Raw genomic sequence first — 109,367 nt, 5'->3', positions numbered from 1 at the left:
CCTTCAACGTGCCGGAGGACGACCAGTTCATGACCATCACCGAGCATGACGGCGACAACTTCCGCTACAGCGCCTCCTACCTGGGCGTGGCGCGCAGCGACGATCTGGTGCTGGTGCAGCTCACGGTCAGCAACACCCGCAGCCTGGAGCAGAAGATGGCGCTGTTTAGCCGCATCGCCGAGCTGCTGGTCGAAAGCCCCGGCCTGCGGCCCGAGGACGTGTTCGTCAACCTGGTCGAGGTGGACAAGGGGAACTGGTCCATGGGCCATGGGCTCGCGCAATACGCAACTTAAGACACGCGGATCGGCGCAACACCCACAGCGGCGCGCTCAGTCCGGCACACTCAGTCCGGCACAGCCAGCGCCGCCACGAATTGCTGGCCCACGGCGGTGATGATCTCGGCGCGCGCCGCCGTGCGCAGCTGCACCAGGGCGATCTGGCGGCTCTCGGCAGTCTGGGCAAGGGGCAGCACGCGCAGGCGCGGGTCGCCCTCCCAGCCATGCCGCGCCAGATTGGGCAGCATGGCCACGCCCATGCCGTCGCGCACCAGCTCCACGATGGTCTCGATGGAGTTGAGCTCCAGGAACTCCTGGGGCTTGGCGCGCAGGCGGCGCAGCGTGCGCTCCACCAGCTCGCCCGTGTGCTCGGTGCGGTCGAAGCGGATGAAGGGATAGCGCTCCACCATGTCGGCAGGCGCCGCGGGCCGGGCGGCGCGCGGTGCCAGCAGCACCATGGGCTCGGCGTACAACGGCGTCCAGACCAGCGAGGGGCGCTTGATGGCCGGGTTGTAGACCACCACGGCCGCATCCAGCTCATGGTTCTCCACCTGGGCGATCAGCCGGTTGGACTTGCCCGAGACCACATGCAGGTCCACCGCCGGATGGTGGCGCTTGAGCTCCAGCGTGGCGCGCACCAGCTGGCTCAGCGCCGAGACGATGGAGCCGAACTGCACGGTGCCGGCCAGCGGTGCGTCGGCCCGCGTGCCGTGCTTGGCCTGCTCGTACAGCGCCACCAGCTGGGTGGCAATGGGCACCAGCGCCCGGCCCTGCTCGTTGAGCGTGACCAGCTTGCCCTGGCGCGCGAACAGCTTGCGCTTGAGGTCGTTTTCCAGCGTGCGCATCTGCAGCCCCACGGCCACCTGGGTCAGCGCCACGCGCTGTCCGGCGGCGGTGAAGGAGCCCTCGGCCGCCACGGCGAGGAAAGTGCGAAGAATGCGCAGGCTTGGCATAAAAGTTTTGCTTTCAAGATTCGTAAGAAATTCCAGCTTTCACCAAACAGTTTCTATCATCAAAATCGCTGGCAACCGATAGCCGATCGTCCTGATCACACCCTCCCACTTCCCGGATTTCTGGAGATCTCCATGCCTGCACCCGTGTCCCGCCGCCTGCTCGTCTGCTGCGCCGCCCTGTTGACCTGCGCCACGCCCGGCTGGGCCGCGCCCGCCGCCGATGCCTGGCCCTCGCAGCCGCTGAAGATCATGGTGGGCTTTGCCGCCGGCGGCGCCAACGACATCGTGGCCCGCATCCTGGCCAAGGAGCTGCAGCAGCGCCTGGGCCAGAGCGTGGTGGTGGAGAACCGCGGCGGCGCGGGCGGCCTGATCGCCAGCGAAGTGGTGGCCAAGGCGCCCAAGAACGGCTACACGCTGCTGCTGGGCTCCATCGGCAGCAACACCGTGGCGCCCGTGCTGGCCAAGAAGCTGTCGTTCGACCCGCGCAAGGACCTGGAGCCCATCACCCTGGTGGCCGAATCCGGCAACGCGCTGCTGGTGAACGCCGCCCTGCCCTACAAGACGGTGCAGGAAATGATCGAGGCCGCGCGCAAGGCGCCGGGCAGCATCAACTACGCATCGTCGGGCAACGGCTCCACCCTGCACCTGGCCGGCGCGCTGTTCGCGCAGCAGGCCGGCGTGAACCTGGTGCACGTGCCCTACCGCGGCAACGGCCCGGCCATCACCGATGTGTCGGGCGGCCAGGTGCAGGCCATCTTCTCGGGCATTCCGCCCGCCATCACCTCGGCCAAGACCGGCCAGACCCGCATCCTGGCCGTGACCACGAAGCAGCGCGTCAAGAACCTGCCCAACGTGCCCACCGTCGCCGAGGCCGGCCTGCCCGGCTATGCCTTCACGTCCTGGTACGGCCTGTTCACCACGGGCGGCACGGACCCGGCCATCGTCGAGCGGCTGGCCCTGGAAGTGCGCAAGATCATGGAGCGCCCCGAAGTGCAAGCCCAGTTCGAGGCCCAGGGCCTGGACCCCGAGACCAGCGACCCCAAGTCCTTCAAGCAGCAGATCGACCGCGAACTGACGCGCTGGAGCCGTGACGTGAAGACCATGGGCATCACCGCCGACTGAGGCAGGCTCTTTCATGCACGCCTCTTCCTCTCCCTTCACTCCCGGCAACCCCTACGACTCCAGGCGGGTGCCCGTGTTCGCGCGCAATGCCGTGTCCACCTCCCACCCGCTGGCGGCGCAGGCCGGCCTGCGCATGCTGTGGGCAGGCGGCAACGCGGTGGACGCGGCCATTGCGGCGGCGGCGGCCATGACCATCGTCGAGCCGGTGAGCAACGGCCTGGGCTCGGACGCCTTCTGCATTCTCTGGGATGGCAAGGAGCTGCACGGACTCAACGCCAGCGGCCGCGCACCGCAGGGCTGGGCGCCCGAGTACTTCCACCAGCGCTACGGCCGCCAGGACAAGCCGCCGCGCCGGGGCGTGGACTCCATCACCGTGCCGGGCGCCGTCAGCGCCTGGGTGGCCCTGCACGAGCGCTTCGGCAAGCTGCCCTTTGACGCGCTGATGGAGCCGGCCGCCGAGATCGCCGAGCGCGGCTACCTGGTGCCGCCCGTGGTCCAGCAGAAATGGGCCGCAGGCGCGCCCGAGCTGCAATCGCAGCCGGGGTTCAGGGAAAGCTTCCTGCCCCGGGGCCGCGCGCCTGAGGTGGGCGAGCTGTTTTGCTTTCCCGCCGCAGCGCGCGCCCTGCGCGCCATTGGCGCCACGCGCGGCAAGGCCTTCTATGAAGGCGAGATTGCCCGGGCCGTGACCTCGTTCGTGCAGCAGCACGGCGGCTGCCTGGGCATGGCCGACATGGCCGCGCACGAGGTGCAATGGGTGCAGCCGCTGGCCAAGGACTATCGCGGCCACACGCTGCACGAGATCCCGCCGGGCGGGCAAGGCATTGCCGCGCAGATCGCGCTGGGCATTCTGTCCAACTTCGACCTGGCCAGCCTGCCCGTGGATGGCGTGGCCTCCCAGCATCTGCAGATCGAGGCCATGAAGCTGGCCTTTGCCGACATCTACCGCTACGTGGCCGATGCGGACATGGAGGTGACGCCCGCACAGATGCTCGACGACGCCTACCTGGCCTCGCGCGCCAGGCTCATCGATCCGCGCCGTGCGCAGGACTTCAAGGCCGGCAACCCCGTGCGCGGCGGCACCATCTACCTGACGGCGGCCGACGAGAACGGCATGATGGTCAGCTTCATCCAGAGCAACTTCTCGGGCTTTGGCTCGGGCGTGGTGGAGCCGACCTTCGGCATCAGCCTGCAAAACCGCGGCCACGGCTTCGGCACCGACCCCCAGCACCCCAACCGCGCCAACCTGGTGGGCCCGGGCAAGCGCCCCTTCCACACCATCATTCCGGCCTTCCTGACCCGCGACGGCCAGCCCGTGATGAGCTTCGGCGTCATGGGCGGCAACATGCAGCCCCAGGGCCACATGCAGACTGTGGTGCGCATGCTGGACTACCGCCAGTCGCCCCAGGCGGCCTGCGATGCGCCGCGCTGGCGCGTCAACGAAGGCCTGGCCATCAACGTGGAAGGCGGCATGGACCCGTCCACCATCGCCGGCCTGCAGGCGCTGGGCCACCAGGTGGAGGTCATCCACGACCCCTACCAGGACTTCGGCGCCGGCCAGTTCATCTGGCGCATGGGCGATCCCGCCGTGGAGGGCTACCAAATCGCCAGCGACCCGCGCCGCGATGGGCTGGCGGCCGGGTTCTGAAGCGTGCTCCAACCCGCCTGTGGCTACTCCGCGCGCAGGCGCCCCTGCCGGGTCAGCCGCGCCGCCAGCGCGGCCTCTTCGCTGACCAGGCGCTGCAGCACGGCCGCGCTGGCCGGGAAGGGCTCGCTGCCCAGTTCGCGGATCAGGCGGCTGAACTCCGGGTCGGCCACGGACTGGGAGATCCAGCCATACAGGCTGTCCACGCTGGCCGTGGGCACGCCCTTGGGCGCGAACACGCCCACGAAGGTGGTGGCATCGAACACCGGCAGGCCCAGCTGGGCCAGGTCGGGCACATCGGCCAGCCCGCCCCCGGCGCGCGGCCCCAGCACGAGCAGCGCGCGCAGGGCGCCGCTCTTGATATGCGGCGTGGAGCTGGTGATCTGGTCCACCACGGCATCGATCTGCCCGCCGATCAGATCGACCAGGGCCGGCCCCGATCCCTTGTAGGGCACGGGATTGACGCGCACCTTCACGGCATCTTCCAGCTGCAGCACGGCCAGGTGATTGGGCGAGCCCGGGCCGGCATGGCCCACGGTCACGCTGCCATCCCTGGCCTTCATCGCCTTGATGAAATCGGCAGCGGTCTTGAAGCGCGCGTCGTTGGCGCGCACCACCACGACCACGGGCGTGCGGCTGACCACGGCAATGGGCGCAAAGCTGTCGGCGCGGTAGGGCAGCTTGATCATCTCGGGCAAGGTGCCCAACTGGCCCGGCGTGGCCACCAGCAGCGTATGCCCGTCCGGCTCGGCGCGCGCCACCCAGCCCGAGCCCACGGCACCACCGCCGCCCGCACGGTTGTCCACGATCACGGACTGCCCCGCATGCCGGGCCAGCGGAATGCCCAGCGTGCGGGCCACGATGTCCACGTTGCCGCCCGGCGCAAAGGGCACGAGCAGCGTGAGCGGCTTGGCCGGAAATGCGCGCGCCTGCACTGCCGATGCAGCCGATGCCGCAGCCAGCGCCGCGAAAGATACCGCCGTGCGGATAAAGCCTCTGCGGCCCGATGTGATTCGATTCATTTTCTCTGTCTCCTGCTATTTGAAAATCAATGACCCCAATACAGGCGCGCGGGATTATCGACCAATACCGTGTGCCTGTATTCCTCTGGAACCCAATCCACCAATGCCTGCGCCAATTCTCCAGCGGAATTCGAACGGGCCTTTATTCCGGGATGCGGCCAGTCCGACCCCCATACGATCCGGTGCGGATTGGCCTGCACCAGGGCATGTGCAATCGGAACCACGGCCGGGTCCACGGCCGATGCCGTTGCCGATATCCGGTAGGCGCCCGAGAACTTCACCCAGGCCCGGCCTTCCTTCATCAGCGCCTGCAGGTTGCGGCTGCCCGGCCCGCCGGCGCCCAGCTGGCGCGACGGGTGGCCGAAGTGATCCACCACCACGGCCACGCCCATGTCGGCCACGCGCTGCGCCAGGCCAGGGTCGTCATCCACGTTCACCAGCAATTGCACATGCCAGCCCAGGCCCCGGATGCGGTCGGCCACGGCCTGCAGGCTGGAGACGGAGACCCCGCCCGAAAACAGCGCATTGCACCGTGCGCCGCGCACGCCCAGGGCGTGCAGCGCTTCGATCTCCGCCTCCGGCGTGTCCTCGTAGATCACGGCCACGCCACGCATGCGGCCCGCTTCGGCATGGCGCAGCGTCTGCTTGAGAAGGCCGTGGTCGCGGCCATACACGCTGGGCTGGACCAGAACGCAGCGGGCCACGCCCAATGGGCGAAAGGCTTTCCAATAATCGTCCATGGACGCGACAGCCGGTGTATAGGCGCGCTCCGCAATCAACGGAAAATCATCGGAACGACCAAATACATGGAAATGGGTATCGCAGGAATTTTCTGGAAACAGATATTGTTCCGCTGGATTTTCGACTGCGTCGCAATCAACGGCACAGCGGTTGAAACTGGGTGAATTCATGGGCATTCATTTCAAAGCTGATGCATTGTCGTGAGGCACGTAAAATTCAGTCAAGCTCATCTTTGTCATCATCAAAATGAACAGCATTCAACATGCAGACGGCACGCCCCGGGCCCCGGTCAACCTGCGCAGCATCGACCTCAACCTGCTGGTGATCTTCGAGGCCCTGGTGGAAGAGCGCAGCGTGGGCAAGGCCGCCGCGCGGCTGGGCATCACCTCCTCAGCCGTCAGCCATGCGCTGCGCCGGCTGCGCACGCAGTTCAAGGACCCGCTGCTGCTGCGCACGGCCGAAGGCATGGCGCCCACGCCCGAGGCCGTGCGCCTGGCGCGCAGCTTCCGCAAGGCCTTCAGCGAGATCGAAAGCGCCATCGAAGTCAGCGGCGCCTTCGACCCCGCCACGGCGCGGCGCAACTTCCATCTGCGCCTGTCCGACTACGTGGGCGTGCTGCTGCTGCCGCAGCTGTGCATCCATCTGCGCGCCGTGGCGCCGGGCATCAGCCTGTCGGTGCAGTCCTTCGACGGCCGCCAGCCCTCGGACCGTGTCGAGTACGAAGGCGTGGAGATACGGCTGTCCGTCTCGCGCGGGCGCTCGGTGCTGTCGGCGTCACGGCGCCTACTGGACGACCAGTGGATGGTGCTGATGCGCAAGGACCATCCGGCCGCCGCCTCCCCGCTCACGCTGGAAAAATACCTGGAGCAGGGCCACCTGAAGGTCACGGGCGTGGGCAGCAGCATCGTGGACGAACTCCTGGCCGAGCGCGGGCTGGCGCGGCGCGTGATGTTCCAGGTGCCCACCTGGCTGGGCATGGTGCCCGTCATCGAATCCACCGACCTGGTGGCCGCCATGCCCGCGCACTGGATGCACAGCGTGCTGTCCGGCTCCAACTGCGTGGCGCGCCCCATGCCCCTGCCCGAGCTGGCCCTGTCCATCGACGCCGTCTGGCATCCGCGCAACGACCATGACGCGGGGCACAAATGGTTCAGGGAGCTGATCCACCAGATCTTCCAGGAGGCGTACAGCAAATCCCTGCTCCAGCAGCGCCTGGACAGGGCTGGCACGCGGAGCAACGCTTAACCCAGCCCTCATGCTTTTCGGTGAAGATGCGGTCTTTCCGCCGCACAAGCCATGACACCAGAACAACACACTCCAGCGCTGCAGCGCCGCAACCTCGGCCTGCTCGTGGCCGCGCAATCGCTGGGGGGCGCGTCGCCGCCCATCATCATTTCGCTGGGCGGCCTGGTCGGCCAGCAGCTGTCCACCAATCCCACGGCCACCACGCTGCCGGTCAGCATCTACCAGCTGGGCCTGGCGCTGTCCACGCTGCCTGCGGCCTGGCTGATGCAGCGCATGGGGCGGCGCACGGCCTATGTGCTGGGAGCCATCCTGGGCGTGGTCTCGGGCGTGATCGCCGCCCAGGGCATTGCGCACTCCGATTTCGTGACCTTCTGCATCGGCACGGCGCTGGCGGGCTTTTACGCGGCCTGCGTGCAGAGCTACCGCTTCGCGGCCACCGACGCCATGACCGACCCCGCCGAGCAGGCGCGCGCCATCTCGCGCGTGATGATCGGCGGGCTGATTGCGGCCATCATCGGCCCGCAGGTGGTGATCTGGACGCGCGACGCCCTGCCCATGACGCCGTTCGCAGGCAGCTTCTACAGCCAGGCCGTGCTCGCCCTGCTGGCCCTGCCGCTGCTGCTGGGCCTGAAGCTGCCGCCGCCCCAGGCCCGCGCCGTGGCGGGCGAGGCCCGGCCGCTGGCCGAGATTGCGCGCACGCCGCAGTTCATCGTGGCGGCCTCGGCCGGCGTGGTCAGCTACGGTCTCATGGCCTTTCTGATGACGGCCGCGCCCATGGCCATGGTGGGCTGCGGCCACACGGTGGGCGAGGCGGCGCTGGGCATCCAGTGGCATGTGCTGGCCATGTTCGCGCCCAGCTTCTTCACGGGCCGGCTGATCGCGCGCTTTGGAAAGCGCCGCATCACGGCGCTGGGGCTGGTGATGATCGCGGCCTCGGCCCTGATGGCGCTGATGGGGCTGGAGTTGCTGCACTTCTGGGGCTCCCTGGTGCTGCTGGGCGTGGGCTGGAACTTCGGCTTCATCGGCGCCACGGCCATGGTCACCGAGTGCTACCGGCCCGCAGAGCGCGCCAAGGTGCAGGCCCTCAATGACTTCCTGGTCTTCGGCACCGTGGCCGTGGCCTCGTTCGGCTCGGGCCAGCTGCTGCACACGGCCGGCTGGGACGGCATCAACACCTGGCTGCTGCCCATCGTGGGCGTGGTGCTGCTGATGCTGGCCATGCAGGGACGGGGTCGCGGCGCGGGCGCGCCGGCCTGAAGCCCCGAGCGGTCAATCGCCAGGGTCTGCACGGCGGCTGCCCAGCCAGAGCACGGCCACCCAGCCCAGCAGCGCCAGGGCCAGCAGCACGGACAGATGCCATAGCGCCGCCTCCAGCGGGGCGCCTGCCTGGTTCAGTCGCAGCGAGGCCTGGATGGCGGCCGTGCTGGGCGACAGCCAGCGCAGCGCCTGCAGCAGTTGCGGCAGGGCTTCGGCCGGCCAGCTGAAGCCGCCGACGAAGGCCAGCGGGATGGAGGTGAACAGCACCACCTGCATGGCGCGCTCGCGGTTGGCCAGCCACCAGCCCAGCAGCGCCGCCGCTCCCGCCACAGCCGGGACGAAGACGGCCAGCAGCGCCAGCGCGCCCCAGGGATTGCCGCCGCGTGGATAGTCGTGCCAGACGAAGATCCAGCCGAAGTAGTACAGGCCCGAGAGCCAGCCCAGCGTGCACAGCGCCAGCAGCCGCGCCAGCCAGGTGCGTGCCGGCGCCCTGTCCAATCCCTGCTCGCGCCAGGTTCCCACCAGCAGCGCGCCGCCCATGAGCAGCGTCTGCTGCAGGATGATGATGGCCACGGCGGCGACGACGAAGCTGCCGTAGCCTTCCGTCGGATTGAACAGGGCCTGCATCTGCAGGTTGACGGGCGAGCGGCTGGCCTGGGCCTGCAATGCGCTCTGTCCGCCGGCCGTCAGCCGCCGCAGCTCCACGCCTGCCGAGACCGTGCCGAAGGCCTCGGCAAAGCCGTACTGCACCTGCTTGGCGGCCAGCGGGTAGGCACCGTTGGCATAGACGGGGACCACGGCCTCTTCGCTGCGCACCACGCGGCGCTTGAGGTCGCGCGGCAGCAGCGCGTAGCCCATGACGCGGCCATCCAGCAGGGCCTGCTGCGCCTGGGCCTCGTCGCCCGTGACCAGAGCGACTTCGATGCGCGGGCTGGCCTGGGCAAAGCGCAGCATCTGGCGTGCCAGGCCGCTGCCGTCGTGCTGCACCACGGCCACGGGCACGCGCTGCACCACCTCCTGCCCATAGAACCAGGGATAGAAGAAGCCGTAGAGCACGGGTGCGCCCACCAGCAGCATGAGCACGCCCACGTCGCCGAACACGGCACGCAGGGCGCTGATGAAGTCTTGCGCAAAGCCCCTGGCCATCTCAGCGCCCTCCCCATTTGTCGGGGCGGGAAAGGCCGCGCGCCAGGCCTGCCGTGGCCAGCAGCAGCGACACCAGCGCGGCCAGCAATAGCCCGGCCACCACGGGCAGGCTCTGCACGATGGGCGCGCCCATCTGCAGCTGCTCTATCTGCAGCCGCGCATAGTGGGTATAGGGCATGGACAGGGCCCAGGCACGCGCCGAATCCGGCATGGCCAGCAGCGGAAAGCCCACGCCGCTGAACGCAAAGGCCGGCGCCGACAGCAGGCCCGCGCCCGACAGCGCCGTGCGCAGCGACAGCGTGAGCGCCGCCAGCAGCGCCCCCGCCGCCAGGCTCACGGCGATCAGCAGCAGCAGGGCCAGCGCCACCCAGGCCAGGCTGGCAGCGCCCTGCCCCGGATGCCAGCCCCGTCCGGCCGTGAGCCACAGCATGGCCAGCGTACCGCCCAGGCCCAGGCTGGCCCAGGACAGCGCCAGCTTGCCCGCCAAGGCGTCCGCAATGGCGCTCCAGCCGGGCTTTGCCGGGCCCGCAGCCTCGGCCATCCACTGGCCCAGCGTGCGGTCGCGCAGCTCGCGCCCCACGGACCAGGCGCCGGCCGTCATGCCCAGGATGTGCAGCAGCGCGGGAATCAGCGCCGCCGCCAGGAACTGCTCGTAGTTGGTGGAGATGTTGAACAGCGACACCAGGTTGGTGCGTATGGGCTCCATGCGCACGCGCAGCGCCTGGGCCGGGTCGCCGCGCTTGGCACGGGCCTGCATTTCCACGGCGGCCGACAGCGTTCCCACCACCTGGCGCAGGTCGCGCTGGATCAGGCTGGAATGCGTGGCCAGCTGGGCGTTGTGCATGAGCACCACGTCGGCCCCCTGGCCCCGCTTGATGTCGCGCGCAAAGCCGGGCGGGATCTGCACCACGGCGTAGGCATTCATGGACTGCAGCGCCCATTGCGCCTCCGAGGCATTGAGCGCCTGCGACTGCACGGCCAGGCCCGGCGTGGCATCCAGCATGCGCACCAGCTGGCGCGACAGGGCGCTGTGGTCCTGGTCCCAGACGGCGACGGGCAGGCGCTGGACCAGGCCTGCCGAGAAGATCCAGACCATGAGCAGCAGCGCCAGCAGCGGCACCCAGCTGACCATGGCCAGGTCCCAGGGCCGCCCGCGCAGCAGACGCCATTCGCGCCGCAGGCTGGCGGCAAAGGCCGTGGGCGGATTCGCGCTCACTGCCGCCGGCCGCTCAACGGCCGCCTTCCACGACCACGCTCATGCCGGGCCGCGCGCCCGCAATGGGCTGCTGCGGCCGCGCGCGGACCTCGAAGGTGCGCGCATCGAAGCCCTGGCCCGCACGCGTGGCGCGCCAGGTGGCGAAGTCGGGCAGCACACCCAGGTAGTAGACCTCGAAGCCGGCCTCGCGGTTGTCCAGGCCCGGCAGACGGCCGGTGAAGCGGCTGCCCTGGGCAAAGCGTGCAAGCTGGTCCTCGCGCACATTGAGCACCACCCACTGGTCGGCCAGATCCACCACGGTGACCACGGCCACGCCCTGCGGGGACAGCTCGCCCTGGCGGGCCAGCACCTGGACCACCTCGCCGCCCACGGGGCTGCGCAGCTCGGTCTCGGCACGCGCGGCCTCCACCTCGGCGACCACGCCCTGCACCTGGCGTGCCTGGGCCTGGGCAGCGCTGCGATCCTCCTGGCGCGCGCCCGAAGCCGCCATTTCATATTGCGCGCGCGCAGCCAGCGCCTGGTCGCGCGAGGCGCGCCAGTTGGCATCGGCTTCATCGCGCTTCTGGGCCGCAACCAGTCCCTGGTCGAACAGGCTTTGCACGCGGCGCAGCGAGGTCTGGGCCAGGTCGGCGGCCGTCTGGGCGCGCTGCCAGTTCAGGCGCGCCATCTGCACTTCCTGCGGGCGTGCGCCGGCCTGCGCCTTGTCGGCCTGGGCCTGGGCGGCATCGCGCGCGGCCTCGGCCTGGGCCAGCTTGGCGCGCACCTCGGGGCTGTCCATCTCCACCAGCAGATCGCCGGGCTGGATCTTCTGGCCTTCGGTGACCCGCACCTTGGCGATGCGCGCCGTGACCTTGGGCGCGATGTCGGTCTCGCGTGCCTCCATCTGGCCCTGGAAATACAGGGGGGCGGGCTGCGCCGCACGCCAAAAGCCCCAGGCCACGAGCAGCAGCACGGCCAGCACGATGGCCAGGGCCAGCCAGGGGCGCCTGCGCCCCGGCGGCACGGGCGCGGGGCCGGGTGCTTCGGTGGCGCTGCGGGGATGGTCGGGCGTGGCTGTGCTCATGGTGCGTCGGGTGGGATCTGTATGTCGGCCTGGGCCATGAATCGGTCGAATTCCTCGCTCTGGCCCGTGCTCTCCAGCAGTGCGGCCAGGGCCTGCACATACTGGTTGGCCAGTTCGGCACGCTGGGTCTGGACCTTGGCGAGATTGAGGCTGGCATCGATCAGGTCCAGCGTGGTGCTGGTGCCTTCCCGCAGGCCGGCCTCGCGCAGCCGCAGCAGCTCGCGCGCAAGATCCTCCTGGGCCTGCCGGGCCTGGTACTGGCGGCGTGCCTGCTCCACGCCCAGCCAGTTCTTTTCGACCAGCAGCGCGATGTCGCTGAGCGCCTGGGCTTGGGTCAGCTCGGCCTGCTCGATCTTGCGCTGCGAGGAGGCGGCCAGCGCATCGCGGTCGATGCTGTCCCACAGCGTCCAGCGCACGGCCACGCCAGCCACCCAGTTGGGCTTGCCGCTGGTATTGACCTCGCGCGAACCGAAGGCCAGCAGCTGCGGCCGGCGCAGCGCCTCCTGGGCATCGTGCAGCGACTCGGCCTGGCGCTTCTTGGCCTGCACCTTGTCCAGACCCGGATGGTGCGACTGGGCCGCGGTGACGAAGCCGTCCAGCGGCGGCAAGGGCCGGCTGCTGACGAACAGCGGCGTGCTGGGCAGCACCTGCCGCTGCGCCTTGACCGTGCGCGCCAGCGCCGCTGCGGCCAGGTCTGCGTCGTCGCGCGATTTGCGCGCCTGCTGCTCGGCGTCGGCCAGCGCGGCACGGGCCTGCAGGCGCTCCAGCCGGGAGATCACGCCCGCCTTGAGCATGCTTTGCGCGGCCGCGTCATGCACGCGCACGCCCTCAAGCGCACGCTCGCGCAGCCGTGCGGCCCGCTCGGCCAGCTGGGCGCCGAAGTAGCGCTGCACCAGCAGCGAATGCAGGGCGTGGCTGCTGCTGGCGGCATCGGCCAGGGCTTCGTCGGTGGCAGCGTCCAGGCCACTGCGCACCGCATCGGACAGGCCGCCCAGGTACAGCGGCCAGACCAGGGACAGGCTGGCCGAGGCATTCGTGCTCTTGCGCTGCAAGGCATAGGAGGTGGGCAGTTGCGGCAGCGAGGGAATGGCCGGCCCCACCGAGGGCGGCAGCTGGCCGAGGACGCCGTCCAGGGTGCGCCGCGCAGGATCGAGATCGATGTCGGCATTGGCCGAGTAGCGGTAGCCCAGGCCCGTGATGGCCACGGAAGGCCCGCCCAGCCCCTGCGTACCCTGGCGTCTGAGCCGCGCGCTTTCCACGGCCTTGGCCGAGGCGGCCAGTTGGTCGGAGCCCTGCAGCAGCGCCTGGCGGGCCTGCACGAAGCTCATCGCGGCGGCGGCCTGGGAGGCCGGAGCCTCCCCTGCAGCCTGGGCCGCCCCTGCGACCATGCCCAGCGCCGCCAGCCACGGCGCAAGGCGCGCGGGCCGCGCTAGCAACGGAAAAAACATGGAAGCGCTCAATGGCATGAATGGGGGCGCCTTGCGTGGTTCACCGATGGTGGCGAAGCTTACACGGGCTTGCAGGCGGGCTACCGTCGGACAAGGTCCTGTGCCTTGTGCCCCCGGCACTGTGCAGCAGGGTCGATTTGCCTGGCGTTCCATCCCATTTCTGTGCGCAGGTGCCGCGCCATGCCGCTACACTGGCGCCTGCCTGCGCGAGCATGTCCTGGCGGACCTGTCCGCAGGCCTTTTTTTTCTGCCCGGCATCGGCCCGATGCCCCGACTGACCACCATGTCCACCGTCTTCAACTTCACCTTCGTCCCCTGGTTCCGGTCCGTGGCTCCCTATATCCACAAGTTCCGACACCAGACCTTTGTGGTGGGACTGACGGGCGAGGCCATCGCATCGGGCAAGCTCAGCTCCATCGTCCAGGACCTGGCCATGATCCAGGCCATGGGCGTGAAGATCGTGCTGGTCCATGGCTTCCGTCCCCAGGTCAACGAACAGCTTGCCGCCAAGGGCCATGAGGCCCAGTACTCGCGCGGCGTGCGCATCACCGACTCCGTGGCGCTGGACTGCGCCCAGGAAGCCGCCGGCCAGCTGCGCTATGAGATCGAGGCCGCCTTCAGCCAGGGCCTGCCCAACACGCCCATGGCCGGCGCGCGGGTGCGGGTGATCTCGGGCAACTTCCTCACGGCGCGGCCCGTGGGCATCGTGGACGGCGTGGATTTCAAGCATTCGGGCCTGGTGCGCAAGGTCGATGTCAGCGGCATCCGCAGCGCCCTGGACATGGATGCCATGGTGCTGATGTCGCCCTTCGGCTTCTCGCCCACCGGCGAGGCCTTCAACCTGAGCATGGAAGAGGTGGCCACGCGCGTGGCCATCGAGCTGAAGGCCGACAAGCTGATCTTCATGACCGAGGTGCCGGGCATCCGCATGGACCCCACGGGCCCGGCCGATGAGACCAACCCCATCGACACCGAGCTGCCGCTGGCCACGGCCCGCCGCATGCTGGCCGAGCTGCCCACGCCCGAGCAGCCCACGGACACGGGCTTTTACCTGCAGCACTGCGTGCATGCCTGCGAGCACGGCGTGGAGCGCAGCCACATCCTGCCCTTCGCCATCGACGGCGCGCTGCTGCTGGAGATCTATGTGCACGATGGCATCGGCACCATGATCATCGACGAGAAGCTGGAAGAGCTGCGCGAGGCCACGCCCGACGACGTGGCCGGCATCATCCAGCTGATCGAGCCCTTCGAGAAGGACGGCACCCTGGTCAAGCGCAGCCGCACCGAGATCGAGCGCGACATCGCCCACTACACCATCATCGAACACGATGGCGTGATCTTCGGCTGCGCCGCGCTCTACCCCTATCCCAGCGCCAGGACGGCCGAGATGGCGGCCGTCACCGTCTCGCCCAAGAGCCAGGGCACGGGCGACGGCGAGAAGCTGCTCAAGCGCATAGAGCAGCGCGCCAAGGCCCAGGGCCTGGACAGCCTGTTCGTGCTGACCACGCGCACCATGCACTGGTTCATCAAGCGCGGCTTCCAGCCCGTGGACCCCGACTGGCTGCCCGAGGCGCGCAAGGCCAAGTACAACTGGGACCGCAAAAGTCAGGTCCTGGTCAAGAAGCTGTAACCCCCTGACGCGCTGTGCGCCTTCCCCCTCACGAGGGGGGCATACGGGCGGCCGGCGACACCCTCGGTGCGGGGGCGGCGCGGCCGGCCCAGGCCCTTCCTCGGTGTCTCTCGTCTTCAGGCCGCGCCAATTTTTTTGAAATCGCCCAAATCAAGCGACATGGTGGCGCAACTCAGCCTTGCACTGCTGCCTGCCAGCGTGCGGCCGCCTTGCCGGCCGCTGCCAGCGCCGCATCGCGCTGCGGCGCGTCGGCCGGGCATTCGGTGAGGTAGCCCGTCACCAGCAGCGGTGCGCTTTGCGGCGTGGGCCAGGCGATGACGGCATCGTTGGCCGTGCCGCGATCGCCGGTGCCCGTCTTTCCACCCACGCGCCAGCCGGCCGGCATGCCCGCGCGCAGGCGCTTGTCGCCCGTGCGGCTGGCCACCAGCCACTGCTGCAGCAGGGCGCGGCCATGGCCGTCCAGCACCGATCCCAGCAGCAGGCGCTGCATGCTTTGCACCATGGCCAGGGGCGTGGTGGTGTCGCGCTCGTCGCCGGGCAGGCCTTCGTTGAGCTCGGGCTCCATGCGGTCCAGGCGCGTGGTCTCGTCGCCGCTGGCGCGCAGCCACTGCGTCAGCGCCTGCGGGCCGCCGCTGGCGTCCAGCAGCAGGTTGGCGGCCGTGTTGTCGCTGAGCACCACGGCGGCCTCGCACAGCTCGGAGATGGTCATGCCGCCGCCATCACCGGCACGCGGGCCGCTGGCCGGCGAGTAGGGAACCAGCCGGGAGCTGGCGTAGTGCACGCGGCGCGACAGGCGCTCATCGCCCTGCTGCACGCGGTCCAGCACCTGGGCGGCCAGCAGCAGCTTGAAGGTGCTGCACATGACAAAGCGCTCGTCGCCGCGGTGGTCCACGCTGGCGCCCGACTCCGCCTCCAGCACGGCCACGCCGAGCCGCCCGCCCACACTTTTCTCGATGCGCGCCAGCTCGGTCCTGAAGGCCTGGTCGGCAGCCCCCTGTTTTTTTGATGGCAGGGCGCAGCCGGCCAGCCCGGCCGCCATCCAGGCGGCCGCGCCGCCCGTCATCAGAAAATCGCGTCTTTGCATTGTTTTTCCTTTTCAGTTGCAGATCGACAACCGCAACGATAGCGCCGCGCCCAATCTGCGACCAGCGTGAATAATTGGCAGCATCCCTTAGAAAAACTATTGGCTCACCATGCAACTGCCCCTCAATGCCCTGCGCATGTTCGATGCGGCCGCGCGCCATCTCAACCTGACGCGGGCGGCCGACGAGCTGTGCGTGACCCAGGCCGCCGTCAGCCAGCACATCCGCAACCTGGAGGAGCGCCTGGGCAAGCCGCTGTTCCGGCGCCTGCCGCGCGGCCTGGCGCTGACCGACGAGGGCCATGCGCTGTGGCCTGCCGTGGCCGAGAGCTTTGCGCGCATAGAGCATTCGCTGCAGCAGGTGGCCGAACCGCGCCCGCGCGAGGTCCTCACCGTGGGCGTGGTCGGCACCTTCGCCATCGGTTGGCTGATTCCCAGGCTGGGCCAGTTCCAGCAGCAGCACCCCTACATCGACCTGCGACTGCTCACGCACAACAACCGCGTGGACCTGGCCGGCGAAGGGCTGGATGCGGCCGTGCGCTTCGGCGACGGCGCCTGGCAGGGCACGCGCGCCGAGCTGCTGCTGCGCGCGCCGCTGACGCCCATGTGCACCCCGGCCCTGGCCCAGCGCCTGCGCCAGCCGGCCGACCTGGCCGGGCAGACGCTGCTGCGCTCGTACCGCCTGCAGGAGTGGGAGAGCTGGTTTGCCACGCTGGACCAGAGCGCGCCGCTGGCGCGCGGGGCCATGTTCGACTCCTCGCTGACGCTGGCCGAAGCGGCCGCCCAGGGCGCAGGCGTGGCCCTGCTGCCGGCGCGCATGTTCCAGCACCTGCTGCAGCAGGGCCGGCTGGTGCGCCCCTTCGAGCAGGAGGTGGACACGGGCGCCTACTGGCTGACCCACCTGCGCTCGCGCGCACCCAGCGCGGCGCTCAAGACCTTCAGGCAATGGCTGCTGGCGCAGCTGCAATAGCCACGGACGCCCGCGGCAAGACCCGCAGGCCGCCCGACTTTGGCCCCGGCGCTATCATCTGCCGCTTTTGGCCCATAGCCCCGTCCCCGCTCCATGACCCAGACCCTGCCGGTTCTCTACTCGTTTCGCCGCTGCCCCTACGCCATCCGCGCCCGCCTGGCGCTGGCCCATGCCGGCCTGGCCTGCGAGCTGCGCGAAATCAACCTGCGCAACAAGCCGCAGGCGCTGCTCGATGCATCGCCCAAGGGCACGGTGCCCGTGCTGGTGCTGGAGGACGGCCGCGTGATCGAGCAGAGCCTGGATGTCATGCTGCACGCGCTGCGCGCCAATGACCCGGATGGCTGGCTGGCACCGACCAGCGGCTCGCTGCAGGACATGCTGGCGCTGATCGAGCGCAACGACGGCTTTTTCAAGCACGCCCTGGACCGCTGCAAGTACCCCGAGCGCTATACGGCCGAAGAGGTCAACCACGCCCAGGCCGATGCCCTGACCTGGCTGGCCGAGCTGGACGACCAGCTGGAGGCCACCGGCTACCTGTTCGGCCAGAACCCCAGCCTGGCCGACATGGCCCTGCGCCCCTTCGTGCGCCAGTACGCGCGCATCGACGAGTCGCAATGGAACGAGCAGCCCTGGCCGCACCTGCAGGCCTGGCTGCAGCGCTGGATCGACTCGGCCCTGTTCGCCGAAGTGATGGAAACCTACCCGGGCTGGGTGCCCGGCACGCGCGGCCCGGTCTTTGCCGCCGGCGGCGTGGGCAGCGACTGACGCCTGCCCGCCCCGTGTGCCCTGCCCCGGGTCGGCAGGGGCTGCGCAAGGCAGGCAAAGCTGGCACAGTGGCAGGCTGTTGCCAACCGCATGAGCCTTCGCCGACATGACCCTCGCCACCCTGCTCGTCTTCTCCCTGGTCGCGCTGATCGCGATCATCACCCCCGGTCCCACCGTGCTGCTGGCCCTGGCCAATGGCTCGCGCCACGGCGTGCGCCGCGCCCTGCCGGGCATGCTGGGCGCCGTGCTGTCGGACTTCGTGCTGGTCGGCGCGGTCGCGCTGGGCCTGGGCGCCCTGCTGGCAGCCTCGGAGTTCTGGTTCTCGGTGGTCAAGTGGGCGGGAGCGGCCTACCTGGCCTGGCTGGGCCTGCGCATGCTGCGCAGCCAGGGCGGATCGCTGTCGGCACCCCAGGGTGGCGGCAAGGCAGAGGCCGGCGCCGACGGCTACAGCGCCCGCACCGTGCTGCTCAAGTCGTTCCTGGTCGCCGTGACCAATCCCAAGGGCTACCTGTTCTGCTCGGCCCTGCTGCCCCAGTTCATCGACCCGGCGGCCGCCCAGGCGCCGCAGTACATCGCCATTGCGCTGGTGTTCGCGCTCATCGATTTCCTGGTGATGCTGGCCTATGCCTTCGCCGGATCACGCGCGGCGCGGCTGCTGCGCGGGCGGGCCGTGATGTGGCTGGACCGCCTGTGCGGCGGCATGCTGCTGGCGCTGGCAGGCTCGCTGGCCTTCTACCGCCGCGCGTCGAACTAGGCGCGCCGCCCAAGAGCCGCGCCTCCCCCGCTGCGTCAGCGCGTCGTCCCCATGACATCGTCCAGCTGCAGCACGGCCGCCGCGTTGGCCGTGGTGGTGGCCAGCGTGTCGATGGCGCCGGTGCGCAGGGCTCCCAGGATGGCCGTGACCTTGCTGGATTCGGCCGCCACGGCGATGACGTTGGGTATGCGCAGCAGGTCCTCGCGGCTCAGGCCGATGACGCGGTCCTGCATGGGGGTTGCGGCCGGCTGGCCGTGGATGTCGATGAAGTCGTAGCCCATCATGTCGCCCACCGTGCCCGCGCGGCGGGCATCCGAGATCTCCTGCGCGGAAAACCAGCCCATGCGGGCCATGTTGCTGTCCACGCTGACATCGCCCACGCCGATGAGGGCGATGTCGGCGCGGCGCGCCTTGTCCAGGGTGTGCCTGACGGTGTCGTTGTCCAGCAGCGCCTTGCGCAGTTGCGGATCGCCCACCAGGGCCGGCGCATAGAGCGATTCGGACTTGCCGCCAAAACGCGCGGCCAGGCGGCGCGCGATGTGGTCGGCGTTCATCGCCTCCCCGCCACGGTAGGAGCCGCCGATGGCGCTGACGAAGTGGCACTCCCGCCGTGTGGCGGACAGGGCGTGCTCGGAGACCGAGGACACGTTGCGCCCCATGCCCACGGCCACGATGGAGCCATCGACCAGGATGCGCTCCAGCTCGCTGGCCACCAGGCCTGCCAGCAGTTCGCGCTGCCGGTCGGCATCCTTGTGGTCCACCGCGATCAGTGCGCGCTTGATGTGAAAGCGCTCGGTCAGCTGCCGCTCCAGGTCGGCGGACACCAGCGAATGCGGCCGCACGCGGATCTCGACAATGCCCTCTTCCTGCGCGCGGCGCAGCAGCCGCCCGACGGTGGCGCGCGAGATGCCGAACTCCTTGGACAGTTGGTCCTGCGTGCATCCATCGACGTAGTACAGGGTCGCCAGTCGCGTCAGGTCGCTTTCAGTCAAGGGTGCCTCCAAGGGTGCCGGGAAAGGCGCGCAGTGTAGCGCCGCTCACCGGGCCTCGCCAGCGTGGGGCAGCAGCAGGACCTTGACCGAGTCCATGGAATCGGCCACCCGGATGGCGCTCTCCCACTCCGACAGCGCATAGCGGTGGGTGACGATGCCCTCGGAGGTGACCAGCCCGCGCGCCAGCAGGTCGATGGCAATGGGGTAGCAATGGGCGCTGAGGTGGGCGCCGCGCAGGTCCAGCTCCTTTTCCTCGCCGATGATGGACCAGTCCACCGTGGTCTCGCGCCCGAAGACGCTGAACTCCACGAAGCGGCCGAGCTTGCGCACCAGGTCCAGCCCCTGCGTCACGCCCGAGGGCGCGCCCGTGGTCTCTATGTACACATCGCAGCCATAGCCGTCGGTCAGCGCACGCACGATGGCGCGGGCATCCTCGCGCGCGGGGTTGATGGTCACGTCGGCGCCGCAGCGGCGTGCCAGCGCCAGGCGCTGGTCCGACAGGTCCATGACCACCAGCCTGCGCGGCGTCTTCAGGCGCGCCACCTGGGCCATGAGCAGGCCCAGCGTGCCCGCGCCGGCGATGACCACCACATCATCGAGCTGGATGTCGCCGCGGTTGACGGCATGGATGGCGCAGGACAGCGGCTCGGTGATGGCCGCATCCTCGAAGGCCACGCTCTCGGGAATCCGGTGCACCACGGCGCGGGCGGACAGGCGCATGTACTCGGCCATGCCGCCATCGGCCACCTGGCCCTGGAAGCCGTAGACATCGTGCACCTCGCACATCCAGCGAAAGCCGGTCTTGCAATAGCGGCAGGCATGGCAGGGCACGATCTGCTCGGCGATCACCCGGTCACCCAGCTGCACGCCGTGGTGCTCCTGCGCGCCCTCGCCCACCTGCACCACATGGCCCCAGAACTCGTGGCCCGCGATCACCGGCGGGCGCACATAGGCGGGGCGGCCTTTTTCCGGATCTCCCCAGAAGCGCGGCGCGCCAGCCCAGCATTTGCAGTCGCCCGCGCAAATGCCGCAGGAAGCCACGCGGATGACCAGCTCGCGCGGCCCGGCCTGCGGACGCGCGACGCGTTCGAGCCGGTAATCCCTGGGGCCGTGGCATACCACGGCCAGCATGTTCGTATCGGCGGCGTCAGGCAGGGTGTTTTGCATGGAACTCTCCCGGGTTGCAGATGGTGGACAGGACGTGGGCGCAGCGCTTCATGCCCTGCGGCGCGAACTGTCGAGCAGCACGGCGCCGACGATGATCACGCCCTTGATCAGCTGCTGGTAGTACGAGGACACGCCCAGCAGGTTCAGCCCGTTGTTGATCACGCCGATGAGCAGGGCGCCGACGACCGTGCCGCCCAGGCTGCCCGTGCCGCCCGACAGGCTGGTGCCGCCGATCACCACGGCCGCGATGGCGTCCAGCTCGTAGGACACGCCGGCCTGCGGCAGCGCCGCCGTGGTGCGCGACGCCAGCAAAATGCCGGCCAGCCCCGCGAGCAGGCCGCTGACCACATAGACCAGCAGCACGATGGCGCGGGTGTTGATGCCGCTGGTCTTGGCGCTGCGCAGGTTGCCGCCCACGGCGTAGATGTAGCGGCCATACACGGTGTAGCGCAGCACGAAGGCGAACACCGCGACGGCAACGGCAAAGATCACGATGGGCATGGGCACGGGGCCCAGCTGGCCGGCGCCGATGGCAAGAAAGCCCTCGGGCAGCTCGGACACCGGCATGCCGTCGTTGTAGATGTAGGTCAGGCCGCGCGCCGCACTGAGCATGCCCAGCGTGGCCACGAAGGGCGGCACCGCGAACCAGGCCACCAGCAGGCCGTTGACGCCGCCCAGCAGCATGCCCACGCCCAGCCCGGCGCCCACGCTCACCGCCAGCCCCTGGCCATCGGCCGCCAGCCAGGCGCCCACCATGCCGGCCAGCGCCAGAATGGCGCCCACCGACAGGTCGATGCCCGCCGTCAGCACAACGCACGTCATGCCGATGGCCAGGATGCCGTTGATGGAGGTCTGGCGCAGGATGTCGGCCCAGTTGCCCCAGGTCATGAAATGGGGGTTGGCCAGCGCCAGCGCCGCGCACAGTGCAACCAGCGCGATGACCACGCCGTAGCGCTCGCGCAGGCTGCGCAGGTCCAGCGCGCGCCGCCCCAAGAGCGGCGGCGAAGATGCGGCTTGAAGATTCGTCATGGAGGACTCCCGCGTTGATGGAAGAAAGGCGTGGGGCCGGCAGGCCGCTCACTGGATGGAGTAGCCCCCGTCGATGACGATGTTCTCGCCCGTCAGCATGCCGGCGTGCGTACCGGCCAGGAACACGGCCAGCCGCGCCACCTCCTCGGGCTGCGCAAAGCGGCCCGTGGGAATGAGTGCGCGCATGGCCTCCCCCGCTTCACCGGCCCAGGCCTGGCGGCCCAGCGGCGTGTCCACCACGGTCGGCGAGATGGCGTTGACGGTGATGCCGTCGGACGCCCACTCCAGCGCCAGCACGCGCGTCAGCCCTACCAGGCCCGCCTTGCTGGCGCAATAGGCGGCATGGCGCCGGAGCGCGACCACACTGGCCTGCGAGGCCAGGTTGATGATGCGACCGTGGCGCTGGCGGCGCATGGCCGGTGCCACCGCCTGGGCCAGCAGCAGCGGCGCCGTGAGGTTGACGGCCAGCGTGCGCTCCCAGGCCGCCTCGCTGATTTCGCCGGCCGGCTCCAGCAGCGCCACGCCGGCGCTGTTGACCAGGATGTCGATGCGGCCCGTGGCCTCCAGCACCGTGGCCACCGCCTGCTCCACGCCCTCGGGCCGGGTCACATCCGCCGCCAGCGCCAGGTGGCGCCGGGGCTCCGCCAGGCTGGCAGCGGCCACGTCCAGTGCCTGCCGCTCCAGGTCCACCAGGACGACACGCGCACCGCCTTGGGCGAGCTGCCGGGCAATCGCCAGGCCGATGCCGCCCGCGCCGCCGGTGACCAGGGCCGTGCGGCCGTCGAAGTCCCGCTCCAGGCCGGCGGCGCTCATTTGCGCACCTTCTGCAAGAAGGCGTCGGCATTGGCGGGCACGATGGCGGTCCAGGGCACCTCGTAGGATTTGGCCGTGCCATCGCCCCAGGGCATGGCCTGGGCATACTCGCTCCATACCACCGAGCGCGGCCGGTAGGACGGGCCGACAAGCTGGCGCAGCAGCACATCCAGCGCGCCCTGCGCCTGGGCCTGGGCATCCTGGAAATTGGTGGTCATCTCCCCGCGCTTGACGGCCGTGATGGCGGCGGCCACGCCGTCCACGCCCACCACCGGAATGGTCTTGATATCGATGCCCTTGGTCTTGATGGCCTGCACCGCGCCCAGGGCCTCGTCGTCGTTCTGGGCGATCACGCCCTGGATCTGGCCCGGGAATGCGGTCAGCCAGTTCTCCATCAGTCCCATGGATTCGGCGCGCGACCAGTTGGCGGTCTTGCGCGCCAGCACCTTCACGTCCTTGTGGCGGGCCAGCACCTCGTCATTGCCGCGCGCCCGCTCGATCTGTGCCGACTGGCCTATGGGCCCCTCGATGACGACGATATTGCCCTTGCCGCCGATGGCCTTCATCAATGCCTCGGCCTGCATGCGGCCGGCCACCACATCGTCATTGCCCACGTAGGAGGTCAGCACATCGCCCTGCACGCGCGTGTTGGAGCCCACCACGGGAATGCCGGCCTTCACCGCCTTGTGCACGGGCGCCGCGCCCGCCTTCAGGTCGATGGGCACGAAGAGGATGCCGTCGTACTTCTGCGTGATCATGGTGTCGAACTGGTTGCTCTGCGTCAGCGCGTCGTAGTTGCCGTCGAACACGGTGATCTGCACCGTGCCGTCCTTCACGGCCGGATGCGCCTTCAGCTCCTTGGTCCACATCTGCATGAACTCGCCCTTGAGCCCATAGACGGCCGCGCCTATGCGATAGGGCTTGGCCGGTGCTGGTACTGGTACTGGTGCTGGTGCCGACAGCGGGGCCGGAGCCTGGGCCCGGACCTGCGCTGCGGCCAGGAACAGCCCACCGGCAAGCGCGGCTGCAAGCACGGTGGTGAAGCGGAAAAACGGCATGGTCATGTCTCCTGTGTGTTGTGAAAGGCAAGGGGAAAAACGCAGCACGGGCATCGCCCAGGCTCAGGACGCGAGGTGCATCAGCGCCTCCTGCGTGATGCCGTGGCCGGCCACCACGCGGTCAAGCCGGCCTTTGCGGAAGATGGCGATGCGGTCGCTCAGCTCCAGCAGTTCCGGCGCCTCGGAGGACACCACCACCACGGCATGGCCCTGCTCGGCCAACGAGGCCAGGAAGGCGTACACCTCGCGCTTGGCGCCTTCGTCGATGCCGCGCGTGGGCTCGTCGCACAGCAGGCAGACGGGATTGGTGGCCATGCAACGGGCCAGCACCACCTTCTGCTGGTTGCCGCCGCTCAGGCCCGAGACCGGCATGGCCGGGCTGGCCAGCTTCACGCGCAGGCGCTGCAGCAGGCCGCCCACCAGCACGCGCTCTGCCGCGCCATCCACCACCCCGGCGCGCTGCAGGCCCGGCAGTGCGGGCAAGCTGGTGTTGAAGCGCACCGAGGAGCTCATCACCAGCCCCGTGGCCTTGCGGTCCTCGGTCACCAGGGCCAGGCCCGCCTTGATCGACGCCGCCGGATTGCCGCGCGGCAGGGGTAGCCCGCCCAGGCTCGCCTGCCCCTGGTCGGCGCGCGTGAGGCCGTACAGGCAGTTGAGGAATTCGCTGCGGCCCGATCCCATCAGTCCGTAGATGCCCAGCACCTCGCCGGGGGCGACGTCCAGGCTGATGTCCTCGAACTCGCCCCGGCGCGTGAGCCCCTGCACCGACAGCAGCGGCTCGCCCGGCGCCGCAGCCCTGCGCTCGCTGGCGGCAGCGCGGACCTCTCGGCCCACGATGAGCTTCACCAGCTGCCGCCGGTCGATATCGGCCAGCGCGCCGGTCTGCACGAAGCCGCCATCGCGGAACACCGTGTAGCTGTCGGCAATGGCGAAGATCTCCGTCAGGCGGTGCGACACGTAGAGGATGCCGGCGCCCTGCGCGGTCACGCGGCGTATCGCGTCGAAGAGGATGGCGGTCTCGCTTTCGCCAATGGCCGAGGTGGGCTCGTCCATGATGATCAGCTCGCTTTGCCGGCTCAGGGCCTTGGCAATCTCCACCAGCTGGGTCTGCGCCAGGCTCAGGCGGCCCATCTGCGCGCGCGGATCGATATCGAAGCCCAGCTGCCTCAGCAGCGCATCCGCCTGCTCCAGCAGCGCGGCATGGCGGACCACCACGCCGACGCGCCGGGGCTCGCGGCCCAGGAAGATGTTCTCGGCCACGCTCATGCCCGGGATGGGCGACAGCTCCTGCGTGATGATGGACAGGCGGTGCGCCAGCGCCTCGTGCGGCGTGGCGAAATCCACCGGCCGGCCCTTGAGCAGTATCTCGCCGGCATCGCGCCGCAACAGGCCCATCACGATGTTCAGGAAGGTGGATTTGCCTGCGCCATTGCCGCCGCACAGCGCGTGCACGCTGCCGGCCTGCAGCTCAAGGCAGCCGTTGCGCAGCGCAGGCACGCCGCCAAAGCTCTTGGCCACGCCGCGCGCCTGCAGCAGTGCGGTGCCAGTGCGGGTGCCGGTGTCCATGGTCACGCGCCCTGCCCGCGCCCGGCCGCGGCGGCCTGCGAGCGTTCGAAGCCGGTGATGGCATCCACCTTCAGGGCCGAGCTGCCGCCATCGAAGCGCGATGCGAGGAAGCGGTCCACGATGGCCTTGGCCAGCTCCACCCCGATCACGCGCGAGCCCAGCGTGATGATCTGCGCGTCGTTGCTGCGGCTGGCGCGCTCGGCCGAATAGGTGTCATGGGCCTGCGCGGCGCGGATGCCTGCCACCTTGTTGGCCGCAATGGCCATGCCTATGCCCGTGCCGCACAGGAGAACGCCGCGCTCATGGCGGCCCTGGACGATGGCCTGCGCCACCGCGATGCCGATGTCGGGGTAGAGCACCGGCTCGCCGTCGTGCGTGCCGAAGTCGGCCACTTCGTGGCCCTGGGCCAGCAGATGCTGCTTCACGGCGTTCTTGAGGTCGCAGGCGGCTTCGTCGCAGCCGATGGCCAGCTTCATGGCATCCCCTTCATTACAAAAGACCAACACATGATCATTTGATCAATGTTTTACGAGAGTCTTCTCAATCGAAGAGCAGTTGTCAAACAACGATAGCTATGTGATCCGGCAAGATGAATACGTAACCCGTTGAATTTTCTACAAAATTCATCAAATCCTATCGTTTTCCCTTGGCTATTGAATAGCCAAAAGGCATTGACATGCCAATTTCAACAAATCAAAAATGACCACTCAATGATCATATGAACAGTCTTCGGCAAACCCGCCGGGACCGCACCTGGAGGAGACAAAGGCATGACGACCAACCGCGTGATCAACGACCCCGACCGGGTGGTGGAGGACATGCTCCAGGGATGGATCGCCGCCCATGGCGACACCCTGCGCATCGACGCAGGCAATGCCCGCGTCGTGCGCCTGCATGGCGCGCCACGCAGGGGCAAGGTGGGCATCGTGACGGGCGGCGGGTCGGGCCACGAACCGGCCTTTCTGGGCTATGTGGGCGCAGGCCTGTGCGACGCCGCCGCCGTGGGCGAGGTCTTCTCGTCCCCCACGGCCAGAAGCTTCTACGACGCCATGCGCGCGGCCGATGGCGGCGCAGGCGTGGCCTGCCTGTATGGCAACTACGCGGGCGACAACATGAATGTGGCCATGGCCGTGCAGATGGCCGCGGCCGAAGGCATGGCGGTCAGGACCGTGGTGGCCAACGACGACGTGCCTTCTGCCGCGCGGGGCGACGAGGCCAGCCGCCGCGGCGTGGCCGGCGAGATCCTGATGTGGAAGGTGGCGGGCGCCCGGGCGGCCATGGGCGCCAGCCTCGACGAAGTCATCGCCATCGCCCGGCACGCCATGGCCCGCACGCGCAGCATCGGCATCGGCCTGTCGGCATGCACCATTCCCGCCGTGGGCAAGGCCAATTTCCATATCGAGCGCGGCAGCATGGAGGTGGGCATAGGCCACCATGGCGAGCCCGGCATGTCCGTGCACCGCACGGCCACGGCGGCCGATATGGCCGAGCGCATGCTGGACACCCTGCTGCCCGACCTACCCTTCGCCCCGGGCGACCGCGTGGCCGTGCTGCTGTCCGGCCTGGGCGCCACGCCGCTGATGGAGCAGTACATCCTCTATGGCGAGGTCGCCCGGCGCCTGCAAGAACGCGGCATTCATGTGGCCTTCCGGCTGGTGGGCAATCTCTTCACCTCGCTGGAGATGATGGGCATCACACTCACGCTGATGCAGCTGGACGATGCGCTGGAAGCCTGCCTCAAGGCGCCCTGCCAGTCAGTCGCCTTGACCCTGGCCGGCGGGCTGCCGCCCCAGCCGCAGGACGCCATTCCAACGCCGCCCTCTGTTCCGGCACGGACGCCGGCACAGGCGCAGGAACAAGCACAAACCGCCCGCCCCCAAGCCGCAAGGCGCACCAGCCAAGGGCCGGCCATCGCGCTCGATGGCGCGGGCAGCATCGTGCGTGAACTGATCACGGCCATCGTCGGCCACCGGGAGTTCCTGAGCGAGATCGACGGCCTGATCGGCGATGGCGATCACGGCATCAACATGGCCAAGGGCTTTTCCGGCTGCGGCGCACGGCTCGATGCCATGGACGCCGGCCAGGCGGCGCAGCTGCCTGCGGCGCTGCAGCAGCTGTCCCAGGCCTTGATGGACGATATCGGCGGCTCCATGGGCCCGCTGTACGGCAGCTTCTTCCAAGGCTTCGCCGATGTTCTTGGGCCGGAGCAGGAGATGGATGCCGCCCTGTTCGGCCAGGCGCTGGCGCGGGCCGTCGCCGATGTGCAGGGGATGGGCAAGGCCCGGGTGGGCGACAAGACCCTCATCGATACGCTGGCCCCGGCCCTGCAGGCCTACCGGCAATCGCTGCAGGCCGGCGCCGGTTTCCGCGAAGCGCTGCAGGCCATGGAGGCCGCGGCCGAAGCGGGCAAGGAATCCACGCGCCACCTGCAGGCCCGCATCGGGCGCTCGGCCCGGCTGGGGCCGCGCTCCATCGGCGTGCTGGACGCGGGCGCCACGTCCTGCTGGCTGATTCTGAGCACCCTGGCGCAGTCGCTGCAGCGGCGACTGGCGCAAGCCTCAGCCTAGGGCTCAGCGCCTGCGGGCAGCGCCGCGCACCAGCAGCACCAAGACGGCCACGCTCATGATTGCGAAGCAGATGAAGGACCAGTTGGCGATGGAGCCGCCCAGGAAGCTCCAGTCCACGGCAACGCAGTCACCCGAGCCACGGAAGATCATGGGCACGGCACGGCTGATGGAGTAGTTCTCGATCATTCCGTAGAAGTCGCGGCCGCAGGTGGCGAACTCGGGCGGATACCACTGCAGCCAGCTCTGGCGCGCGGCGACGAAGGCGCCAAAGCCTGCGGCGACCAGCGCCGCGATGCCCCAACCCATCAGCCAGCCGCGCCCGCCGCGTGCGCTGCCCAGGCCCGCGAAGATGGCCACGCCGATCAATGCATAGCGCTGCACGATGCACATCGGGCAGGGCTCCAGCCCGACCACATGCTGCAGATACATGCCGAAGGCCAGCATGGCCACGCAGGCCAGGCTGATGAGCGCCAGGATGCGGCGCGGAGCGTTGTCAAACCATTGAAGCATTCTTGTCTTTCGTCACCCGGTTGAATGAAATCAGGGCTGCGGCGCCGGCCCGGCGCTGCAGCCCTGTTCAGCGGGTGCAGGAAACCGTTGCCGCGCCGTCAGATGCCAGCCGCCTCGTCCAGGAACACCTTGGCGCGGCGCGGTGTCACCACCAGGGTTTCCCCCTCGCGCAGCGCCATGTCCCTGAACTGCTGCGCAGGAATCTGCGCCTCGATCAGGCCACCCTCTTCGGCATTGTCCGTGCTTTCGGTGCTCTCCGATGGAATAAGTTCCAGGCGCGCAATGGGCCCCACGACGATGGCGCGGGCCAGCTGCACGACGATGCCCGTGGGCCGTCCCTGGACGTCCAGGTTCTGTCCTGGCGAGTAGCGCTCCACCTCCAGATCGTGCGGGCGCACATAGGCGAAGGCCTTGCTGTCGCTGGCGCCCTTGGCGTCGTGGCTGTCCAGCTGGGTGCCGTCGTCCAGGTAGACACGGCCATCGCTGGCGCGGCCCTTGAAGAGGTTGACGTCGCCCAGGAAGCCGTAGACGAAGGGCGTGGCCGGGTTGTCCCAGACCTGCTGGGGCGTGCCTTCCTGCTCGATGCGGCCCTGGTTGATGACGACCACGCGGTCGGCCACTTCCAGTGCCTCTTCCTGGTCGTGGGTCACGAAGATGGAGGTCACATGCAGCTCGTCATGCAGGTGGCGCAACCAGCGGCGCAACTCCTTGCGCACCTTGGCATCCAGCGCGCCGAAGGGCTCGTCGAGCAGCAGCACCTTGGGCTCCACCGCCAGGGCGCGGGCCAGCGCGATGCGCTGGCGCTGGCCACCCGACAGCTGGGACGGAAAGCGGTCCGCGATCCAGTCCAGCTGCACCAGCTTGAGCAGGCTCATCACCTTGTCGCGGATCTGGGCTTCGCTGGGGCGCTGGCTGCGGGGCTTCACGCGCAGGCCGAAGGCCACGTTCTCGAACACCGTCATGTGGCGGAACAGCGCGTAGTGCTGGAACACGAATCCCACGTTGCGCTCGCGCACATGGACGTCGGTCGTGTCCTCGCCGCTGAAGTGGATGCTGCCCACGTCGGGCGTCTCCAGCCCCGCGATGATGCGCAGCAGCGTGGTCTTGCCGCAGCCCGAAGGGCCGAGCAGCGCGATGAGTTCGCCGGACTGGATGTCCAGGCTCACATCGCGCAGGGCCTGGAAATCGCCGAACTGCTTGCTGACGTTGCGTATTTCAATGCTCATGGTCTTGCTCTTGCTCTTTTCTGGTCGGGGCGGGCCTCAGGACACCTGCGGCACACGGGATGCCTGGGAAGCCGGCGTGGGGCGCTCGGGAGGCAGCTCGGCTGCGGCCTTGGCCTGGTGCTCGGCACGCCACTCGGCCACCGACTTGATGACCAGGGTCACCAGGGCCAGCAGAGCCAGCAGCGATGCGGCAGCGAAGGCGGCAACGGACTGGTACTCGTTGTAGAGGATCTCCACATGCAGCGGAATGGTGTTGGTCTGGCCACGGATGTGGCCCGAGACCACGGACACCGCGCCGAACTCGCCCATGGCACGCGCATTGCACAGGATCACGCCGTACAGCAGGCCCCACTTGATGTTGGGCACGGTGACCTTCCAGAAGGTCTGCCAGCCCGTGGCGCCCAGCACGATGGCGGCCTGCTCCTCGTCGCTGCCCTGCGCCTGCATCAGCGGGATCAGCTCGCGCGCGATGAAGGGGAAGGTCACGAAGATGGTGGCCAGCACGATGCCGGGCACGGCGAAGATGATCTTGATGTCATGCTCGGCCAGCCAGGGGCCGAACCAGCCGTGGGCACCGAACACCAGCACGTACATCAGGCCCGCCACCACGGGCGAGATCGAGAACGGCAGGTCGATCAGCGTGATCAGAAAGGCCTTGCCACGGAACTGGAACTTGGCAATGCACCAGGCCGCCGCCACGCCGAACACCAGGTTCACCGGCACGGCGATCAGCGCCGTGATCAGGGTCAGCTTGATGGCCGACCAGGCATCGGGCTCCTGCAGGCCGGCGACATAGGCATCCCAGCCCTTGCGCAGCGCCTCGGTGAACACGGCCGCCAGCGGCAGCACCAGGAACAGGCCGATGAAGGTCAGCGCAATGCCCGTGAGAATCCAGCGCACAGCGCGCGGCTCGGTGGTGGAGAGCTTTTCACGCCGGCCCTTCGGGGGCGCCGTGAGCCTGTACAGCACCAGCACGGCGACCAGCACCGCGCCAATGATCTTGAGAAGCAATGCTTCCTGTGGAGACAACGCCATCTCAAGCCCCTCCCGAATGCTTGCGCTGCCATGCCTGCAGCGCGTTGATGACCAGCAGCATCACGAAGGAGAACAGCAGCATCACCACGGCCACGGCCGTGGCGCCGGCGTAGTCGTATTGCTCCAGCTTGCCGATGATGATCAGCGGTGTGATCTCGGAAATCATGGGCATGTTGCCCGCGATGAAGATGACCGATCCGTACTCGCCGATGGCGCGCGCGAAGGCCATGGCAAAGCCCGTGAGCAGCGCGGGCGTGATGGCCGGCAGGATCACCTTGTAGAAGATCTGCCAGCGCGAGGCGCCCAGGCTGGTGGCGGCCTCCTCCAGCTCCTTCTCCGAATCCTCCAGCACAGGCTGCACCGTGCGCACCACGAACGGCAGGCCGATGAAGATCAGCGCAATCACCACGCCGTTCGGATTGAAGGCCAGCTGGATGCCGTAGGGCTCCAGGTACTGGCCCACCCAGCCATTGCCGGCCAGCAAGGCGGTCAGCGAAATGCCGGCCACGGCCGTGGGCAGGGCAAAGGGCAGATCGACGAGCGCATCGACGATCTTCTTGCCCGGAAACTTGTAGCGCACCAGCACCCAGGCGATCAGCAGGCCGAACACCAGGTTCACGCAGGCCGCCGCGAACGAGGCGCCAAACGTCAGCCGGTACGAGGCCAGCACGCGCGGCGAGGCCACGGCCTCCCAGAACTGGGGCCAGGTGAGCGAGAAGGTCTTGAACAGCAGTGCCGACAGCGGGATCAGCACGATCAGGCTCAGATAAAACAGCGTATAGCCCAAGGTCAGCCCGAAGCCGGGCAAAACGCGCTTGGCGCCGCGCCCCTTGCGCGCCGCACCGGACGGTGCGGGCACAGGAGCGTCGGCGCCAGGCCTTGGGCTGGTCGGAACGGCAGACACCATGTTGGATTCCAAATCAGCCAGTGTGGGGAGGGGGCCTCAGGCGGACTTCGCCGCCTTCATGCCTGCTTGCGTGCTTACTTGCCGGGGACGTAGATCTTGTCGAACTGTCCGCCGTCGTTGAAGTGCACCTTCTGGGCTTCGGACAGCGAGCCGAAGTACTTGGCCACGGTGAACTGCTTGATGGGCTTGAACACGTCGGCGTGCTTCTTGAGCACGGCCTCGGAGCGGGGGCGCAGCGCGTGCTGTGCGGCGATTTCCTGGGCCTCGTCGGAGTACAGCCAGGCCAGGTAGTCGTGCGCCAGCTGGCCCGTGCCCTTCTTGGCCACGGTGCGCTCGACCACGGCCACGGGGTTCTCGGCCACGATGGACACCGAGGGATGGACGGCATCGACCTTGCCCTTGCCGAATTCGCGCTCCACGGAAACCACTTCGGACTCGAACGTGATCAGCACGTCGCCGATGTTGCGTTGCAGGAAGATGCTGGTCGCATCGCGACCGCCCTTGCCCAGCACGGGCACGTTCTTGTAGAGCTGCTGCACGAACTCGGCCGCCTGCGCGTCGGTGCCGCCCTTCTCGCGCACCGAACCCCAGGCCGCCAGGTAGGCGTAGCGGCCATTGCCGCCGGTCTTGGGATTGACCACCACGACCTTCACGTCGGGACGGGTCAGATCGCTCCAGTCCTTGATGTTCTTGGGGTTGCCGTTGCGCACCAGGAACAGCATGGTCGAGGTGGTGGGCGATGCGTCATTGGGGAATTTCTTGGCCCAGTCCTTGGCGACCACGCCGCTGTCGGCCAGGAACTGCACGTCGGTCGTGGTGTTGAAGGTCACCACATCGGCAGCCAGGCCGTCGTTGACGGCGCGCGCCTGGGCGCTGGAGCCGCCGTGCGACTGGTCCACCTTGATGTCCACGCCCTTGGTCTTCTTGTAGTGGGCGACGAAGGCGGCGTTGTAGTCCTTGTAGAACTCGCGCGCCACGTCGTAGGAGACGTTGAGCAGCTGGTTCTGCGCCGATACGGTTCCTGCGGCGGCCAGCGCCAGGGTGGCCAACAAAGTCTTGAGCTTCAAAGAATGCATGGTTCGCTGCCTTTTATTAGTGGACATCTCTGCGGTGGATTCACAGACAGTCACATTGTGCGAACGCTGGCTTAAAACTCAAAAGAATATATTTTTGTTTGTTAATGGCCTGCTTCCATATAAGAAGCCTGGCCCACCGTCTTCGCCAGCCGCCACCTCACAGCCCGGCGGCCCAGGGGGCGCCCGCGCCTGCCGGCACCGCTGCCCGTGCACCGGCAACGCGCGGCGCACGCACGGCAGGCCGGGGTTGCGCGGGCTGCCAGCTGTCACCCTGCATCAACGACTGCAGCAGCGCCAAGCCCAGGGGCCAGTCGCCGAAACCCGATTCGACATTGATGTGCCCCGCGTTCTGCAGCCGCACGAACTCGCTTCCCCAGGCCCGCGCATAGGCGCCGGCCCGGCGGATCGGACAGTAGGGATCGTTGCTGCTGGCCACCAGCACGCTGCGGTAGGGCAGCGGCGCATAGGGCACGGGCGCAAAGTCGGCCAGCTGGGCGCGGCGCTCGGGATCGGCCGGCGCCACCAGCAGCGCACCCTGCACGCGGGCGCTGGCCTCGGGCCCCATGTGCGCGGCCGTGATGCAGCCCAGGCTGTGGGCGGCCAGCACCACGGGCTCGGGCCGGGACAGCACCAGTTGCTCCAGCGCGGCCACCCAGGGTTCGCGGTGCGGCACGAGCCAGTCGTCCTGCTCCACCCGCTCGGCATGCGGCAGCTGCTGTGCCCACAGGCTTTGCCAGTGGTCAGGGCCGGAGTTGCGCCAGCCGGGCACGATGATGATGCGGTGGGGATTCATGGGTTCTCCTGGACTGTCCATTGCTGGACATGGGCCCCGATTGTGGAGAACGCCGCCGACGATCCCAACGAACGATTTGTTGTTTTCTTATGGCGTGGCGGGGTGCAGCCTCAGCGCGCCACCGGCTCGCGCGTGGCGTGGCTGTTTCGCCCCGGCACGGTCTCTCCCAGGAAGTCCAGGAAATGCCGCACGGCCGGCGCCAGGCCGCGCCGCGAGGGGAAGACCGCATGCACGATGCCCTGCGGCGGCTCCCAGCCCGGCAGCAGATGGACCAGCCGGCCTTCGGCCAGTTCCTCATGGCACATGTAGTCGGGCAGCCAGCACATGCCGCTGCCGGCCAGCGCCGCGAATTTCAGCGTCAGCAGGTCATCCACCACATAGCGCGGCTGCAGCTGCAGGCGTTGCTCGCGGCCTTCGGGGCCGACCAGCAGCAGGCTGGACTGGCCATCCACCGCCGACATGGACATGCTGTCCAGGTGCTGCAGGTCGGCCAGTGCACGCGGCGTGCCCTGGCGCTCCAGCAGCTCCGGGCTGGCAACGAGGATCTGGCGCGCCACATCCAGCCGCTTGACGACCATGGAGCCGCTGTCCTCCAGACTGGGGCGCACGCGCAGCGCCACGTCGATACCCTCCTCCACCAGGTTCACGGGCCGGTTGGTCACCTGCATTTCCACATGCACCAGCGGGCAACGCTGCAGGAACTGGGGCATGAGCTCGCCCAGCACGGTCTGGGCCAGGGTGACGGGGCAGCTCACGCGGATGGTGCCGCGCGGCTCGGTCTGCACCTCGGCCACGGTGTCGGCGGCGGCCAGGGCCGCATCGCGCATGGCCTGGCAATGGCGCAGATAGGCCTCGCCCACCTGGGTCAGCGAGAGCTTGCGCGTGGTGCGCTGCAGCAGGCGCACTCCGAGCCGGGCCTCCAGCTCCGCCACGCGCCGCGACAGCCTGGACTTGGGTATGCCCAGCGCCCGCCCGGCAGAGGCGAAGCCGCCGCGCTCCACGACCTCGGCGAAGTACAGCATGTCGTTGAGATCCATCATGTCGCTCGTCCCTCCCTGTGCTCATTGGCTGCAAATTCAGGACAATCTATCGCAATTTCTGCGGCTTATCAAAGACTCTGTCCAAATTCACAATTGATCCCATCATCGGCCCTACAAGCTTTCCCGAATGGCCGATCCCAACCGCGATCCCAACCGACATCCCAGGAGCTTTTCCATGCAAGTGCTGCACATCGACTCTTCCATTACCGGCGCCGCTTCGGTGTCCCGCCAGCTGACCGCCCAGACCGTGGCTGCCCTGGTCGCCGCCAACCCCGGCGCCAAGGTCGAGTACCTGGATCTGGCCGTGAACGCCCCCGACCACCTGAACGCAGTGTCCATGGGCTTTCGCACCGGCCAGGCCGCCACGACGGAAGCCGAGCGCGCACAGAACGCCATCTCCGAAGCCCTGGTGAGCCAGTTCCTGGCGGCCGATGTGGTCGTGGTCGGCGCTCCGTTCTACAACTTCACCATCTCCAGCCAGCTCAAGGCCTGGATCGACCGCATCGCCCAGGGCGGCCGCACCTTCCGCTACACCGCAGCCGGCCCCGAAGGCCTGGCCAAGGGCAAGAAGGTCATCGTGGCCTCCACGCGCGGCGGTGTGTACTCCACCAGCGAAATGGGCCAGGCCCTGGAGCACCAGGAAAGCTACCTGAAGACGGTGTTCGGCTTCCTGGGCATCACCGATGTGAGCATCGTGCGCGCAGAAGGCGTGGCCATGGGCGATGAGTCCAAGGCCAAGGCCCTGGAATCGGCCCGCAACGACATCGTGCGTGCAGCGGCTGCCGCCAATCAGGAAGCGGCCATCGCCGCCTGATTGCGGATCGCGGTCAGCCGAGGGCTGTACGCCCAAAGAACAAGCGCCTGGGTTTCGGCCCCGGCGCTTTTTCTTTGGACGGCGCCCGAGAGCGACCGGCCCCGGGCAGCCCGGATTGCTCCCGATGGACTGGTGCGAATAAAAGAGGTATCCGCCCTAGCGCCTCCTTTGAAAAATGCAATGCGCTGCGCGCTTTTACAGACACGTGAAGCTGATAGGCTGGGCCATCGCTGCTTTTTTGCGGCCTTGTCCGACACGAACCGACTGCATTTCAGAAAGCCGGCAGACCTGCCGATATCCATGCAGTCTCATTGTTTTTCCCTGCGCTCCATCCATGCCAGCCACAAGTCCCCGCCCCCATGTCCGGCCCCGCGGCCCTGTCCATGCCCGCCCTCCGTCCGATGAAAACCTGGTGATCACGGTGATTGCCGTGTCCCTGCTGGCCATCACCGTGGTGGGCATTGGCGTCTACCAGTTCCTGCAGTACCAGCGCGAGCAGGATCAGGAGCAGCTCAATTCCCGCGTGTACCGCAGCTATGTGCGCAACACCGACGAGGCACCTGCGCCCGAGGAGCCCGAGCAGCCCGCCGCAGCGCCCACCCCCGCCAAGCCCAGCCAGCAACAGCTGAACCAGGAAATGACCCGCAAGCTGCTGGCCCATCCCGGTGTGACGCCCGGTGCCGGCTTTTCGGCGCCCGGTGTCAAGTCGACGGGCGTGGTGATCATCGACGCCATCGACCAGGCCCAGGCGCGCGAGAAGGCGTCGTCCGCCGCGCGCCCTGCTGCGGCGATTGCCAACCCGTCTCCCGCTTCCTGACGCTTCCTGACCTTTGCGCTCACAGGAGCCGCAACGCAAAAGCCCGGCATTGCCGGGCTTTTTTGTGTCTTGAGCGGCCTTGCCGCACCGCTCACTGGTGCTTGCGCGCCCAGGCCGCGAACTTCTGCACGAAGCCGTTCACGAAGTCGCGGCTGCCGGCGCCGATGGAGCCATCTTCGGCAAACAGGCCGTCCTTGGCCTGGATGAAGATTTCGGGCTGGGCCAGCGTCGGCATGTCCAGGTAGGCCAGCACATTGCGCAGGTGCTGCTGCGCCAGCGCTGTGCCGATGGCACCCACGGAGACGCCGGCCACGGCAGCGGGCTTGCCGGCCCAGACGCTCTTGCCGTAGGGGCGCGAGCCCTGGTCCAGCGCGTTCTTGAGCACGCCGGGAATCGAGCGGTTGTACTCGGGTGTCAGGAACAGCACGGCCTGAGCCGACTGGATCTGGGCGCGGAACTGCTTGACCACGTCCACCTCATTGCCGTCATGGTCCTGGTTGTACAGCGGCAGGGCATCGATGGCGACCTGCTCGAAGACCAGGCCTTCGGGTGCCAGGCGCGCAATGGCGTCGGCGAATTTGCGGTTGAAGGAATCCTTGCGCAGGCTGCCCACGATGACAGCGACCTTGATCTGGCTCATGCATTGCTCCTGGAGGAAGTGGCGAAAAACGGGTGGGAGGCGTACCTCCCGCAGGCAGCCATTATGTGGCTGCCTGCACGGCGCTTACTGTAGGAAAGTGGGCTTGGCATAGCCCTGGAACTTGCTGTCCACCACGGCCTTGAACTCCGCCGAACGGTAGACCTCGGCCAGGTCCTTGGCCCATGCCGCGCCCTGGTCCTTCTTCTTGATGGCCACCACGTTCAGGTAGTGGTCGGGGGTCTTTTCCAGCGAGACGGCCTCGGTCAGCTTCAGGCCCGAGGAGATGGCGAAGTTGCCGTTGATGATGGCGTATTCGGTATCGCCCAGCGAGCGCGGCAGCTGCGCGGCTTCCAGCGGGATGAACTTGAGCTTGCGCGGGTTCTCGGCCAGGTCCTTTTCGGACACGCGCAGCGGGTCGATGCCGGGCTTGGCCTTGATCAGGCCGGCCTGCTCCAGCAGCACCAGCGCGCGGGCCAGGTTGCTCGGGTCGTTGGGCAGGGTCACGCGGTCGCCTTCCTTGGCCTCGGCCAGGGTCTTGCGGGTCTTGGAGTACACGCCCAGGGGGGCAATGGGGCCTTGCACCAGTTCCACCAGGTCCAGCTTCTGGTCGGCCGCGAACTTCTGCAGGTAGACACGGTGCTGGAAGAAGTTGGCATCCAGCGAGCCCTGGGCCAGCGCCAGGTTGGGCTGCACGTAGTCGTTGAACTCCACCAGCTTGACCTGGTAGCCCTTCTTTTGCAGCAGCGGCACGATGCCCTGCTTGAGCTGGTCGATGTTGGAGCCTGCCGTGCCGCCGATCACCAGCTGCTTCTTGTCGGCCTGGGCATGGGCGGGCAGCGCCAGCACGCTGGCAGCGGCAAGGGCGGCGGCCGAGGCCAGCAGGTGGCGGCGCACGAAGGAAAGGGATGCGGTCATGTCGGAATCCTTTTTTTGGGAGGGAGCGGGAAGAAAGAAGAAAGCGGGTCTGGACAGCGCGCTCAGCCGCGCTTGTCCAGGCGGCGGGCCGCCGTGTTGCCCACGAACTGGATGACCTGGACCATGGCCACGAGGATGGTCACGGTGAGCACCATCACATCGGTCTGGAAGCGGTAGTAGCCGTAGCGGATGGCCAGATCGCCGATGCCGCCGCCGCCCACCACGCCGGCAATGGCCGAGTACGACAGAAAGCTCACGGCCAGCACGGTCAGCGCCAGCACCAGGCCCGAACGCGCCTCGACGATGAGCACGCGCCAGACGATCTGCAGCTCCGAGGCGCCCATGGCGTGCGCGGCCTCGATCACGCCGCGCGGCACATCGCGCAGGCACTGGTCCACCAGGCGTGCCAGGTAGGGAATGGCCGCCACGGACAGCGGCACGGCCGCAGCCAGCGGGCCGATGGAGGTGCCGGCCAGCCAGCGCGTGAAGGGCACCAGCGCGACCAGCAAGATGATGAAGGGGAAGGACCGCACGGTATTGACCGTCCAGTTCAGCACGGCAAAGGCCGGGCGGTTGTCCAGCGACTGGCCGGGGCCCAGCAGGAACAGCAGCACGCCCAGCGGGCCGCCGATCAGCACGGCGGCCGACAGGCCGATGCCCAGCATCAAAAGGGTCTGGCCCATGGCCAGCCACAGCTCGGGCAGGATTTCGACGATGTTTTCAGACATGGGAATGCGGAAGCTAAAAGAAGGGAAAAACAGGAAGAGGCGAAGACCCCATCAGTGCTCGGAGCCGCCCACGGCGCGCAGCACCACGGGGCGGGTGGCGCCGCGCTCGCGCAGGGCCTTGTCGGCGCGCTCCACGCGCAGGGCCTCGAGTTCGCTGCCCAGCAGCGTGGCGCGCTGCGGCGCCTCGTAGGCACGACCCTGCGGCAGGGCGGGCAGCGTGAAGCGTTCGGCCACCTGGCCCTGTTCGATGATGGCCACTTCACTGCACAGCGCATCGACCACGGCCAGCTCGTGCGTGACGATGACGATGGTCACGCCCAGGCGGCTGTTGATGTCCGCCAGCGTAGCCAGGATGGAGCGCGTGGTCTCGCTGTCCAGCGCCGAGGTGGGCTCGTCGCACAGCAGCACCTGCGGGCGCGGCGCCAGGGCGCGCGCAATCGCCACGCGCTGCTTCTGACCTCCGGACAACTGGGCCGGATAGCTGCCGGCCTTGTCGGCCAGGCCCACGATGTCCAGGCATTCGCGCACACGCTGCTCGATCTGGGCGCGCGAGTGGCCGCCATGGATGCGCAGCGGAAAGGCCACGTTCTCGAACACGCTGGCGTTCTGCAGCAGGTTGAACTGCTGAAAAATCATGCCGATGTTCTGGCGCGCCTCGCGCAGCGCGCGGCGGCCCAGGTCGGTCAGGCGCTGGCCGGCCACCACCACCTCGCCGCTGTCGGGGCGCTCCAGCAGGTTGATCAGGCGCAGCAGCGTGGACTTGCCCGCACCGCTCTTGCCGATCAGGCCGAAGACCGTGCCCTGGCCGATGTCCAGTGATACCGAACGCACGGCATCGAAGTGCTTGCCATCGGCTGTTACAAATTTCTTTTGCAGGTCGCGCAGGCGGATCAGCGCGTTTTCCGGGGCGAAATCGGCGGTCTGGACGGTCATGGAGTCTCGGTTCGGCAGTGAAAACGGTCCTGGGATCGGCAACGGCAGCCTTTGCACCGCCATCTCCAGGCAATGGCGCGCAATTTCCGGGCCCTGTGCTGCGCAGTTGGACGCAGTTGCAAGCCGATGGGCATGCGTTGTCTTGCGTCGTCGCCAAGCACAGGCGAATCCCCAGGATCTGCCGTCATTAGTGTTCTAACGAGTGTGTTGCAAAACGTTGTTCAAACAAAAGAATAAAAAATACGGTGCTTATATCGATTGCCGTCTTTCAAGCCTTGATGTACGGCCTGGACGGCATTGCTAGAATCCGCCCCCGACAGGCCTGTACAACGGCAAGATTCCTTGTGGTTGCGTGCATTACAGGTAAGTACCCGCTTTCATTCGCCATGCCTGAATCCTCCCGAACTGCCGACTGCCCCGCCTGCGCCGCCAGCCTGCGCGTGGAAGCGGTGCGCCTGCGGCGTGGCATCACAACCGTCTTTGATGGCCTGGACCTGCAGCTGGACGAGCCGCGCGTGGGACTCATCGGCGACAACGGCGCGGGCAAGACCAGTCTGTTCCGGCTGCTGTGCGGCCTGGATGCGCCCGAGGCCGGGCGCGTGCTACTGGACGGCACCGAACTGCACGAGGCCCGCGCCAGGCGGCCGGGCCAGGTCGGGCTGATGTTCCAGAACCCCGACGACCAGATCATCTTCCCCACCGTGGAGGAAGAGCTGGCCCTGGGTCTGCGCCCTTCGGGCATCTCGCGGCGCGAGGCCACGGAGCGCGCCCGCGCCCTGCTGGCCAGCCGCGGCCTGGCCGACTGGGCTCCGCGCGCCGTGGCCGGGCTCAGCCAGGGCCAGCGCCAGCAGGTGTGCTGGCTGGCCCTGCTCATTGCCGCGCCGCGCGTGCTGCTGCTGGACGAGCCCTTCGCCAGCCTGGACCTGCCGGGCCAGGCGCGGCTGGCCCGCGACATTGCAGCCGCCGAGCAGCAGGTGCTGGTCTCCACCCATGTGCTGGACCACGTGCGCAGCTTTGGCCGCGTGCTCTGGCTGGAGCGTGGCCAAGTGCGCGCAGACGGCCCCGGCCACGCGGTCTGCGCGGCCTATGAAGCCGACGTGGCCCGCCGGCTGCAAGCGCAGTCCTGACGCAGGAGCCGGCCGCCATGGGAAGCCTCTACAGCGAATACACCAGCTGGCTCCATGCCTGGAGTGCGGGCCGCAAGCTGCTGCTCATGGCGCTGCTGGGAACGGGCCTGTTCCTCATCGATTCACCGTGGCTGCTGGCCATGGCCGGCGCCGCCTGCGGCCTGCTGTGGCTGTCGCTGGGCCGCGCCACCGAGGGCGCACGGCGGCTCATGCTGTCGGTCACCGTGGCCGCCCTGCTGGTGGCTGCCTTCCATGTGTGGATGCAGCACTACGCCCTGGCCGCCGCCAGCGCGCTGCGCCTGGTCTGCGCCTCCACGCTGGGCATGGCGCTGACCGTGAGCACGCGCCCCAGCGATCTGGTCGATGTGCTGGAGCGGCTGCTGGCGCCGCTGGAGCGCATCGGCATCTCCCCCGAACAGGTGGCCCTGCAGCTGGCATTGATGCTGCGTTTCACCGAGCATTTCTTCGTGCAGTGGAAGCGCATGGACGATGCCCACCGGCTGCGCACGGGCCGCGCCGGCGGCCTGCGCCTGATTGCGCCGCTGACCATCCACATGCTGCAGGCCACGCGCCGCGTGTCCGATGCGCTGTGGGCGCGCCTGGGCCGCTGAGGCCTGCCCTGCCGATTTGCCCTTCCGATTTGCCCTGCTGAACTGCCCTTCCTGACCGACAGCGAGAACTCTCCATGACCGCTCCCTCCACCGTCTCACGCGCCTCGGCGCGCTCCATGGCCCAGGTCTCGCTGTTCGCGGCACTGATGGCCGTCATGGGCCTGATTCCCAAGATCGACCTGCCGCTGGGCGTGCCCATCACCATCCAGTCGCTGGGCGTGATGCTGGCCGGCGTGATGCTCGGCCCCTGGCGCGGCATGCAGTCCATGCTGCTGTTCCTTGCGGCCGTGGCCGTGGGCCTGCCCCTGCTGTCGGGCGGGCGCGGCGGCATTGCCGTCTTCATGGCGCCCTCGGCCGGCTACCTGCTGGGCTACCCGCTGGCGGCCTGCATTGCCGGCCTGGTCATGCGTGCGCTGCCCCAGGGATCGCCCCGGCGCGCGGCGCTCAGCGCCTTTGCGGCCTCGGCGCTGGGCGGGCTGGTGGCCCTGCATGCCTTCGGCGTGCTGGGGCTGATGCTGATGGCCAAGCTCAGCCTGTCGCAGGCCTTCATGGCCACCTTGCTGTTCGTGCCCGGCGATCTGGTCAAGTGCGTGCTGTGCGCCCTGGTGGTGCACACGGTGGCGCGCGGCATGCCGGACTGGCCGTTCGGAGGCCGCCAGCATGGCTGAGCCATCCGCGCCCCACCCGCTGGCCGCGCCGCTGCAGCACCCGTGGACCCTGGTCCATGGCCCGCTGGAGCATTGGGCCCGGCAGCGCCCCGATGCGATGGCGCTGCAAAGCGAGGCCGGCCAATGGAGCTTTGCCGCGCTGCATGCCGCCGTGCTGCAGCGCTCGGCCGCGCTGGTGGCCGGCCAGGCGCCAGAGATGCTGCTGGTGGACACGGGCGGCAGCGCCAGCACCGTGGATGCAATCGTCGAATTCCTCGCCATCCTGCACAGCGGCCGCTGCGCCGCCGTGGCCGATCCTGATTGGCCCGATGCCGTGCGCAGCCGCATCGAGGGCTGGCTGCCCACGGCGCCCAGCGCTCTGGCCGAGGCCACGGCCACCGGCGCCTTCTACACCGGCTTCACCTCGGGCAGCACCGGGCTGCCCAAGGGCTTCATGCGCCACCACCGTTCGTGGACAGAGAGCTTTCGCGTCTGCCTGCAGGACTTCGGCCCCGTGGCCGCGCAGCGCACCATGGCGCCCGGGCGCATCTCGCATTCGCTGTTCCTGTTCGGCGTGATGCAGGGCCTGTGGTGCGGCGAAGGCGCCGTGGTGCAGGAGCGGTTCTCGGCGGCGCGCTGCCTGGCCTCGCTGGCGCGCGGCGAAGCCCCCTGCCTGGTCGCCGTGCCCAGCCAGCTGCTGCTGATGCTGCAATGGGCCGCACACCGCGCGCTGGCGCCCATCCCCGAGGTGGAGCTGATCATGATCAGCGGCGCGCGCTGGATGCGCGCCCAGACCCCGGCCCTGCGCGCGCTGTTTCCGCACGCACGCATCATCGAGTTCTACGGCGCCTCGGAAGCCAGCTTCATCGCCTGGATGGAGGCCGACGAACAGGCCCCGCCCCAGGCCGTGGGCCGGCCCTTCAGCAATGTGCAGCTGCAGATCCGCCCCGCCACGCGGCAGCCCGGCGACCAGCCCCTGCAGCCGGGCGAGGACGGCCTGATCTACATGCGCAGCCCCATGCTGTTCATGGACTATGTGGGCGAGGCGCGCGACGGCACGGCCGCGCTGCGCGACGGCGAATGGCTGTCCGTGCGCGACATGGGCCATATCGATGCCGACGGCCAGCTGTGCCTGGCCGGGCGCCAGAGCCGCATGCTCGTCACCCAGGGCAAGAACCTGTTCCCCGAGGAAGTCGAAACCCTGCTGGCCGCGCACCCGGGCGTCGCCCAGGTCTCCATCCAAGGCCTGCCCGACGCGCTGCGCGGCATGCAGGTGCACGCCGTCGTGCAATGGCACGGCGCCGCGCCCGCAGGCTCCGCACAGGCGCTGGCGGCCTGGCTGCGCGACCGGCTGGAAAGCTACAAGCTGCCGCGCCAATGGTGGAGCTGCACCGACTGGCCGCAGACCGCCAGCGGCAAGACCGACCACGGCCGTCTGGCGCGCGCGCTGGCGGCCACCGCCACGGACACTGGCCGGGCACTGCCCGGCGAACCCGCGCTGCTGCCCCTGCCATGAACCCGCACGACGCCCCCGTCATCCTGGCCTGGGCGCGCAGCCCCGTCGCCCCCGTGGGCGGTGCGCTGCGCGAGCTTGCGGCGCACGAGCTGGGCGCGCCCGTGCTCCAGGCCTTGCTGGCCCGGGCCGGCCTGCCTGCCCGGGCCGTGGATGCCGTGGATGCCGTGGTCTTAGGCAACGCCCTGGGCGCAGGCGGCAACCCGGCCCGCATGCTGGCCCTGGCTGCGGGCCTGCCCGAGCGCTGCGCAGCACACAGCGTGGATACCCAGTGCTGCTCGGGCCTGGACAGCGTGGCCCTGGCTGCAGGCCTGCTGCTGTCGGGCCAAGCCGATATCGTGGTGGCCGGTGGTGCCGAGGCCTGGAGCCGTGCCCCCATCCGCCAGACGCGCCCGCGCCATGCAGGCGAGCTGCCCGTGCCCTTTGAACGCCCCGCCTTCGCCCCCGATCCCGCACGCGACCCGGACCTGCTGCAATCGGCCGCCGACCATGCGCTGGCCCATGGCATCACCCGCGCCGTTCAGGAGGCCCATGCCATCCACAGCCACGCGCAGGCGCTCGCGCACCGCGACCGGCTGGCCCAAGAGATCGTGCCCATGGCGGGGCTGGACCACGACGCCTATCCGCGCGCCTTGAACCCGGCCCGCGTTGCGCGCATGCCCGTGGTGGCCGAAGCGGGTGGCGCCGTTGACGCCCATGCACGCCAGCGCCATGCGCTGAGCACGCCCACCATCTCGCCCAAGGCCGATGGCGCAGCCCTGGTGCTGCTGGCCACGCCGCAGGCCTGTGCACGCCTGGGCCTGCAGCCACGCGCCCGCTGGGTGGCCAGTGCCTCGCTGGGCCATGCGCCCGAAACACCGCTGGTCGCCGCCGCACTGGCGGCCCAGCAGGTGCTGGAGCGTGCAGCCGCAGCGCTGCAGCTGCCTTGCCTGACTGCGGAAGAGCTCCAGGCTGTGGAGCTGCACGATGCCTTCGCCGTGCAGGCCCTGGCCTTTGCCGAAACCCTGGGCCTGCCGCTGCAGCAGCTCAACGCTGGCGGCGGTGGCCTGGCGCGCGGCCATCCCATAGGCGCATCGGGCGCGGTTGCGCTGGTGCGCATGCTCTCAGACCTGCACCGCACGCCAGCAGCCCACAGACCGGCCCTGGGCCTGGCCGCCATTGCAGGGGCTGGCGGCATAGGCGCGGCCTGCCTGGTGCAGGCGCTTTGAATCCATGGACTCCGCATTTCCCATGTCCGCCAACCCACCGTCCGACACCCTTCCCTTTGGCGATGCGCATGAGGCCCTGGTGCACGCGCGCCGCTCCGTGCGCGCCTACCGTCCCGATCCCGTGCCGGACGCGCTGCTGCACCATTTGCTGCAATCGGCCCGCCGGGCGCCCAGCGGCGGCAACCTGCAGCCCGGCCAGTTCATCCAGGTGCGCGGCAGCCTGCGCGGCGCACTCACACAGGCGCTGCTGGCCGACTGGCAAGGCGGAGCACCTGAGCGCGAAGACTACGGCTACTTCCCCCGCCCCATGCCCATGGCGCTGCGCAAGCGCCAGGTGGCGTCGGCCCAGGCCCTGTACAGCGCCCTGGGCGTGGCCCGCGAGGACCGCGCAGGGCGCGACGCGCAGTTCGGCCGCAACTACCGCTTCTTCGATGCGCCCGTGGCCCTGGTCGTGAGCATCGACGCCCGCTTCGGCGCAGGCGGCTACATGGACCTGGGCATGACCCTGTACGGCCTGCAAATGGCCGCAGCCGCCCAGGGCCTTGGCAGCTGCGCCATCGGCGCCCTGGCCTCCTACCCCGACACCGTGCGCCGCGTGCTCGACCTGCCGCCCGGCGAGCACATCGTCTGCGGCCTGGCCCTGGGCTGGCCCGACGAGGCCGCCCCCGTCAACCGCACCCAGACCACCCGCGCACCGCTGACCGAATACTTCAGGGTACTGGGAGAATGAAAAAAAGCTGCCAATGGCAGCTTTTGCAATTCAGCCCTCGCTCGCACTGAACACGGCGACCGAAACCGGCGCAACACATAGCGAGGGACACCGAGCAAGGGCCGCCCCGCAGCGAGGGTGTCGTCCCCCTCCCGCGAAGCGAGAGAGGGGGAAGCGGCGTCAGCCGCTCAGGGGGTGCTTCCTATCAAAACGCAGGGATCACCGACCCCTTGAACTGCACATCAATGAACTGGCGCACTTCATCGGAGTGGTAGGCCTTGATCAGCTGCGCCACCCAGGGCTTGCCCTTGTCGGCATCGCGCGCGACCAGGATGTTCACATAGGGGTTCTTGGCGGCTTCCTGCGCAATGGCATCGGTCTTGGGGTTCAGGCCTGCCGAGATCGCGAAGTTGGTGTTGATGGCCGAGGCGTCCAGGTCATCCAGCGAGCGTGGCAGCTGGGCGGCGTCCAGCTCCACGAAGCGCAGCTTCTTGGGGTTGGAGACCACGTCCAGCGGCGTGGCCTTCAGGCCCGCGCTTTCCTTGAGCTTGATCAGGCCCTGGGCCTGCAGCAGCAGCAGCACGCGGCCACCGTTGGTGGGGTCGTTGGGGATGCCGAACTTGGCGCCCTGGGGCAGGTCGGCCAGCTGCTTGATCTTCTTGGAATAGATGCCGATGGGGAAATTCACCGTGTCGGCCACCCAGCCGATCTTGTAGCCGCGGTCGCGCACCTGGGCGTCGAGGTAGGGGCGGTGCTGGTAGCTGTTGGCGTCCAGGTCACCGGCCGACAGCGCGGCATTGGGCTGCACGTAGTCGCCGAATTCAACGATCTGGATCTTCAGGCCGTTCTTCTCGGCGACCTTCTTGACCTGCTCCATGATCTGGGCGTGCGGGCCGGCCGTGACGCCGACCTTGATGGGCTTGTCCTGCGCCTGCGCGGGCATGGCCAGCAGGGTCATGGCGGCGGTGCTGGCAATCGCGGCGGCCGTGAGCGTGCGGCGGAGGAAATGGCGCTTGGTGGGCATGGATGCGGTTCCTTGTAACCTGTCAAAAACACAGGCGCACACTGTAGCGCCAACACAGCGCACGGCGACCGTACCGGCACACTGCGGCTAGACAGTTTTTTCAGTAGCTCACAACCGGCGCCGCAGCGCGGGCGTCAGCGGTCCTGGAACTCGGGCGTTGCCATGACCTGGTGGGCCACGACATCCAGTACGGGATGGGGTTGCTCCTGGCGGTCTATCCAGACCTTGGGCGTGAAGCTGCCACGCAGCGCCACGGCATCGCCTTCGATCAGATTGCGCAGCACCTCGCAGGCCTGGGCGTCGAATGCAACCACATTGACCGGGATGGAAGTGCCATCGGATGCCTCGGAACGCACGCGGGCCACCATGAAGGGGCGCCGATTGCGGTCGCTGCGGTGTTCGGGCGTACCGGTGAGTCTGCCGGTAATCAGTCCATCCATCATGTGCGAGACCAGGAAGAAATCGTCAGTTACAAAAGACGCCATTGTAGGTGCAGGTCTTACGCATCCAGACCTGGCGGCGCATCTTCACGGTGCATGGAGTTTTCTGCGCTGGCTACCCTCGCCATCCGCGAGGGAGCCGCCTGGCGGAGCTGCACCCGCCCTTCGCCGCAAGGCACAATCGCGCGCAAAATCGAACGTACAAAGCAAAAAGCTCCTGACGTTTCCGTCAGGAGCTTTGCGTTGTGGTCGGCGTGGCGGGATTCGAACTCGCGACCCCTTGCACCCCATGCAAGTGCGCTACCAGGCTGCGCTACACGCCGAAGCATTGAATTATAGGGACTAAAAACGGGCCTTCAGGGAAAACGCAGAGATTTTTCAAAAATGTCTGCAAATTCCTGAAATGGCGACGATCAGCCCCCGCATCTTCTCACCCCTGATGCGTGGCGCGCACGTGGTCCAGCAAGGCCTCCAGCGGATGGCGCACCTGGCGTGCGGACAGGCGCTTGACCTGGCTGCGGCAGGAGTAACCGGTGGCCAGCGGCTCGCCCAGCTCCTGCTTGCCTTCGATCTGCCGGGCCCATGACTGGGCATAGATCGTCTTGGAGGTTTCGAGGTTGCGCGCCTCATGCCCGTAGGTGCCCGACATGCCGCAGCAGCCCGTGGCCTCCACGCTCAGGCGCAGGCCCCGTCGCTCGAAGAGCTGTGCCCACTGCTTGCCGCTGTCGGGCGCGTTGGTCTTTTCGGTGCAATGGGGCAGCAGGCGGTACGCAGTGCCTGCACTGCCCTCGTTCGTGCGCGCCTCGGGTAGCACCTGCTGCAGCCATTCCTGGGGCAGCGCCACCTTGGGCACCTCGCCCATACCCGGCACCTTGAGGTATTCCTGCCGATAGGCCAGCGTCATGGCCGGGTCCAGCCCCACCAGCGCCACACCGGGCTGAGCCAGTTGCGCCAGCTGCGCGGCATTGCGGATGGCCGCCTTGGCAAAGGCGCCCATGAATCCCTGCACATGCAGCGGCTTGCCATTGGGCAGCAGCGGCGCCAGCCAGACCTGGAACCCCAGGCGCGCCGCCAGCTCGATCAGCACCTGCAGCTGGCCGGTCTCGAAGTAGCGGGTAAAACTGTCCTGCACGATCACCACGCTGCGCGCGCGCTGCTCGGGCGTGAGCGCAGCCAGCGCCTGCGCATCGGCCGCGCGCACCGTCCATTGCCGCAAGGTGGCTGCCAGGTCCAGCCGGCTCAGCAGCGGGCCATCGACCATGCCGATGCGCCGGCTGAGCACATCGCGCATCCATGGCGAGCCCATCACCCCGTTGTAGAGCGCGGGCATGCGCGCCAGCCACGGCATGGTGAATTCCAGCGAGCCGATCAGGTAGTCGCGCACGGGCCGCAGGTAGCGGCGGTGGTAGAGCTCCAGAAAGCGCGAGCGGAATTCGGGCACGTTGACCTTGACGGGACACTGCCCGGCGCAGGACTTGCAGGCCAGGCAGCCGGCCATGGCGTCATAGACCTCGTGCGAGAAATCGGCCTCGCCGCGGCGCGCCGCGCGGCTGTTGCGCCAGCGCGCGGCCAGGCTGGACAGAAAGGGCTGGGGCCGCTGCGCGACCTCCAGCACGTTCACGCCGGCCTGCCCCTGCAGGCGCAGCCATTCGCGCATCAGCGAGGCCCGGCCCTTGGGCGAATGCACGCGCTGGCGCGTGGCCTTCCAGGACGGGCACATGGCGTCGTCCGGGTCGAAGTTGTAGCAGGCGCCATTGCCGTTGCAGTGCATGGCCGCGCCATAGCTTTGCCATACGCGCTCGTCGATCTGCCGGTCCAGCTCGCCGCGCGTGGTGACGCCATCCACCTTGAGCAGCAAGGTCTTGCTGGCCGGCGGCGTGGCGATCTTGCCGGGGTTGAGCTGGTTGTGCGGGTCGAAGGCGGCCTTGAGCTGCTGCAGCGAGGGATACAGCTCGCCGAAGAAGGCCGGCACATATTCGGAGCGCAGGCCCTTGCCGTGCTCGCCCCACAGCAGGCCGCCGTGGCGCTGCGTGAGTTCGGCCACCGCGTCGGAGATGGGGCGCACCAGGGCGGCGTCCACGGGGTTCTTCATGTCCAGGATGGGGCGCACATGCAGCACGCCGGCATCGACGTGGCCGAACATGCCGTATTGCAGGCCGTGGCTGTCCAGCAGCGCGCGGAACTCGGCAATGAACTCGGGCAGGTTCTCGGGCGGCACGGCCGTGTCTTCGACAAAGGGCTGGGGCCGCGCCTCGCCCGCCACGTTGCCCAGCAGGCCCACGGCGCGCTTGCGCATGGCATAGACGCGGTGGACCGCTGCATTGCCCGCCGCCAGCGTATGGCCCAGCCGCTCCACGGAGGTATCCGCGCCCAGGTGCGCGATGAAGGCCTGCACGCGGCCATCGACCTCCTGCGGATCGTCGCCGCTGAATTCCACCAGGTTGATGCCCAGCGTGGGGCGCTGGCCGTCCTGCGGGAAGTACTCGGCCACGCTGGTCCAGACGAAATCCTTCATGGCCAGCAGCAGCACCTTGGAATCCACCGTCTCGATGGACAGCGGCCGGTGTGCCATCAGCGCGCGCGCATCGCGCAGCGCGTCCATGAAGCCCGCGTAGCGCACATTGACCAGCACCGAGTACCGGGGAATGGGCAGCACGTTGAGCCGCGCCTCCACCACGAAACCCAGCGAGCCCTCGGCGCCGCACAGCACGCTGTTGAGGTTGAAGCGCCCGTCGCCTTCGCGCAGATGGGCCAGGTCATAGCCGGTGAGGCAGCGGTTGAGCTTGGGGAATCTGGCCTCGATCAACTCTGCCTGGTCCTCGCTGATGCGCCGCGCCGTGCGGTGCACCTTGCCGATGCGCCCCGAATCGGCGCACATGCGCTCCAGCGCCTCGGCATCCAGCGGCGCGCTGTGCAGGCGCTCGCCGCCCAGCAGCACGAAGTCCAGCGCCAGCACGTGGTCGCGCGTCTTGCCATAGGTGCAGCTGCCCTGCCCGCTGGCATCGGTGTTGATCATGCCGCCGATAGTGGCGCGGTTGGAGGTGGACAGCTCGGGCGCAAAGAACAGTCCGTATGGCTTGAGCGCGGCGTTGAGCTGGTCCTTGACCACGCCGGCCTGCACGCGCACCCAGCGCTGCTCGGCATTGATTTCGAGGATGCCATTCATGTGCCGCGACAAGTCCATGGTCACGCCATGCGTGAGCGACTGCCCGTTCGTGCCCGTGCCGCCGCCGCGCGGTGTCAGCACCACATCGCGGAACTCAGGCCGCGCCAGCACCTGCGCCGCCCTGGCCACATCCTCGGCGTGACGCGGGTAGATGGCCGCCTGCGGCATGCGCTGGTAGATGGAGTTGTCCGTGGCCAGCACGGTGCGGCTGGCATGGTCCGTGTCCACGTCGCCCTCGAAGCCGGCGGCCTTCAACGCTTCAAGAAACTCAAGGTATTGGGCAGGCACGGGGGCGCTGGCGTGGGGCAGTGGGGCAATCGACATGGAAGGCAAGGTGGGGAGATTTGTTGCTGGCGATCAGCCCAGGAAACCCATGCATGCAATACACGATTTCAGGCCGACCATGGCCGCAAGTATCTCTACACTCATCCTCTGGAACAAACGAAAATTGCAGCCGCGAACACTGCATAAAACTCATGAATTACCGACGCCTGACGCCCTCCATGTCCCTGCTGCTGGTCTTCGAGGCGGCCGCGCGCCACGAAAGCTATGCGCGAGCGGCCGAGGAGCTGTCGCTCAGCCAGAGCGCCATCAGCCGGCAGGTGCAGACACTGGAGGCGCAGCTGGGCATCAGCCTGTTCCGCCGCGAGGGCCGCACGGTGCGCCTGACTGATGTGGGGCGCCGCTACTTCATCGACCTGGGCGCCGCGCTGGGCCGCATACGCAGCGCCACCCTGCAGGCCATGTCACGCCAGTCCGGCGGTGGCACGCTCAACCTGGCCACCCTGCCCACCTTCGGCTCCAAATGGCTGCTGCCGCACCTGCATGGCTTCTACCAGGCGCAGCCCGGGGTGACGATGCACATCCACTCGCGCATCGGCGATATCGATTTCGACAGCGCAGAGATAGACGCCGCCATCACCGTGGGCACGGGAGACTGGCCCGGGCTGACCGCGCATCGCCTGTATCACGAGTTCCTGGTGGCGGTGGCCAGCCCGCAGGCGCTGCAGCAGGCCGGGCAGGCAGCAGCCTCGCCGGATTGGGCGGGCCAGCAGGTGCTGCTCACGGTGGCCAGCAACCGGCAGGCCTGGAGCGAGTGGTTCACGCACTATCGGCTCGATCACCGGCAGATGCGGATAGGACCGAGCTTCGAACTGACCTCGCACCTGATACAGGCCGTGCTGGCAGGCATGGGCGTGGGCCTGGTGCCACGGGTACTGGTGGAAGAGGAGATGGCGCGCGGTGAGCTGCACGTGGTGGGAGACGCCATCCCCAGCCAGCGCAGCTACTACCTGGTCTATCCCGAGAGGAACGCGACACTGCCGGCGCTGGCAGCCTTCCGGCAATGGCTGCTTGAGACCTGCGCCCAGGGTTGATTCCCGCGCAACGGCCGCTCCCCTTCAGCGGTTGGTAGCGGTTGGCGATGGCACAAAGAAAAACGGACCACAGCCAGAAGCTGTGGTCCGTATTCATTTATGGTCGGCGTGGCGGGATTCGAACTCGCGACCCCTTGCACCCCATGCAAGTGCGCTACCAGGCTGCGCTACACGCCGAAGAATTCAATTATATACAGCTTTTTGCTCTCAAATAGAAAGCAGCGCACGAATCTGCAAAAGCTCCTCGCGCACGGCCTCCGGCTCCAGCGGAACGCTGGCCGCGGCATCGCCACCGAGCAGCGGCGCGGCAGCCGGCGCCGACACCGCGACACCGGCCTGCAGCGCGGGAACCACGGCAGACCCCGAGGCCTCACGCAGGCGGTTGCGCGCGCCATTGATGGTGAAGCCCTGCTCGTAGAGCAGCTCACGGATGCGCCGGATCATCAGCACTTCATGGTGCTGGTAGTAGCGGCGGTTGCCGCGCCGCTTCATGGGGCGCAGCTGCGTGAACTCCTGCTCCCAGTAGCGCAGCACATGCGGCTTGACGTCGCACAGATCCGCGACCTCACCGATGGTGAAGTAGCGCTTGGCGGGAATCTGGGGCAGAAGTGAAGCCATGGCAAATGTGGATGAAGTCAGGATGTGCAATGCCGCTGGTGCGCGGACGCTGATCCGGGAAGAAGGCCGAGCCTACTGCACAGCTCGCCTGCAAGCCAGCACCCTGTCGTAAAAACAGCCCATCCACCGCGAGGCAGACAGGCTGGCGACAGCTGGCCATGCAGGCCCGGGCCGGTTTTCCTCAGGCCTGGGAGCCCGATGTGCCTTCCTGGATCTGCTCCTTGAGCTTGCTGCTCGCATGGAAGGTCACGACGCGGCGCGCCTCGATCGGAATGGCCTCGCCCGTGCGCGGATTGCGCCCCGGACGCGGCGCCTTGGTGCGGATCTGGAAGTTGCCGAAGCCCGACAGCTTCACATCCTCGCCCGACACCAGGCTTTGCGAGACCAGCTCGAAGAACGCATCCACCATTTCCTTGGATTCGCGCTTGTTCAGGCCGATCTCGTCGAACAGCAGATCCGCCAGCTGCGCCTTGGTCAGCGCAGGCGAATCAAGACTTTCCACCGCCAGTTCCATCACAGGATCTCCTTTCACGGCATGCACCCTCCATCATGCGCGCAGGCGCGCACCCAGACGCTGCTGCAGCTGCTCGAGCACGGCCTGCACGGCCTGCTCGATCTGCACATCCGTCAGCGAGCTGTCGTCATGGCCCAGCGTCAGGCGCACGGCCAGGCTCTTTTCGTCCTGCGCCAGCGCGCCCGGTGCCGCTGTCTCGCCGGCCTTGAGCGCCTTGGGACGGAACACATCGAACAGCACGGCAGAGCGCAGCAAGCCGCCGGTCTGGGCAGCTTCCACCGCCTGCATCAGCTGGGCATGCGTGGTCTTTTCGTTCACGACCACGGCAATGTCGCGCTCCACGGCCTGGTGCTTGGCCACGGGCTTGAACACCGGCACCTCGCGCGCCAGCACGGCATCGAGCTCCAGCTCGAACAGCACGGGCGCCTGGGCCAGATCCCATTGCTGGCGCCACTGGGGATGCAGCTCGCCGATGAAGCCGATGGACTGGCCATCGAGCAGCACGCGTGCGCAGCGGCCCGGGTGCATGGCCGGATGCTCGGCCGGCTCGAACACGGGCTTGCGCGGCGCCAGCAGCGCCTCGACATCGCCCTTGACGTCGTAGAAGTCGACCTTGGTCTCGCCACGAGCCCATTGCAGCTGCTCGGCAGCTCCCCAGGCCAGGCCCGCCACGCGCATGGGCTGGTAGAAGCCCTTGACCGTGGTGTCGCTGTCAACAACGCTGTCATCCTTGAGGAAGACACGGCCCAGCTCGAACACGCGCACGCGCTCGGCCTTGCGGTCGGCATTGAACTTGAGCACCTGCATGAGCGAGCCGATGAGGCTGGAGCGCATCACGCTGAGCTGGCTTGCGATGGGGTTGAGCAGCTGGATGGGATTGGCGTTGCCGGCCAGATCCTTCTCCCACGCGGCTTCCACAAAGCTGAAGTTGATGGTTTCCTGGTAGCCCAGATCGGCCAGCGCGCGGCGAACGGCGAACTGGCTGCGGCGGTTCTCGGCGCGCAGCTTGGGCGCAATGGGCGCCAGCGGCTTGCTCGTGGGCAGGTTCTCGTAACCCACCATGCGCGCCACTTCCTCGATCAGATCTTCCTCGATGTTGATGTCGAAGCGGAAGCTGGGCGGCGTGACGGTGAGCACGCCATCGCCCTGCTCCACCGGCAGGCCCAGGCCGGCCAGCGCATCGTGGCACTGCTGCTGCGTGAGCGGCATGCCGATGACCTTGGCCGCACGCGCCACGCGCAGCGTGACGGGCTTGGGCTGGGGCATGTTGGACTTCTGGTCGTCGATGGGGCCGCAGACGGTCTCGGGCGTGCCGCAGATCTGCAGCACCAGTTCCGTGATGCGCTCGATGTGCTCGACCGTCAGTTCGGGATCGACGCCGCGCTCGAAGCGGTGGCCCGCATCGGTGGAGAAGTTGTAGCGGCGCGAACGGCCGGCAATCGACTTGGGCCACCAGAAGGCCGCCTCGATGTAGATGTGGCGCGTGTCGTCGGACACGGCCGTGGCGTCGCCGCCCATGATGCCGGCCAGCGATTCGACTTCGCGCTCATCGGCGATCACGCCCACCTGGCCATCCACGGTGACGGTATTGCCGTTGAGCAGCTTGAGCTGCTCGCCTTCCTTGCCCCAGCGCACCTGCAGGCCGCCGTGGATCTTGTCCAGGTCAAAGATGTGGGAGGGGCGGCCCAGCTCGAACATCACATAGTTGGAGATGTCCACCAGCGGCGCCACGCTGCGCTGGCCGCAGCGCGCCAGACGATCGACCATCCACTGCGGCGTCTTCGCCTGGGTGTTGACGTTGCGCACCACGCGGCCCGAGAAGCGGCCGCACAGGTCGGGCGCCTCGATCTTCACGGCCAGCCTGTCCTGCACACCCACCGCAGCAGGCGTGAACGACTGGGGCTTGAGCGGCGCACCGGTCAGCGCAGCCACTTCGCGCGCCACGCCATAGACGCTCAGGCAATGCGCCAGGTTGGGCGTGAGCTTGAGCGTGAACAGGGTGTCATCCAGGTTCAGGTATTCGCGGATGTTCTGGCCCAGGGGCGCGTCCAGCGGCAGCTCCATCAGGCCGCCATGGTCCTCGGACAGCTTGAGTTCGCGTGCCGAGCACAGCATGCCGAAGCTCTCCACGCCGCGCAGCTTGCCGATCTTGATGAGGAAGGGCTTGCCGTCTTCACCGGGCGGCAACTCGGCGCCCACCGTGGCGCAGGGCACGCGGATGCCCACGCGCGCGTTGGGCGCGCCGCAGACGATGGTCAGCAGCTCGGGCCCGCCCACATCGACCTGGCACACGCGCAGGCGATCGGCATTGGGATGCTGCTCGGCAGCCTTGATCTCGCCGACGACAATCTTGGTGAACGGCGGTGCCACGGGCTCCAGCTCCTCCACCTCCAGGCCGGCCATGGTCAGGGTGTCGGCCAGCTCTTGGGTGGTCAGCGGCGGATTGCAGAACTCGCGCAGCCAGGATTCGGGAAATTGCATATCAGACTCTTTGGCGTTGGTTCGGTCCGCGCGCCGCGGCGCTGGCGGACCCCATGAACGTATTGACGACTCTCATTCCAAGCCCCCGAACAGCCTGACCATGCGACTGGCGTGGTTCAGGCCGGAGACGCCGAGCAAGAGCCGCCTCGCGGCGAGGGCGTCGTCCCCCTCCCAGGGGGATGGCGCGCAGCGCCTCAGGGGGCGATCCATTTCTAACGGAATTGCGACAGGAAGCGGATATCGCCGTCAAAAAACAGACGCAGATCGTTGACGCCATAGCGCAGCATGGTCAGGCGGTCAGGACCCATGCCAAAGGCAAAGCCGATGTACTTCTCGGGGTCCAGCCCCATGTTGCGCACCACGTTGGGGTGCACCTGGCCGGAGCCGGCCACCTCCAGCCAGCGGCCGGCCAGCGGGCCGCTCTGGAACTGGATATCGATCTCGGCGCTGGGCTCGGTGAAGGGGAAGAAGCTGGGACGGAAGCGCAGCACCAGGTCATCGCTCTCGAAGAAGGTCTTGCAGAAGTCGGTGAAGACCACCTTCAGATCCTTGAAGCTGACGTTCTCGCCGATCCACAGGCCTTCGCACTGGTGGAACATGGGCGAGTGCGTGGCATCGCTGTCCACGCGGTAGGTGCGACCCGGCGCGATCACGCGGATCTCGGGCATGCCCTGGCCGGCGTCCAGCCGCTCACGGTATTTCTTGACGTGCTGCACGGCATGGCGCACCTGCATGGGGCTGGTGTGCGTGCGCAGCAGATTGGGGGCCTGCTCCGTGCCGCCTTCCACGTAGAAGGTATCGTGCATGGAACGGGCGGGATGGTCTTCGGGCGTGTTCAGCGCCGTGAAGTTGAACCAGTCGGACTCGATCTCGGGGCCCTCGGCCACATCGAAGCCCATGGAGCCGAAGATGCCCTCGATGCGCTCCAGCGTCAGCGACACGGGGTGCAGGCCGCCCTGGCCACGGCGACGGCCTGGCAAGGTCACATCCAGCACCTCGGCCTTCAGGTGGGCCTGCAGTTCGGCATCGGCCAGGGCCTTGCGGCGCGCGGTCAGCGCGGCCTCGATGCCTTGCTTGGCCACGTTGATGGCGGCTCCGCGCGACTTCTTCTCTTCGACGGAAAGCTGCGCCATGCCCTTCATGAGCTCGGTCACCTTGCCCGACTTGCCCAGAAACTGCGCCTTGGCGTTTTCCAGATCAGCGGGGGTTTGTGCCTGCGCGAACAGCTGCTGCGCGCTCTCGACCAGAGAATCCAACTCGTTCATATCGACTCTTTATCGACTGTGAAAAGAAACAAGGGCTAGCAGCCTTTTCAAGCCCTAGCCCTTGCTGTTTGCGCTGCAAGCCATCACGAGGATGGCCACAGACCGTTATCTCAAGCAGCCAGCTTGGCCTTGACTTGATCAACGATGCTGCTGAAAGCAGCCTTGTCGTGCACCGCGATATCGGCCAGCATCTTGCGGTCGATCTCGATGGCTGCCTTCTTCAGGCCGTTGGCGAACTGGCTGTAGGTCAGGCCCAGTTCACGTGCAGCGGCGTTGATACGGGCGATCCACAGACGGCGGAACACGCGCTTCTTGGCACGGCGGTCACGGTAGGCATATTGCCCAGCCTTCATCACCGCCTGCTTGGCGATGCGGAAGACATTGCCGCGGCGGCCGCGGAAACCCTTGGAAAGGGCCAGAACTTTTTTGTGACGGGCGCGGGCCGTTACACCACGTTTGACGCGAGGCATGTGTTTTCTCCTTGTTCGTCAGTGAATTACAGGCCAGCCATCGGCAGCATCTGTGCGATCGAGCCCATGTTGGTCTCATGCACAGCCACTGCACCACGCAGGTGACGCTTGTTCTTGGTGGTCTTCTTGGTCAAGATGTGACGCTTGAAGGCTTGACCGCGCTTGACGGTGCCACCGGGACGAACGCGAAAACGCTTCTTCGCGCTGCTCTTGGTCTTCATTTTGGGCATTTGAATGCTCCTGTTGTTTGTGCTCGTGAGGCGGCTCGCAACACTGCGCGCACTTGCTGGCCCCGAGACACTTCTGTGCCAGCCCGAAGGCCGGCAAGAACAAGGGACATGGATACCATGTCCCTTGCATCGCACGCCCCGCGCAATCGACTCGCGCAAGGCCTGCAAATTCTGTCGCCCCTCAGCGAAGGGCGAAACCGCGATTATGCCTTATCAGCCACCGCAGGTGCAGCAGAAACCTCTGCTTGCGGTTTGCCACCGGTGGTGGGCTTCTTGCGCGCAGGGGCGATCATCATCACCATCTGGCGGCCTTCGAGCTTGGGGAACTGCTCCACCTGGATGGAGTCCGCCAGATCGTCACGCAGACGGTTCAGCAGGTCCAGACCGATCTGCTGGTGCGTGATTTCACGGCCGCGGAAACGCAGCGTGATCTTGCACTTGTCACCATCGGCCAGGAATCGGCGGATGTTGCGCAGCTTGATGTTGTAGTCGCCGTCGTCGGTACCAGGGCGGAATTTCACTTCCTTGATTTCAATGACGGTCTGCTTGGCCTTGGCTTCGGCAGCCTTCTTCTGTTCAAGGTACTTGAACTTGCCATAGTCCATCAACCGGCAGACAGGCGGAGTGGCCGTGGCGGCGATTTCCACCAGGTCCACGTCCAACTCGCCCGCCATGCGCAGCGCTTCCTGCAGAGGCACGATGCCCAGCGGCTCGTTCTCCGGGCCGGACAGACGCACTTCAGGCGCCATGATTTCACGGTTGAGACGATGCTTGCGCTCTTCACGGTGGCGCCGATCACGAAATTCAGTAGCTATGGTTCTCACCCTTGGATTTAAGTTGCTACAACAGCGTAGCCGCTTGTGTGCAGTACACGCCAAACGGCTAACGCCTTTGGAGATGCTCCGTCAGGCCTTCGCCGCGATGTCCTTGGCCACGAGTTCAATGAACGCGTCGACCGACATCACTCCGAGGTCCTTGTTGCCCCGTGCGCGCACTGCCACTGCGCCAGCGGCCTTCTCCTTGTCGCCTGCAACAAGGATGTAAGGCAGCTTTTGCAACGAATGCTCCCGTATTTTATACGTAATCTTTTCGTTGCGCAGATCTGTCGCCACCCTAAGGCCTTGATTCGGAAATGCTTTTTGCAGCTTTTGCGCGACTTCCCGCACATAGTCCGCCTGCGCGTCAGTGATATTGAGCACGGCCGCCTGCACAGGAGCCAGCCATGTCGGCATGGCACCGGCATGCTGCTCGATGAGGATGCCGATGAAACGCTCCAGGCTGCCGACGATGGCACGGTGCAGCATCACGGGGCGATGGCGATCGCCGTCTTCACCCACGTATTCCGCATCCAGGCGCTCGGGCATGGAGAAGTCGACCTGGATGGTGCCGCACTGCCACTGGCGACCGATGGCGTCCTTGAGCGTGTACTCGATCTTGGGACCGTAGAACGCGCCATCGCCGGGCGAGATCACGTACTCGCAGCCCGAAGCCTCCAGGCTGTTGATCAGCGCGGCCTCCGCCTTGTCCCAGCTTTCATCGGAGCCGATGCGCGCCTCGGGGCGCGTGGCGACCTTGTAGATGATGTCGCTGAAACCGAAGTCCGCGTAGACCTTTTGCAGCAGCGTGGTGAAAGCCAGCACCTCGGGCTGGATCTGGTCTTCGGTGCAGAAGACGTGGCCGTCATCCTGCGTGAAGCCGCGCACGCGCATGATGCCGTGCAGACCGCCCGTGGGCTCGTTGCGGTGGCACTGGCCGAACTCGCCGTAGCGCAGCGGCAGGTCGCGGTAGCTCTTGATGCCCTGCTTGAAGATCAGGATGTGGCCGGGGCAGTTCATCGGCTTGAGCGCATAGTCGCGCTTTTCCGACTCGGTCGTGAACATGTTCTCGCGGTACTTGTCCCAGTGGCCGGTCTTCTCCCACAGGGTCTTGTCCAGGATCTGCGGACCCTTGACCTCCTGGTAGCCGTTGTCGCGGTACACGCGGCGCATGTACTGCTCGACCTCTTGCCACAAAGCCCAACCCTTCGGATGCCAGAACACGGTGCCTGGCGAATGCTCGTCGATGTGGAACAGATCCAGTTCACGACCCAGCTTGCGGTGGTCGCGCTTTTCGGCCTCCTCCAGCATGTGCAGGTACTGCTGCAGGTCGTCCTTGGTAGCCCAGGCCGTGCCGTACACGCGCTGCAGCATCTCGTTGCGATGGTCACCGCGCCAGTAGGCGCCAGCCACCTTCATCAGCTTGAAGAACTTGAGCTTGCCGGTGCTCGGCACGTGCGGGCCGCGGCACAGATCCTCGAAACCGCCTTCGCGGTACAGGCTCACATCCTCGTTCGAGGGGATGCTGGCGATGATCTCGGCCTTGTAGTTCTCGCCCATGCCCTTGAAGTAGGCCACGGCCTCGTCGCGCGGCAGCACGCGGCGCACCACGGGCTCGTCCTTGGCAGCCAGCTCGGCCATGCGTTTTTCGATGGCGACCAGGTCCTCGGGCGTGAAAGGACGCTTGTACGAGAAGTCGTAGTAGAAGCCATTCTCGATGACGGGGCCGATGGTGACCTGGGCGTCAGGAAACAGATCCTTGACGGCGTAGGCCAGCAAGTGGGCCGTCGAATGACGGATCACGTCCAGGCCATCTGCATCCTTGGCCGTCACGATGGACAGGGGCATGTCCTTGTCGATCACAAAGCTGGTGTCCACCACCTTGGCGTCGTCGCCCGTGCCAACCTTGCCAGCCAGTGCAGCCTTGGCAAGGCCCGTGCCTATCGATGCAGCCACTTCGGCCACGGTGACCGGACCGGGATACTCGCGTTGCGAACCATCGGGAAGCGTAATGTGGATCATGGGATTCCTAAAAATATTTCTCAGGGGGTGCGCCATCCCCCAAAAGCAAAAAAGCGCGGAGCCTGGTCCGCGCTTTGTTGGGGTCGAGTGAATCTCGTGCAGGCGCGAACCGCCAGCCGCTAGCGGCCGGTGTACATCTCCGATGTAGTTCGCGGTGTCATAACCATGATGCCTTTCTCGCCCTTGTCAGTTGAAAACTCCTTGCATTTTAACCCCAGCAAAGAAAAAGCGCCCGAAGCACAAGGCCCCGGACGCTTTTTCACCCCTATCTACCTGAAGTTGCACTCACCGAAGCCGCGCTTCAGTGGAATTGCTCCTCTTCCGTGGAGCCGGTCAGTGCCTTGACGCTGGACGAGCCACCCTGGATCACCGTGGTCACGTCGTCGAAGTAGCCTGCGCCCACTTCCTGCTGGTGAGACACGAAGGTGTAGCCTTGTTCGCGGGCTGCGAATTCGGGCTCCTGCACCATGTTCACGTAGTGCTTCATGCCTTCGCCGTTGGCGTAGGCGTGGGCAAACTTGAAGGTGTTGAACCAGTTGATGTGAATGCCGGCCAGCGTGATGAATTGGAACTTGTAGCCCAACGCAGACAGCTCTTCCTGGAAGGAGGCAATCTGGCTGTCGTTGAGGTTCTTCTTCCAGTTGAACGACGGCGAGCAGTTGTAGCTCAGCAGCTTGCCTGGGCAGGCACCATGCACGGCCTGGGCGAACTCGCGGGCAAAGCCGATGTCAGGCACGCCGGTTTCGCACCACACCAGGTCTGCATAGGGTGCGTAGGCCACGCCGCGGCTGATGGATTGCTCCATGCCGTTCCTGACCCGGTAGAAGCCTTCCTGCGTGCGCTCGCCGGTCAGGAACGGCTTGTCGTTGGCGTCATGGTCCGAGGTGATCAGGTTGGCGGCTTCAGCATCGGTACGGGCCAGCACGATGGTGGGCACGCCCATCACGTCGGCGGCAAAGCGCGCGGAGATCAGCTTCTCGACGGCTTCCTGGGTAGGCACCAGCACCTTGCCACCCATGTGGCCGCACTTCTTCACGGCGGCCAACTGGTCCTCGAAGTGCACGCCTGCCGCGCCAGCGGCAATCATGTTCTTCATCAGCTCGAACGCGTTGAGCACGCCGCCGAAGCCGGCTTCGGCATCCGCCACGATGGGCAGGAAGTAGTCGATGAATTCCTTGTCGCCGGGGTTGATGCCACGGCTCCACTGGATTTCGTCGGCGCGCTTGAAGGTGTTGTTGATGCGGCGCACCATGGTGGGCACCGAGTCATAGGCGTACAGCGACTGGTCGGGGTACATGGTTTCGCTGGTGTTGCCGTCGGCAGCCACCTGCCAGCCCGACAGGTACACCGCTTCCAGGCCGGCCTTGGCCTGCTGCATGGCCTGGCCCGCAGAGATGGCGCCAAAGGCATTCACGTAGCCTTTCTTGGCACCGCCGTTGATCCTGTCCCAGAGCAGTTCCGCGCCGCGCTGGGCCAGAGTGTATTCAGGCTGCAGGCTGCCGCGAAGACGCACCACGTCAGCGGCGCTGTAGCCACGCTTGACACCCTTCCAACGGGGGTTCTGCGCCCAGTCTTTCTCAAGGGCGGAAATCTGTTGTTCGCGGCTCAGTTGCTGGGTCAGGGATTGGGGCATGTTGCTCTCCTGGGAGGTTGTTGAAACAAGCGGCTTTCTTGCGTCGGCCTTGGGATCAAATTTAAGTCTTATAGAAGACCCGATCAACATCTTGTGTCTTATACAAGACTAAATTTTTCTTCATAAAAATCAACAGCTTATTTTCATATTTTTCAATATGAAATTGCATTTCTCGTATTGAGAAAAAATGGCGCAACGCAGCAATCCAATTTTTCACAATGCAAAAAGAAGATTCCATGCAGTGAAAAATTGCCACAGCATGGCAAGCATTCGCGACACAGGTATGTCACGGGTGCCTGCCGTGCTCGCAGGTACCATCGCGCGTTCAGGCAGCGCCACCGCCGCCCCAAACTCCACAAGCCGTGAACACCTCCCATCGCAGATCTGCCTATGCCTGCCTGGCGCTGAGCATGTCCCTGGTCGGCAGCTATGTCGCCCTATCCAAGCCCTTGGCCGCCATTTTTCCGGTGCTGTTGCTGGCCTGGCTGCGCTTTGGCATAGGAGCCATCGCCATGCTGCGATGGCTGCGCAAGCCGGCTGACGAGGCTCCCTTGCCGCGCCGCACACAAGGACTGCTGTTCCTGGAGTCGCTGTTCGGCAACTTCCTCTTCACCATCTGCATGGTTACCGGCGTCAGCCTGACCAGCGCCGTCACGGCAGGCGTGACCATGGCCGCCATTCCGGCCGCCGTGGCCTTGATGAGCTGGCTGTTCCTGCGCGAGCGCGTGGCCGCGCGCACCTGGCTGGCCATTGCACTGGCTGTGACCGGCATAGGCTTGTATGCACTGTCGCGCCCCGACGCGGGCACCGCGGCAGCCTCTTCGACCTCGTCGCAGGCATGGCTGGGGCAGATGCTGCTCGTCGGCGCCGTGCTTTGCGAGGCGTTTTACGCCGTGATCGGCAAGCGCCTGACCACATCCCTGGGGCCCAAACGCATCACATCCATCGTCAACCTCTGGGGATTTGCGCTGTCAACTCCCTTCGGGCTGTATCTGGCCTGGCACTTCGACTTCGGCAGCGTGCAATGGAGCATCTGGGGACTGCTGCTGTTCTACGCCCTGGCTGCCTGCGTGTGGACCGTATGGCTGTGGATGACGGGCCTGCGCAGCGTGCCAGCCTCGCAGGCGGGCACTTTCACGGTTTTGCTGCCGATCAGCGCCGCCTTGGTCGGCATGTGCGTGCTGGGCGAACGGGTCACATCCATGCAGGCACTGGCCTTCGCGATCGCCCTGCTGGGCATTTTTGTGGCTACCTGGCCCGCCCGAAAACTCTCTTCGGAACCTTCTTCCACAAGCGAGGCCCGCCTCCTCTGAGAGCGCTGACTCCGACGGCCCTCCAGCCATGGCGGCCCCCGAAAGGGAGCAGGAATGCAAAAACTCTTCAAAAAACAGCGCCACAGCAACAAATCGAGGCAAAAATTTGACGGGTGAGCTTGGAAGACCGTTTTTTTCCCATTAGCATCAGCCTGCCAGTGGATAGCGACGGTTTTTCGCTGGTAAAGAATCCACTCCATACTAGGAACAAGCAACATGGCAACTGCAAAGAAGGCAACGGCTGCTCCGGCAGCTCCCGCAAAGAAGCGCACTCCCAACGCCGCCTTCATGAAACCCCTCACCCCCAGCCCCGCTCTGGCTGCCGTGGTGGGTTCCACCCCCCTGCCCCGCACCGAGATCATCAGCAAGCTGTGGGTCTACATCAAGGCCAACAAGCTGCAAGACGCTGCCAACAAGCGCATGATCAACGCTGATGCCAAGCTCAAGGAAGTGTTCGGCAAGCCCCAAGTCTCGATGTTCGAGATGGCTGGCCTGATCGGCAAGCACGTCAAGTAATCCCCGGGCCTGCCCCACGGATGAAAGCCGGCCCATGGGCCGGCTTTTCTTTTTTCCGGATGTCTGCCACCGGCAATGCGCCATCGCCCCCCTCCAATGCCATGAGCCAAGTGCCCGCACTGCAAGCCGTTCCCGACGGCATCATCAATCTGGCCGACCACGAGATCCAGGCGCGGCAGCGGTTGGACGACAACGCCTGGGCCTACTTCTCGGGCGGCGCGGCCGATGAGCACAGCCTTGCCGCCAACCGCAGCGCCTGGGATGCGCTCACGTTGTGGCCACGCGTACTCAGGCCTCTTGCAGGGGGAAACACACGGCTGCAACTGCTGGGGCGAGAGCTGGCCTGCCCCCTGCTGGTCGCCCCCATGGCCTTCCAGCAAATGGCGCATGCCGACGCAGAGCTTGCAACAGCCTATGCGGCTGCGGCGCTGGGCGCGGGCATGGTGCTCAGCACCCAGGCCAGCCTGCCGCTGGAGACTGTGGCGAAGGCCGCACAGCTCACGCCGACCCGCGGGCCGCTATGGTTCCAGCTGTACCTGCAGCACGACCGGGGCTTTACCAGGCAATTGATCGAACGGGCCGAGGCGGCAGGCTACGAAGCACTGGTGCTGACGGTGGACGCCCCCGCCAGCGGCGTAAGGGACCGTGAACGCCGCGCGCGCTTTAGCCTTCCCGCCGGCATTTCTGCCGTCAATCTGCAGGGCCTGGCTCCATCTCCGGCCGTCCGGCTCGCACCGGACCAGAGCGCACTGTTCGACGGCCTGCTGCAGCATGCGCCCACCTGGGATGACGTTGCCTGGCTGCAGCAGCAGACACGCCTGCCAGTGCTGCTCAAGGGGGTGCTGCATCCGGCTGACGCGCTGCAGGCGGCGAGATCGGGCGTGGCAGGCATCATTGTTTCCAACCACGGGGGACGCACGCTGGATACCGTTCCCGCAACGGCCACCGCACTGGCGCGCGTCACCAAGGCCTTGCGCAACTCGGGCCATGCGCTCCCTGTGCTCGCCGACGGCGGCATACGGCGAGGCACCGATGTGCTCAAGGCCATCGCTCTCGGTGCAACGGCTGTGCTGATAGGCCGCCCGATAATCTGGGGTCTGGCCAATGCAGGTGCCGCTGGCGTGGCCCACGTACTGAGGCTGCTGCGCGACGAACTGGAGGTCGCCATGGCCCTGACAGGCTGTGCAACCCTCGCGCAGGCCACTGTGGAGCTACTGGATACCGAGTAAAGCGCAAGGCCATACAGCCCTACAGACAACCAAGAATTGCAAATGCGATGAATTCTCATTTATAATTTTTCATCTCATCAATAGCCAGCCATTACTGCCTGTAGCCATGATCGTCTGTGTATGTCGCCGGGTTTCCGACCGTGAGATCGCACGCCACGCTCACGCTGGCATGAGCTTTGACGAAATCCAATTCGAATTGGGTATCGCCATGCAGTGCGGCCGGTGCGAGAGTTGTGCCCGGGATGTGGTGGCGCAATGCTGCGCAACCCAGCCCGTGGCGGCCATACACAACGAGATCACGGCCCAGACCGTCCAGCTTGCCAACAATATCCTGGAGAGCAAAGCATGGTCCTCCTCTCAGCACTTGTCGGCAGCCTGATCCTCGTCGTTACATGCACCTGGTGGATCCTGCGCAGCTGATACTCCGTCTTCCGAGCGACAGCACCCGGCACCTATCCGCTGTCAGCTCCTTCTGTCTCTATGTCCCAGTCTGATCGTTTTGGCCCCCCCGGGGGCCTTGGCCGTAACGTGGCCATCGCGGGTTCGGTCGTGGTCTTGCATGCAGCAACCCTCTGGGCGATGCAGCATGGCCTGCTCCAGCGCGCCCCCGAAGAGGTCATCGTGCCAGCCCAGGTGATCGCGGAATTCATTTCGCCACCCGCGCCCGAGCCCGAGGCCCCCAAGCCACCTCCGCCGCCACCGCCCCCCCCCAAGCCACAGCCGGTCGTGAAGAAGGCGCCGCCTCTGCCCAAGGCCATTGCCGATCCCAAGCCGGCACCTGCGGCGCCGCGAGGCACGCTGGAAGACGAGCCCAAGCCCGTGGTGGAGGCGCCGCCGGCCCCCCCGGCACCGCCCGCCCCACCTGCCCCGCCCGCGCCTCCTGCCCCTCCGGCACCGCCCAAGATCGAGCTGCCATCCAACAATGCCGCCTACCTGAACAACCCGGCGCCCAACTACCCTGCCATCAGCCGGCGCATGGGCGAGCAGGGAACCGTGATGCTGCGCATCTTCGTGGATGCGCAAGGCCTGCCTCAGAAGATCGAGGTCAGCAAATCCAGCGGCTACGACCGTCTGGACCAGCAGGCCGTGGACGGCGTCAAGAACTGGAAGTTCGTCCCCGGCAAGAGCAACGGCACGCCAACCCCCATGTGGGTTACGGTCCCGGTCAAATTCACCCTCAATTGATTCTCAGGAGTATCCATGGATTCCCAATTCGGCATTGCCCACGTCTGGACGCAGGGAGACTTCGTCACCCGTGCCGTCGCCGTCATCCTGCTGGCCATGTCGGTGGCCTCTTGGCTGGTGATGATCATCAAGGCCCTGGACATCGTGAAGTTCAAGAAGTACGCCCGCAACGCCCAGGACTTCTGGCACAGCCCCGACCTGGCCAGCGGCCTGGAAAAGCTCGGCAATGACCGGTCCAACCCCTTCCGCTACCTGGTGCTCGAAGGCCGCGAAGCCACTGCCCACCACCGCAAGACCAGCGCCCACCTGCACGACACGCTTGACATCAGCGACTGGGTGACCCGCTGCATGCGCAACGGCATCAGCGAGTTCACGGCCCGCCTGCAATCGGGCCTGGCCATTCTGGCCTCCGTGGGCTCTACAGCTCCCTTCATCGGCCTGTTCGGCACCGTCTGGGGCATCTACCACGCACTGGTCGCCATCGGCCTGTCGGGCCAGTCCTCCATCGACAAGGTGGCAGGCCCCATCGGCGAGGCGCTGATCATGACGGCCCTGGGTCTGGCCGTGGCCATTCCGGCCGTGCTCGGCTACAACGCCGTGGTGCGCGGCAACAAGTCCATCCTCAACGCACTCAACAGCTTTGCCCACGACATGCACGCCTACTTCGTGACCGGCGCCCGTGTGTCCATCGACGGCAAGGAAGCCGGCAATGTGCTGCCGCTGAAGAAAGGCGCGTAAGCCATGGCATTCGGAACAATGGATGATGACGGCGAAGAGGTGATGAACGAGATCAACATGACGCCGCTGGTCGACGTCATGCTGGTGCTTCTGATCATCTTCATCATCACCGTGCCGGTGATGAAGCATTCGGTGAACGTGGACCTGCCCCGCGCCACCAACCAGCCCGAAGACGTCAAGCCCGCCACCGTGCGCCTGGCCGTGTCCGCTGATGGCCAGTACCACTGGAATGGCGTGGCCGTGAGCGATACGCAGTTCGAGGAAAACCTCAAGGCCGAGGCAGCCAAGGAGCCGCAACCCGACCTGCACATCCAGGGCGACAAGGAAGTGCGCTACGAGCGTGTTGCCCAGGCCATGGCCGCCGCCCAGCGTGCTGGCGTGCGCAAGATCGGCTTTGTGACGGACCCCGTCAAGTAGGCCGCGAGAGCGGCATTCGTTGCCTGGCGCTCAGCGACAACGGCCCTTCGGGGCCGTTTTCCATTGCGGCCCGCTCTTGGAACAAGCTCGCGAGGTGATCAGGCGTTCGGTCGTTCGGGGGGCAGAAACCACAATGAGAGTAAGTCTCACTTGATTTTCAATTGAGAATTGTTATCATTCACAAAACTTTCCAATTTTTGAGGAATTCCCTGCATGTCTGCCACTTCCGCCGCCACCTCGCATCTGTCCGGCAACTCCACAGCCCAGGCCTTTGCAGCGCTGCAGGCCGCAGCATCCGCAGCCCTCAGCGGGGCCGCCAGCGGACTCGACAGCACCTTGCTGCTCAATGGGCAAAAGGCTGTGACCATCGTGCACAACGGCACACCCTATCGTCTGCAGGCCACCAAGCTGGGCAAGCTCATCCTGACCAAATAACCAAGATTGCAGCCGTCGGCGGGTCATGTTCGGGTCCGCTGACCGCTTCTTTGTTTCATCGTGGGGCGACCTTGGGGCTTCCAGTCCCAAAGGTCGATTAGCCAGCCAACAGAATCTTCGGATTTTGCGTAGCCAAGCATTTTTTCCCTGCGCTGCAATGTGGATCGCTTCAAAGAAAAAGCCCCTGTACCTCAGTACAGGGGCTTTTTCTTTGCCTCATGAATCGGCCCGAAAGGCAGATTCATGCAGGGTGCATCAGGGGCTTTTACAGACCCAGAGCCGCAATGCCGGCGCTGGCCACCTGGGCATCCTCATTGGCCTTGACGCCGCTGACGCCCACGGCACCCAGGCACTGGCCGTCCTTCATGATGGCCACGCCGCCTTCGAGCAGGCCGTCCACCGTGGGGGCGCTCAGGAAGGCCGTACGGCCGTTGTTGATCATGTCTTCATAGCCCTTGGTGTCGCGGCGGCCCAGGGCAGCCGAACGGGCCTTGGACGGAGCGATATGGGCCGAGACTGCGGCGGCGCCATCGAGGCGCTGCAGCCACAGCAGGTGACCGCCGTCATCGACGATGGCAATGGTCACGGCCCACTTGTTCTTCAGCGCCTCGGCCTCTGCGGCGGCGGCAATGGCCTTCACGTCGGCCAGTTCGAGTTCATGCTTGGTCTTCATAAGATTGCAGTTATCCATTCCATCACAAATGTCCTATAAGCATAGCAATCGTATGAGGACTGACAATGCATGCGCAGAACAAAACATTCGAAACCAAACCATGGCAGAGGCTCGGGGTATTGCAAGCGGCGCGCGAGCCGCCACCTAGAATGGGCAAGTCGCAACAACACTCCTTCGGAGGACTGGCCACATGAATGATCAAGTCACCACACTGGGCTCTGCGGGCTACGGTGTCTCGCAGCAAGAGCGCAATCGCGTATTGCGCAACACCTACTGGCTGCTGGCCCTGAGTCTTCTCCCCACCGTGCTGGGCGCTTGGCTGGGCGTGGCCACGGGCATCACGCGCTCGCTGAGCGGCGGTCTGGGGCTCATCGTCTTCCTGGGCGGCGCCTTCGGCTTCATGTTCGCCATCGAGAAGACAAAGCACTCGGCAGCCGGCATTCCCGTGCTTCTGGGCTTTACCTTCTTCATGGGCCTGATGCTGTCGCGCATGATCGGCATGATCCTGGGCTTCAAGAACGGCTCCGAGCTGATCATGACCGCCTTTGCAGGCACGGCCGGCGTGTTCCTGGTCATGGCCTCGCTGGCCACGGTGATCAAGCGCGACCTGTCGGGCATGGGCAAGTTCCTGTTCGTGGGCGTGCTGGTGCTGTTCGTGGGCTCCATCATCAACGTCTTCATCGGCTCCACGGCCGGCATGATGGCGATCTCGGTGGCGGCCATCGGCATCTTCAGCGCCTACATGCTCTATGACCTCAAGCAGATCATGGACGGCGGCGAGACCAACTACATCAGCGCCACGCTGGCCCTGTACCTGGACCTGTTCAACGTGTTCCAGAGCCTGCTGGCCCTGCTGGGCATCATGGGCGGCGAACGCGACTGATGCCGCACGCGCCAAGGCTGCGCCTTGCGTGCTGCAACACCAAAGGCCTCCTTCGGGAGGCCTTTTGCATGTCCGGGATCATCATTCGTGCAAGGCGGGCTCAACTTTTTCCGGGTCGTGCCGATAATCTCGTCAAGATGACCATGCCTAATCTTCCCCGCACCTTCGCCATCCTGCTGCTGCCCACGCTGCTTGCCGGCTGCAAGCTGGATGATATTCCGGGCCTGGGGCCGGACCCCCGCGCCGTCGCCAAGGAGGCCGAGGCCAAGGCCATTGGCGGGGCCTGCCGCCATGCCCTGCGCGGGCTGGAGGACTGCTACACGCTCAACCCCAAATCGCCCAAGGCCCTGGTGTTCGCAGGCTGGAAGGATATGGACGAATACATGCGCGCCAACAAGATCGAGGGCACGCCTTCGGTCCTGGGCCAGAGTGACCGCCGCCGCAGCGACAAGGAAGATGTGCCTGCCGAGCCTTCGGCAGGACGCAATCGCAGCTGATCCGGCAGGCATCCGGATCCGGCCGCAAAAAAGCCGTGGCGCCCTCAGGCGGCCACGGCTTTTTCATGCAGGGCCTGAGGGGCCGCCGTCAGTCCACGCGACGCTCGAACACCGCCATGCTCTCCACATGGGCCGTGTGCGGGAACATGTTGACCACGCCGGCCGAAACACAGCGATAGCCGGCCAGGTGCACCAGCAGACCGGCATCGCGCGCCAGCGTGGCGGGATTGCAGCTGACATAGACGATGCGCTCTGGAAAGCGCCAGTCCTCATGCCCTGCCGGCAGGGGCTCGGCGCCTTCGGCGCCGATGCGCGCCTGGTGGATGTCGGCCAGGGCCTTGGACAGCGCAAACGCTCCTTCGCGCGGCGGATCGACCAGCCACTTGCCGGCGACGCCGTCGGCGAACAGCATCTCGGGCGTCATCTCGAACAGGTTGCGCGCCACAAAGCGCGTGGGCGCGAGCTTGTCGCCCTCCGCCCGCTGCGCGTTGTTGGCCGCGTAGTTTTCATGGGAGCGCTTGACCAGGGTGTCGCTGCCCTCGATGCCCAGCACCTCGCGCGCCTGCGTGGCCAGGGGCAGGGTGAAGTTGCCCAGACCGCAGAACCAGTCGATCACGCGCTCATCCTTCTTGACATCCAGCAAGCGCAGCGCGCGCGTGACCAGCACGCGGTTGATGTGCGGATTGACCTGGGTGAAGTCCGTGGGCTTGAACGGCATGGTGATGCCGAAATCAGGCAGGCCGTAATCGAGCTGGGCGCCTCCCTGCTCCATAAGGTGCACGGTGTCCGGGCCCTTGGGTTGAAGCCACCACTGCACGTTGTGCTCGGCCGCGAAAGCGCGGAGCCGGGCCTGATCGTCCTCGGACAGCGGCTCCAGGTGGCGCAGCACCAGGGCCGTGACGGAGTCGCCGCAGGCGACCTCGATCTGCGGGCAGGTTTCGCGCGCATCCATGGAGGCGATCAGCGCGCGCATGGGCAGCAGCATGGCATCCACATGGGGTGGCAGGACCTTGCAGGTCTCCATGTCGGCGATGTAGCGGCTCTTGCGCTCGTGAAAGCCCACCAGCACCTTGCCCTTCTTGGCCACGTAGCGCACCGACAGGCGCGAGCGGAAGCGGTAGCCCCAGGACGGACCTTCGATGGGGCGCAGCAGCGTCTCGGGCCTGACCTTGGCCAGATGCCAGAGGTTGTCCTCCAGCACGCGCTGCTTGATGGCCACCTGGGCAGCGACGTGCAGATGCTGCATCTTGCAGCCGCCGCAGGCGCCGGCATGCAAGCCGAAGTTGGGGCAGCCGGGGCGCACGCGCTGGGAGGATTCGCGGTGGATGGCCGTCAGGCTGGCGGCTTCCCAGTTGTTTTTCTTGCGATGGGTATTGGCGCTGACCAGCTCGGTCGGCAGTGCGCCGTCGATGAATACCACCTTGCCATCGCTCTTGCGGGCCACGCCCTGGGCGTCCATATCCATGGACAGCACCTGCAGCCAGCCTTCGGGCAGTGCAGGGGCGTCGGCGTCGGCTTCGGGCAGGTTGTCGGGGATCTTGTTGTCGCGGGGTTCACTCATGGGGCCAGATTGTCTCAGGCTCTCCGATTGCCCTGGTGGCGGCCCCCCAAAAAAGCCCCCAACTCGCTTTTGCCTCTCAGGACCGCGGAGTGCTGCTGCGGCCCAGGTCCCGCTGCCGCTCCTGGCGCGCCCGGGCCAGTTGCTCGCGTTCGGCCAGCAGGTTGATTTCGGTGATGCAGTTGAACTCGTCCAGCGTGAACACCATGGTGGCGCCGCGCTCGATCTTGTCCACGGTCTGGTGCAGCGGCAAGGTCAGGTCCACCGGCGGGCGGTTGGAGCGGTAGATCAGCTCCTGCTCGGGCGTGTAGACGGAATAGCAGGCGGCAGACGCAGCCTGCGCCAGCGCGCAGGCGGCCAGCACGGTGATGGCACGCAGGTTTTGCACAGCAGTCATGGTGTTCCCCTCAAAACGGCGGCCCGCCTGTGTATGTACTGGGTGGCAGGCCAGGCTGCCCAGCATTATGGAGCAGCACATGCCGCGCCCCGCCAGGTGCCGCCTCCGCGCTGCAGCCGGTTTTGATTTTTCAGTTTTCTCAAATTTCTCTCTTGACAGAAATTTCAGGCATGCAGACACTGAGGCCATGCAACTGAGTCCCATCGCACACCGTTTCATCCACCATTGGGGCGACATGGGCAGCTCCTGGGGAGTGAACCGCACGGTCGCCCAGATCCACGCCCTGCTGTTTTTCCATGGCCGCCCGCTCAATGCGGAAGAGATTGCCGGCACGCTGGGCGCCGCTCGCTCCAATGTGAGCAACAGCCTCAAGGAACTGCAGGACTGGGAGCTGATCCGCACCAGCCGCAGGCCCGGCGACCGCCGCGACTACTTCGAGACCTCGTCCGATGTCTGGGAGCTGCTGCGCACCATCGTGCGAGAGCGCAAGCAGCGCGAATTCGACCCGACCTCCGAGATGCTGCGCGAACTGATCGCCGAGCCCGGTTTCGATGCCGAATCCCCCGACACCCAGGACCGCGTGCACGAGACGCTGCGCCTCATGGAGTCGCTGGGCATCTGGACCGACGAGATGCTGCGGCTGTCGCCCTCCACGCTGGACAAGCTGCTGCGCCTGGGCGCCAGCGTGCAGCGCTTCGTGCGCTCAGAGGCCGCTGACACCCGTGTCAAGCGCGGACGCTGAGCCTGAAATTTCCGTCACAAGAGAAACTGGAGGTCACCATGCGCATTCTGGTCTGCGGCGGCAACGGCTTCATCGGCCGCCATATCGTCAACCTGCTGGCACTGGCCGGCCACGACCCCGTGGCGCGCAGCCGCCATTCACTGCCTGCGCTCGACTACGCCAAGGCCACCACGCCCGACGCCTGGCTGCCGCACCTGGCGGGCGTGGATGCCGTGGTCAATGCCGTGGGCGTGCTGCGCGACAGCGCCTCCCGGCCCATCGATGCCATGCATGCCAAGGCCCCCATCGCCCTGTTCGATGCCTGCGCGGCAGCCGGCGTGCGGCGCGTGGTGCAGATCTCTGCCCTGGGCATAGAAGGCAGTGCCACGCGCTACGCCACCACCAAGCGCGCCGCTGACGAGCATCTGCTGGCACTCACGGCAGCCGGACATCTGCAAGGCTGCGTGGTCCGCCCCAGCGTGGTGTTCGGCGCTGGCGGCGCCAGCAGCGAGATGTTCCTGTCCATGGCGCGCCTGCCGGCGCTGCTGCTGCCGCGCCCCGTGCTGCAGGCCCGCGTGCAGCCCGTGGCCGTGCGCGACCTGGCCGAGGCCGTGGCCGGCCTGGTGACGCGCCCCGAGCCCGTGGGCATGATCGAGATCGGTGGCCCCCTGCCCTTGCCGCTGGCCGCACTGATTGCCAGCCTGCGCGCGCAAATGGGCCGCGCCCCCGCCCGCGTGGGCACGCTGCCCGGCTGGCTCACCCGCGCCAGCGCACGCGCTGGCGACTGGGTCAGCGCCTCGCCCTGGTGCAGCGAGACACTGGCCATGCTGGCCAGCGACAACGTCACTGATCCGGCGGGATTGCAAACCCTGCTGGGCCGGCCCGGCATTGCACCAGCCCAGCTGCTGGCCACGCTGCGCCATGGGTGAGCACCGCCTGCGCCAGGTTCCCCCTTCACAGCGCACCATGCACTTGAGCCTGATCGCCGTCTGGCTGGGCACGGCCCTGGTCAGTGCCATCGAGCACCGGGGCCTGAGCGTGCAGGTGCTGGCCGACGCCGGCATCCACGATGCGCGCTGGCAGACGTTCCTGATCTGGAGCGGCCTGCTCGCCGACCTGGCCGTGGGCCTGGCGCTGTGGCTGCGGCCGGGCCGGGAGAGCTATCTGGCGGCCTTGCTGCTGATGGCTGCCATGACCGTGCTGGCCACGGCGCTGCAGCCCACGCTGTGGCTGCACCCGCTGGGGCCGCTGCTCAAGAACCTGCCGATCGCAGCCATGCTGCTGCACCTGATGCAGGCACCTGTCACGTCCAAGGAGTCCGCATGAATCTCTACCTGTTGCTCAAGACGCTGCATATCGCGTCCAGCGTGCTGCTGGTCGGCACCGGCCTGGGCTCGGCCTTCTACATGTTCTTCGCCAACCGCAGCGGCAGCGTCGCTGCCCAGGCCGTGGTCAGCCGCCTGGTGGTGCGTGCGGACTGGTGGTTTACCACGCCCTGCGTGGTCATACAGCCTGTGAGCGGCATTGCCCTGGCCCATATGGCGGGCTGGCCGTTGACCACGCCGTGGCTGGCACTGTCGCTGGGCCTGTACCTGCTGGCCGGCGTCTGCTGGCTGCCCGTGGTCTGGCTGCAGGTGCGCATGGCCGCCATGGCGCGCGGCGCGCACGCAGCGCAGGCCGCCCTGCCCGCGCTGTATGCCGTCTACGCCCGGCGCTGGGAGGCGCTGGGCTACCCGGCCTTCATCGCCATGGCCGTGACCTACTACCTCATGGTCAACAAGCCGATGCTCTGGGGCGGTTGAGCATCGGCAGTGCCTTCAGTGCCTGGCCTCAGAGCTTGGCAATGGACACTTCGGTGGATTTGACCAGGGCCACCACGTCGGAGCCCACGACCAGGCCCAGCTCGTCCACCGAGCGCGTGGTGATCACCGAAGTGACCACGCCCCAGGGCGTCTGCACATCGACTTCGGAGACGACATCGCCACGGATGATTTCGCGCACCTGGCCCTTGAACTGGTTGCGCACGTTGATGGCTTGAATGGACATGTTTTTCTCCTGGGGATCAAAAGGAATCAAAGGAAGGTTGGGGAAAACGAAAAGTCAGACCGCCCAGCGCAGGCCATGGGCCGGCACGCCGGGCCAGGCCGTGGTGTCGGTCAGGGGGTTGGAGTCGGGCTCGGCGGCGGGCTTTTGCAGCACGCGGTCGAGAATGCGTTGCTCGATGGCCGCCAGCGCCACGCTGCCGTGCACGCGCGGCCGTGGCAGGGCAATGCGTTCGTCCAGCGCGATACGGCCGTCCTCGATCAGCACCACGCGGTCGGCCAGGGCCACGGCCTCCTGCACGTCATGCGTGACCAGCAGGGCCGTGAAGCCGTGGCTCTGCCACAGGCCTTCGATCAGGCGGTGCATCTCTATGCGGGTGAGCGCATCGAGCGCGCCCAGCGGCTCGTCCAGCAGCAGCAGTTGCGGGCGGTGCACCAGGGCGCGCGCCAGGGCCACGCGCTGGCGCTGGCCGCCAGACAGGCGCGCCGGCCATTCGCCCTCGCGGTCGGCCAGGCCGACCTGGGCCAGCACTTCGCGGCCACGTTCCTGGGCCGAGGCGGGCAGGCCCAGCGTCACATTGGCCAGCACGCGCCGCCAGGGCAGCAGGCGCGCATCCTGGAACATGATGCGCGTGCCGCCCTGCGCGCCCTGCACGGCGCGGGCGGGCTCGCCGTCCAGCAGCAGGGTGCCGGCCGTGGCCTGTTCCAGGCCTGCGACCAGGCGCAGCAAGGTGCTCTTGCCGCAGCCGCTGCGGCCCACGATGGCGACGAATTCGCCAGGCTCCACCTGCAGTTGCACTTCGTGCAGCACCTCGCGCTGGCCGTAGCGCTTGGTCAACCCGCCGGCCTGCAGGCGCACGCCAGGGCGCGGTGCGGATTGGGGGGATGCGGACTGCGGCGCATCGTCGTTCTGGGCCAGGCGGTCGCTGACGTCCAGGCCATCGGCGTCGAACGAGGCCTCCCAGGCCATCGCCGGCGCGGTGGTGTTCAGCTCCACGGCCTGTGCCAGCGTGGTCTTCATGCGGTTCCATCGGCTCATGTCGTGCTCCTTGTGTCACTTGGGCTGGTAGCCCGGATGCCAGCGCAGCCACCAGTGCTCCAGCGCACGCGCAAACCAGTCGGCCAGCTTGCCCAGCAGGGCGTATAGCAGGATGCCGACCAGCACCACGTCGGTCTGCAGGAACTCGCGGGCGTTCATGGTCAGGTAGCCGATGCCCGACTGCGCCGAGATGGTCTCGGCCACGATGAGGATCACCCACATCAGGCCCAGCGAAAAACGCAGGCCCACCAGGATGGAGGACAGCGCGCCCGGCAGGATGACCTCGCGGTACAGCTGCCAGCGCGTGAGGCCGTAGCTGCGCCCCATCTCGATCAGCGCCGGATCCACATTGCGTATGCCATGGAAGGTATTCAGGTAGATGGGAAAGAACACCGACACGCTGATCAGGAACAGCTTGGCGCTCTCGTCGATGCCGAACCACAGGATGACCAGCGGAATCAGCGCCAGCGCGGGAATGTTGCGCACCATCTGGATGGTGGAGTCCAGCAGCGTCTCCGCCCAGCGCAGCGAGCCCGTGAGCAGGCCCAGCACCAGACCCAGGCCGCCGCCGATGGCCAGGCCACCCAGCGCGCGGCCCGCGCTCACCTGCACATGCTTGAGCAGCTCTCCCGACTCGGCCAGCGTCTGCGCGGCGCGCAGCACATCCAGCGGAGCGGGCAGCACCCGCGTGGACAGCCAGCCGAAGGCCGAGGCGGCCTGCCAGACGGCGATCAGCGCCAGCGGCACCAGCCAGGGCACCAGGCGGCGGCCCACGCCGGCCGCAAAGCGCAGCAGCGTCGACCAGGAATCGCCGGCCGGGGGGGCCGAGGAGGCCGGCAGCGCAGTAACGGTACGTGCATCGGACATGCGTGACTCCCTCAGCTTTGCGACGCGCGCGGCGAGTACAGGTTGGCAACGGTCTCGCCCAGCGGCCCGCCCACGCCGCCAGCCAGCCTGTCGCGCACGGACAGCGGCAGCAGCGGGAAGACCAGCTCGGCAAAGCGGTAGGCCTCTTCCAGGTGCGGATAGCCGGACAGCACGAAGGTGTCTATGCCCAGGTCCGCGTACTCCTTGATGCGGTCGGCCACGGTCTGCGCATCGCCCACCAGGGCCGTGCCCGCGCCGCCGCGCACCAGGCCCACGCCGGCCCAGAGGTTGGGGCTGATCTCCAGCTCGGCCCGCGTGCGGCGGCTGCCGCCGGCATGCAGGGCGGCCATGCGGCGCTGGCCTTCCGAGTCCATGCGCGCGAAGGCGGCCTGGGCCTGAACCACGGTCTCGTCCTTGAGGCGGCTGATCAGGCGATCGGCATCGGCCCAGGCCTCGTCCTCGGTCTCGCGCACGATGACGTGCAGGCGGATGCCGAACTTCACGCTGCGGCCATGGCGCGCCGCCTTCTCGCGCACATCGGCAATCTTCTTGGCCACCTCGGCCGGGGGCTCGCCCCAGGTCAGGTAGGCATCGACCTGCTCGGCGGCCAGGTCGTGCGCGGCCTCGGACGAACCGCCGAAGTACACGGGCGGATACGGCTTTTGCAGCGGCGGGAACAACAGCTTGGCGCCCTTGACCGAGAGGTGTTGACCTTCGTAGTCGAGCGTGCCGCCCTCATGGCTGCGCTCAAGGATCTCGCGCCAGATGCGGATGAACTCGGCCGATTGCTCGTAGCGCTGCGCATGGTCGAGGAAGACGCCGTCGCCCTCCAGCTCGGCGCGGTCGCCGCCCGTGACCAGGTTGATCAGCAGCCGCCCGCCCGACAGGCGGTCGAACGAGGCCGCCATGCGCGCCGCCAGGCTGGGCTGGTGCAGGCCGGGCCGCACGGCGACCAGGAACTTCAGGCGCCTGGTGACCGGAATCAGGCTGGAGGCGACGACCCAGGGGTCCTCGCAGGAGCGGCCCGTGGGAATCAGCACGCCCTCGTAGCCCAGGCTGTCGGCCGCGATGGCGACCTGCTTGACATAGTCGTGGCTGAGCGGGCGGGCGCCCTCGGCCGTGCCGAGGTAGCGGCTGTCGCCGTGGGTGGGAATGAACCAGAAAACCTGCATGCGCTGCTCCAGTCAGGGGACGGAATCGAGGAAGGGAATCAAAGGGCGGAAGAAGGCCGTGCCGCCGCAGGCTCGGCCAGCCGCGCGTACTCGGCCGCCGAGGGCCGCCAGACGATGTCGGCCACCTGCACCTGGCGCGGAATCAGGCCCAGCCGAAAAAATGCATCGGCCACGCGCTGCTGCTCCACCACGGTCTGCGCAGCCAGCAGGCCCACGGGGGAGCTGGGCCGGCGCGCAATGAAGCGGCTGACCACCGCCGCATCCAGGCCGCTGAAACCTGCCACCAGGGCCACGGCCTCCTGCCGTGCGCTCTGGGCCAGGCGATCGGCGCGCGTGAGCTCGTCGAACAGCGCGCGCAGCACCTGCGGATGGCGCTCCACCAGGCCGCGCGCGGCCAGGTAGAACGAGGCGTTGCCCGACAGGCCTTCGCCATTGGCCAGCACGCGCGGGCGAATCGCCAGCTCGGTGGCCGCGTAGAACGGGTCCCAGATGGCCCAGGCGTCCACGCTCTTGCGCTCGAAGGCGGCGCGCGCATCGGCCGGGGCCAGGTAGACGGGCTGGATCTCGTTCCAGGCCAGGCCCGCCTTGTCCAGCGCACGCACCAGCAGGTAATGGGCGCTGGAGCCTTTTTGCAGCGCCACGCGCCGGCCCTTGAGGTCGGCCAGGGCGCGCAGCGGCGAGTCCGACGGCACGAGGATGGCCGAGCTTTCGGGCTTGGGCGGCTCGGCGCCCACGTACAGCAGGTCACGGCCCGCGGCCTGGGCAAAGACCGGGGGTGAATCGCCGGTCAGGCCGAAATCCAGGCTGCCGGCGGCCAGGGCCTCCAGCAGCTGGGGGCCGGCCGGAAACTCCAGCCAGCTGACCTTGGTGCCCGCAAAGCGCTTTTCCAGCACGCCTTGCTGCTTGAGGATGACCAGGTTGACGGCCGACTTCTGGTAGCCGATGCGCAACTGCTCGGGCCCGGCCACGGCGGCCGGCGTCTCGGCGCGTGCGTACTGGCCGGCCAGGCTCCAGCTGAAGGCGGTGGTGCCCAGCAGTTGCAGGGCCTGGCGGCGCACGCGGTCCAGGCGGGGCTTCTTGGAATTGGCATTCATGGTGCGGACTCCTTGCAGTGGGCTCAGGGACGCGACGCGATCAGGTCCACGGGCGCGGCATGCAGCAGGTTGAGCTTGCGGGGGATGAGCTTGAGTTCGAAGAAGGTGTCGGCGATCTGCTGCTGCTCGGCCAGGATCTCGCGCGTCACGGACGAGGTGCCGAAGCGGGCACGGCTCAGGTACAGCTCGGTGATGGACTTGTCCAGGCCCAGGATGCTGGACAGCTCGGCGGCAGCGGCCGTCTGGTTCTTCGAGGCCCAGCGGTCAATCCCATCGACCTCTTCGATGGCAATGCGCAGCACATCGGCATTGTGCGTGGCGAAATCGCGCGAGGTGAAGTAGTAGGCGCGGTTGTTGACCACGCCCGTGGCATCGGCCAGCAGGCGGGCGTCCAGCGTCTTTTGCGCGGCAGCCAGGAAGGGGTCCCAGATCAGCCAGGCATCGACGGAGCCACGCTCGAAGGCGGCGCGCGCATCGGCCGGCGCCAGGAAGACGGACTGCACATCGCCGTACTTCAAGCCATGCTTTTCCAGCAGCTTGACCAGGAAGTACTGCACGTTCGAGCCCTTGTTGTAGGCCACGCGCTTGCCCTTGAGGTCCTGCACGCTGCGGATGGGCGAGTCCTTGGGCACGATCACCGCCTCCAGCCCGGGGCGCGGCACGGTGGCGCCCGCATAGACCAAAGGTGCGCCTGCGGCCTGCGCAAAGATGGGCGGGGCCTCGCCCACATCGCCGAAGTCGATGGAGCCCACGTTCAGCGCCTCCAGCTGCACGGGGCCGGCGTTGAACTCGATCCAGCGCACCGACACGCCCAGCGGCGCCAGCCGCTTTTCCAGCGTGCCCCGGCTCTTCAGGATGGACAGCCAGCCCTTTTGGTGGCCCACGCGCAGCACGCGGTCACCCGCCTTGTCCTGGGCCAGGGCCGGACCGCCCACCGTGGCGACTGCTGCGGCAAGGCCCGCGCCCAGCAGCTGGCGTCGGCGCCAGTTGGCTGTGTGTCGGGGGAAAGAATCAAACGAGACCATGACGGACATCCTTGGAAGAGTGGTGCGTGGTGCGTGGCGCAGGCAAAGCGCTGCCCATGCATGCGCGCGGCATGCAGCCAGAAAACAAAAAGGGAAGGCGGAGCAAGGGGCAGCCGCCTGCAGGACCAGGCCTGCAGACGCGCCGCACGGAGTCGTCAGGTGCTACATCGCCGGCTGGCGAAGGCCACGGTCTCGAAGCGAGGAAAAGAGCTGGATGCCACCACGCCTGTCTGCGCCGTGCGGCGCGGGGCCTGCAAAGAGTGGCGGGAAGTCAGCAAGATGGACATGGCGGATCGTGGTAATTGGCAGAGATCTGGGAAAGCGGGTGAATTCAGTGGGTGGGCGCCGGCCGGGCCGGCGCACCGCACTCACTTCTTGGTGTAGATCTGGTCGAAGCTGCCGCCGTCGGCAAAGTGGTCCTTGTCGGCCTTGGCCCAGCCGCCAAAGGCCTGGTCGATGGTGACCAGCTCCAGCTTGGGGAACTTGTCCGCGAATTCGGCCTTGACCTTGGCATCGGTGGGACGGTAGTAGTTGCGGCCGGCGATGCGCTGGCCTTCCTCGGAGTACAGGTACTTCAGGTACTCCTCGGCCACGGCGCGTGTGCCCTTCTTGTCCACGACCTTGTCGACCACGGCCACCGAAGGCTCGGCCAGGATGGACAGCGAAGGCACGACGATCTGGAACTTGTCGGGACCGAACTCCTTGAGCGCCAGGAAGGCCTCGTTCTCCCAGGCCAGCAGCACATCGCCCACGCCGCGCTGCACGAAGGTGATGGTGGCGCCGCGCGCGCCCGTGTCCAGCACGGGCACGTTCTTGAACAGCTTGCCGATGAAGTCCTTGGCCTGTGCGTCGCCGCCGTACTTGCGCTTGGCGAATTCCCAGGCGGCCAGGTAGTTCCAGCGCGCACCGCCGCTGGTCTTGGGGTTGGGCGTGATCACCTGCACGCCAGGCTTGACCAGGTCGTCCCAGTCCTTGAGGTTCTTGGGATTGCCCTTCTTCACCAGGAAGACGATGGTGGAGCTGTAGGGCGCCGAGTTGTGAGGCAGGCGCTTTTGCCAGTCGGCCTTGAGCAGGTTGCCGTTCTTGACCAGGGCGTCGATGTCGCCGGCCAGCGCCAGCGTGGCCACGTCGGCGTCGATGCCGTCGATGATGGAACGCGCCTGCTTGCCCGAGCCGCCGTGCGACTGCTTGACGCTCACGTCCTGCCCGCTCTTGGCCTTCCAGTGCTTGGCGAAGGCCTGGTTGTATTCCACGTACAGCTCGCGCGTCGGATCGTAGGAGACATTGAGCAGTTGCACCGACTGGGCCAACGCCGGCAGAGCCGACAGGGTCAAGCCCGCGATCAGGCCGGCGGCAACAGGAAACTTGATAAAGTGGCGGCGAATTTTCATTGGAGTGTCGGTAGAGAGTGGAGACGACGGTCTGGTGCCGTGGAAAGCATTCTCAAAGCCAACTCTTAAAACTCAAACCAATAAGATTTCAGTTTGTTATTCCCAAAACATCTGAATCTCTGCAAGACAAGGACTCAATTCCCCATGGCACGTACCGTTCACTGCATCAAGCTTGGCGTTGACGCTGAAGGCCTGGATTTCCCGCCCTACCCCGGCGAGCTGGGCAAGCGCATTTTTGAAGGCGTGAGCAAGCAGGCCTGGGCCGACTGGCTCAAGCACCAGACGATGCTGGTCAACGAAAACCGCCTGAACCTGGCCGACGCACGCGCCCGCCAGTACCTGGCCCGCCAGATGGAAAACCACTTCTTCGGCGGCGGCGCCGATGCGGCGGCCGGCTACGTGCCTCCTACGGCCTGAGCCGCTTCGTGCCCTTTCACCGCCCCCGTCGCACCGCGCCGGGGGCGGTTTCATTTGCGGTGCCGCAAACGGCCGCCGCCCAGAGACCGCCTACAATGCCCGCCTTCTTGCGCTGGACGGCGCAGTGGCCGCACACCCTGCGGCGCGGGCCGGTCTTCATCCGAGGTTTTCCGTGCTTCCATCCGTCTCCCTGCTGGAATCGTTCCAGGCATCGCAGTTCACCGTCATGCTGGTGATCTACCTCGTGGCCATCACGGCCGAAGCCATGTCGGGCGCGCTGGCGGCGGGCCGGCGCAACATGGACATCTTCGGCGTGGCCGTGATCGCCTTCGTTACCGCGCTGGGCGGCGGCACCATCCGCGACATGGTGCTGGGCCACTACCCCATCGGCTGGACGCAGCACCCTGAATATGTCTACCTGGTCATCTCGGCCGGGCTGCTGACCATCGTCGTGGCGCGCCACATGCACCATCTCAAGCAGGTCTTCCTGCTGCTGGACGCCATGGGGCTGATCGCCTTCTCGCTGATCGGCTGCAACGTGGCGCTGGAGCTGGGCTACCCGCCCGTGGTGGTGGTGATGTCGGGCATGTTGACCGGCATCAGCGGCGGCATTCTGCGCGACGTGCTGTGCAACCAGGTGCCGGTCGTCTTCCGGCGCGAGCTGTACGCCAGCGTGTCCCTGGCCGTGTGCCTGCTGTTCCTGGGGCTGCGCACGCTGGAAGTGGGCTCCAACCTCAGCACCGTCGTCTGCTTTGCCGGCGGACTCACGCTGCGCCTGGCCGCCATCCGCTTCAAGTGGCGCCTGCCCGTGTTCTCCTACCAGCAGCGCTGGGAGGAGTAGTTCTGCCCCTTGCCCATGTCCGAACCCATTGAATGGCTGCCCGATGGCACGCCCTACAGCCCGCGCTTCGGCGACCGCTACCACAGCGAACTCGGCGGCCTGGACCAGGCCCGCCACGTCTTTCTGGGCGGCTGCGGCCTGCCGGCGGCCTGGGCCGATGCGCCGCAATGGCGCATCCTGGAGACCGGTTTCGGGTTCGGGCTGAATTTCCTCGTGGCCTGGGAAGCCTGGAAGGCCGATCCCCGGCGCCCGAGGCTGCTGCATTTCGTCTCGGCCGAAGCCTTTCCCGTCAGCGCCGACGCCATGCGCCAGGCCATGCCGCGCAAGCCAGGATTGCGCCTGCTGGCCGAGGAGCTGGCCACCCGGTTCCAGGGCCTGCTGCCCGGCGTGCACCGCCTCGCCTTCGAGCAGGGCCGCGTGCTGCTGACGCTGTACATCGGCGATGCCCAGGCCATGCTGCGGCGCCAGCAGCTCACGGCCGACAGCATCTACCTGGACGGCTTCACGCCGGAACTCAACCCCGACCTCTGGAGCGCCGATACCCTGCGCGCGCTGGCGCGCCATTGCCGGCGCGGCACGCAGCTGTCCACCTGGTGCGTGGCGCGCACGGTGCGCGATGGCCTGGCACAGCACGGCTTTCAGGTGCGCAAGGTCGATGGCGTCCCACCCAAGCGCCACAACCTGCATGCCGTCTTCGACCCGGCCTGGCAACCGCGCGGGCCGCGCGGGCCGCGCGGGCCGGGAGCACAGCCGCAGGAACCCATCACCCCACGGCGCTGCATGGTGCTGGGTGCAGGCATCGCCGGTGCGGCCGCCGCCGCCAGCCTGTCGCGCCGTGGCTGGCAGGTCACCGTGCTGGATGCTGCCGACGCGCCTGCAGCGGGCGCCTCGGCCCTGCCCGCGGGCCTGTTCTGCCCCCATGTCTCGCCCGATGACAGCCTGCTGTCCCGCCTGAGCCGCGACGGCGCACGCCTGACCCTGGCGCAGCTGCAAATGCTCTCCGGCCAGGGCCTGCTGCAACCGGGCACGGACTGGTGCGATACCGGCGTGCTGGAGCACGGCGTGGAAGCCGCCCCGCGGCTGCCGCGCGACTGGCAATCCCCCGGCCCGGGCGACCACTGGAGCCGGCCCGCAAGCGCCGATCAACTCTCGGCGGCCGGCCTGCCCGCCGACGCCCCGGCCTGCTGGCATGCGCAAGCTGGCTGGGTACGCCCGGCGCGGCTGGTGCAGGCGCAACTGGCGCTGCCGGGCGTGCGCTGGCAGGGCCGCGCCTGCGTGGCGCGTCTTGCACGCACCGACACAGCCGGTGGCGCGCCCGTCTGGCAGGCCCTGGATGCACAGGGCAATCTGTTGGCCGAGGCTGAACTGGTCGTTCTCGCACTGGGCCCCGCAACCAATGCGCTGCTGGAGCACAGCCTGGGTGCGCAGGCCGCCTGGCCGCTGCAGGCCATTCGCGGCCAGGTCAGCTGGGATGTGCACACCCCGGCCAGCGCACAGGCCATGCCGCCCTTTCCTGTCAACGGCCATGGCAACCTGGTGCCTGCCATGCCGCTGCCCGGCGATGCAGCCGGGCCAGGCTGGGTCATGGGATCGACCTTCGAGCGCGACCAGACCGCGCTGCCGCCCAGCCCCGGAGACCAGGCCGCCGCCCATGCAGCCAATGGCGCCAAGCTGGCGCAGCTGCTGCCACGTGCCTACCAGGGCCTGCAAGGCTTCTTCGACGCGCCACCGCGCGCCACCTGGGGCGCCGTGCGCGTGGCCTCGCCAGACCGGCTGCCCGTGGTCGGACCGGTGTCCGACCAGGCTCCCGGCCTGTGGGCGCTGACGGCCATGGGCTCGCGCGGGCTCACGCTGTCGCTGCTGTGCGGCGAGCTGCTGGCAGCACGCCTGCACGACGAACCGCTGCCCCTGGATGCCAGGCTGGCGGCTGCCCTGGCCAGCGAACGCCTGGGCCGCAGGCGCTGAGCCGCTGAACCGCCCGGCCGCTGGACGGCCGGGCATTCACACAACGGCCTGAAAGAAAACCCGAGTCTTCCCGCAGACGGTTTTTTGTCATTCGTTATGTTTATCAGTACATATCGCTAGAATCCGGAACCTGTTTTCAAAAGGAAACAACCAGCCGCTCCGCGTCCACTCACACAACCACCGAAAATCGTGCCCCTCCAGCCCCGCTACAGCGCCCCAGCCTCCTCTCCTGCCTTCCGCCTGCAGTCCACGCTGGCCCACGCCCTGCTGCTTGCGGGCCTGGCCGCCAGCACCCAGGCACAAGCCCAATCGGTCACGTCCGCAGCACAGGCTTCGCAGACCTTCCAGCTGGGCACGGTCGATGTGCGCGATGATCGTGAAGAGCGCGACGCCATATCTAACCATGAACAACGAACGGACGCCGCCGAGATGCGCCGGCGCAATGCAGACACCGTGGCCGATGCCGTGCGCCTGCTGCCGGGCGCCACGCTGTCGCGTAACAATCGCAACGAGGAAATGATCTACCTGCGCGGCTTCGATCCGCGCCAGGTGCCGGTCTTCGTGGACGGCGTGCCGCTGTACGTGCCCTATGACGGCTATGTGGACTTCGGCCGCTTCACCACGTTCGACCTGTCCGAGATCCGCGTGGCCAAGGCTGGCGCCTCGCTGATGTATGGCCCCAATACGCTGGGCGGCGCCATCAACCTGGTCACGCGCAAGCCGGTCAAATCCGTCGAGGGCGATGCGCGCATCGGCGCAGGCGCAGGCGGCGAACGCAAGGCCGCCGTGAACCTGGGCGGCAATCTGGGCTCCTGGTACTACCAGCTTGGCGCCTCCTACCTGGACGCGGACAGTTTTCCGCTGCCCAAGGGCTTCAAGGACTTCAAGAAGCAGCCCACCGACACGGGCAACTACCGCGACAACGCCTACCGCACGGACAGGCGGCTGTCGTTCAAGCTGGGCCTGACGCCCAATGCCACGGACGAATACGCGCTGGGCTATGTGCGCCAGGAAGGCGAGAAGGGCAACCCCGTGTACACCGGCAGCGCCACGGGCAAGAACGTCATCCGCTACTGGCGCTGGCCCTATTGGGACAAGGACAGCGTGTACTTTCTGAGCACCACGCGCATCAATGCCGACAACCTGCTCAAGACACGCATCTACCACGACACCTACCAAAACGGCCTGGACATGTACACGGACGCGAGCTACTCGCGCCATGACCCCACCAGCAGCTACAAGGACATGAGCCAGGGCGCCAGCGTCGAGTGGGCCAACTACAGTTTCAAGGGCCATGCGCTGCGCCTGGGCGCGCACTACAAGATCGACGAGCACACCGACGCTGCCTCGGCCAAGGACCCCAGCAAGCACTACCGCGACGTGACGCGCTCCCTGGTGGTCGAGGACACGATCTCCCTGGCCGAGCGCTGGAGCCTGAACCTGGCGCTCAGCCACGACCAGCGCGATGCGCGCGAGGTCTACCAGTGGCCCACGGGCTCGGCCAGCGCCACCAATGGCGTGGCCAAGCTCGGCTATGCGCTGGGCGGTGGCAGCGAGGCGTATTTCATCGCCTCGCACAAGACGCGCTTTCCCACCATCAAGGACCGCTACTCGGCACGCATGGGCACGGCCCTGGCCAACCCCGACCTGCAGCCCGAGACCGCCAACCACCTGGAGCTGGGCGTCAGCGGCTCACCCTGGCAGGGCGGCCAGGGCCAGGCCGCGCTGTTCTACAGCCGCGTGCGCAACCAGATCCAGACCGTGGTCGTGGCCTCGGCCGAATGCGGCGGCACCACCTGCAACCAGGCGCAGAACGTGGGGCGCACGCGCAACATCGGCATGGAGCTGTCCCTGGCCCAGCAACTGTCCGCGCAATGGGGCGTGAACGCCGGCTACACCTACCTGAACCGCCGCAACACCAGCGACTCCAGCATCACGCTGACCCACACGCCACGCCACCGCCTGCTGGCCGGCGTTCAGTGGCGTCCGCTGGCGCAGTGGGAATTCAATGCCGAGGTCGAGACCGAGAAGGGCCGCTACGTGCCGCTGTCGGGCAGCGGCCAGCTGCAGACGCTCAAGCTGCCCGGCTACGGCATTGCCAACCTGCGCGCACGCTACAAGCCGCGCAGCGACATCACCGTGGACTTTGGCGTGGCCAATATCGGCGACAAGTGGTACCAGTTCGATGACGGCCTGCCCATGCCGGGCCGCAGCTGGTATGTCAACCTGGGCTATCACTTCTGAGGAGCGGACCTGGCGCGAAGCGCCCGCCCACGCCTGCCTGCGCTCCGGGTCCAGCCAAGCTGCCCATGGTCAACGACACCGGGGTCGGGCAGGAGTACAACAGCCCCATTGATACGCATCAACCTGCATGCCATGAACCCGCCCTTCACCACCCTGCCCCTGGCCGCCCTGGTCCATCCCGACGACGAGCATGCAATGGAGCTGCTGCTCGAACGCGTGGCGCGCCGCCTGCAAGGCGCGGGCTGGCGCGTGGGCGGCCTGGTGCATCGCCAGGACCGCTATGCCAACGGCAACAAGCGCATGCAGCTGTTCGACCTGCGCAGTGACCGCCAATTCGAGCTGTCCCAGGACCTGGGCTGCGCCTCGCGCGCCTGCAGTCTCAACCCCCAGGCCCTGGCCCAGGCCAGCGCCGTGCTGCGCCAGGCGCTGGACGATGGCGTGGATCTGGTGGTGATCAACCGCTTCGGCATCGTCGAGGCCTCGGGGCAAGGCTTTGCCGCAGAATTCGCGGCCTTTGTCGAGGCCGGCACGCCCGTGCTCACGGCCGTCGCGGCCCGCCATCTTGAAGACTGGCGCAGGTACACCGGCAGCCTGCATGCCGAGCTGGCAGCCGATGAGGTGCAGATCGAGCAATGGTGCCAGGCACAGCTTGAGCGCCGTGGCTGCGCCAGCCCCATCCCCTGACTTTCATGACCGATCTTCTGTTCACCCGCCGCCGCTGGCTGGGCCAGGCCATGGCGACACTGGCCTCATCGGCTCTTGTTTCCGGCCATGCCCAGACCACGACCATTGCCGCGCGCATAGGCCAGATACCGGACGCGACCAAACTGCGCCGGGTGTTTGCTGCCGGCCCCCCCGCAGGCGTGCTGGTGGCCACGCTGGCACCGCACAAGCTGCTGGGCTGGCCCCAGCAGCTGGACGGTGTCTCGCGCGCCTATCTGGGGCCCACGCTGCAGGCGCTGCCGCACCTGGGCCGCCTGTCCGGGCGCGGCAGCACCATGCCGCTGGAGTCGCTGCTGAAGCTGCAGCCCGACCTGGTGCTGGACGCCGGCACGGCCGATGCCACCTATATCTCTGCCACCGAGCGGCTGGCGCGCCAGACCGGCCTGCCCTGCGTGCTGATCCAGGGCTCGCTGGCCGACCACGCACGCCAGTTGCGCGAGGTCGGCGCCCTGCTGGGCGAGGCCGCACGTGGCGAAACCCTGGCCCGCCATGCCGATGCCGTGGCGGCGCTGGCGCAGCGTGCCACCCAGGGCATGGCACCGGCCGAGCGCCCGCGCGTGTATTTCGCGCGCAGCGCCAACGGCTTGGAGACAGGGCTGGCGGGCTCCATCAATGTGGAAGCCGTCGAGTACGCGGGCGGGCGCAATGTGGCCGCCGATGCAGGGCGTGGCGGGCTCACGCGCGTGTCCATGGAGCAGATCCTGGCCTGGGACCCGCAGGTCATCGTCACGCAGGAACCCGGCCTTGCCGAGCGCATGCGCCAGGACCCGCTGTGGCGCGGCGTGGCCGCCGTGCGCTCGGGCCGCGTGCACTGCGCGCCGGTCTGGCCCTTCGGCTGGCTGGATGGTCCGCCCGGCGTCAACCGGCTCATCGGCGTGCGCTGGTTGCTGGAAAAGCTCCACCCGCAGGCGCCGGCCCTGCAGGGACTGCCGCCGTTGGAACGCGAGGTGCGCGACTTCTACCGCCTGTTCTACGGCGCCGACCTGTCGCCCGCAGCGCTGGGCAGGCTGATGGAGACTGCGCGTTGATGCCTGCCACAGGCCGCCGCCTGGGGTGGGTGCTCGCGCTGGCCTTGCTGGCCGCCGTGCTGCTGTGGGCGCTGGCGGCGGGTCAGTTCTCCATCGCGCCGCAACAGCTGTGGCAGTCGCTGCTGGCGCGCGCCACGGGCACGGCGTCCCCCTTGTCCGCCAGCGCCGAGACCGTGCTCTGGAACATCCGCCTGCCACGCATCGCCGCAGGCCTGGCCGTGGGCGCCACGCTGGCGGCGGCAGGCGCAGCCTACCAGGGCATGTTCCGCAACCCGCTGGTCTCGCCCGACATCCTGGGCGTCTCGGCCGGTGCCGGCCTGGGCGCAGTGCTGGGCATCTTCCTGGGCTGGTCCATGGCGGCCGTGCAGGCCCTGGCCTTTGGCGGCGGGCTGGCCGCCGTGGCCGTGGTGGTGGCCATCAGCGCCAGCGTGCGCCGCCATGACCCGGTGCTGGTCCTGGTGCTGGCCGGCATTGCGCTGGGCGCGCTGCTGGGCGCGGGCATCGCCCTGGTCAAGACGCTGGCCGACCCCAATACGCAGCTGCCATCCATCACCTTCTGGCTCATGGGCGGCCTGAGCGCCGTGACCCTGCCCGAGCTGGGTGCCACGGCACCCGTGATGCTGTGCGCCCTGCTGCCCCTGATGCTGCTGCGCTGGCGCATCAACCTGCTGGGCCTGCCTGACGAGGAGGCGCTGGCCCTGGGCGTGCCCGTGGCACGCCTGCGCCTGCTGCTGGTGGCCTGTGCCACGCTGGGCACGGCGGCCGCCGTATCGCTGGCCGGCATCGTCGGCTGGGTGGGGCTGGTGGTGCCGCATGTGGCGCGCCTGCTGGTCGGCCCCAATTTTGTGCGCCTGCTGCCGGCCTCGGCGCTGCTGGGCGCTGGCTTCGTGGTGGCGGCCGACACGCTGGCGCGCAGTGCGGCACGCATCGAGCTGCCGCTGGGCATTCTCACGGCCCTGGTCGGCGCGCCTTTCTTCCTCTACCTGCTGTCGCGCACGGGCCGCAATGACTGAAATGCCGACGGCGCCCGTGCTGCAGACGCTGGCCCTGGCCACGGGCCATGGGCGCCGGCGCGTCAGCCAGGGGCTGGACCTGGCCATCACCGCAGGCGAGGTGCTGTGCCTGCTGGGCCCCAACGGCTGCGGCAAGACCACGCTGTTCCGCACCGTGCTGGGCCTGCTGGCGCCGCTGGCCGGAGAGGTGCGCGTGCAGGGCCAGCCCGTGCACAGCTGGCCGCGTGCCGAGTTTGCGCGGCGCGTGGGCTATGTGCCCCAGGCTCAGGCCGGCGTCTTCGGCTTCGAAGCGCTGGACATGGTGCTCATGGGCCGTGCCGCGCGCCTGCCTGCGCTGGCACGGCCTTCAAGTGCCGACCGTGCCCTGGCGCTGGGCTGCCTGGAGCAGTTGGGCGTCGCCCATCTGGCGCTGCGTCCCTACACCGAGCTGAGCGGCGGCGAGCGCCAGCTGGTGCTGATCGCACGCGCCCTGGCCCAGGAGCCCGCGCTGCTGGTCATGGACGAGCCCACGGCCAGCCTGGACTTCGGCAACCAGATCCGCGTGCTGGACCAGATTGCCACGCTGCGTGCACGCGGCATGGCCGTGCTGCTGTCCACCCACCAGCCCGAGCATGCGCTGCAGGTGGCCGACCGCATCGCCCTGCTGGGCCGCGGTGGCCTGCAGGCCTGCGGTGCGGCGGCGCAGGTGGCGACACCGGCCGCGTTGGCTGCGCTCTATGGGGTGAGCGAGGCGGCGGTGGCGGCGCGGCTGCCCGCAGACCTGGACAGGCGCAGCGTTGGCATTTAGTGCTTGGGAACGGGCAGCCTCCAGCCAGGCGGGGGCTGCAGCGGGCGGCCTGCGTCCTTGAGCATGCGCTCCAGCAGTTGCTGTTCGCTGTGGATGGAGGAATCGGACAACAGCCGGACAAACGGATCGCCACCCGCCTGCATGCTCAGTGGGTTGGACTCGTGCATCAGCCAGTCCAGCTGATGCCGCCGGGATTGCACTGCAGCGCGCTCGGCCGGGGTTTTGGCAAGCCAGCGCCGTATCGCCAGCCCAAAGGCCTCATCCAGCACGGTGGATGAGCGTTCCGTCATCAGGTGCGCCACATGCAGGCAGTCGGCATCTCGCGCCGGGGCATCGCCCCGCTTTTCGGGTTTGCAGGCATCGATCAGGGTCCGGTAGCCCGGCAGTTCAAAGGCCGCCCAGATGCCCATGGCCGTGATGGCAGCGCCTTCCTCGGGGCGGTAGGGCTGCCCACCTCCAAACGCCTGCAACTCCTCGGCCGTGGGCGGGTGTTTGAGCAGCGCCGACTGCATCCAGCGCACGCCCTCATACATGTGCAGGTCCGCATAGCGGCTTTCGCGCGCGGCAGTCAGCAACTCCTGCGGCCCCAGCGCCTGCCACATCAGCGCAGTGAGATTGCTGGGTTCCAGCGCCAGCCAGCGGCGCGCAGCCTGCGCCCGCAACTCGCCTTCACGTTCAGGCGCCCTGGCAGCCAGCAGTTGGTAGGCCAGCACGTCCTGCCCGGCCCGCTCCAAGGCGGCCTGGCGCCATTGCGGGGCTCGGCTGTCGGCATCCTCTTGCAGGAAGGGCGGGATCGACAGATTGATCAGGATGGCTGCGAGGGCCAGATCGCGCCCGCTGCCGGAACCGGCCAACTGCGCCGCCACGCGGTGCAGATACGCATCCCAGGCTGATTCCCGTGCGGATTCGTCGGGTTCAGGCGTGTCAGCTGTGTGCGCTGCTGACAACGGAGACGGCGGCTGTGCCGGCTGCTGGGCCTGCGACTGAGCAGCAGTTGCCAATGCCAAGGACAGCCCGATGGCAACCAAGCGGTTTCGCATTCTGAAATCCTCCCTCTGGCCGGAAAGCATATCGGCCACTCATGCGTTTGGCATGTCCAGCCCCGCAAAGTCTGCTGCCATTCACTTATATCCATATCCACATACTTGCAGGACAAAACAATCGTTTGCTTCTATAAGGCCATTGCTTACATTCCCCTCCATGCAGGGTTCTGTGCGCGTGTCCCGCAAGTGCCTCGGTGCCACGCGATGAGCCCCTGCACCGCCGCCACTGGCGGCAGTCGAAGACCCCACATCCGAAGCGCCATGTACCAATACACCGAATTCGACAAACAGTTCATCCGCCTGCGCGCCGAGCAGTTCCGTGACCAGCTCGAACGCTGGCAGGCCGGCAAGCTCTCGGAGGATGAGTTCAAGCCCCTGCGCCTGCAAAACGGCTGGTATGTGCAGCGCTACGCGCCCATGCTGCGCGTGGCCGTTCCCTATGGCGAGCTGTCCAGCGCCCAGCTGCGCGTGCTGGCCCGCGTGGCCCGCGAGTACGACCAGCCCGACGCCGCCCTGCTGGCCGAGGCCCGCGCCACCCAGGCCAAGCTGGGCGACATTCCCCTGCACGACGGCCGCCGCATCGGCTCCGACCTGAAGTTCGGCTACGGCCACTTCACCACGCGCACCAACGTGCAGTACAACTGGATTCCGCTGTCCAAGGCCGCCGACGTGATGGACCTGCTGGCCAGCGTGAACCTGCACGGCATCCAGACCAGCGGCAACTGCATCCGCAACATCAACAGCGACGCGCTGGCCGGCATTGCCATCGACGAGATCGCCGACCCCCGCCCCTTCACCGAAATCCTGCGCCAGTGGAGCACGCTGCACCCCGAGTTCAGCTTCCTGCCGCGCAAGTTCAAGGTCTCCATCAGCGGCGCCGAGGAAGACCGCGCCGCGCTGGGCTGGTACGACGTGGGCCTGCAGCTGCTCAAGAACGAGGCTGGCGAGCTGGGCTTCAAGGTGCGCGTGGGCGGCGGCATGGGCCGCACGCCCACCATCAGCCCGGTGCTGCGCGAGTTCCTGCCCTGGAACCAGCTGATGAACTACCTGGAAGCCGTGATCCGCGTCTACAACCGCTACGGCCGCCGCGACAACGCCTGGAAGGCGCGCATCAAGATCCTCGTGAAGTCCGAGGGCCAGAACTACATCGACCAGGTCGATGAGGAGTTCCGCCAGATCGTCGAGGTCGAGGGTGGTCCCCACACCATCACGCAAGCCGAGTACGACCGCGTGGCCGCCAATTTCCGCGAGCCCGAGCTGGACCTGTCGCCCGCCAATGCCGAGGCCGAAACCCTGGCCCTGCTGCGCACCGCCGCCGAGGAAGACAAGGACTTCGGCCGCTGGCTGATCAGCAACGTGCGCCCGCACCGCCACCCGCAACTGCGCGCCGTGCTGCTGTCGTTCAAGCGCCTGGGCTACGCGCCCGGCGACGCCACGGCCGACCAGATGGATGCCGCCGCCGAGCTGGCCGACCAGTTCTCGGCCGGCGAGATGCGCGTCACCCACGAGCAGAACCTGCTGCTGCCCTGGGTGCGCCGCGACCAGCTGCCCCAGCTGTACAAGGCGGCCAAGGCCCTGGGCCTGGCCAAGCCCAACATCGGCCTGCTGACCGACATGATCGCCTGCCCCGGCGGCGACTTCTGCTCGCTGGCCAATGCGCGCTCCCTGCCCATTGCCGAGGCCATCACCGAGCGCTACCAGGACCTGGACGAGCTGTGGGACCTGGGCGAGATCGACCTGCACATCAGCGGCTGCATCAACAGCTGCGGCCACCACCACAGCGGCCACATCGGCATCCTGGGCGTGGACAAGGACGGCAAGGAGTGGTATCAGATCACGCTGGGCGGCGCCGACGGCTCCCACCTGTCCGGCCCGGCCACGCCCGGCAAGATCATCGGCCCCTCGTTCAGCGCCGCCGAAGTGCCCGGCGTGATCGAGGCCCTGCTGGCCACCTACCGCGAACAGCGCCAAAGCGAAGGCGGCCGTTTCGAGACCTTCATCGCCACCGTGCGCCGCGTGGGCATCGAACCGTTCAAGGCCGCCGGCAATGCCGCCCGCCACCCCGCCAAGCACACCGAGGAAGCGGCCGCCTGACCCCAGGTGAGAGCCGCAGGAGATCCCCATGAAAATCATCGCCGCCCACGAGCACCAAAGCCCGGCCGAAGGCCAGCAGACTGTCATCGCCCCGGCCAATGACGCCGACCCCTTCACGCTGGACCTGACCGGCGTGCAGCGCATCGACCTGCACTTTCCCAAGTTCACCGACGGCCGCGCCTTCAGCCAGGCCCGCCTGCTGCGCAAGCGCCTGGGCTTCCAGGGAGAAATCCGCGCCACGGGCGACGTGCTGATCGACCAGCTGGTGCAGATGCAGCGCTGCGGCTTCGACGTGGCCGTGCTGCGCGAAGGCGTGGACATCTCCGATGCCCAGCGCCAGCTGGACCGCTTCCACGGCTTCTACCAGGGTGATGCCGTCCATCCCGAGCCCCACTTCGTCAAGGCGGCCTGACATGGGTGCGCAAAGCTTTCTGTCGCGACAGGCATCGGCCAAGGCCACCGAGGTCAACGGCCGAGCCAGCAGCGGCTTTGCCGACAAGCTGGCCGCCACCGAGGCCTTGCTGCGCGAGGCAGCGGCGCTGGGCGCCGAGGCCGTGACGCAGGCCTCCAGCCTGGGCGCCGAGGATGTGGTGATCACCGACATCATCCACCGCCTGGGCCTGGACATCCCCGTCTTCGTGCTGGACACCGGCGCGCTGCACACCGAGACCCTGGCCCTGCTGGAGCGCACCCAGTCGCTGCCCGGCCTGAGCGTCAAGGTCTACCGGCCGCAGCTCGAATCGGTGATCCACTTCATCCGCGACAACGGCCAGGACGCCATGTACCGCAGCATCGAGCTGCGCAAGGCCTGCTGCGGCGTGCGCAAGATGGAGCCGCTGGCGCGCGCGCTGGCCGGCAAGAGCGCCTGGATCACGGGCCTGCGCCGCGAGCAGTCCAATGCCCGCGCCGACGTGCCCGCCGTGGACCGCAGCGAGGTCGAGACCAAGGGCCTGACCAAGTTCAACCCGCTGACCGACTGGACCCAGGGCGATGTCTGGCACTACATCGCCAGCCATGGCGTGGACTACAACCCGCTGCACGACCAGTTCTATCCCAGCATCGGCTGCGCACCCTGCACGCGCGCCGTCAGCCTTGGCGAAGACTTCCGCGCCGGCCGCTGGTGGTGGGAGGACGAAGCGGCCAAGGAATGCGGGCTGCACGCCAAGAAGTGAAACGACAGCGTTTGACACCGATTTGATTGGAAACCAAGAAATGAACGCCCGTGTGGACACCTCCGTGCTGAGCCATCTCAGCAACCGCCACCTCGACGCCCTTGAAGAGGAAACCATCTTCGTGCTGCGCGAAGTGGCCGCCGCCTTCGAGCGCCCCGCCCTGCTGTTTTCGGGCGGCAAGGACTCGCTGGTCATGCTGCGCTGCGCCGAAAAGGCCTTCGGCAAGGGCCGCATCCCCTACCCGCTGCTGATGATCGACACCGGCCACAACTTCCCGGAAGTGACCGATTTCCGCGACCTGCGCGCCAAGGAGCTCGGCGCCGAACTCATCGTGCGCAGCGTCGAGGACTCCATGGCACGCGGCACCGTGCGCCTGGCCCATCCGGGCGAAAGCCGCAACGTCCACCAGTCGGTGACGCTGCTGGAGGCCATCGATGAATTCCGCTTCGACGCCCTGATCGGCGGCGCGCGCCGCGACGAGGAAAAGGCCCGCGCCAAGGAACGCATCTTCAGCCACCGCGACAGCTTCGGCCAATGGCAGCCCAAGGCACAGCGCCCCGAACTGTGGACGCTGTTCAACACGCGTCTGGCCCCCGGCGAGCACTTCCGCGTGTTCCCCATCAGCAACTGGACCGAACTCGACGTGTGGCAATACATCGAGCGCGAGCAGATCGCCCTGCCCAGCATCTACTACACGCACAAGCGCGAAGTGGTGGAACGCCGCGGCCTGCTGGTGCCCGTGACCGAACTCACACCGCCGCGCGACGGCGAGGAAGTCGTGGTGCGCGACGTGCGCTTTCGCACCGTGGGCGACATCACCTGCACCTGCCCCGTGGAAAGCGATGCCGCCACGGCGGCCGACATCGTGCTCGAAACCCTGGCCGCCGATGTCAGCGAGCGCGGCGCCACGCGCATGGACGACAAGACCAGCGAAGCCTCCATGGAAAAGCGCAAGAAGGACGGATATTTCTGATGACCACCGCAAGCATTGCCGCCGGCGCAGCCGTTGCGGATTCCCCCGCCACCGAGGCCTCCAACGCCTCGGCCCTGCGCTTCATCACCTGCGGCTCCGTCGACGACGGCAAGAGCACGCTGATCGGCCGCCTGCTGGTGGACACGCGTGCCGTGCTCCAGGACCAGCTCGCCGGCGTTACCAAGAGCGGCGAGACCGACCTGGCGCTGCTGACCGACGGCCTGTCGGCCGAGCGCGAGCAGGGCATCACCATCGACGTGGCCTACCGCTACTTCGCCACCGAAAGCCGTAAGTTCATCATCGGCGACGCGCCGGGCCATGAGCAGTACACGCGCAACATGGTCACCGCCGCCAGCAGCGCCGACGCCGCCGTGGTGCTGGTCGATGCCACCAAGCTCGACTGGAAGAACCCGCAGCTCACCCTGCTGCCGCAGACGCGCCGCCACAGCCTGCTGGCCCACCTGCTGCGCGTGCATTCGCTGGTGTTTGCCGTCAACAAGCTCGACGCCGTCGAAGACCCGCAACTGGCCTTCGTCCACATCCGTGGCGCGCTGCAGCGCTTCACGGCCGAGGCCGGCATCGCCTCCGCGGCCACCGTGCCCGTCTCGGCCCTCAAGGGCTTCAACGTGGTCAACGCCGAGCCCGGCTGGGCCGGCTACGACGGTCCCAGCCTGCTGCAACTGCTGGAGCAGTTGCCCAACACGCCGACCGACACCGGCCTGGCGCTGGCCTTCCCCGTGCAGTGGGTGGAGAAATTCTCGTCCTCGGCCGATACCAGCCAGGGCCGCCGCGTGTTCTGGGGCCGCGTGGCCGCAGGCCGCGCACGCGTGGGCGACGCCGTGCAGATCCTGCCCAGCGGCCAGCAGGCCGTGATTGCCCAGGTGCTGGACCATGCCCGCGTTCCCGGCTCCATCGACGCGGGCCTGTCGGCCGGCATCACGCTGGACCGCGAGGTCGATGTCTCGCGCGGCGACTGGATCGTCGCCGCCCCGGTGGCTGCAGCGGTCACTGCCGATGACGACTTCGACGCCCCGCAAGCGGAGCCCGCATGGCCCAGCCAGCGCGAGCTGACCGCCACCGTGGCCTGGATGGACGAGCAGCCGCTGGTCCCCGGCCGCACCTACCTGGCGCTGCACGGCCACCGCTGGATCAAGGCCAAGGCCCGCCGCGTGGTGCACCGCCTGAACATCCACACGCTGGCCCAGGAAGAGGCCACCCAGCTGGAGCCCAACGCCATCGGCCGCGTGGAGCTGCTGCTGCAGGAAAGCATTCCCGCAGCGCCCTTCACCCAGGCCCGCCAGCTGGGTGCGCTGATCCTCGTGGACACGGCCAGCCACGCTACCGCAGGCGCTGCACTGCTGGATTGAGCAACTGGACAGTCCCGCTTCGCGAGCCGGCACATGCCGGCTCGTGGGCTTTCAGAAAACCGCAGCAGTCCGCGCCAGAATCTCTTGCATGTGCAGGACCGTGTTCCGAAAAATTCTAGAATCCCGGGTTGATACCGACATTCACACCGCAAATAAAAGACTCCCATGACTCACGTCGTCACCGAAAACTGCATCAAGTGCAAATACACAGATTGTGTGGATGTCTGCCCCGTGGACTGCTTCCGCGAAGGCCCCAACTTCCTCGTGATCGATCCTGACGAGTGCATCGATTGCGCCGTGTGCATTCCCGAATGCCCGGCCAATGCCATCTTTGCCGAGGAAGACGTCCCCGCCGACCAGCTCGCCTTCATCAAGCTCAATGCCGAGCTGTCGCTGGAAAAGGGCTGGAAGAGCATCACCAAGCGCAAGGCCTCGCTGCCCGACGCCGACGACTGGAACGGCAAGCCCGGCAAGCTGGACCAGCTCGAACGCTGAAGCCGCGCAGCCCATGCAAGACACCTCCGGCGCGCAACCGATCCAGACCGATGCCCTCGTCATAGGCGCAGGCCCGGCGGGCCTGTTCCAGGTGTTCCAGCTGGGGCTGCAAGGCATCCGCTGCCATGTCGTCGATGCCCTGCCCCATGTGGGCGGGCAGTGCGCGCAGCTGTACGGCGACAAGCCCATCTACGACATTCCCGGCATTCCGGTGTGCACGGGCCATGAACTGGTCCAGTTGCTGCAGCGGCAGGTCGCGCCCATGGACGCGCAACTGCACCTTTCCCAGCAGGTCGCCCAGCTGCAGCGCATGGACGATGGCCGCTGGCTGGCGCAGACCTCGCAAGGCCTTGAACTGCATGCGCGCAGCGTCTTCATTGCGGCTGGCGTGGGCGCCTTTGTGCCCAAGGCGCTGAAGGTGCCCGGCGTGGAGCGGCTGGCTGCCGGCCAGCTCCACTACCATCCCGCCGATCTGGAAATGGTGCGCGGCCGGACCGCCATCGTCCACGGTGGCGACGAAGAGGCCGTGGCCGCGGCCATTGCCTGCGCCGACAAGGCCCAGACCACCTGCCTGCTCTACCGCCGCGACGCCTTCCAGGCTTCGGCGCCGTTGCTGGAGCGCCTGCAGGAGCTGCGCGACAGCGGCGCCATCCGCGTGGTGATCGGCCAGATCACGCAACTGCATGCCGACTCAGGCCTGCTGCGTGCCGTGCAGTGGATGGATGGCGAAGGGCAGGAGCATGAACTGGCGGCGCAGCAACTGGTCGTCTGCCTGGGCATCTCCCCCCGCCTGGGCCCGGTCGCCGAATGGGGCCTGGCCATGGAGCGCAAGCAGCTGCTGGTGAACCCTGCAACCCAGGCCACCGATGCGCCAGGCATCTATGCGATCGGCGACATCGTCAGCTACCCGGGCAAGCACAAGCTGATCCTGTGCGGCTTCCACGAAGCCACCATGGCGGCCTTTGCCGCCGCCGAGTACCTGCAGGGCGAGAAACCGCTGCTGCAGTACACGACGACCAGCGCACGGCTGCACGCCATCCTCGGCGTTTCCCATCCGGACGCCTGAGCTTGGTGGTCGCCGCCCGGCGACCCTACAGTTCGGCGCGGCAGTGCCGATAAGGTGGGCAGCGTCCACTCATGCACATCAAGCCTATGGTTGCCACTCTAGAAGCCCCTCCCAGCACTGCCGTCGCGCCACCGGCCGATCCGCGCAGCTTCACCTTCCAGATGCCGCTGTTCCGCCCGGGCACGCAGGTCACACAGAACGGGAAGGCCGAGAAGGTCAGCCACGTCATACTGCGCCGCCGTGAACTGATGGTCTATCTGGTCGGCCATGAAGACCCCGTCAGGCCAGAGCGGCTGAGCATCGCACCCTCGATGTTCACCACACAGCGGCGCCCTGAAGCCTTGAGCTGGATTCTTTGACAGGAAACCGGGCCTGGGCCCGGTTTTTCATCGACGATCCTTCGAGACTCAGGCCTCGCCGCGCCCGGCCATCTTCTGGCCCAGGCGCACGGGCGCGGCATGTGTCCACTGCGCGTTGAAGCGCAGCCCTGCCGATGCGGGAAACAGCATGACGACGGTGGAGCCCAGCTGGAAGCGCCCCATTTCCTCGCCCTGGCCCAGGACGATGGACTGGTCGTCGTAGCGCCAGTCCTGGATGCGACCGGGCCGCGGCGGATTGACGATGCCGTGCCACACCGTTCCCATGCTGCCCACGATGGTGGCCCCCACCAGCACCAGCACCATGGGACCGTGGTCCGTATCGAAGACGCAGACCACGCGCTCGTTGCGCGCAAACAGGCCCGGCACGCCGCGCGCCGTGACCGGATTGACCGAGAACAGTTCGCCGGGCACATAAATCATCCGACGCAACCGGCCGGCACAGGGCATGTGGATGCGGTGGTAGTCGCGCGGGCTCAGGTAAATGGTGGCGAAATGCCCGTTGTCGAACTGCCGCGCCAGCTGCGCATCGCCACCGACCAGCGCCGTGGCGCTGTAGCTGTGCCCCTTGGCCTGGAAGATCTGCTCGCCCTCGATGGCGCCGATCTGGCTGATGGCGCCATCCACAGGACAGACCCAGTCAGCCGAAGCCAGCGGCCGCACACCGGGCTTGAGCGCCCGCGTGAAGAACTCGTTGAAGCTGGCATAGGCCGCAGGATCGGAATCGGCCGCCTCCGACATGTCCACGCCATAGCGTGCAATGAAGCGACGGATGACTGCCGTGGTCAGGTCACCCGCACGCGCCTGGGCCAGGCGCCCCATGACGGCAGTCAGCGCCTGCTTGGGCAAAAGATACTGGGAGAGAACGGCAAGTCGATCAGACATCGAGGTTTTGCTATAAAAGTAATAGAAGCTGTGGGCGGATTCTAGCCAACCCGCGACCATCGCCCCTCCTCGGCTACCGCGGCCTTCAACCCTGGCCGGACCGCCCCAAAGCCTCGCACACGTTTTTCGAGGCCATCTCATCACACGCGGATGACAAAAGCCTCGCCGTCCCAGCACGAATCCGACCTGTGTTTTGCGTACGATGGCCGCTTTGAACACCGCCCGCACGGCGACGAATACAACACTGTAGAATCAGGAAGTTTAGGTGTTGCCGGGCTTCGTCTTTGCGACACCGTTGTGACCTGGTCCTCTGTCCGGTCTGCGCCTTTTGCGCAGAACATCCACAGCCTTTTCAGCCTGACCACGTACCCCATGTTCTGTGGGCCAGGCAAGGTTTTCGTGGTTCCGACAAATGAGTGCCGCAACCGACCCAGACCTAAGAGATTGAACACATGGCCAAAGAAGAACTGATTGAAATGCAAGGCTCCGTCACGGAAGTCCTGCCTGACTCTCGCTTTCGTGTGACGCTGGAAAACGGACACCAGCTGATCGCCTACACCGGCGGCAAGATGCGCAAGCACCATATCCGCATCCTGGCTGGCGACAAGGTATCGCTAGAGATGTCGCCCTACGACCTCACCAAGGGCCGCATCACCTTCCGCCACCTGGCCAACCGTGGCCCCGGCCCTGGATCGCGTTGAACAGAAAATTCGCACATTGCGAAAATACCCATTTTTTTGACGCTACAATAGCGTTTTAGTCGGAGCGTAGCGCAGCCTGGTAGCGCATCTGCTTTGGGAGCAGAGGGTCGCGAGTTCGAATCCCGCCGCTCCGACCAAATGATTCAAGCCCCTGGTTCGAAAGAGCCAGGGGCTTTTGTCTAACAGAATCCAAAGCGTCCAACGCAGCGCCGCCAGCACGAGCCCTCGCTTCAGGCCAGCAAACCGACCACCGCGACGGTATGGCAGGCACTGCCGGCAACTACGAACAGGTGCCAGATGCCATGCGAATGGCGCATGCTCGAAAGGCTTCGGTAGAACACCGTTCCTGCCGAATAGAGCAGTCCGCCCGCGAGCAGCCAGGCCAGGGTCTGCGCACCGTGGCGCAAGGCCATCGGCACCGCGCCCCCTAAGCTGAGCCAGCCGAGGCTGATGTACAGGGACAGGCGCGGCGGCGAATCGAAACCAAGTGCACGTATCGCGCCCTGCAATGCGAGCGCCCATACACCGGCAAGCAAGGACCAAGCCCACAAGCCAGAGGGCGCCATCAAGGCAAAGGGCGTGTGACTGCCGGCAATCAGCAGGTAAATGCAGGCGTGGTCGACGCGCTGCCAAAAACGCTTGCGTGCCCCGGTGCAGCCATGAAAGAGGGCCGAGGCACCGAACAGCGCCGCCAGAGAGAGGCCAAACACCACAGAGCCCGCAATCTTGCGCGCATCGCCGCCGGCCACCGTTTCGCAGATGAGGCCCACACTGGCCACCACGCCCACGAGCAGGGCTGCCAGATGACTCCAGGTATTGAACCGCTCGCCGGGCTGGCACCAAACGCTCGTGCCGCTCGGCAAGCCTGCCTGCAAGTCTGGCATGAAGCCTCCTGTCGCATGACCAAGGAACGCCGGACGCCGTGCCCGGCTCCGCCACCTTACGGCTCAGACGTGACAGGGCAATGATTGCAACTCACACGCTGCAGCGCCGCCCGCCGGATACCCCACGACGCGCCGCGTCAAATTGCAACGCCAGGCCTTGAAACCATCCCCAAACCATCCATATGGATGTCATAAGGATGTTTCATGGCCGCAAACACAACCACCTCCAACCCTCGCGTGAGCGAATCCGAGAAGCTCACCATCAATCTGGGCTATGTCGACCTGGGCCAGATCGACCTGCTGGTCGCCGAAGGCTTCTACGCCAACCGCAGCGATTTCATCCGCACAGCGATACGCAATCACCTGCGCAGCCATGCGGACGCGGTGCAACAGGTCGTCGCCCGCAAGATGCTGGTCCTGGGGATGCAGCATTTCTCCCAGGCCGATCTCATGCGGGTGCAGGCTGCCGGGGAAAAGCTGCAGATCCGCGTGTTGGGCCTGGCCAGCATCGCGCAGGACGTGTCTGCGCAGCTTGCCGCCGAAACCATCGAATCCATCACGGTGCTGGGAGCGCTCCAGGCCAGCCCCGCCGTTCGTGCCGCTCTGGCCGGCCGCATTACCTGAGAACCATTCCATGAAACAGCTTTTTCAAGACATGCTGGGCGAGGCGACACGCCTGACGCGCACCGGCCATCTGCTGGAAGCCACCGAGCTGATTCAGCGCACGCTGCGAGGCCAAAGTGCGCCCACACCCCACGACAAGCCAGCCGCAACCAGTCATCGGGATGCAGGCTGGATCGTCGATGCCGAAGCCCGCTTCATCGACGATGCTCCCGAACTCGCCGTGCCTGCGGGCACATCGCAGGCAGGCACCTCCAGCGACGAGCAATGGCTGCTCGGCAGCTACTCTCACGGAGGCCGGCAGCTGGCCTATCGGCTGTACGTGCCGCCAGGCAGTGCCCTCGAAGCAGGACCTCGCCCGCTCATCCTCATGCTGCACGGCTGCACCCAAGGGCCGCAAGACTTCGCCGCCGGCACGCGCATGAATGACCAGGCGCGCAGCGCTGGCGTACTGGTGCTCTATCCCGAACAAACACAGCATGCAAACTCGCAAAAGTGCTGGAACTGGTTCAAGGCCCAGCACCAGCAACGGGGACGGGGCGAGCCCGCACTGCTGGCAGGCCTCACGCGCCAGGTGATGGCCGACCATGGAGCGGACGCATCGCGGGTCTATGTCGCCGGACTTTCGGCCGGAGGTGCAATGGCGGACATATTGGGACGCACCTATCCCGAGCTGTTCGCCGCCGTGGGCGTGCATTCGGGCCTGGCCGCCGGTGCCGCGTCCAATCTGCCCTCAGCCCTCGAGGCGATGCGAAGAGGCGCAGCATCTGGCTCGGCCAGCGGCCCCAGCGTGTGTCCAGTGATCGTGTTTCATGGTGACGCGGACACCACGGTGCATCACGACAACGGCGCGGCCGTCGTGCATGCTGCACGCAGCGCGCAAAGCCCCACAGGCGCACCTCGCGTCAGCCAGGGCCATGCGCCGAACCGCCAACGGTTCACCCGCTCTGCCTATATCGCAGCCGATGGCAGTACCGCCATCGAGCACTGGCAACTGCATGGCGCAGGCCACGCCTGGTCCGGCGGCAGCGCAGCGGGCAGCTACACCGCGCCGGGAGGAATCGACGCCAGCGCCGAGATGCTGCGCTTTTTCCTTTCGCACCAGCGTGCGCGCAACTGCTGATTCGGCGCCGCTGCTCGCATTCGCCAACCACATGATTTCAAAGGCTCACAAGGGTTAGGAATGGTTGCGCTTGGGCCTATTACTCCGGAAGAGCAGGCTCAGCAATAAATGGGCTGACCAGGACAGCAAAAGGGCCCCCAGGGCCCTTTTTTGCCTGCATGGAGTCAAGCTGCCTCGAAAGGCATGGGAAATCACCGCCAGATACAAGAGACAAGGCAGCCATATGAAATTCAACGATGGGTCGAAAGCTCTGCCAGATGAGATAAGCGCAGCCCTGACCATTTCGGAAGCTGGAATGCAAGAGCCTTGTCCATCCTTGTCCATGCTGGAGACCTTGATAAGTCCGGCTACGACTGCGAAGGATATGCAGTGAAAGCCAGGATTTCCTTGGAGGCCTGGCCTGCAGGCCCGCATGGCAGCAGATGCTGCGCAGTAATGCGCGGTGGACGCACTGCCAGCGCCAGCGGCATGGTCCGCGAGAGATACCTTTACCGCGCTCTTGCACATGTCCAGCTCGGTCTGGGAGACCTTCGGGCAAGACAGCGCTCAGTCGCACTTTCCCGGACAGCTGCCGGCCGATCGAAACCACACGGGGACCCACAAAAGAAAAGGCCCGCGACTGCGGGCCCTTGATCAGATTCAGATCTCGAAAGCGGTTCGGTCCGCTGCGTCCTTGATCCAGCCGGGAGGCTTGCCCCGGCCGGTCCATGTTGCGCCAGTGGACGGATCACGGTACTTGGCCACGCCTGTGCCAGCAGGAGACTTGCGCTTACCGGTAGCAAACACGTCTTCCTGGGTCAACTGGAACTGCTGGACCAGTTCACGGACCTTGGCGATGGCACCGCCTTTTTCGGCTTTGAGGACCTCGGCAATGCGAGCCTCGATCTCGGCCTTTTGCTGAAGGAGAGTCTTGTAATCAGATGTCATGGCTTTTTCTTTGGATGCATGCTAGCAAAAACGCATTCTATTCAAAAAATGCTCCGCACCCCAAGGCACACGCTTTCCACAGCCGTGTGCTGGGACAGAGAAGCCCTTCCGCGCGGCACGCCACACCCGTGGGCGAGGCTCCGTGGCCGACGCGGCGGCTGCCCAGATCGATCGCTGCCGCACCTCTGCACACTTGCGCACACCTGTGCGCGCCAAGGAGTCAGCCCCTTGGGCTGCAATGACTTGCCCTCGGCAGCCGCGATGTGGGGAGAGTTGCCCAGACACGTCAAAAGAAACGGTGCTCTCGCCTGCGGCGAGCGATGGCAAAAGCAAGAACGATTCACCACCCAAAGAGGAGCGGCGGATTGATGAGAAGTAAAGCAAATAGATCGGGACGCTTGACCCATCGCTCTTGGCATGGCGCAGGCTTCGAACGATGCAGCCCCCTCCGAAACCCTGTGGACTGTCTGGCAGCGTCCTTCATGCGCCGGCGCGACCTGATCTTTCACACGCCCGTCGCCCTGGCTGGCAAACCGACCGCAGATCGGCGTATGCGACTTTGGGAAATGGCAGCAGCCTCTGTGGAACCCGTTCCTACAGCCCTCCAGAATGCGCCAAGCCAGACTGGGACCTTTCCAATCAAGAAGGAATTCCCATGAATCCCAACATCCTCCAGCGCCGAACCTCTCTCGCCATCGTGATGGCCGCCGCACTTTTGGGCGCATGTGCCCAGTCCCAGCCCTCGCCCAACGCGCCGGTCACCGCCGTCATGGGCACGGTCGATCTGAGAGAGCCCATGCCGCTCCCGTCCGATGCCGTGCTGGTTGTGGAGCTGCAGGACACCTCTCGCGCCGATGCCGCAGCCCCCGTGATATCTCAGCAATCCGTGCGGCTTGAAGGCCTCAAGCCCCCGTTCAGCTACAAGCTGCCCGTGGAGCCCAATCGTCTCAATCCTGCGGCGCAATATACGGTGACCTCACGCATCACCCAGGGCAACCAGCTCATCTTCACCAATGACACCGTCCACCCGGTCCTGACCCGGGGAGCAGGCCCGAAGGCCGATATGGTGCTGGTGCGGGTTGCCCCCTGACCTTCCCTAAAAAGACAAAGCCCGCAGGACATTCCGGCGGGCTTTATAGCGCAGAGGGCACCAGGCGGCCATCAAGGCATGCCGTTGGCACCATGCGTGCGAAAGCCTGGGCGCTCGCAAAGCCGCTCATAGTACGCACGGACTGCGGGCAAGTCAGGGCGATCCATCGGGGCAGACAGCCAGCGGTGGGCAGACAGGCCCAGCACGATGTCGGCAAGGGTGAGTTGCGCGCCTGCAGCAAAGGCGCCTGTGCGCGACAGTTGCTCCTCCAGTATGCGCATGTGGCGATGCCAGTTCGCCATGCTGCTGGCCAGCAGCGCAGGATCCTGATGCTCCGGACTGTTTCTCACCAATCCCATGAAGGCATAGCGCCAGGAGTTGTTCAGTTCGGTCGCCTGCCAGTCCATCCATTGCTCGACGCGTGCGCGCTCTGCGGGTGCTGCAGGCAGCAGGTCATGCCGAGCCTGGCGCGCGGCAAGATAGCGGCAAATGGTGTTGGACTCCCACAGCACCAGCGCCCCATCAAGCAGCACGGGAACCATGGCATTCGGGTTGAGTGCAAGAAATCCCGGCTCCTGCGTTGACCGATGGCCCGAACCCCACTCTTCCTGTTCGAACGAGACTCCCAGCTCCACGCAAAGCCACAGCACCTTGCGCACATTGATGGACGATGACTTTCCCAGAATCCTGATCATTCGCAGCCTTCTTCGGTTTCTGTGATTTGCAATCCTGCATTGTCCCGTCCAATCCGATGAGGAATGCGGTCAGATTCCCACTGCTGCCGCATGATGCAGACATGCCTCTGGAACAGCCGTCATCCCGCCGAAACCACTCTGGCCCTTCTCCGACCGACACAGACCTGTGGACTGCATACATCGATGCAAGCGCACTGCCCAACCCGGGTCGCATGGCCTTGGGAGCCGTCATCACGGCGCCCGACGGAACACGGCAGCTTCTGTCCCAGGTCTGCCCCGACCAAGGCTGCAACAACGAAGCCGAGCTGCGGGCCTTGATGGCTGTGCTGCAGACCCTGCTAGGCCTGCAGGCTCGCCGGCTGGCCATCTTCACGGACAGCAGCGTCCTGGTAGAGCAGTTGGCGCCATCGCCCCGCCCCACCAGGCCCATCGTGCGGCTGGCCGACCTTTTCGATCAGGCCCGCGCCATGCTGGCCGAGTTCGAGCATGTGCAACTGCGCTGGATTCCTCGTCACCGCAACACCGAGGCCGACGCGCTGGCCAGAGCGGCCCTTTTGCAGCCGTGACCCTGCGCTTAGCCGCACTCAGGCGGACTGCTGCCTGTCCAGCCGCTTGAGGAACACACCAATCTCCTTGACGACCTGGGTATCTCCCTTTTCCTGCGCACAGGCCAACCCCGTGCTCCACGCCTGCCGAGCCCCCGAAGCATCGTCCAGCGCCAGCAATGCCCGGCCCAGAAGCTTCCATGCCACCGAATAGCCGGGATCGAGTTCAGTGGCGCGCTGCAGGTGCGAGTGCGCCACAGCAGGCGCATCGCCATCAAGATACGCCTTGCCCAACGTACAGCGCATCAAAGCCGAGTCCTTGCCGGACGCCAGGAGGCCCTCGAGCCTTTGCGTCATTTCGTTCATGGTTTCATCCTTTGGTGGCAATGCATGTTCTCGATCCAGCTGAAATTGCGGTCATGCTACAATCTCGCGGTTGTCTGCGCAGACAATGCTGTATCTCACGCCGGCGCGTCGTGCACTACGACGAAAAAAACAACGGTGACAGCCGCAGAGACGTTCTGCCGTAAAACGATGGTCGCGTAAGAGCCATCGTCCACATCACCCGCAAAAAGCCCGCTTTCAAGCGGGCTTTTTGCATTCCCACTGCCTGGCTGGTCTCACGATGGCGTGTGAAAAACAGGATTTACGACTCAGTTGCATGCAACTTCACCCGAGTTAGCTCCGTCAAGCACCTTGTTTCAATTTACACTTGACAACCAGGAAGGACCGGAGGCGCCAGACGCCAGCGCTCTCATTTCAAACTCTTACCATGTGTCCTTCCTGGATTGATCGCATGGAACGCTCCATTCAGCGCCCCGGCCGCCTCCGCAGCCGGGGCGTTTTTTCTTGACGACGATCGCTCAGGCGCCCTGGCAACAACCGAAACGGGCACAAAGGCAAGTTTTTTCTCAATTCCAGAGAAAAGCACAGGTTTATTTGAGAATGATTCTTGTTTGCGTATATGATTCAACCCATGCCGCAGCATTCATGGTGTTGCAGCAGTTCAGTTTCATCGTGGGGCGACTCGTCAGGCCAGTTCAGCCTGCAGTCGTTTTTGCCAGCCAGCGGTATGCCGGTTAGCCAGGCTCTTTTTTTAAAGCACGATCATTTCTGGATATTCAATGCATCAGTTGCATTGAGGCAGCGTCCACAGCAGGCGCTTTTTCTTCGCCTCAACACTGCCATCGCGCATCCATCGCGCACCGGCCTGCAACTGCACGCCAAATTTCTCTGAACTCCATCGCATCCAGGCAATGCCCTGACTGCAGATTTCCTTCGCGCAATGCAACAGGCCCGGCCCGCGCCAAGCGCAAGCCGGGCCTTTCCCGTTGCCGGATCAGGAGCCGCGACGGCGCAAACGGATGGCCAGCCCGCCCATCATCAGACTCAGCAGAGCCACAGCCCATTCGCTCAGTGAAGGAATCGCCGCTGGCGTGCCGCCGCCGACCGCCGCAGCAGGCACAACCAGTGCAGAGGGATCTTCCACCCGGCCGTTGGCCACCAGATCGTCATCACCCAGGCCACCATCGCGCAGCACGAAGGAGACGACGCGCCCCTGCAGCGTTGCCGGTATCCGATACCAGTGCTGCGTGGCGTTGTCGCTTGTGCGCCCCCACTTCCAGTACTCGGCACCGCTGGGCAGATCACTGGGATAGGTCAGCTTGACAGTCACGAGCGCACCCGCATCACAGCCATCGGTATTCAGCTTCAGCAGTCCGTGGGGCACCACAGCCCCCGGACGCGGTGTGCCAGGCGCCGCCATGACCTGAGGCGGCTCGGCCAGGCGGCAGTTGATACCGCCGCCGGCGACTTCGCCCGATACCGCCATCTGGCCCGACCCGGTGATGTTGAAGCGGTTGGCCTGGTCCACAGGACCTGCAGCAGCCGCCAGCAACGGATAGCTGGCAGTCACAGCCGCATGGACCCCATCGCTCACGCTCAGTTGCAAGCTGGCCGAACCGGCCACCGATACCAGATAGACGGCGGAGCGAAATTGCTCCGACACCTGAGCGGGGCTGCCGCGCAACTGTATGCCCGGCTGCGCGGCATCGGCGTCTTCGAGTCCAAGCACCTGCCCGTTGCTGGCAACAATGGACAGCGTCACGACAGGGCTGTCGGCATCTGCCACCTGCACATCGGCCAGATCGGCCGCCTGGCCAACCACCACGGATTGCGCATTGGCGGGCAAGCCACTGAGCGATGGCGCCTGCCCACCGAAATTCAGACCCAGCAAAATCGGATTGTGGTCGCTGGAACGATAGGCCGTCGGCGCATAGAAGCTGGCCTGCTGGTCCAGCGACTTGTACTCGAGGTTGTAGTCCAGGACTTCAGGCTCCTCGGCATTGATGGCCCACTTGACCGCGCGCCCCACGCTCGGCTGCAGGCTGGCACTTACCAGCACATGGTCCAGCGAGCCCCACATTCCATCGAACGCATAGGACAGGCCCTGAGACACCTTGGCGTAGCCGCCATCCTCCAGCGCCTTGATGGGGTCCTCCTTCGAGTACGCATTGAAATCCCCGACCAGCACCACATGCGGGCTGGTCGTGCCTGTGGGCCGGGTTGCCAGCCAACTGCTCAGTTGCTCGGACGTCTTCACACGCGCGGCGTTGTTGGCGCCCTGGCCGTCAAGCGCGTCTGCATTGCCCGGGCTGCTGAGCACACTGCCCTTGGATTTGAAGTGATTCACCACCAGCGTGAACTGCTCCGTGCTGCCGCCTACCGCAAAAGTCTGTGCAATCGGTACGCGTGCGCCGCCTACGCCTGGGTTGAAGGCGTCGTAGGTGGTGACGCTGGGTGCCGCTGCGCTGCCCACCGGCGTGACACGATCGCTGCGATAGAGGATGGCAACGGTGATCGCATCCGTGCCAGCACCCGCCACCGTACCTGAAGCCTCGCTGAAAGGCGCCTTGACCACCGCATACACTGCGCCGGCAGGCTTGTCCGCACTCGCGTTCAAGGCGTCGGCCAGATCCTGGATGGCGCTGCCCGGGCCAAAGCCGTTGTTCTGCACCTCCATCAGGCCATACACATCGGCGCCCAGCCCCAGCAGATTGGCCACGATCTTGGCGCGCTGCCTGTCCAGCTCGGCAATGCTGTTGGCACCACGAATGCCCTGCTGATTGCCCAGGGGCGTGCTGAACATCACCTGGGAAGAGCCGCTGGTGGCGCCCGTCAGGTTGAAGAAATTGAGCACGTTGGCCGAGGCAATCTTGAGCGATACCGCCCCCACAGCCTGCTGCAACTGAGCAGCCGAGGGACGCGCCGCCCCCGAGAACTGCGGCGTCTGCGTAGGCTGTACGCGGTAGCTGGTCAGATATGGCTCGCTGGCAGCTGCATCCGAGAACTGATCGAGCACGCCGATGACACGGTCCACGCCATCGCCGGCACGCAGCGTGTTGGAGGCCGACAGAGACTGTCCGCCGCGGCCCGGCACAGAGGCGGGATTCTGTGCGCCCGAGCGATCATCCAGAATGATCTGGCTGCGCTGCAATGTCTGCACATAGGCGGCATAGCCCGTCACGCTGGGCGCATTGAGTTCGGTGTACTGCGCCAGCGGCGCGTCGGCAGACAGCGTGACATTGCCGTAGCGGCCCAGCGTGCGGTTGTCGCTCACCACCAGCTTGCCGCCCGCAGTGGCGGACGCGACCTCCACACGCATCCCCTCCAGACGCTCCCACTGCCCCATGTCGCTGACAGGCAGCGTGACGCGCACGGGCTCCGGCAAGGCGGCCGCGCCACGGACCACGAAGTCCGTGACGGCGCTGAGCTGGGTCTGGTTGCGAAACTCGCTCACCGAGGCGGAGACCTGCACCAGCTTGCCTACAGTGCCCTCATCCACCCCGGGATTCGCATTGCCGTAATAGACGAAGACGCCCTCCGAGGTGGCAGCATCGCCATCGGAATCCGCCTCCTCCTCCTGCACGAAGAAGCCACTCAACCCTGGCATATAGGCCGTTACCACGGCGCTCACTGTCACCTTCTGCCCCACCAGGGGAGACTGGTCGCCGGAACCCTGGAGTGCAGAAATTCTGGTGATGGGCGGCTCGTCCCCCGTCGTGAAGCCCAGCGCCGTGCCGGTCCACACATTGCCCGAGGTATCCAACACCGGCTCGCCCACGGGAACTAGGCTGTAGGACGTATTGACCGCCAGCCGCACACCCGCGTTGAGCGTGATGGTCGAGCCACTGAATTTCACCTTCGCCGCATCGCCAGCCTGCAGCATTGCCACCACGGTGCTGCCCTGGCGCAGTTCGAAGCTGCCGCTACCG

General features: G+C 66.8%; 110 protein-coding genes and 3 tRNA genes (2 of these 113 cut by a window edge). 56 read left to right on the top strand and 57 right to left on the bottom strand.

From position 1 onward, the window contains the following. Positions 1–293: the 3' portion of a tautomerase family protein gene (locus AC5I49_RS01745; RefSeq protein WP_495788741.1), read on the top strand. It extends 91 nt beyond the left edge of the window; 293 of the gene's 384 nt are visible here — the last part of the coding sequence; the start codon falls outside the window, past its left edge; its stop codon occupies positions 291–293. Positions 294–343: 50 nt separating this feature from the next. Here the strand turns inward: AC5I49_RS01745 and AC5I49_RS01740 are convergent, their stop codons facing one another. Further along, on the bottom strand, positions 344–1,228 hold the full coding sequence (locus AC5I49_RS01740) for a LysR family transcriptional regulator (RefSeq protein ID WP_016448236.1): 885 nt from the start codon (positions 1,226–1,228) through the stop codon (positions 344–346). 132 nt (positions 1,229–1,360) lie between these two features. Between AC5I49_RS01740 and AC5I49_RS01735 the strand changes: the two genes are divergently transcribed. Together AC5I49_RS01735 and AC5I49_RS01730 are read left to right on the top strand one after the other, a co-directional pair. Continuing rightward, a complete protein-coding gene (locus tag AC5I49_RS01735) occupies positions 1,361–2,350 on the top strand; it encodes a Bug family tripartite tricarboxylate transporter substrate binding protein (protein ID WP_277848638.1) in 990 nt (329 codons plus the stop codon). A gap of 13 nt (positions 2,351–2,363) precedes the next feature. Further along, entirely contained in the window at positions 2,364–3,995 is a 1,632-nt protein-coding gene (locus AC5I49_RS01730; RefSeq protein WP_016448237.1) for a gamma-glutamyltransferase family protein, read from the top strand. 23 nt (positions 3,996–4,018) lie between these two features. On the opposite strand, the gene AC5I49_RS01725 is transcribed toward AC5I49_RS01730, so the two are convergent. Then, a complete protein-coding gene (locus AC5I49_RS01725) occupies positions 4,019–5,014 on the bottom strand; it encodes a tripartite tricarboxylate transporter substrate binding protein (protein WP_495788740.1) in 996 nt (331 codons plus the stop codon). Between the two features lie 26 nt (positions 5,015–5,040). After that, positions 5,041–5,925, bottom strand: a complete 885-nt coding sequence (locus AC5I49_RS01720; RefSeq protein ID WP_495788739.1) for an amidohydrolase family protein — start codon at positions 5,923–5,925, stop codon at positions 5,041–5,043. A gap of 76 nt (positions 5,926–6,001) precedes the next feature. Here AC5I49_RS01720 and AC5I49_RS01715 point away from each other — a divergent pair, with 76 nt between their 5' ends. Beyond that, on the top strand, positions 6,002–7,000 hold the full coding sequence (locus tag AC5I49_RS01715; protein ID WP_495788738.1) for a LysR family transcriptional regulator: 999 nt from the start codon (positions 6,002–6,004) through the stop codon (positions 6,998–7,000). 51 nt (positions 7,001–7,051) lie between these two features. After that, positions 7,052–8,257 carry an MFS transporter gene (locus AC5I49_RS01710; protein WP_016448243.1) on the top strand — a complete coding sequence of 402 codons (1,206 nt, stop codon included), beginning with the start codon at positions 7,052–7,054 and terminating at the stop codon, positions 8,255–8,257. 12 nt (positions 8,258–8,269) lie between these two features. Here the strand turns inward: AC5I49_RS01710 and AC5I49_RS01705 are convergent, their stop codons facing one another. From AC5I49_RS01705 to AC5I49_RS01690, 4 genes are read right to left on the bottom strand one after another with little or no spacing between them, the layout of a single operon-like run. Next, entirely contained in the window at positions 8,270–9,403 is a 1,134-nt protein-coding gene (locus AC5I49_RS01705; protein WP_495788737.1) for an ABC transporter permease, read from the bottom strand. A gap of 1 nt (position 9,404) precedes the next feature. Further along, on the bottom strand, positions 9,405–10,619 hold the full coding sequence (locus AC5I49_RS01700; protein WP_495788736.1) for an ABC transporter permease: 1,215 nt from the start codon (positions 10,617–10,619) through the stop codon (positions 9,405–9,407). 13 nt (positions 10,620–10,632) lie between these two features. Continuing rightward, positions 10,633–11,682, bottom strand: a complete 1,050-nt coding sequence (locus AC5I49_RS01695) for an HlyD family secretion protein (RefSeq protein ID WP_016448246.1) — start codon at positions 11,680–11,682, stop codon at positions 10,633–10,635. Next, entirely contained in the window at positions 11,679–13,130 is a 1,452-nt protein-coding gene (locus AC5I49_RS01690) for a TolC family protein (protein WP_495788735.1), read from the bottom strand. Before AC5I49_RS01690 ends, AC5I49_RS01695 begins: the two co-directional genes overlap by 4 nt. 283 nt (positions 13,131–13,413) lie before the next feature. Between AC5I49_RS01690 and argA the strand changes: the two genes are divergently transcribed. Beyond that, positions 13,414–14,760 carry an amino-acid N-acetyltransferase gene (gene argA, locus AC5I49_RS01685; RefSeq protein WP_012206372.1) on the top strand — a complete coding sequence of 449 codons (1,347 nt, stop codon included), beginning with the start codon at positions 13,414–13,416 and terminating at the stop codon, positions 14,758–14,760. 172 nt (positions 14,761–14,932) lie between these two features. Here argA and bla read toward each other — a convergent pair whose 3' ends face one another. Further along, a complete protein-coding gene (gene bla, locus AC5I49_RS01680; protein ID WP_012206373.1) occupies positions 14,933–15,844 on the bottom strand; it encodes a class A beta-lactamase in 912 nt (303 codons plus the stop codon). A gap of 109 nt (positions 15,845–15,953) precedes the next feature. Here bla and AC5I49_RS01675 point away from each other — a divergent pair, with 109 nt between their 5' ends. The 3 genes from AC5I49_RS01675 to AC5I49_RS01665 all read left to right on the top strand — a co-directional run bounded on the left by AC5I49_RS01675 (position 15,954) and on the right by AC5I49_RS01665 (position 18,330). Continuing rightward, positions 15,954–16,811 (top strand): LysR family transcriptional regulator, encoded by an 858-nt coding sequence (locus AC5I49_RS01675; protein ID WP_012206374.1) that lies wholly within the window; start codon positions 15,954–15,956, stop codon positions 16,809–16,811. A gap of 93 nt (positions 16,812–16,904) precedes the next feature. Beyond that, a complete protein-coding gene (locus tag AC5I49_RS01670; protein WP_016453271.1) occupies positions 16,905–17,576 on the top strand; it encodes a glutathione S-transferase in 672 nt (223 codons plus the stop codon). A gap of 106 nt (positions 17,577–17,682) precedes the next feature. Further along, positions 17,683–18,330, top strand: a complete 648-nt coding sequence (locus AC5I49_RS01665; protein WP_250439291.1) for a LysE family translocator — start codon at positions 17,683–17,685, stop codon at positions 18,328–18,330. Positions 18,331–18,365: 35 nt separating this feature from the next. Here the strand turns inward: AC5I49_RS01665 and AC5I49_RS01660 are convergent, their stop codons facing one another. The 7 genes from AC5I49_RS01660 to rpiB all read right to left on the bottom strand — a co-directional run bounded on the left by AC5I49_RS01660 (position 18,366) and on the right by rpiB (position 25,431). After that, positions 18,366–19,322 (bottom strand): sugar-binding transcriptional regulator, encoded by a 957-nt coding sequence (locus tag AC5I49_RS01660; protein WP_012206377.1) that lies wholly within the window; start codon positions 19,320–19,322, stop codon positions 18,366–18,368. A 45-nt stretch (positions 19,323–19,367) separates the two neighbouring features. Further along, a complete protein-coding gene (locus AC5I49_RS01655) occupies positions 19,368–20,489 on the bottom strand; it encodes an alcohol dehydrogenase catalytic domain-containing protein (RefSeq protein WP_046987526.1) in 1,122 nt (373 codons plus the stop codon). 48 nt (positions 20,490–20,537) lie between these two features. Continuing rightward, the gene (locus tag AC5I49_RS01650; RefSeq protein WP_495788734.1) at positions 20,538–21,518 is read right to left on the bottom strand and encodes an ABC transporter permease; all 981 of its coding nucleotides are present in this window, start codon (positions 21,516–21,518) and stop codon (positions 20,538–20,540) included. Positions 21,519–21,566: 48 nt separating this feature from the next. Next, a complete protein-coding gene (locus AC5I49_RS01645) occupies positions 21,567–22,331 on the bottom strand; it encodes a GolD/DthD family dehydrogenase (RefSeq protein WP_252651842.1) in 765 nt (254 codons plus the stop codon). Continuing rightward, complete coding sequence (locus AC5I49_RS01640) at positions 22,328–23,389, bottom strand: substrate-binding domain-containing protein (RefSeq protein WP_252651841.1); 1,062 nt, start codon at positions 23,387–23,389, stop codon at positions 22,328–22,330. Before AC5I49_RS01640 ends, AC5I49_RS01645 begins: the two co-directional genes overlap by 4 nt. 63 nt (positions 23,390–23,452) lie before the next feature. Beyond that, on the bottom strand, positions 23,453–24,955 hold the full coding sequence (locus AC5I49_RS01635) for a sugar ABC transporter ATP-binding protein (protein WP_495788733.1): 1,503 nt from the start codon (positions 24,953–24,955) through the stop codon (positions 23,453–23,455). Between the two features lie 2 nt (positions 24,956–24,957). After that, the gene (gene rpiB / locus AC5I49_RS01630; RefSeq protein WP_012206383.1) at positions 24,958–25,431 is read right to left on the bottom strand and encodes a ribose 5-phosphate isomerase B; all 474 of its coding nucleotides are present in this window, start codon (positions 25,429–25,431) and stop codon (positions 24,958–24,960) included. A gap of 294 nt (positions 25,432–25,725) precedes the next feature. On the opposite strand from rpiB, the gene dhaL reads away from it, so the two are divergent. Continuing rightward, positions 25,726–27,522 (top strand): dihydroxyacetone kinase subunit DhaL, encoded by a 1,797-nt coding sequence (gene dhaL / locus AC5I49_RS01625; protein ID WP_495788732.1) that lies wholly within the window; start codon positions 25,726–25,728, stop codon positions 27,520–27,522. A gap of 3 nt (positions 27,523–27,525) precedes the next feature. On the opposite strand, the gene AC5I49_RS01620 is transcribed toward dhaL, so the two are convergent. The 7 genes from AC5I49_RS01620 to AC5I49_RS01590 all read right to left on the bottom strand — a co-directional run bounded on the left by AC5I49_RS01620 (position 27,526) and on the right by AC5I49_RS01590 (position 34,109). Continuing rightward, a complete protein-coding gene (locus tag AC5I49_RS01620; protein WP_016453280.1) occupies positions 27,526–28,032 on the bottom strand; it encodes a disulfide bond formation protein B in 507 nt (168 codons plus the stop codon). A 98-nt stretch (positions 28,033–28,130) separates the two neighbouring features. Next, on the bottom strand, positions 28,131–29,258 hold the full coding sequence (locus AC5I49_RS01615; RefSeq protein WP_016448258.1) for a sulfate/molybdate ABC transporter ATP-binding protein: 1,128 nt from the start codon (positions 29,256–29,258) through the stop codon (positions 28,131–28,133). A 36-nt stretch (positions 29,259–29,294) separates the two neighbouring features. Further along, entirely contained in the window at positions 29,295–30,293 is a 999-nt protein-coding gene (gene cysW, locus AC5I49_RS01610; RefSeq protein WP_016453281.1) for a sulfate ABC transporter permease subunit CysW, read from the bottom strand. Position 30,294: 1 nt separating this feature from the next. Next, positions 30,295–31,200 carry a sulfate ABC transporter permease subunit CysT gene (gene cysT / locus AC5I49_RS01605; RefSeq protein WP_013801696.1) on the bottom strand — a complete coding sequence of 302 codons (906 nt, stop codon included), beginning with the start codon at positions 31,198–31,200 and terminating at the stop codon, positions 30,295–30,297. 74 nt (positions 31,201–31,274) lie between these two features. Beyond that, positions 31,275–32,276, bottom strand: coding sequence for a sulfate ABC transporter substrate-binding protein (locus tag AC5I49_RS01600; protein ID WP_026062880.1), 1,002 nt, complete (start codon positions 32,274–32,276; stop codon positions 31,275–31,277). Positions 32,277–32,433: 157 nt separating this feature from the next. Continuing rightward, on the bottom strand, positions 32,434–33,069 hold the full coding sequence (locus AC5I49_RS01595) for an RBBP9/YdeN family alpha/beta hydrolase (RefSeq protein WP_047326869.1): 636 nt from the start codon (positions 33,067–33,069) through the stop codon (positions 32,434–32,436). Between the two features lie 110 nt (positions 33,070–33,179). Next, on the bottom strand, positions 33,180–34,109 hold the full coding sequence (locus AC5I49_RS01590) for a LysR family transcriptional regulator (RefSeq protein WP_016448262.1): 930 nt from the start codon (positions 34,107–34,109) through the stop codon (positions 33,180–33,182). 175 nt (positions 34,110–34,284) lie between these two features. On the opposite strand from AC5I49_RS01590, the gene AC5I49_RS01585 reads away from it, so the two are divergent. Next, positions 34,285–34,923 carry an FMN-dependent NADH-azoreductase gene (locus AC5I49_RS01585; RefSeq protein ID WP_016448263.1) on the top strand — a complete coding sequence of 213 codons (639 nt, stop codon included), beginning with the start codon at positions 34,285–34,287 and terminating at the stop codon, positions 34,921–34,923. A gap of 412 nt (positions 34,924–35,335) precedes the next feature. Then, a complete protein-coding gene (locus tag AC5I49_RS01580; RefSeq protein WP_227472554.1) occupies positions 35,336–35,740 on the top strand; it encodes a hypothetical protein in 405 nt (134 codons plus the stop codon). Positions 35,741–35,831: 91 nt separating this feature from the next. Here the strand turns inward: AC5I49_RS01580 and AC5I49_RS01575 are convergent, their stop codons facing one another. The 4 genes from AC5I49_RS01575 to AC5I49_RS01560 form a co-directional block, all read right to left on the bottom strand. Further along, complete coding sequence (locus tag AC5I49_RS01575; RefSeq protein WP_016448265.1) at positions 35,832–36,380, bottom strand: NADPH-dependent FMN reductase; 549 nt, start codon at positions 36,378–36,380, stop codon at positions 35,832–35,834. An 84-nt stretch (positions 36,381–36,464) separates the two neighbouring features. Continuing rightward, positions 36,465–37,295 carry a MetQ/NlpA family ABC transporter substrate-binding protein gene (locus AC5I49_RS01570; protein WP_016453286.1) on the bottom strand — a complete coding sequence of 277 codons (831 nt, stop codon included), beginning with the start codon at positions 37,293–37,295 and terminating at the stop codon, positions 36,465–36,467. Positions 37,296–37,357: 62 nt separating this feature from the next. Beyond that, the gene (locus AC5I49_RS01565) at positions 37,358–38,023 is read right to left on the bottom strand and encodes a methionine ABC transporter permease (RefSeq protein WP_012206396.1); all 666 of its coding nucleotides are present in this window, start codon (positions 38,021–38,023) and stop codon (positions 37,358–37,360) included. A gap of 51 nt (positions 38,024–38,074) precedes the next feature. Continuing rightward, on the bottom strand, positions 38,075–38,956 hold the full coding sequence (locus tag AC5I49_RS01560) for a methionine ABC transporter ATP-binding protein (protein WP_016448267.1): 882 nt from the start codon (positions 38,954–38,956) through the stop codon (positions 38,075–38,077). 386 nt (positions 38,957–39,342) lie between these two features. Here AC5I49_RS01560 and AC5I49_RS01555 point away from each other — a divergent pair, with 386 nt between their 5' ends. From AC5I49_RS01555 to AC5I49_RS01530, 6 genes are all read left to right on the top strand, one after another. Continuing rightward, positions 39,343–40,083 (top strand): energy-coupling factor ABC transporter ATP-binding protein, encoded by a 741-nt coding sequence (locus AC5I49_RS01555; protein ID WP_495788731.1) that lies wholly within the window; start codon positions 39,343–39,345, stop codon positions 40,081–40,083. Between the two features lie 17 nt (positions 40,084–40,100). Continuing rightward, the gene (locus AC5I49_RS01550; RefSeq protein ID WP_016453289.1) at positions 40,101–40,694 is read left to right on the top strand and encodes an energy-coupling factor transporter transmembrane component T family protein; all 594 of its coding nucleotides are present in this window, start codon (positions 40,101–40,103) and stop codon (positions 40,692–40,694) included. Positions 40,695–40,768: 74 nt separating this feature from the next. Further along, a complete protein-coding gene (locus AC5I49_RS01545; protein ID WP_016448270.1) occupies positions 40,769–41,362 on the top strand; it encodes a biotin transporter BioY in 594 nt (197 codons plus the stop codon). Continuing rightward, positions 41,355–42,857, top strand: a complete 1,503-nt coding sequence (locus AC5I49_RS01540) for an AMP-binding protein (RefSeq protein WP_495788730.1) — start codon at positions 41,355–41,357, stop codon at positions 42,855–42,857. Before AC5I49_RS01545 ends, AC5I49_RS01540 begins: the two co-directional genes overlap by 8 nt. Continuing rightward, positions 42,854–44,062 carry a thiolase family protein gene (locus AC5I49_RS01535; protein WP_495788729.1) on the top strand — a complete coding sequence of 403 codons (1,209 nt, stop codon included), beginning with the start codon at positions 42,854–42,856 and terminating at the stop codon, positions 44,060–44,062. Before AC5I49_RS01540 ends, AC5I49_RS01535 begins: the two co-directional genes overlap by 4 nt. A 4-nt stretch (positions 44,063–44,066) precedes the next feature. Continuing rightward, positions 44,067–44,792, top strand: coding sequence for a nitroreductase (locus AC5I49_RS01530; RefSeq protein WP_046240119.1), 726 nt, complete (start codon positions 44,067–44,069; stop codon positions 44,790–44,792). 184 nt (positions 44,793–44,976) lie between these two features. On the opposite strand, the gene AC5I49_RS01525 is transcribed toward AC5I49_RS01530, so the two are convergent. The 4 genes from AC5I49_RS01525 to ydiJ form a co-directional block, all read right to left on the bottom strand. Further along, positions 44,977–45,795 carry a MetQ/NlpA family ABC transporter substrate-binding protein gene (locus AC5I49_RS01525; protein ID WP_016448274.1) on the bottom strand — a complete coding sequence of 273 codons (819 nt, stop codon included), beginning with the start codon at positions 45,793–45,795 and terminating at the stop codon, positions 44,977–44,979. Between the two features lie 134 nt (positions 45,796–45,929). Further along, positions 45,930–46,280, bottom strand: a complete 351-nt coding sequence (locus AC5I49_RS01520; protein WP_012206405.1) for a single-stranded DNA-binding protein — start codon at positions 46,278–46,280, stop codon at positions 45,930–45,932. A gap of 201 nt (positions 46,281–46,481) precedes the next feature. After that, a tRNA-Pro gene (locus tag AC5I49_RS01515) sits at positions 46,482–46,558 on the bottom strand. A gap of 107 nt (positions 46,559–46,665) precedes the next feature. After that, positions 46,666–49,725 (bottom strand): D-2-hydroxyglutarate dehydrogenase YdiJ, encoded by a 3,060-nt coding sequence (gene ydiJ / locus AC5I49_RS01510; RefSeq protein WP_495788728.1) that lies wholly within the window; start codon positions 49,723–49,725, stop codon positions 46,666–46,668. Positions 49,726–49,778: 53 nt separating this feature from the next. Between ydiJ and AC5I49_RS01505 the strand changes: the two genes are divergently transcribed. Then, a complete protein-coding gene (locus AC5I49_RS01505; RefSeq protein ID WP_392458603.1) occupies positions 49,779–50,777 on the top strand; it encodes a LysR substrate-binding domain-containing protein in 999 nt (332 codons plus the stop codon). 100 nt (positions 50,778–50,877) lie between these two features. On the opposite strand, the gene AC5I49_RS01500 is transcribed toward AC5I49_RS01505, so the two are convergent. From AC5I49_RS01500 to aceA, 10 genes are all read right to left on the bottom strand, one after another. Next, positions 50,878–50,954 (bottom strand) — tRNA-Pro (locus AC5I49_RS01500). A 30-nt stretch (positions 50,955–50,984) separates the two neighbouring features. Then, entirely contained in the window at positions 50,985–51,395 is a 411-nt protein-coding gene (locus tag AC5I49_RS01495; protein ID WP_016453295.1) for a MerR family transcriptional regulator, read from the bottom strand. 181 nt (positions 51,396–51,576) lie between these two features. After that, entirely contained in the window at positions 51,577–51,909 is a 333-nt protein-coding gene (locus AC5I49_RS01490) for an integration host factor subunit alpha (protein ID WP_016448314.1), read from the bottom strand. A 33-nt stretch (positions 51,910–51,942) separates the two neighbouring features. Then, complete coding sequence (gene pheT / locus AC5I49_RS01485) at positions 51,943–54,390, bottom strand: phenylalanine--tRNA ligase subunit beta (RefSeq protein ID WP_017406031.1); 2,448 nt, start codon at positions 54,388–54,390, stop codon at positions 51,943–51,945. Positions 54,391–54,602: 212 nt separating this feature from the next. Then, positions 54,603–55,655: a phenylalanine--tRNA ligase subunit alpha gene (pheS, locus tag AC5I49_RS01480; protein WP_012206411.1), complete on the bottom strand. Its 1,053-nt coding sequence runs from the start codon at positions 55,653–55,655 to the stop codon at positions 54,603–54,605. 110 nt (positions 55,656–55,765) lie between these two features. Then, positions 55,766–56,125, bottom strand: a complete 360-nt coding sequence (gene rplT / locus AC5I49_RS01475) for a 50S ribosomal protein L20 (RefSeq protein ID WP_012206412.1) — start codon at positions 56,123–56,125, stop codon at positions 55,766–55,768. A 26-nt stretch (positions 56,126–56,151) separates the two neighbouring features. Beyond that, positions 56,152–56,355 (bottom strand): 50S ribosomal protein L35, encoded by a 204-nt coding sequence (gene rpmI, locus AC5I49_RS01470; RefSeq protein ID WP_046240115.1) that lies wholly within the window; start codon positions 56,353–56,355, stop codon positions 56,152–56,154. A gap of 203 nt (positions 56,356–56,558) precedes the next feature. Further along, positions 56,559–57,179, bottom strand: a complete 621-nt coding sequence (gene infC / locus AC5I49_RS01465) for a translation initiation factor IF-3 (RefSeq protein WP_074923479.1) — start codon at positions 57,177–57,179, stop codon at positions 56,559–56,561. Positions 57,180–57,260: 81 nt separating this feature from the next. Then, positions 57,261–59,192, bottom strand: coding sequence for a threonine--tRNA ligase (thrS, locus tag AC5I49_RS01460; protein ID WP_016448317.1), 1,932 nt, complete (start codon positions 59,190–59,192; stop codon positions 57,261–57,263). A 301-nt stretch (positions 59,193–59,493) separates the two neighbouring features. After that, complete coding sequence (gene aceA / locus AC5I49_RS01455; RefSeq protein ID WP_016448318.1) at positions 59,494–60,825, bottom strand: isocitrate lyase; 1,332 nt, start codon at positions 60,823–60,825, stop codon at positions 59,494–59,496. Positions 60,826–61,187: 362 nt separating this feature from the next. On the opposite strand from aceA, the gene AC5I49_RS01450 reads away from it, so the two are divergent. The 8 genes from AC5I49_RS01450 (at position 61,188) to AC5I49_RS01415 (ending at position 66,658) form a co-directional block, all read left to right on the top strand. Next, entirely contained in the window at positions 61,188–62,138 is a 951-nt protein-coding gene (locus tag AC5I49_RS01450; RefSeq protein WP_026062532.1) for a DMT family transporter, read from the top strand. A 216-nt stretch (positions 62,139–62,354) separates the two neighbouring features. Next, on the top strand, positions 62,355–62,654 hold the full coding sequence (locus tag AC5I49_RS01445) for an SWIB/MDM2 domain-containing protein (RefSeq protein ID WP_012206418.1): 300 nt from the start codon (positions 62,355–62,357) through the stop codon (positions 62,652–62,654). Positions 62,655–62,755: 101 nt separating this feature from the next. Continuing rightward, complete coding sequence (locus AC5I49_RS01440) at positions 62,756–63,883, top strand: alpha-hydroxy acid oxidase (RefSeq protein WP_495788727.1); 1,128 nt, start codon at positions 62,756–62,758, stop codon at positions 63,881–63,883. A 106-nt stretch (positions 63,884–63,989) separates the two neighbouring features. Then, the gene (locus tag AC5I49_RS01435; protein WP_495788726.1) at positions 63,990–64,262 is read left to right on the top strand and encodes a (2Fe-2S)-binding protein; all 273 of its coding nucleotides are present in this window, start codon (positions 63,990–63,992) and stop codon (positions 64,260–64,262) included. A gap of 101 nt (positions 64,263–64,363) precedes the next feature. After that, positions 64,364–65,068 carry an energy transducer TonB gene (locus tag AC5I49_RS01430; protein WP_016448322.1) on the top strand — a complete coding sequence of 235 codons (705 nt, stop codon included), beginning with the start codon at positions 64,364–64,366 and terminating at the stop codon, positions 65,066–65,068. Positions 65,069–65,083: 15 nt separating this feature from the next. Then, complete coding sequence (locus AC5I49_RS01425) at positions 65,084–65,806, top strand: MotA/TolQ/ExbB proton channel family protein (RefSeq protein ID WP_016448323.1); 723 nt, start codon at positions 65,084–65,086, stop codon at positions 65,804–65,806. 3 nt (positions 65,807–65,809) lie between these two features. Then, positions 65,810–66,223: an ExbD/TolR family protein gene (locus tag AC5I49_RS01420; protein ID WP_016448324.1), complete on the top strand. Its 414-nt coding sequence runs from the start codon at positions 65,810–65,812 to the stop codon at positions 66,221–66,223. Between the two features lie 213 nt (positions 66,224–66,436). Beyond that, positions 66,437–66,658 (top strand): hemin uptake protein HemP, encoded by a 222-nt coding sequence (locus AC5I49_RS01415; protein ID WP_016448325.1) that lies wholly within the window; start codon positions 66,437–66,439, stop codon positions 66,656–66,658. A 265-nt stretch (positions 66,659–66,923) separates the two neighbouring features. On the opposite strand, the gene AC5I49_RS01410 is transcribed toward AC5I49_RS01415, so the two are convergent. Then, positions 66,924–67,331, bottom strand: coding sequence for a GlcG/HbpS family heme-binding protein (locus tag AC5I49_RS01410; protein ID WP_017405970.1), 408 nt, complete (start codon positions 67,329–67,331; stop codon positions 66,924–66,926). Positions 67,332–67,521: 190 nt separating this feature from the next. Here AC5I49_RS01410 and AC5I49_RS01405 point away from each other — a divergent pair, with 190 nt between their 5' ends. Continuing rightward, the gene (locus tag AC5I49_RS01405) at positions 67,522–68,214 is read left to right on the top strand and encodes a Bax inhibitor-1/YccA family protein (RefSeq protein WP_012206426.1); all 693 of its coding nucleotides are present in this window, start codon (positions 67,522–67,524) and stop codon (positions 68,212–68,214) included. 68 nt (positions 68,215–68,282) lie between these two features. Next, positions 68,283–68,711, top strand: a complete 429-nt coding sequence (locus tag AC5I49_RS01400) for a hypothetical protein (RefSeq protein ID WP_016448327.1) — start codon at positions 68,283–68,285, stop codon at positions 68,709–68,711. 88 nt (positions 68,712–68,799) lie between these two features. On the opposite strand, the gene rlmD is transcribed toward AC5I49_RS01400, so the two are convergent. Both rlmD and AC5I49_RS01390 read right to left on the bottom strand, forming a co-directional pair. Next, complete coding sequence (gene rlmD, locus AC5I49_RS01395; RefSeq protein ID WP_046240686.1) at positions 68,800–70,272, bottom strand: 23S rRNA (uracil(1939)-C(5))-methyltransferase RlmD; 1,473 nt, start codon at positions 70,270–70,272, stop codon at positions 68,800–68,802. 76 nt (positions 70,273–70,348) lie between these two features. After that, positions 70,349–70,666: a hypothetical protein gene (locus tag AC5I49_RS01390; RefSeq protein WP_013801667.1), complete on the bottom strand. Its 318-nt coding sequence runs from the start codon at positions 70,664–70,666 to the stop codon at positions 70,349–70,351. A gap of 187 nt (positions 70,667–70,853) precedes the next feature. On the opposite strand from AC5I49_RS01390, the gene AC5I49_RS01385 reads away from it, so the two are divergent. From AC5I49_RS01385 to AC5I49_RS01370, 4 genes are read left to right on the top strand one after another with little or no spacing between them, the layout of a single operon-like run. Beyond that, positions 70,854–71,408: a GbsR/MarR family transcriptional regulator gene (locus tag AC5I49_RS01385; RefSeq protein ID WP_034364559.1), complete on the top strand. Its 555-nt coding sequence runs from the start codon at positions 70,854–70,856 to the stop codon at positions 71,406–71,408. 38 nt (positions 71,409–71,446) lie between these two features. Further along, positions 71,447–72,316 (top strand): NAD-dependent epimerase/dehydratase family protein, encoded by an 870-nt coding sequence (locus AC5I49_RS01380; protein WP_070080296.1) that lies wholly within the window; start codon positions 71,447–71,449, stop codon positions 72,314–72,316. Next, complete coding sequence (locus tag AC5I49_RS01375) at positions 72,309–72,713, top strand: DoxX-like family protein (protein WP_212646570.1); 405 nt, start codon at positions 72,309–72,311, stop codon at positions 72,711–72,713. Before AC5I49_RS01380 ends, AC5I49_RS01375 begins: the two co-directional genes overlap by 8 nt. Continuing rightward, a complete protein-coding gene (locus tag AC5I49_RS01370) occupies positions 72,710–73,189 on the top strand; it encodes a DUF2269 family protein (protein ID WP_043791520.1) in 480 nt (159 codons plus the stop codon). Before AC5I49_RS01375 ends, AC5I49_RS01370 begins: the two co-directional genes overlap by 4 nt. Before the next feature lie 28 nt (positions 73,190–73,217). On the opposite strand, the gene AC5I49_RS01365 is transcribed toward AC5I49_RS01370, so the two are convergent. The 7 genes from AC5I49_RS01365 to AC5I49_RS01335 all read right to left on the bottom strand — a co-directional run bounded on the left by AC5I49_RS01365 (position 73,218) and on the right by AC5I49_RS01335 (position 80,017). Next, positions 73,218–73,433, bottom strand: coding sequence for a TOBE domain-containing protein (locus tag AC5I49_RS01365; RefSeq protein WP_012206434.1), 216 nt, complete (start codon positions 73,431–73,433; stop codon positions 73,218–73,220). Between the two features lie 54 nt (positions 73,434–73,487). Beyond that, positions 73,488–74,468: an ATP-binding cassette domain-containing protein gene (locus AC5I49_RS01360; RefSeq protein ID WP_126312041.1), complete on the bottom strand. Its 981-nt coding sequence runs from the start codon at positions 74,466–74,468 to the stop codon at positions 73,488–73,490. 15 nt (positions 74,469–74,483) lie between these two features. Next, positions 74,484–75,335, bottom strand: coding sequence for an aliphatic sulfonate ABC transporter permease SsuC (gene ssuC / locus AC5I49_RS01355; protein ID WP_495788725.1), 852 nt, complete (start codon positions 75,333–75,335; stop codon positions 74,484–74,486). Between the two features lie 11 nt (positions 75,336–75,346). After that, positions 75,347–76,507, bottom strand: coding sequence for an FMNH2-dependent alkanesulfonate monooxygenase (gene ssuD / locus AC5I49_RS01350; RefSeq protein WP_133072954.1), 1,161 nt, complete (start codon positions 76,505–76,507; stop codon positions 75,347–75,349). 38 nt (positions 76,508–76,545) lie between these two features. Beyond that, positions 76,546–77,601 carry an aliphatic sulfonate ABC transporter substrate-binding protein gene (locus AC5I49_RS01345; RefSeq protein ID WP_017407895.1) on the bottom strand — a complete coding sequence of 352 codons (1,056 nt, stop codon included), beginning with the start codon at positions 77,599–77,601 and terminating at the stop codon, positions 76,546–76,548. 23 nt (positions 77,602–77,624) lie between these two features. Next, complete coding sequence (locus AC5I49_RS01340) at positions 77,625–78,626, bottom strand: sulfonate ABC transporter substrate-binding protein (protein WP_495788724.1); 1,002 nt, start codon at positions 78,624–78,626, stop codon at positions 77,625–77,627. 368 nt (positions 78,627–78,994) lie between these two features. Then, positions 78,995–80,017 carry a sulfate ABC transporter substrate-binding protein gene (locus AC5I49_RS01335; protein WP_012206440.1) on the bottom strand — a complete coding sequence of 341 codons (1,023 nt, stop codon included), beginning with the start codon at positions 80,015–80,017 and terminating at the stop codon, positions 78,995–78,997. A 144-nt stretch (positions 80,018–80,161) separates the two neighbouring features. Here AC5I49_RS01335 and AC5I49_RS01330 point away from each other — a divergent pair, with 144 nt between their 5' ends. From AC5I49_RS01330 to AC5I49_RS01295, 8 genes are all read left to right on the top strand, one after another. Further along, positions 80,162–80,434, top strand: coding sequence for an oxidative damage protection protein (locus AC5I49_RS01330; protein ID WP_012206441.1), 273 nt, complete (start codon positions 80,162–80,164; stop codon positions 80,432–80,434). Positions 80,435–80,606: 172 nt separating this feature from the next. Then, the gene (locus AC5I49_RS01325; RefSeq protein WP_012206442.1) at positions 80,607–81,275 is read left to right on the top strand and encodes a trimeric intracellular cation channel family protein; all 669 of its coding nucleotides are present in this window, start codon (positions 80,607–80,609) and stop codon (positions 81,273–81,275) included. Between the two features lie 15 nt (positions 81,276–81,290). Further along, positions 81,291–83,240 (top strand): bifunctional tRNA (5-methylaminomethyl-2-thiouridine)(34)-methyltransferase MnmC2/FAD-dependent 5-carboxymethylaminomethyl-2-thiouridine(34) oxidoreductase MnmC1, encoded by a 1,950-nt coding sequence (mnmC, locus tag AC5I49_RS01320; RefSeq protein ID WP_495788723.1) that lies wholly within the window; start codon positions 81,291–81,293, stop codon positions 83,238–83,240. Between the two features lie 189 nt (positions 83,241–83,429). Continuing rightward, positions 83,430–85,484, top strand: a complete 2,055-nt coding sequence (locus AC5I49_RS01315; protein WP_495788722.1) for a TonB-dependent receptor plug domain-containing protein — start codon at positions 83,430–83,432, stop codon at positions 85,482–85,484. 132 nt (positions 85,485–85,616) lie between these two features. After that, positions 85,617–86,168, top strand: a complete 552-nt coding sequence (locus tag AC5I49_RS01310; RefSeq protein WP_016448340.1) for a DUF2478 domain-containing protein — start codon at positions 85,617–85,619, stop codon at positions 86,166–86,168. A gap of 5 nt (positions 86,169–86,173) precedes the next feature. Next, positions 86,174–87,235 carry an iron ABC transporter substrate-binding protein gene (locus tag AC5I49_RS01305; protein ID WP_495788721.1) on the top strand — a complete coding sequence of 354 codons (1,062 nt, stop codon included), beginning with the start codon at positions 86,174–86,176 and terminating at the stop codon, positions 87,233–87,235. After that, the gene (locus tag AC5I49_RS01300) at positions 87,235–88,248 is read left to right on the top strand and encodes a FecCD family ABC transporter permease (RefSeq protein ID WP_216294595.1); all 1,014 of its coding nucleotides are present in this window, start codon (positions 87,235–87,237) and stop codon (positions 88,246–88,248) included. The genes AC5I49_RS01305 and AC5I49_RS01300 overlap by 1 nt, the downstream gene beginning before the upstream one ends. A gap of 1 nt (position 88,249) precedes the next feature. Then, positions 88,250–89,035, top strand: a complete 786-nt coding sequence (locus AC5I49_RS01295) for an ABC transporter ATP-binding protein (protein WP_464186890.1) — start codon at positions 88,250–88,252, stop codon at positions 89,033–89,035. Here AC5I49_RS01295 and AC5I49_RS01290 read toward each other — a convergent pair. Then, on the bottom strand, positions 89,032–90,075 hold the full coding sequence (locus tag AC5I49_RS01290) for a hypothetical protein (RefSeq protein WP_495788720.1): 1,044 nt from the start codon (positions 90,073–90,075) through the stop codon (positions 89,032–89,034). The two genes, AC5I49_RS01295 and AC5I49_RS01290, sit on opposite strands and share 4 nt — an antisense overlap. Positions 90,076–90,339: 264 nt before the next feature. On the opposite strand from AC5I49_RS01290, the gene AC5I49_RS01285 reads away from it, so the two are divergent. The 8 genes from AC5I49_RS01285 to AC5I49_RS01250 all read left to right on the top strand — a co-directional run bounded on the left by AC5I49_RS01285 (position 90,340) and on the right by AC5I49_RS01250 (position 97,604). Then, complete coding sequence (locus AC5I49_RS01285; protein ID WP_016448345.1) at positions 90,340–92,172, top strand: nitrite/sulfite reductase; 1,833 nt, start codon at positions 90,340–90,342, stop codon at positions 92,170–92,172. A 28-nt stretch (positions 92,173–92,200) separates the two neighbouring features. Next, on the top strand, positions 92,201–92,584 hold the full coding sequence (locus AC5I49_RS01280; protein ID WP_016448346.1) for a DUF934 domain-containing protein: 384 nt from the start codon (positions 92,201–92,203) through the stop codon (positions 92,582–92,584). 1 nt (position 92,585) lies between these two features. Then, positions 92,586–93,344, top strand: coding sequence for a phosphoadenylyl-sulfate reductase (locus AC5I49_RS01275; protein WP_013801647.1), 759 nt, complete (start codon positions 92,586–92,588; stop codon positions 93,342–93,344). A gap of 40 nt (positions 93,345–93,384) precedes the next feature. Further along, positions 93,385–94,317, top strand: a complete 933-nt coding sequence (gene cysD, locus AC5I49_RS01270) for a sulfate adenylyltransferase subunit CysD (RefSeq protein ID WP_016448348.1) — start codon at positions 93,385–93,387, stop codon at positions 94,315–94,317. Continuing rightward, positions 94,317–95,684, top strand: coding sequence for a sulfate adenylyltransferase subunit 1 (locus tag AC5I49_RS01265; RefSeq protein ID WP_160854612.1), 1,368 nt, complete (start codon positions 94,317–94,319; stop codon positions 95,682–95,684). The genes cysD and AC5I49_RS01265 overlap by 1 nt, the downstream gene beginning before the upstream one ends. Before the next feature lie 165 nt (positions 95,685–95,849). After that, on the top strand, positions 95,850–96,179 hold the full coding sequence (gene fdxA, locus AC5I49_RS01260; RefSeq protein ID WP_012206456.1) for a ferredoxin FdxA: 330 nt from the start codon (positions 95,850–95,852) through the stop codon (positions 96,177–96,179). Between the two features lie 13 nt (positions 96,180–96,192). Beyond that, positions 96,193–97,245, top strand: a complete 1,053-nt coding sequence (locus AC5I49_RS01255; RefSeq protein WP_047326844.1) for an NAD(P)/FAD-dependent oxidoreductase — start codon at positions 96,193–96,195, stop codon at positions 97,243–97,245. An 86-nt stretch (positions 97,246–97,331) separates the two neighbouring features. Further along, positions 97,332–97,604, top strand: coding sequence for a hypothetical protein (locus AC5I49_RS01250; RefSeq protein WP_227468472.1), 273 nt, complete (start codon positions 97,332–97,334; stop codon positions 97,602–97,604). A 48-nt stretch (positions 97,605–97,652) separates the two neighbouring features. Here AC5I49_RS01250 and asd read toward each other — a convergent pair whose 3' ends face one another. Continuing rightward, on the bottom strand, positions 97,653–98,507 hold the full coding sequence (gene asd, locus AC5I49_RS01245) for an archaetidylserine decarboxylase (RefSeq protein ID WP_026062786.1): 855 nt from the start codon (positions 98,505–98,507) through the stop codon (positions 97,653–97,655). Between the two features lie 452 nt (positions 98,508–98,959). Here asd and infA point away from each other — a divergent pair, with 452 nt between their 5' ends. Together infA and AC5I49_RS01235 are read left to right on the top strand one after the other, a co-directional pair. Then, positions 98,960–99,208 (top strand): translation initiation factor IF-1, encoded by a 249-nt coding sequence (gene infA, locus AC5I49_RS01240; RefSeq protein ID WP_012206460.1) that lies wholly within the window; start codon positions 98,960–98,962, stop codon positions 99,206–99,208. Between the two features lie 60 nt (positions 99,209–99,268). Further along, a tRNA-Pro gene (locus AC5I49_RS01235) sits at positions 99,269–99,345 on the top strand. A 93-nt stretch (positions 99,346–99,438) separates the two neighbouring features. Here the strand turns inward: AC5I49_RS01235 and trhA are convergent. Continuing rightward, a complete protein-coding gene (gene trhA, locus AC5I49_RS01230) occupies positions 99,439–100,092 on the bottom strand; it encodes a PAQR family membrane homeostasis protein TrhA (RefSeq protein WP_052151651.1) in 654 nt (217 codons plus the stop codon). Positions 100,093–100,296: 204 nt separating this feature from the next. Here trhA and AC5I49_RS01225 point away from each other — a divergent pair, with 204 nt between their 5' ends. After that, complete coding sequence (locus AC5I49_RS01225; protein WP_126312026.1) at positions 100,297–100,716, top strand: CopG family transcriptional regulator; 420 nt, start codon at positions 100,297–100,299, stop codon at positions 100,714–100,716. 10 nt (positions 100,717–100,726) lie between these two features. Further along, positions 100,727–101,836, top strand: coding sequence for an extracellular catalytic domain type 1 short-chain-length polyhydroxyalkanoate depolymerase (locus tag AC5I49_RS01220; RefSeq protein WP_026062785.1), 1,110 nt, complete (start codon positions 100,727–100,729; stop codon positions 101,834–101,836). 639 nt (positions 101,837–102,475) lie between these two features. On the opposite strand, the gene AC5I49_RS01215 is transcribed toward AC5I49_RS01220, so the two are convergent. Beyond that, complete coding sequence (locus AC5I49_RS01215) at positions 102,476–102,763, bottom strand: H-NS histone family protein (protein ID WP_016449500.1); 288 nt, start codon at positions 102,761–102,763, stop codon at positions 102,476–102,478. Between the two features lie 655 nt (positions 102,764–103,418). On the opposite strand from AC5I49_RS01215, the gene AC5I49_RS01210 reads away from it, so the two are divergent. Further along, positions 103,419–103,853, top strand: a complete 435-nt coding sequence (locus AC5I49_RS01210; protein WP_016449501.1) for a YbaY family lipoprotein — start codon at positions 103,419–103,421, stop codon at positions 103,851–103,853. A gap of 71 nt (positions 103,854–103,924) precedes the next feature. Here the strand turns inward: AC5I49_RS01210 and AC5I49_RS01205 are convergent, their stop codons facing one another. Continuing rightward, complete coding sequence (locus tag AC5I49_RS01205) at positions 103,925–104,548, bottom strand: glutathione S-transferase family protein (RefSeq protein WP_016449502.1); 624 nt, start codon at positions 104,546–104,548, stop codon at positions 103,925–103,927. A gap of 101 nt (positions 104,549–104,649) precedes the next feature. On the opposite strand from AC5I49_RS01205, the gene AC5I49_RS01200 reads away from it, so the two are divergent. Continuing rightward, the gene (locus AC5I49_RS01200) at positions 104,650–105,114 is read left to right on the top strand and encodes a ribonuclease HI family protein (protein WP_074931549.1); all 465 of its coding nucleotides are present in this window, start codon (positions 104,650–104,652) and stop codon (positions 105,112–105,114) included. 18 nt (positions 105,115–105,132) lie between these two features. Here the strand turns inward: AC5I49_RS01200 and AC5I49_RS01195 are convergent, their stop codons facing one another. Continuing rightward, on the bottom strand, positions 105,133–105,459 hold the full coding sequence (locus AC5I49_RS01195; RefSeq protein ID WP_495788719.1) for a tetratricopeptide repeat protein: 327 nt from the start codon (positions 105,457–105,459) through the stop codon (positions 105,133–105,135). 610 nt (positions 105,460–106,069) lie between these two features. Between AC5I49_RS01195 and AC5I49_RS01190 the strand changes: the two genes are divergently transcribed. After that, entirely contained in the window at positions 106,070–106,330 is a 261-nt protein-coding gene (locus AC5I49_RS01190) for a hypothetical protein (RefSeq protein WP_126312024.1), read from the top strand. A gap of 102 nt (positions 106,331–106,432) precedes the next feature. On the opposite strand, the gene AC5I49_RS01185 is transcribed toward AC5I49_RS01190, so the two are convergent. Continuing rightward, positions 106,433–109,367, bottom strand: the 3' portion of a protein-coding gene (locus AC5I49_RS01185; protein WP_209802855.1) for an ExeM/NucH family extracellular endonuclease. The gene runs 887 nt beyond the window's last position; the window shows 2,935 of its 3,822 coding nt (coding positions 888–3,822); the start codon falls outside the window, past its right edge; its stop codon occupies positions 106,433–106,435.

This window comes from Delftia sp., assembly GCF_059499305.1.
This window is presented reverse-complemented; position numbering and strand designations above follow the sequence as displayed.

What these genes read in the sequence shown, in the direction of transcription:
- AC5I49_RS01740 (WP_016448236.1), bottom strand. Translation starts at nt 1,228, where the DNA reads ATGCCAAGCCTGCGCATTCTTCGCACTTTCCTCGCCGTGGCGGCCGAG.
- AC5I49_RS01735 (WP_277848638.1), top strand. Translation starts at nt 1,361, where the DNA reads ATGCCTGCACCCGTGTCCCGCCGCCTGCTCGTCTGCTGCGCCGCCCTG.
- AC5I49_RS01730 (WP_016448237.1), top strand. Translation starts at nt 2,364, where the DNA reads ATGCACGCCTCTTCCTCTCCCTTCACTCCCGGCAACCCCTACGACTCC.
- AC5I49_RS01725 (WP_495788740.1), bottom strand. Translation starts at nt 5,014, where the DNA reads ATGAATCGAATCACATCGGGCCGCAGAGGCTTTATCCGCACGGCGGTA.
- AC5I49_RS01720 (WP_495788739.1), bottom strand. Translation starts at nt 5,925, where the DNA reads ATGAATTCACCCAGTTTCAACCGCTGTGCCGTTGATTGCGACGCAGTC.
- AC5I49_RS01715 (WP_495788738.1), top strand. Translation starts at nt 6,002, where the DNA reads ATGAACAGCATTCAACATGCAGACGGCACGCCCCGGGCCCCGGTCAAC.
- AC5I49_RS01710 (WP_016448243.1), top strand. Translation starts at nt 7,052, where the DNA reads ATGACACCAGAACAACACACTCCAGCGCTGCAGCGCCGCAACCTCGGC.
- AC5I49_RS01705 (WP_495788737.1), bottom strand. Translation starts at nt 9,403, where the DNA reads ATGGCCAGGGGCTTTGCGCAAGACTTCATCAGCGCCCTGCGTGCCGTG.
- AC5I49_RS01695 (WP_016448246.1), bottom strand. Translation starts at nt 11,682, where the DNA reads ATGAGCACAGCCACGCCCGACCATCCCCGCAGCGCCACCGAAGCACCC.
- AC5I49_RS01690 (WP_495788735.1), bottom strand. Translation starts at nt 13,130, where the DNA reads ATGTTTTTTCCGTTGCTAGCGCGGCCCGCGCGCCTTGCGCCGTGGCTG.
- argA (WP_012206372.1), top strand. Translation starts at nt 13,414, where the DNA reads ATGTCCACCGTCTTCAACTTCACCTTCGTCCCCTGGTTCCGGTCCGTG.
- bla (WP_012206373.1), bottom strand. Translation starts at nt 15,844, where the DNA reads ATGCAAAGACGCGATTTTCTGATGACGGGCGGCGCGGCCGCCTGGATG.
- AC5I49_RS01675 (WP_012206374.1), top strand. Translation starts at nt 15,954, where the DNA reads ATGCAACTGCCCCTCAATGCCCTGCGCATGTTCGATGCGGCCGCGCGC.
- AC5I49_RS01670 (WP_016453271.1), top strand. Translation starts at nt 16,905, where the DNA reads ATGACCCAGACCCTGCCGGTTCTCTACTCGTTTCGCCGCTGCCCCTAC.
- AC5I49_RS01665 (WP_250439291.1), top strand. Translation starts at nt 17,683, where the DNA reads ATGACCCTCGCCACCCTGCTCGTCTTCTCCCTGGTCGCGCTGATCGCG.
- AC5I49_RS01655 (WP_046987526.1), bottom strand. Translation starts at nt 20,489, where the DNA reads ATGCAAAACACCCTGCCTGACGCCGCCGATACGAACATGCTGGCCGTG.
- AC5I49_RS01650 (WP_495788734.1), bottom strand. Translation starts at nt 21,518, where the DNA reads ATGACGAATCTTCAAGCCGCATCTTCGCCGCCGCTCTTGGGGCGGCGC.
- AC5I49_RS01645 (WP_252651842.1), bottom strand. Translation starts at nt 22,331, where the DNA reads ATGAGCGCCGCCGGCCTGGAGCGGGACTTCGACGGCCGCACGGCCCTG.
- AC5I49_RS01640 (WP_252651841.1), bottom strand. Translation starts at nt 23,389, where the DNA reads ATGCCGTTTTTCCGCTTCACCACCGTGCTTGCAGCCGCGCTTGCCGGT.
- AC5I49_RS01635 (WP_495788733.1), bottom strand. Translation starts at nt 24,955, where the DNA reads ATGGACACCGGCACCCGCACTGGCACCGCACTGCTGCAGGCGCGCGGC.
- rpiB (WP_012206383.1), bottom strand. Translation starts at nt 25,431, where the DNA reads ATGAAGCTGGCCATCGGCTGCGACGAAGCCGCCTGCGACCTCAAGAAC.
- dhaL (WP_495788732.1), top strand. Translation starts at nt 25,726, where the DNA reads ATGACGACCAACCGCGTGATCAACGACCCCGACCGGGTGGTGGAGGAC.
- AC5I49_RS01620 (WP_016453280.1), bottom strand. Translation starts at nt 28,032, where the DNA reads ATGCTTCAATGGTTTGACAACGCTCCGCGCCGCATCCTGGCGCTCATC.
- AC5I49_RS01615 (WP_016448258.1), bottom strand. Translation starts at nt 29,258, where the DNA reads ATGAGCATTGAAATACGCAACGTCAGCAAGCAGTTCGGCGATTTCCAG.
- cysW (WP_016453281.1), bottom strand. Translation starts at nt 30,293, where the DNA reads ATGGCGTTGTCTCCACAGGAAGCATTGCTTCTCAAGATCATTGGCGCG.
- cysT (WP_013801696.1), bottom strand. Translation starts at nt 31,200, where the DNA reads ATGGTGTCTGCCGTTCCGACCAGCCCAAGGCCTGGCGCCGACGCTCCT.
- AC5I49_RS01600 (WP_026062880.1), bottom strand. Translation starts at nt 32,276, where the DNA reads ATGCATTCTTTGAAGCTCAAGACTTTGTTGGCCACCCTGGCGCTGGCC.
- AC5I49_RS01595 (WP_047326869.1), bottom strand. Translation starts at nt 33,069, where the DNA reads ATGAATCCCCACCGCATCATCATCGTGCCCGGCTGGCGCAACTCCGGC.
- AC5I49_RS01590 (WP_016448262.1), bottom strand. Translation starts at nt 34,109, where the DNA reads ATGATGGATCTCAACGACATGCTGTACTTCGCCGAGGTCGTGGAGCGC.
- AC5I49_RS01585 (WP_016448263.1), top strand. Translation starts at nt 34,285, where the DNA reads ATGCAAGTGCTGCACATCGACTCTTCCATTACCGGCGCCGCTTCGGTG.
- AC5I49_RS01575 (WP_016448265.1), bottom strand. Translation starts at nt 36,380, where the DNA reads ATGAGCCAGATCAAGGTCGCTGTCATCGTGGGCAGCCTGCGCAAGGAT.
- AC5I49_RS01570 (WP_016453286.1), bottom strand. Translation starts at nt 37,295, where the DNA reads ATGACCGCATCCCTTTCCTTCGTGCGCCGCCACCTGCTGGCCTCGGCC.
- AC5I49_RS01565 (WP_012206396.1), bottom strand. Translation starts at nt 38,023, where the DNA reads ATGTCTGAAAACATCGTCGAAATCCTGCCCGAGCTGTGGCTGGCCATG.
- AC5I49_RS01560 (WP_016448267.1), bottom strand. Translation starts at nt 38,956, where the DNA reads ATGACCGTCCAGACCGCCGATTTCGCCCCGGAAAACGCGCTGATCCGC.
- AC5I49_RS01555 (WP_495788731.1), top strand. Translation starts at nt 39,343, where the DNA reads ATGCCTGAATCCTCCCGAACTGCCGACTGCCCCGCCTGCGCCGCCAGC.
- AC5I49_RS01550 (WP_016453289.1), top strand. Translation starts at nt 40,101, where the DNA reads ATGGGAAGCCTCTACAGCGAATACACCAGCTGGCTCCATGCCTGGAGT.
- AC5I49_RS01545 (WP_016448270.1), top strand. Translation starts at nt 40,769, where the DNA reads ATGACCGCTCCCTCCACCGTCTCACGCGCCTCGGCGCGCTCCATGGCC.
- AC5I49_RS01540 (WP_495788730.1), top strand. Translation starts at nt 41,355, where the DNA reads ATGGCTGAGCCATCCGCGCCCCACCCGCTGGCCGCGCCGCTGCAGCAC.
- AC5I49_RS01535 (WP_495788729.1), top strand. Translation starts at nt 42,854, where the DNA reads ATGAACCCGCACGACGCCCCCGTCATCCTGGCCTGGGCGCGCAGCCCC.
- AC5I49_RS01530 (WP_046240119.1), top strand. Translation starts at nt 44,067, where the DNA reads ATGGACTCCGCATTTCCCATGTCCGCCAACCCACCGTCCGACACCCTT.
- AC5I49_RS01525 (WP_016448274.1), bottom strand. Translation starts at nt 45,795, where the DNA reads ATGCCCACCAAGCGCCATTTCCTCCGCCGCACGCTCACGGCCGCCGCG.
- AC5I49_RS01520 (WP_012206405.1), bottom strand. Translation starts at nt 46,280, where the DNA reads ATGGCGTCTTTTGTAACTGACGATTTCTTCCTGGTCTCGCACATGATG.
- ydiJ (WP_495788728.1), bottom strand. Translation starts at nt 49,725, where the DNA reads ATGTCGATTGCCCCACTGCCCCACGCCAGCGCCCCCGTGCCTGCCCAA.
- AC5I49_RS01505 (WP_392458603.1), top strand. Translation starts at nt 49,779, where the DNA reads ATGCAATACACGATTTCAGGCCGACCATGGCCGCAAGTATCTCTACAC.
- AC5I49_RS01495 (WP_016453295.1), bottom strand. Translation starts at nt 51,395, where the DNA reads ATGGCTTCACTTCTGCCCCAGATTCCCGCCAAGCGCTACTTCACCATC.
- AC5I49_RS01490 (WP_016448314.1), bottom strand. Translation starts at nt 51,909, where the DNA reads ATGGAACTGGCGGTGGAAAGTCTTGATTCGCCTGCGCTGACCAAGGCG.
- pheT (WP_017406031.1), bottom strand. Translation starts at nt 54,390, where the DNA reads ATGCAATTTCCCGAATCCTGGCTGCGCGAGTTCTGCAATCCGCCGCTG.
- pheS (WP_012206411.1), bottom strand. Translation starts at nt 55,655, where the DNA reads ATGAACGAGTTGGATTCTCTGGTCGAGAGCGCGCAGCAGCTGTTCGCG.
- rplT (WP_012206412.1), bottom strand. Translation starts at nt 56,125, where the DNA reads ATGCCTCGCGTCAAACGTGGTGTAACGGCCCGCGCCCGTCACAAAAAA.
- rpmI (WP_046240115.1), bottom strand. Translation starts at nt 56,355, where the DNA reads ATGCCCAAAATGAAGACCAAGAGCAGCGCGAAGAAGCGTTTTCGCGTT.
- thrS (WP_016448317.1), bottom strand. Translation starts at nt 59,192, where the DNA reads ATGATCCACATTACGCTTCCCGATGGTTCGCAACGCGAGTATCCCGGT.
- aceA (WP_016448318.1), bottom strand. Translation starts at nt 60,825, where the DNA reads ATGCCCCAATCCCTGACCCAGCAACTGAGCCGCGAACAACAGATTTCC.
- AC5I49_RS01445 (WP_012206418.1), top strand. Translation starts at nt 62,355, where the DNA reads ATGGCAACTGCAAAGAAGGCAACGGCTGCTCCGGCAGCTCCCGCAAAG.
- AC5I49_RS01440 (WP_495788727.1), top strand. Translation starts at nt 62,756, where the DNA reads ATGAGCCAAGTGCCCGCACTGCAAGCCGTTCCCGACGGCATCATCAAT.
- AC5I49_RS01435 (WP_495788726.1), top strand. Translation starts at nt 63,990, where the DNA reads ATGATCGTCTGTGTATGTCGCCGGGTTTCCGACCGTGAGATCGCACGC.
- AC5I49_RS01430 (WP_016448322.1), top strand. Translation starts at nt 64,364, where the DNA reads ATGTCCCAGTCTGATCGTTTTGGCCCCCCCGGGGGCCTTGGCCGTAAC.
- AC5I49_RS01425 (WP_016448323.1), top strand. Translation starts at nt 65,084, where the DNA reads ATGGATTCCCAATTCGGCATTGCCCACGTCTGGACGCAGGGAGACTTC.
- AC5I49_RS01420 (WP_016448324.1), top strand. Translation starts at nt 65,810, where the DNA reads ATGGCATTCGGAACAATGGATGATGACGGCGAAGAGGTGATGAACGAG.
- AC5I49_RS01415 (WP_016448325.1), top strand. Translation starts at nt 66,437, where the DNA reads ATGTCTGCCACTTCCGCCGCCACCTCGCATCTGTCCGGCAACTCCACA.
- AC5I49_RS01410 (WP_017405970.1), bottom strand. Translation starts at nt 67,331, where the DNA reads ATGAAGACCAAGCATGAACTCGAACTGGCCGACGTGAAGGCCATTGCC.
- AC5I49_RS01405 (WP_012206426.1), top strand. Translation starts at nt 67,522, where the DNA reads ATGAATGATCAAGTCACCACACTGGGCTCTGCGGGCTACGGTGTCTCG.
- AC5I49_RS01400 (WP_016448327.1), top strand. Translation starts at nt 68,283, where the DNA reads ATGTCCGGGATCATCATTCGTGCAAGGCGGGCTCAACTTTTTCCGGGT.
- rlmD (WP_046240686.1), bottom strand. Translation starts at nt 70,272, where the DNA reads ATGAGTGAACCCCGCGACAACAAGATCCCCGACAACCTGCCCGAAGCC.
- AC5I49_RS01390 (WP_013801667.1), bottom strand. Translation starts at nt 70,666, where the DNA reads ATGACTGCTGTGCAAAACCTGCGTGCCATCACCGTGCTGGCCGCCTGC.
- AC5I49_RS01385 (WP_034364559.1), top strand. Translation starts at nt 70,854, where the DNA reads ATGCAACTGAGTCCCATCGCACACCGTTTCATCCACCATTGGGGCGAC.
- AC5I49_RS01380 (WP_070080296.1), top strand. Translation starts at nt 71,447, where the DNA reads ATGCGCATTCTGGTCTGCGGCGGCAACGGCTTCATCGGCCGCCATATC.
- AC5I49_RS01375 (WP_212646570.1), top strand. Translation starts at nt 72,309, where the DNA reads ATGGGTGAGCACCGCCTGCGCCAGGTTCCCCCTTCACAGCGCACCATG.
- AC5I49_RS01370 (WP_043791520.1), top strand. Translation starts at nt 72,710, where the DNA reads ATGAATCTCTACCTGTTGCTCAAGACGCTGCATATCGCGTCCAGCGTG.
- AC5I49_RS01365 (WP_012206434.1), bottom strand. Translation starts at nt 73,433, where the DNA reads ATGTCCATTCAAGCCATCAACGTGCGCAACCAGTTCAAGGGCCAGGTG.
- AC5I49_RS01360 (WP_126312041.1), bottom strand. Translation starts at nt 74,468, where the DNA reads ATGAGCCGATGGAACCGCATGAAGACCACGCTGGCACAGGCCGTGGAG.
- ssuC (WP_495788725.1), bottom strand. Translation starts at nt 75,335, where the DNA reads ATGTCCGATGCACGTACCGTTACTGCGCTGCCGGCCTCCTCGGCCCCC.
- ssuD (WP_133072954.1), bottom strand. Translation starts at nt 76,507, where the DNA reads ATGCAGGTTTTCTGGTTCATTCCCACCCACGGCGACAGCCGCTACCTC.
- AC5I49_RS01345 (WP_017407895.1), bottom strand. Translation starts at nt 77,601, where the DNA reads ATGAATGCCAATTCCAAGAAGCCCCGCCTGGACCGCGTGCGCCGCCAG.
- AC5I49_RS01340 (WP_495788724.1), bottom strand. Translation starts at nt 78,626, where the DNA reads ATGGTCTCGTTTGATTCTTTCCCCCGACACACAGCCAACTGGCGCCGA.
- AC5I49_RS01335 (WP_012206440.1), bottom strand. Translation starts at nt 80,017, where the DNA reads ATGAAAATTCGCCGCCACTTTATCAAGTTTCCTGTTGCCGCCGGCCTG.
- AC5I49_RS01330 (WP_012206441.1), top strand. Translation starts at nt 80,162, where the DNA reads ATGGCACGTACCGTTCACTGCATCAAGCTTGGCGTTGACGCTGAAGGC.
- mnmC (WP_495788723.1), top strand. Translation starts at nt 81,291, where the DNA reads ATGTCCGAACCCATTGAATGGCTGCCCGATGGCACGCCCTACAGCCCG.
- AC5I49_RS01310 (WP_016448340.1), top strand. Translation starts at nt 85,617, where the DNA reads ATGAACCCGCCCTTCACCACCCTGCCCCTGGCCGCCCTGGTCCATCCC.
- AC5I49_RS01305 (WP_495788721.1), top strand. Translation starts at nt 86,174, where the DNA reads ATGACCGATCTTCTGTTCACCCGCCGCCGCTGGCTGGGCCAGGCCATG.
- AC5I49_RS01300 (WP_216294595.1), top strand. Translation starts at nt 87,235, where the DNA reads ATGCCTGCCACAGGCCGCCGCCTGGGGTGGGTGCTCGCGCTGGCCTTG.
- AC5I49_RS01295 (WP_464186890.1), top strand. Translation starts at nt 88,250, where the DNA reads ATGCCGACGGCGCCCGTGCTGCAGACGCTGGCCCTGGCCACGGGCCAT.
- AC5I49_RS01290 (WP_495788720.1), bottom strand. Translation starts at nt 90,075, where the DNA reads ATGCGAAACCGCTTGGTTGCCATCGGGCTGTCCTTGGCATTGGCAACT.
- AC5I49_RS01285 (WP_016448345.1), top strand. Translation starts at nt 90,340, where the DNA reads ATGTACCAATACACCGAATTCGACAAACAGTTCATCCGCCTGCGCGCC.
- AC5I49_RS01280 (WP_016448346.1), top strand. Translation starts at nt 92,201, where the DNA reads ATGAAAATCATCGCCGCCCACGAGCACCAAAGCCCGGCCGAAGGCCAG.
- AC5I49_RS01275 (WP_013801647.1), top strand. Translation starts at nt 92,586, where the DNA reads ATGGGTGCGCAAAGCTTTCTGTCGCGACAGGCATCGGCCAAGGCCACC.
- cysD (WP_016448348.1), top strand. Translation starts at nt 93,385, where the DNA reads ATGAACGCCCGTGTGGACACCTCCGTGCTGAGCCATCTCAGCAACCGC.
- AC5I49_RS01265 (WP_160854612.1), top strand. Translation starts at nt 94,317, where the DNA reads ATGACCACCGCAAGCATTGCCGCCGGCGCAGCCGTTGCGGATTCCCCC.
- fdxA (WP_012206456.1), top strand. Translation starts at nt 95,850, where the DNA reads ATGACTCACGTCGTCACCGAAAACTGCATCAAGTGCAAATACACAGAT.
- AC5I49_RS01255 (WP_047326844.1), top strand. Translation starts at nt 96,193, where the DNA reads ATGCAAGACACCTCCGGCGCGCAACCGATCCAGACCGATGCCCTCGTC.
- AC5I49_RS01250 (WP_227468472.1), top strand. Translation starts at nt 97,332, where the DNA reads ATGGTTGCCACTCTAGAAGCCCCTCCCAGCACTGCCGTCGCGCCACCG.
- asd (WP_026062786.1), bottom strand. Translation starts at nt 98,507, where the DNA reads ATGTCTGATCGACTTGCCGTTCTCTCCCAGTATCTTTTGCCCAAGCAG.
- infA (WP_012206460.1), top strand. Translation starts at nt 98,960, where the DNA reads ATGGCCAAAGAAGAACTGATTGAAATGCAAGGCTCCGTCACGGAAGTC.
- trhA (WP_052151651.1), bottom strand. Translation starts at nt 100,092, where the DNA reads ATGCCAGACTTGCAGGCAGGCTTGCCGAGCGGCACGAGCGTTTGGTGC.
- AC5I49_RS01225 (WP_126312026.1), top strand. Translation starts at nt 100,297, where the DNA reads ATGGCCGCAAACACAACCACCTCCAACCCTCGCGTGAGCGAATCCGAG.
- AC5I49_RS01220 (WP_026062785.1), top strand. Translation starts at nt 100,727, where the DNA reads ATGAAACAGCTTTTTCAAGACATGCTGGGCGAGGCGACACGCCTGACG.
- AC5I49_RS01215 (WP_016449500.1), bottom strand. Translation starts at nt 102,763, where the DNA reads ATGACATCTGATTACAAGACTCTCCTTCAGCAAAAGGCCGAGATCGAG.
- AC5I49_RS01210 (WP_016449501.1), top strand. Translation starts at nt 103,419, where the DNA reads ATGAATCCCAACATCCTCCAGCGCCGAACCTCTCTCGCCATCGTGATG.
- AC5I49_RS01205 (WP_016449502.1), bottom strand. Translation starts at nt 104,548, where the DNA reads ATGATCAGGATTCTGGGAAAGTCATCGTCCATCAATGTGCGCAAGGTG.
- AC5I49_RS01200 (WP_074931549.1), top strand. Translation starts at nt 104,650, where the DNA reads ATGCCTCTGGAACAGCCGTCATCCCGCCGAAACCACTCTGGCCCTTCT.
- AC5I49_RS01195 (WP_495788719.1), bottom strand. Translation starts at nt 105,459, where the DNA reads ATGAACGAAATGACGCAAAGGCTCGAGGGCCTCCTGGCGTCCGGCAAG.
- AC5I49_RS01190 (WP_126312024.1), top strand. Translation starts at nt 106,070, where the DNA reads ATGCCGCAGCATTCATGGTGTTGCAGCAGTTCAGTTTCATCGTGGGGC.